99 protein-coding genes and 1 tRNA gene are annotated in these 115,343 nt (G+C 67.3%); 48 read left to right on the top strand and 52 right to left on the bottom strand.

The window, feature by feature from the left end; genetic code table 11:
- Window positions 1-574: 574 nt before the first annotated feature.
- Window positions 575-1,510 (bottom strand): isopenicillin N synthase family dioxygenase, encoded by a 936-nt coding sequence (locus AC5P7U_RS00005; protein WP_197564515.1) that lies wholly within the window; start codon window positions 1,508-1,510, stop codon window positions 575-577.
- 194 nt (window positions 1,511-1,704) lie between these two features.
- Here AC5P7U_RS00005 and AC5P7U_RS00010 point away from each other — a divergent pair, with 194 nt between their 5' ends.
- The 3 genes from AC5P7U_RS00010 to AC5P7U_RS00020 are packed head-to-tail and all read left to right on the top strand — an operon-like array spanning window position 1,705 to window position 5,597.
- The gene (locus AC5P7U_RS00010; protein ID WP_006458802.1) at window positions 1,705-3,582 is read left to right on the top strand and encodes a DUF3413 domain-containing protein; all 1,878 of its coding nucleotides are present in this window, start codon (window positions 1,705-1,707) and stop codon (window positions 3,580-3,582) included.
- A gap of 19 nt (window positions 3,583-3,601) precedes the next feature.
- Window positions 3,602-4,747: a glycosyltransferase family 4 protein gene (locus AC5P7U_RS00015; protein WP_197564516.1), complete on the top strand. Its 1,146-nt coding sequence runs from the start codon at window positions 3,602-3,604 to the stop codon at window positions 4,745-4,747.
- The gene (locus AC5P7U_RS00020) at window positions 4,740-5,597 is read left to right on the top strand and encodes a polysaccharide deacetylase family protein (RefSeq protein ID WP_006458804.1); all 858 of its coding nucleotides are present in this window, start codon (window positions 4,740-4,742) and stop codon (window positions 5,595-5,597) included. Before AC5P7U_RS00015 ends, AC5P7U_RS00020 begins: the two co-directional genes overlap by 8 nt.
- Window positions 5,598-5,646: 49 nt before the next feature.
- Here the strand turns inward: AC5P7U_RS00020 and AC5P7U_RS00025 are convergent, their stop codons facing one another.
- The 6 genes from AC5P7U_RS00025 to trpB form a co-directional block, all read right to left on the bottom strand.
- Entirely contained in the window at window positions 5,647-6,129 is a 483-nt protein-coding gene (locus tag AC5P7U_RS00025) for an RcnB family protein (RefSeq protein WP_006458805.1), read from the bottom strand.
- A 257-nt stretch (window positions 6,130-6,386) separates the two neighbouring features.
- Window positions 6,387-7,748, bottom strand: a complete 1,362-nt coding sequence (gene glmM, locus AC5P7U_RS00030; protein WP_006458806.1) for a phosphoglucosamine mutase — start codon at window positions 7,746-7,748, stop codon at window positions 6,387-6,389.
- Window positions 7,748-8,623 (bottom strand): acetyl-CoA carboxylase, carboxyltransferase subunit beta, encoded by an 876-nt coding sequence (gene accD / locus AC5P7U_RS00035; RefSeq protein WP_049456113.1) that lies wholly within the window; start codon window positions 8,621-8,623, stop codon window positions 7,748-7,750. The genes glmM and accD overlap by 1 nt, the downstream gene beginning before the upstream one ends.
- A gap of 215 nt (window positions 8,624-8,838) precedes the next feature.
- Window positions 8,839-9,648, bottom strand: coding sequence for a tryptophan synthase subunit alpha (gene trpA / locus AC5P7U_RS00040; RefSeq protein ID WP_197564517.1), 810 nt, complete (start codon window positions 9,646-9,648; stop codon window positions 8,839-8,841).
- A gap of 1 nt (window position 9,649) precedes the next feature.
- Window positions 9,650-10,339 carry a hypothetical protein gene (locus AC5P7U_RS00045; protein WP_197564518.1) on the bottom strand — a complete coding sequence of 230 codons (690 nt, stop codon included), beginning with the start codon at window positions 10,337-10,339 and terminating at the stop codon, window positions 9,650-9,652.
- A complete protein-coding gene (trpB, locus tag AC5P7U_RS00050; RefSeq protein ID WP_006458839.1) occupies window positions 10,336-11,553 on the bottom strand; it encodes a tryptophan synthase subunit beta in 1,218 nt (405 codons plus the stop codon). The genes AC5P7U_RS00045 and trpB overlap by 4 nt, the downstream gene beginning before the upstream one ends.
- Before the next feature lie 97 nt (window positions 11,554-11,650).
- On the opposite strand from trpB, the gene AC5P7U_RS00055 reads away from it, so the two are divergent.
- On the top strand, window positions 11,651-12,538 hold the full coding sequence (locus tag AC5P7U_RS00055; protein WP_197564519.1) for a LysR family transcriptional regulator: 888 nt from the start codon (window positions 11,651-11,653) through the stop codon (window positions 12,536-12,538).
- Window positions 12,539-12,583: 45 nt separating this feature from the next.
- Here AC5P7U_RS00055 and AC5P7U_RS00060 read toward each other — a convergent pair whose 3' ends face one another.
- The 8 genes from AC5P7U_RS00060 to prmB form a co-directional block, all read right to left on the bottom strand.
- Window positions 12,584-13,240, bottom strand: coding sequence for a phosphoribosylanthranilate isomerase (locus AC5P7U_RS00060; RefSeq protein WP_006458876.1), 657 nt, complete (start codon window positions 13,238-13,240; stop codon window positions 12,584-12,586).
- A complete protein-coding gene (gene truA / locus AC5P7U_RS00065; RefSeq protein WP_006458878.1) occupies window positions 13,237-14,007 on the bottom strand; it encodes a tRNA pseudouridine(38-40) synthase TruA in 771 nt (256 codons plus the stop codon). Before truA ends, AC5P7U_RS00060 begins: the two co-directional genes overlap by 4 nt.
- 32 nt (window positions 14,008-14,039) lie before the next feature.
- Window positions 14,040-14,402 carry a VOC family protein gene (locus AC5P7U_RS00070; RefSeq protein ID WP_197564525.1) on the bottom strand — a complete coding sequence of 121 codons (363 nt, stop codon included), beginning with the start codon at window positions 14,400-14,402 and terminating at the stop codon, window positions 14,040-14,042.
- Window positions 14,403-14,428: 26 nt separating this feature from the next.
- The gene (locus AC5P7U_RS00075; RefSeq protein WP_197564520.1) at window positions 14,429-16,432 is read right to left on the bottom strand and encodes a FimV/HubP family polar landmark protein; all 2,004 of its coding nucleotides are present in this window, start codon (window positions 16,430-16,432) and stop codon (window positions 14,429-14,431) included.
- Window positions 16,433-16,536: 104 nt separating this feature from the next.
- On the bottom strand, window positions 16,537-17,565 hold the full coding sequence (locus AC5P7U_RS00080; protein ID WP_006459093.1) for an aspartate-semialdehyde dehydrogenase: 1,029 nt from the start codon (window positions 17,563-17,565) through the stop codon (window positions 16,537-16,539).
- Between the two features lie 94 nt (window positions 17,566-17,659).
- A complete protein-coding gene (locus AC5P7U_RS00085) occupies window positions 17,660-18,697 on the bottom strand; it encodes a 2-hydroxyacid dehydrogenase (RefSeq protein ID WP_197564521.1) in 1,038 nt (345 codons plus the stop codon).
- Complete coding sequence (gene aroC, locus AC5P7U_RS00090) at window positions 18,690-19,793, bottom strand: chorismate synthase (protein WP_197564522.1); 1,104 nt, start codon at window positions 19,791-19,793, stop codon at window positions 18,690-18,692. Before aroC ends, AC5P7U_RS00085 begins: the two co-directional genes overlap by 8 nt.
- The gene (gene prmB / locus AC5P7U_RS00095; RefSeq protein ID WP_495220710.1) at window positions 19,790-20,719 is read right to left on the bottom strand and encodes a 50S ribosomal protein L3 N(5)-glutamine methyltransferase; all 930 of its coding nucleotides are present in this window, start codon (window positions 20,717-20,719) and stop codon (window positions 19,790-19,792) included. The genes aroC and prmB overlap by 4 nt, the downstream gene beginning before the upstream one ends.
- 122 nt (window positions 20,720-20,841) lie before the next feature.
- Here prmB and AC5P7U_RS00100 point away from each other — a divergent pair, with 122 nt between their 5' ends.
- Complete coding sequence (locus AC5P7U_RS00100; RefSeq protein WP_049458807.1) at window positions 20,842-21,492, top strand: SCO family protein; 651 nt, start codon at window positions 20,842-20,844, stop codon at window positions 21,490-21,492.
- On the top strand, window positions 21,489-22,331 hold the full coding sequence (gene asd / locus AC5P7U_RS00105) for an archaetidylserine decarboxylase (protein ID WP_049458808.1): 843 nt from the start codon (window positions 21,489-21,491) through the stop codon (window positions 22,329-22,331). Before AC5P7U_RS00100 ends, asd begins: the two co-directional genes overlap by 4 nt.
- 90 nt (window positions 22,332-22,421) lie before the next feature.
- On the opposite strand, the gene AC5P7U_RS00110 is transcribed toward asd, so the two are convergent.
- Both AC5P7U_RS00110 and AC5P7U_RS00115 read right to left on the bottom strand, forming a co-directional pair.
- On the bottom strand, window positions 22,422-22,769 hold the full coding sequence (locus AC5P7U_RS00110; protein ID WP_006459171.1) for a ribonuclease E inhibitor RraB: 348 nt from the start codon (window positions 22,767-22,769) through the stop codon (window positions 22,422-22,424).
- 22 nt (window positions 22,770-22,791) lie between these two features.
- Window positions 22,792-24,399: a transglycosylase SLT domain-containing protein gene (locus tag AC5P7U_RS00115; protein WP_197563921.1), complete on the bottom strand. Its 1,608-nt coding sequence runs from the start codon at window positions 24,397-24,399 to the stop codon at window positions 22,792-22,794.
- Between the two features lie 123 nt (window positions 24,400-24,522).
- Here AC5P7U_RS00115 and AC5P7U_RS00120 point away from each other — a divergent pair, with 123 nt between their 5' ends.
- Both AC5P7U_RS00120 and greB read left to right on the top strand, forming a co-directional pair.
- Window positions 24,523-26,028, top strand: coding sequence for a helicase HerA-like domain-containing protein (locus AC5P7U_RS00120; RefSeq protein ID WP_197563922.1), 1,506 nt, complete (start codon window positions 24,523-24,525; stop codon window positions 26,026-26,028).
- 79 nt (window positions 26,029-26,107) lie between these two features.
- On the top strand, window positions 26,108-26,614 hold the full coding sequence (gene greB / locus AC5P7U_RS00125; RefSeq protein WP_053509388.1) for a transcription elongation factor GreB: 507 nt from the start codon (window positions 26,108-26,110) through the stop codon (window positions 26,612-26,614).
- Window positions 26,615-26,692: 78 nt separating this feature from the next.
- On the opposite strand, the gene AC5P7U_RS00130 is transcribed toward greB, so the two are convergent.
- Together AC5P7U_RS00130 and rimO are read right to left on the bottom strand one after the other, a co-directional pair.
- Window positions 26,693-27,529, bottom strand: coding sequence for a DUF3025 domain-containing protein (locus tag AC5P7U_RS00130; protein ID WP_197563923.1), 837 nt, complete (start codon window positions 27,527-27,529; stop codon window positions 26,693-26,695).
- Window positions 27,526-28,887 (bottom strand): 30S ribosomal protein S12 methylthiotransferase RimO, encoded by a 1,362-nt coding sequence (gene rimO / locus AC5P7U_RS00135; RefSeq protein ID WP_006459296.1) that lies wholly within the window; start codon window positions 28,885-28,887, stop codon window positions 27,526-27,528. Before rimO ends, AC5P7U_RS00130 begins: the two co-directional genes overlap by 4 nt.
- Window positions 28,888-29,335: 448 nt before the next feature.
- Between rimO and AC5P7U_RS00140 the strand changes: the two genes are divergently transcribed.
- The 4 genes from AC5P7U_RS00140 to AC5P7U_RS00155 all read left to right on the top strand — a co-directional run bounded on the left by AC5P7U_RS00140 (window position 29,336) and on the right by AC5P7U_RS00155 (window position 31,444).
- A complete protein-coding gene (locus tag AC5P7U_RS00140; RefSeq protein ID WP_006459298.1) occupies window positions 29,336-30,010 on the top strand; it encodes a S24 family peptidase in 675 nt (224 codons plus the stop codon).
- A 160-nt stretch (window positions 30,011-30,170) separates the two neighbouring features.
- Window positions 30,171-30,842, top strand: a complete 672-nt coding sequence (locus tag AC5P7U_RS00145; RefSeq protein WP_006459299.1) for a dienelactone hydrolase family protein — start codon at window positions 30,171-30,173, stop codon at window positions 30,840-30,842.
- Window positions 30,839-31,261: an HIT domain-containing protein gene (locus tag AC5P7U_RS00150; protein ID WP_495220711.1), complete on the top strand. Its 423-nt coding sequence runs from the start codon at window positions 30,839-30,841 to the stop codon at window positions 31,259-31,261. Before AC5P7U_RS00145 ends, AC5P7U_RS00150 begins: the two co-directional genes overlap by 4 nt.
- 15 nt (window positions 31,262-31,276) lie before the next feature.
- Window positions 31,277-31,444: a LiaI-LiaF-like domain-containing protein gene (locus AC5P7U_RS00155; protein ID WP_005410498.1), complete on the top strand. Its 168-nt coding sequence runs from the start codon at window positions 31,277-31,279 to the stop codon at window positions 31,442-31,444.
- Window positions 31,445-31,519: 75 nt separating this feature from the next.
- On the opposite strand, the gene dcd is transcribed toward AC5P7U_RS00155, so the two are convergent.
- Both dcd and apbC read right to left on the bottom strand, forming a co-directional pair.
- The gene (gene dcd / locus AC5P7U_RS00160; RefSeq protein WP_495220712.1) at window positions 31,520-32,092 is read right to left on the bottom strand and encodes a dCTP deaminase; all 573 of its coding nucleotides are present in this window, start codon (window positions 32,090-32,092) and stop codon (window positions 31,520-31,522) included.
- A gap of 78 nt (window positions 32,093-32,170) precedes the next feature.
- A complete protein-coding gene (gene apbC / locus AC5P7U_RS00165) occupies window positions 32,171-33,025 on the bottom strand; it encodes an iron-sulfur cluster carrier protein ApbC (protein WP_006459367.1) in 855 nt (284 codons plus the stop codon).
- Window positions 33,026-33,237: 212 nt separating this feature from the next.
- Here apbC and AC5P7U_RS00170 point away from each other — a divergent pair, with 212 nt between their 5' ends.
- The 8 genes from AC5P7U_RS00170 (at window position 33,238) to AC5P7U_RS00205 (ending at window position 51,204) form a co-directional block, all read left to right on the top strand.
- Complete coding sequence (locus AC5P7U_RS00170; RefSeq protein WP_049457781.1) at window positions 33,238-36,045, top strand: TonB-dependent receptor plug domain-containing protein; 2,808 nt, start codon at window positions 33,238-33,240, stop codon at window positions 36,043-36,045.
- Window positions 36,046-36,406: 361 nt separating this feature from the next.
- Window positions 36,407-39,229, top strand: a complete 2,823-nt coding sequence (locus AC5P7U_RS00175) for a TonB-dependent receptor domain-containing protein (RefSeq protein WP_006459395.1) — start codon at window positions 36,407-36,409, stop codon at window positions 39,227-39,229.
- A gap of 155 nt (window positions 39,230-39,384) precedes the next feature.
- Entirely contained in the window at window positions 39,385-41,418 is a 2,034-nt protein-coding gene (locus AC5P7U_RS00180; protein WP_197563924.1) for an alpha/beta hydrolase family protein, read from the top strand.
- Between the two features lie 189 nt (window positions 41,419-41,607).
- Complete coding sequence (locus AC5P7U_RS00185; protein ID WP_006459527.1) at window positions 41,608-44,466, top strand: TonB-dependent receptor plug domain-containing protein; 2,859 nt, start codon at window positions 41,608-41,610, stop codon at window positions 44,464-44,466.
- Window positions 44,467-44,654: 188 nt separating this feature from the next.
- Window positions 44,655-46,757, top strand: coding sequence for a M13-type metalloendopeptidase (locus tag AC5P7U_RS00190; protein WP_197563925.1), 2,103 nt, complete (start codon window positions 44,655-44,657; stop codon window positions 46,755-46,757).
- Window positions 46,758-46,915: 158 nt separating this feature from the next.
- Window positions 46,916-48,925, top strand: coding sequence for a M13 family metallopeptidase (locus tag AC5P7U_RS00195; protein ID WP_006459659.1), 2,010 nt, complete (start codon window positions 46,916-46,918; stop codon window positions 48,923-48,925).
- Window positions 48,926-49,050: 125 nt separating this feature from the next.
- Window positions 49,051-49,545 carry a VOC family protein gene (locus AC5P7U_RS00200; RefSeq protein WP_197563926.1) on the top strand — a complete coding sequence of 165 codons (495 nt, stop codon included), beginning with the start codon at window positions 49,051-49,053 and terminating at the stop codon, window positions 49,543-49,545.
- 75 nt (window positions 49,546-49,620) lie between these two features.
- Window positions 49,621-51,204, top strand: a complete 1,584-nt coding sequence (locus AC5P7U_RS00205) for an FAD-dependent oxidoreductase (RefSeq protein ID WP_197563927.1) — start codon at window positions 49,621-49,623, stop codon at window positions 51,202-51,204.
- Between the two features lie 171 nt (window positions 51,205-51,375).
- Here AC5P7U_RS00205 and AC5P7U_RS00210 read toward each other — a convergent pair whose 3' ends face one another.
- From AC5P7U_RS00210 to AC5P7U_RS00240, 7 genes are all read right to left on the bottom strand, one after another.
- Window positions 51,376-52,050, bottom strand: a complete 675-nt coding sequence (locus AC5P7U_RS00210; protein ID WP_008267505.1) for a rhomboid family intramembrane serine protease — start codon at window positions 52,048-52,050, stop codon at window positions 51,376-51,378.
- 93 nt (window positions 52,051-52,143) lie between these two features.
- On the bottom strand, window positions 52,144-52,482 hold the full coding sequence (locus tag AC5P7U_RS00215) for an MGMT family protein (protein WP_224329410.1): 339 nt from the start codon (window positions 52,480-52,482) through the stop codon (window positions 52,144-52,146).
- Window positions 52,479-53,399 carry a DMT family transporter gene (locus tag AC5P7U_RS00220; RefSeq protein ID WP_197563928.1) on the bottom strand — a complete coding sequence of 307 codons (921 nt, stop codon included), beginning with the start codon at window positions 53,397-53,399 and terminating at the stop codon, window positions 52,479-52,481. The genes AC5P7U_RS00215 and AC5P7U_RS00220 overlap by 4 nt, the downstream gene beginning before the upstream one ends.
- 158 nt (window positions 53,400-53,557) lie before the next feature.
- Complete coding sequence (gene gorA / locus AC5P7U_RS00225; RefSeq protein WP_197563929.1) at window positions 53,558-54,916, bottom strand: glutathione-disulfide reductase; 1,359 nt, start codon at window positions 54,914-54,916, stop codon at window positions 53,558-53,560.
- A complete protein-coding gene (locus AC5P7U_RS00230; RefSeq protein ID WP_197563930.1) occupies window positions 54,913-56,163 on the bottom strand; it encodes an FAD-dependent oxidoreductase in 1,251 nt (416 codons plus the stop codon). The genes gorA and AC5P7U_RS00230 overlap by 4 nt, the downstream gene beginning before the upstream one ends.
- A 3-nt stretch (window positions 56,164-56,166) precedes the next feature.
- Window positions 56,167-57,411, bottom strand: a complete 1,245-nt coding sequence (locus AC5P7U_RS00235; protein WP_197563931.1) for a DUF418 domain-containing protein — start codon at window positions 57,409-57,411, stop codon at window positions 56,167-56,169.
- A gap of 99 nt (window positions 57,412-57,510) precedes the next feature.
- Window positions 57,511-57,993: an FKBP-type peptidyl-prolyl cis-trans isomerase gene (locus AC5P7U_RS00240; RefSeq protein WP_008266927.1), complete on the bottom strand. Its 483-nt coding sequence runs from the start codon at window positions 57,991-57,993 to the stop codon at window positions 57,511-57,513.
- A gap of 111 nt (window positions 57,994-58,104) precedes the next feature.
- Between AC5P7U_RS00240 and AC5P7U_RS00245 the strand changes: the two genes are divergently transcribed.
- Together AC5P7U_RS00245 and AC5P7U_RS00250 are read left to right on the top strand one after the other, a co-directional pair.
- Window positions 58,105-58,644: a C40 family peptidase gene (locus tag AC5P7U_RS00245; protein WP_053509406.1), complete on the top strand. Its 540-nt coding sequence runs from the start codon at window positions 58,105-58,107 to the stop codon at window positions 58,642-58,644.
- A gap of 131 nt (window positions 58,645-58,775) precedes the next feature.
- Complete coding sequence (locus tag AC5P7U_RS00250; RefSeq protein WP_049457770.1) at window positions 58,776-59,549, top strand: C40 family peptidase; 774 nt, start codon at window positions 58,776-58,778, stop codon at window positions 59,547-59,549.
- A gap of 228 nt (window positions 59,550-59,777) precedes the next feature.
- Here the strand turns inward: AC5P7U_RS00250 and AC5P7U_RS00255 are convergent, their stop codons facing one another.
- Window positions 59,778-61,112 (bottom strand): dicarboxylate/amino acid:cation symporter, encoded by a 1,335-nt coding sequence (locus tag AC5P7U_RS00255; RefSeq protein ID WP_133935241.1) that lies wholly within the window; start codon window positions 61,110-61,112, stop codon window positions 59,778-59,780.
- Window positions 61,113-61,265: 153 nt separating this feature from the next.
- Here AC5P7U_RS00255 and AC5P7U_RS00260 point away from each other — a divergent pair, with 153 nt between their 5' ends.
- The 5 genes from AC5P7U_RS00260 (at window position 61,266) to AC5P7U_RS00280 (ending at window position 66,517) form a co-directional block, all read left to right on the top strand.
- Window positions 61,266-62,972 carry an alkaline phosphatase gene (locus AC5P7U_RS00260; protein WP_197563932.1) on the top strand — a complete coding sequence of 569 codons (1,707 nt, stop codon included), beginning with the start codon at window positions 61,266-61,268 and terminating at the stop codon, window positions 62,970-62,972.
- A complete protein-coding gene (locus tag AC5P7U_RS00265) occupies window positions 62,969-63,514 on the top strand; it encodes a WG repeat-containing protein (protein WP_495220713.1) in 546 nt (181 codons plus the stop codon). Before AC5P7U_RS00260 ends, AC5P7U_RS00265 begins: the two co-directional genes overlap by 4 nt.
- Window positions 63,515-64,065: 551 nt before the next feature.
- Window positions 64,066-65,352, top strand: coding sequence for a tRNA lysidine(34) synthetase TilS (gene tilS / locus AC5P7U_RS00270; protein ID WP_495220714.1), 1,287 nt, complete (start codon window positions 64,066-64,068; stop codon window positions 65,350-65,352).
- A gap of 36 nt (window positions 65,353-65,388) precedes the next feature.
- A complete protein-coding gene (locus AC5P7U_RS00275) occupies window positions 65,389-65,649 on the top strand; it encodes an exodeoxyribonuclease VII small subunit (RefSeq protein ID WP_006460180.1) in 261 nt (86 codons plus the stop codon).
- Window positions 65,639-66,517, top strand: coding sequence for a polyprenyl synthetase family protein (locus AC5P7U_RS00280; RefSeq protein ID WP_006460181.1), 879 nt, complete (start codon window positions 65,639-65,641; stop codon window positions 66,515-66,517). Before AC5P7U_RS00275 ends, AC5P7U_RS00280 begins: the two co-directional genes overlap by 11 nt.
- 92 nt (window positions 66,518-66,609) lie before the next feature.
- Here AC5P7U_RS00280 and AC5P7U_RS00285 read toward each other — a convergent pair whose 3' ends face one another.
- Both AC5P7U_RS00285 and pmbA read right to left on the bottom strand, forming a co-directional pair.
- Window positions 66,610-66,981, bottom strand: coding sequence for a DUF4870 domain-containing protein (locus AC5P7U_RS00285; RefSeq protein WP_049457994.1), 372 nt, complete (start codon window positions 66,979-66,981; stop codon window positions 66,610-66,612).
- An 87-nt stretch (window positions 66,982-67,068) separates the two neighbouring features.
- Window positions 67,069-68,436 (bottom strand): metalloprotease PmbA, encoded by a 1,368-nt coding sequence (gene pmbA / locus AC5P7U_RS00290; RefSeq protein ID WP_049457995.1) that lies wholly within the window; start codon window positions 68,434-68,436, stop codon window positions 67,069-67,071.
- Window positions 68,437-68,504: 68 nt separating this feature from the next.
- Between pmbA and yjgA the strand changes: the two genes are divergently transcribed.
- The gene (yjgA, locus tag AC5P7U_RS00295; protein ID WP_197564563.1) at window positions 68,505-69,092 is read left to right on the top strand and encodes a ribosome biogenesis factor YjgA; all 588 of its coding nucleotides are present in this window, start codon (window positions 68,505-68,507) and stop codon (window positions 69,090-69,092) included.
- 41 nt (window positions 69,093-69,133) lie between these two features.
- Here the strand turns inward: yjgA and tldD are convergent, their stop codons facing one another.
- Genes tldD through AC5P7U_RS00315 form a run of 4 tightly spaced genes read right to left on the bottom strand, consistent with a single transcriptional unit; the run spans window position 69,134 to window position 76,604 of the window.
- Window positions 69,134-70,579, bottom strand: coding sequence for a metalloprotease TldD (gene tldD, locus AC5P7U_RS00300; RefSeq protein WP_197564564.1), 1,446 nt, complete (start codon window positions 70,577-70,579; stop codon window positions 69,134-69,136).
- A gap of 60 nt (window positions 70,580-70,639) precedes the next feature.
- Entirely contained in the window at window positions 70,640-74,485 is a 3,846-nt protein-coding gene (locus AC5P7U_RS00305) for a YhdP family protein (RefSeq protein ID WP_495220715.1), read from the bottom strand.
- A gap of 30 nt (window positions 74,486-74,515) precedes the next feature.
- A complete protein-coding gene (gene rng, locus AC5P7U_RS00310; protein WP_008264487.1) occupies window positions 74,516-76,003 on the bottom strand; it encodes a ribonuclease G in 1,488 nt (495 codons plus the stop codon).
- On the bottom strand, window positions 75,996-76,604 hold the full coding sequence (locus tag AC5P7U_RS00315; RefSeq protein WP_006460404.1) for a Maf family nucleotide pyrophosphatase: 609 nt from the start codon (window positions 76,602-76,604) through the stop codon (window positions 75,996-75,998). Before AC5P7U_RS00315 ends, rng begins: the two co-directional genes overlap by 8 nt.
- Before the next feature lie 131 nt (window positions 76,605-76,735).
- Here AC5P7U_RS00315 and AC5P7U_RS00320 point away from each other — a divergent pair, with 131 nt between their 5' ends.
- The 4 genes from AC5P7U_RS00320 (at window position 76,736) to AC5P7U_RS00335 (ending at window position 82,904) form a co-directional block, all read left to right on the top strand.
- Window positions 76,736-77,473: an SIMPL domain-containing protein gene (locus AC5P7U_RS00320; protein ID WP_006460407.1), complete on the top strand. Its 738-nt coding sequence runs from the start codon at window positions 76,736-76,738 to the stop codon at window positions 77,471-77,473.
- Between the two features lie 217 nt (window positions 77,474-77,690).
- On the top strand, window positions 77,691-78,350 hold the full coding sequence (locus AC5P7U_RS00325; protein WP_308309406.1) for an energy transducer TonB: 660 nt from the start codon (window positions 77,691-77,693) through the stop codon (window positions 78,348-78,350).
- A 199-nt stretch (window positions 78,351-78,549) separates the two neighbouring features.
- Window positions 78,550-81,345 (top strand): TonB-dependent receptor, encoded by a 2,796-nt coding sequence (locus AC5P7U_RS00330; RefSeq protein ID WP_049458001.1) that lies wholly within the window; start codon window positions 78,550-78,552, stop codon window positions 81,343-81,345.
- Between the two features lie 137 nt (window positions 81,346-81,482).
- Window positions 81,483-82,904, top strand: coding sequence for a basic amino acid/polyamine antiporter (locus tag AC5P7U_RS00335; RefSeq protein WP_197564566.1), 1,422 nt, complete (start codon window positions 81,483-81,485; stop codon window positions 82,902-82,904).
- Window positions 82,905-82,924: 20 nt separating this feature from the next.
- Here AC5P7U_RS00335 and AC5P7U_RS00340 read toward each other — a convergent pair whose 3' ends face one another.
- The 9 genes from AC5P7U_RS00340 to AC5P7U_RS00380 form a co-directional block, all read right to left on the bottom strand.
- Window positions 82,925-83,860: an alpha/beta hydrolase gene (locus tag AC5P7U_RS00340; RefSeq protein ID WP_414555479.1), complete on the bottom strand. Its 936-nt coding sequence runs from the start codon at window positions 83,858-83,860 to the stop codon at window positions 82,925-82,927.
- Between the two features lie 172 nt (window positions 83,861-84,032).
- Window positions 84,033-84,109 (bottom strand) — tRNA-Asn (locus AC5P7U_RS00345).
- Window positions 84,110-84,131: 22 nt separating this feature from the next.
- Window positions 84,132-84,602 (bottom strand): 23S rRNA (pseudouridine(1915)-N(3))-methyltransferase RlmH, encoded by a 471-nt coding sequence (rlmH, locus tag AC5P7U_RS00350; protein ID WP_005418108.1) that lies wholly within the window; start codon window positions 84,600-84,602, stop codon window positions 84,132-84,134.
- A gap of 64 nt (window positions 84,603-84,666) precedes the next feature.
- Window positions 84,667-85,077: a ribosome silencing factor gene (gene rsfS, locus AC5P7U_RS00355; protein ID WP_008265938.1), complete on the bottom strand. Its 411-nt coding sequence runs from the start codon at window positions 85,075-85,077 to the stop codon at window positions 84,667-84,669.
- A 58-nt stretch (window positions 85,078-85,135) separates the two neighbouring features.
- The gene (gene nadD / locus AC5P7U_RS00360; protein ID WP_049457491.1) at window positions 85,136-85,801 is read right to left on the bottom strand and encodes a nicotinate-nucleotide adenylyltransferase; all 666 of its coding nucleotides are present in this window, start codon (window positions 85,799-85,801) and stop codon (window positions 85,136-85,138) included.
- Between the two features lie 3 nt (window positions 85,802-85,804).
- The gene (holA, locus tag AC5P7U_RS00365) at window positions 85,805-86,842 is read right to left on the bottom strand and encodes a DNA polymerase III subunit delta (protein ID WP_008266587.1); all 1,038 of its coding nucleotides are present in this window, start codon (window positions 86,840-86,842) and stop codon (window positions 85,805-85,807) included.
- A gap of 13 nt (window positions 86,843-86,855) precedes the next feature.
- Entirely contained in the window at window positions 86,856-87,440 is a 585-nt protein-coding gene (locus AC5P7U_RS00370) for an LPS-assembly lipoprotein LptE (protein WP_049457493.1), read from the bottom strand.
- 136 nt (window positions 87,441-87,576) lie between these two features.
- A complete protein-coding gene (leuS, locus tag AC5P7U_RS00375; protein ID WP_197564628.1) occupies window positions 87,577-90,219 on the bottom strand; it encodes a leucine--tRNA ligase in 2,643 nt (880 codons plus the stop codon).
- 105 nt (window positions 90,220-90,324) lie between these two features.
- Window positions 90,325-90,924: a DUF998 domain-containing protein gene (locus AC5P7U_RS00380; RefSeq protein WP_049457494.1), complete on the bottom strand. Its 600-nt coding sequence runs from the start codon at window positions 90,922-90,924 to the stop codon at window positions 90,325-90,327.
- 155 nt (window positions 90,925-91,079) lie between these two features.
- Between AC5P7U_RS00380 and AC5P7U_RS00385 the strand changes: the two genes are divergently transcribed.
- The 4 genes from AC5P7U_RS00385 to AC5P7U_RS00400 all read left to right on the top strand — a co-directional run bounded on the left by AC5P7U_RS00385 (window position 91,080) and on the right by AC5P7U_RS00400 (window position 95,768).
- Window positions 91,080-91,337, top strand: coding sequence for a hypothetical protein (locus tag AC5P7U_RS00385; protein ID WP_414555470.1), 258 nt, complete (start codon window positions 91,080-91,082; stop codon window positions 91,335-91,337).
- Between the two features lie 140 nt (window positions 91,338-91,477).
- Window positions 91,478-92,335 (top strand): thioredoxin, encoded by an 858-nt coding sequence (gene trxA / locus AC5P7U_RS00390; protein WP_414555469.1) that lies wholly within the window; start codon window positions 91,478-91,480, stop codon window positions 92,333-92,335.
- A gap of 152 nt (window positions 92,336-92,487) precedes the next feature.
- Window positions 92,488-94,149: a FecR family protein gene (locus tag AC5P7U_RS00395; RefSeq protein ID WP_414555468.1), complete on the top strand. Its 1,662-nt coding sequence runs from the start codon at window positions 92,488-92,490 to the stop codon at window positions 94,147-94,149.
- Window positions 94,146-95,768 (top strand): CHASE2 domain-containing protein, encoded by a 1,623-nt coding sequence (locus tag AC5P7U_RS00400; protein ID WP_197564627.1) that lies wholly within the window; start codon window positions 94,146-94,148, stop codon window positions 95,766-95,768. Before AC5P7U_RS00395 ends, AC5P7U_RS00400 begins: the two co-directional genes overlap by 4 nt.
- Before the next feature lie 145 nt (window positions 95,769-95,913).
- On the opposite strand, the gene AC5P7U_RS00405 is transcribed toward AC5P7U_RS00400, so the two are convergent.
- The gene (locus tag AC5P7U_RS00405) at window positions 95,914-96,273 is read right to left on the bottom strand and encodes an REP-associated tyrosine transposase (RefSeq protein ID WP_414555465.1); all 360 of its coding nucleotides are present in this window, start codon (window positions 96,271-96,273) and stop codon (window positions 95,914-95,916) included.
- A 226-nt stretch (window positions 96,274-96,499) separates the two neighbouring features.
- Between AC5P7U_RS00405 and AC5P7U_RS00410 the strand changes: the two genes are divergently transcribed.
- Window positions 96,500-96,952: a DUF4442 domain-containing protein gene (locus AC5P7U_RS00410; protein ID WP_006460764.1), complete on the top strand. Its 453-nt coding sequence runs from the start codon at window positions 96,500-96,502 to the stop codon at window positions 96,950-96,952.
- A 3-nt stretch (window positions 96,953-96,955) separates the two neighbouring features.
- Here AC5P7U_RS00410 and AC5P7U_RS00415 read toward each other — a convergent pair whose 3' ends face one another.
- Entirely contained in the window at window positions 96,956-98,284 is a 1,329-nt protein-coding gene (locus AC5P7U_RS00415; protein ID WP_197564626.1) for a hypothetical protein, read from the bottom strand.
- Window positions 98,285-98,360: 76 nt separating this feature from the next.
- Here AC5P7U_RS00415 and AC5P7U_RS00420 point away from each other — a divergent pair, with 76 nt between their 5' ends.
- The 9 genes from AC5P7U_RS00420 (at window position 98,361) to rnfB (ending at window position 107,483) form a co-directional block, all read left to right on the top strand.
- The gene (locus tag AC5P7U_RS00420) at window positions 98,361-99,044 is read left to right on the top strand and encodes a DUF502 domain-containing protein (RefSeq protein ID WP_008266500.1); all 684 of its coding nucleotides are present in this window, start codon (window positions 98,361-98,363) and stop codon (window positions 99,042-99,044) included.
- Window positions 99,041-99,826 (top strand): queuosine precursor transporter, encoded by a 786-nt coding sequence (locus AC5P7U_RS00425; protein ID WP_133935266.1) that lies wholly within the window; start codon window positions 99,041-99,043, stop codon window positions 99,824-99,826. Before AC5P7U_RS00420 ends, AC5P7U_RS00425 begins: the two co-directional genes overlap by 4 nt.
- Window positions 99,827-99,920: 94 nt before the next feature.
- Window positions 99,921-101,861 (top strand): DUF885 domain-containing protein, encoded by a 1,941-nt coding sequence (locus tag AC5P7U_RS00430; RefSeq protein ID WP_197564625.1) that lies wholly within the window; start codon window positions 99,921-99,923, stop codon window positions 101,859-101,861.
- Window positions 101,862-101,877: 16 nt separating this feature from the next.
- Entirely contained in the window at window positions 101,878-102,948 is a 1,071-nt protein-coding gene (locus AC5P7U_RS00435; protein ID WP_197564624.1) for a serine hydrolase domain-containing protein, read from the top strand.
- Entirely contained in the window at window positions 102,945-103,349 is a 405-nt protein-coding gene (gene gloA2 / locus AC5P7U_RS00440) for an SMU1112c/YaeR family gloxylase I-like metalloprotein (protein WP_197564623.1), read from the top strand. Before AC5P7U_RS00435 ends, gloA2 begins: the two co-directional genes overlap by 4 nt.
- A gap of 394 nt (window positions 103,350-103,743) precedes the next feature.
- Window positions 103,744-104,187, top strand: coding sequence for a DUF2147 domain-containing protein (locus AC5P7U_RS00445; protein ID WP_006462411.1), 444 nt, complete (start codon window positions 103,744-103,746; stop codon window positions 104,185-104,187).
- Window positions 104,188-104,287: 100 nt separating this feature from the next.
- A complete protein-coding gene (gene metG, locus AC5P7U_RS00450) occupies window positions 104,288-106,369 on the top strand; it encodes a methionine--tRNA ligase (RefSeq protein WP_006462331.1) in 2,082 nt (693 codons plus the stop codon).
- A gap of 76 nt (window positions 106,370-106,445) precedes the next feature.
- Window positions 106,446-107,036, top strand: coding sequence for an HAD family hydrolase (locus AC5P7U_RS00455; RefSeq protein ID WP_197564723.1), 591 nt, complete (start codon window positions 106,446-106,448; stop codon window positions 107,034-107,036).
- Window positions 107,037-107,060: 24 nt separating this feature from the next.
- Window positions 107,061-107,483, top strand: coding sequence for an Rnf electron transport complex subunit RnfB (gene rnfB / locus AC5P7U_RS00460; protein WP_006462329.1), 423 nt, complete (start codon window positions 107,061-107,063; stop codon window positions 107,481-107,483).
- Window positions 107,484-107,526: 43 nt separating this feature from the next.
- Here the strand turns inward: rnfB and AC5P7U_RS00465 are convergent, their stop codons facing one another.
- Window positions 107,527-107,874, bottom strand: a complete 348-nt coding sequence (locus AC5P7U_RS00465) for a RidA family protein (RefSeq protein WP_005418155.1) — start codon at window positions 107,872-107,874, stop codon at window positions 107,527-107,529.
- Between the two features lie 192 nt (window positions 107,875-108,066).
- Here AC5P7U_RS00465 and mprF point away from each other — a divergent pair, with 192 nt between their 5' ends.
- Window positions 108,067-110,631, top strand: a complete 2,565-nt coding sequence (mprF, locus tag AC5P7U_RS00470; protein ID WP_197564722.1) for a bifunctional lysylphosphatidylglycerol flippase/synthetase MprF — start codon at window positions 108,067-108,069, stop codon at window positions 110,629-110,631.
- A 40-nt stretch (window positions 110,632-110,671) separates the two neighbouring features.
- On the opposite strand, the gene AC5P7U_RS00475 is transcribed toward mprF, so the two are convergent.
- From AC5P7U_RS00475 to AC5P7U_RS00490, 4 genes are all read right to left on the bottom strand, one after another.
- Window positions 110,672-112,018 carry a virulence factor family protein gene (locus AC5P7U_RS00475; protein WP_197564721.1) on the bottom strand — a complete coding sequence of 449 codons (1,347 nt, stop codon included), beginning with the start codon at window positions 112,016-112,018 and terminating at the stop codon, window positions 110,672-110,674.
- A gap of 78 nt (window positions 112,019-112,096) precedes the next feature.
- Entirely contained in the window at window positions 112,097-112,714 is a 618-nt protein-coding gene (locus AC5P7U_RS00480) for a DUF998 domain-containing protein (RefSeq protein WP_006462287.1), read from the bottom strand.
- Window positions 112,711-112,884: an oxidoreductase-like domain-containing protein gene (locus AC5P7U_RS00485; protein ID WP_008265759.1), complete on the bottom strand. Its 174-nt coding sequence runs from the start codon at window positions 112,882-112,884 to the stop codon at window positions 112,711-112,713. The genes AC5P7U_RS00480 and AC5P7U_RS00485 overlap by 4 nt, the downstream gene beginning before the upstream one ends.
- A gap of 49 nt (window positions 112,885-112,933) precedes the next feature.
- Window positions 112,934-113,536 (bottom strand): HD domain-containing protein, encoded by a 603-nt coding sequence (locus AC5P7U_RS00490; protein WP_197564720.1) that lies wholly within the window; start codon window positions 113,534-113,536, stop codon window positions 112,934-112,936.
- 229 nt (window positions 113,537-113,765) lie between these two features.
- On the opposite strand from AC5P7U_RS00490, the gene AC5P7U_RS00495 reads away from it, so the two are divergent.
- A complete protein-coding gene (locus tag AC5P7U_RS00495) occupies window positions 113,766-114,917 on the top strand; it encodes a transglutaminase domain-containing protein (RefSeq protein ID WP_006462285.1) in 1,152 nt (383 codons plus the stop codon).
- A gap of 7 nt (window positions 114,918-114,924) precedes the next feature.
- Here AC5P7U_RS00495 and AC5P7U_RS00500 read toward each other — a convergent pair whose 3' ends face one another.
- A complete protein-coding gene (locus tag AC5P7U_RS00500; RefSeq protein ID WP_006462284.1) occupies window positions 114,925-115,260 on the bottom strand; it encodes a zinc ribbon domain-containing protein YjdM in 336 nt (111 codons plus the stop codon).
- Between the last annotated feature and the right edge of the window lie 83 nt (window positions 115,261-115,343).

Consider the following 115,343-nt stretch of genomic DNA (forward strand, 5'->3'; position numbering starts at 1 on the left):
GGCCCGAGCGACTCGGCCAGCTCCACGGCTTGGTGCTTGAACTCATCGGTGTAGCTACGACGGGTGATACGGGACATAAGGGACCTCCAAGTGCGATCAAAGTATCGCTTCTTGGCGTCCGCTGACGGGGGGCCAGATCAGACACCCCCGTCATCCCCACCCGCCCGGCCTCTGACACATTCCGGCGGTTCCGCCCGCCACGGAAAGAAAAAAGAAGAGCAAAAGCAGAAGCCGGGCCCCCTCCCCTGCCTCGATGCCTGACAGATCTCATCCACGCATGGCGTGAAATCGTGTCGACCAAGGTCGACACCCACCAACCGTTACCGGGAAACTGTCAGGGGTGGGGCGGTGTGGGTTGGCAGGACCGTTGGCGCCATGGATGGCGCCATCGAGCCCCCAGGGATGGGTTTACGGCGTGTCCTGCCGACCCACACCGCCCCGACCAACCCGCAGAAACCCAGAGCCGCTTTGGCTTTGGCTTTGGCTTTGGCTTTGGCTTTGGCTTCGGCCTCTGCAGGTGCAGGGCGCAGCCCTGCAAAGAAAAAGGCCGCCTTTCGGCGGCCTTCACTCCTTGTTACTTCAGCTTGATCTCTCGCAGGCGTTCCTCGAGGAAGCCGTGGGCGGTGATCGCCTCCGGGTAGCGGCTCGGGTTCTCCGGGGTGATGCACGAGGGCAGCACGTCGATCAGGAAGTCCGGATTCGGGTGCAGGAAGAACGGCACCGAGTAGCGCGGCTGGCGCGCCAGCTCACCCGGGGGATTGACCACGCGGTGGATGGTGGACGGATACACATGGTTGGTCAGGCGCTGCAGCATGTCGCCGATGTTGACCACGATGGTGTCCGCGTCTGACGTAAACGGCACCCACTCGCCTTCGTGCGACTGCACTTCCAGGCCGGCGGCGCTGGCGCCGACCAGCAGGGTGATGAAGTTGATGTCGCCGTGGGCACCGGCGCGCACGTTCGGGATGTCGTCGGTGGTGATCGGCGGGTAATGGATCGGACGCAGGATCGAGTTGCCGAAGTTGGTCTTGTCGGCGAAGAAGTCCTCCGGCAGGCCGATGTGCAGGGCCAGCGCCGACAGCACGCGCGAACCCAGGTTGTCCAGCGCCTGATACAGACCGTAACCGCGCTCACGGAAACCCTCGACCTCGGTCGGCCACAGGTTCGGCGCCATCACGTCCCGGTACTTGGAATCGTCGGCGATTTCACGGCCGATGTGCCAGAACTCCTTCAGGTCGAAATGCTTCGAGCCCTTGGCGGTCTCCACACCGAACGGGGTGTAGCCGCGGGCGCCACCGCTGCCGGCCACGTGGTACTTGCGCTTGACCTCGTCCGGCAGGGCGAAGAAGGCCTTGAAGGCATCGTAGGCCGCGTCGATGTCGGCCTGCGGGATGCCGTGGTTGCGGATGCCCGCGAATCCCCATTGGCGGTAGGCCGCGCCCAGCTCGGCCACGAAGGCCTCGCGGTCGCTGTCGAAACGGGTGATGTCGAGGGTGGGGATCTGGCTCACAGCGGTTCCTGGCTTGTCGTTGGGTCTGAGGGGGCCAACGCATTCATGGCCCGCCTGAACATTGTGACAGATCGCCCGGGGGACGCCACTCGATACAAGGAAACAAACCGATACAATGCGCGACCCGCGCGCGGAGTAACGCTTCCGTCACGTGGGCCCCGTCCCTCTCCCGCGCGCCCTGAACCTGCCCCGCCATGCCCGCAGCTGCCTCTGCCGCCCCCGCCATAGAAGGTTCCGCCCGGCGTTGGCGCCGGCTGGCGTGGTGGTCGCTGTTCGTCGCCGGCAATGCCGTGCTGGCCGCCGCGATCGCGCTGGGCAATGTACCGCTGCGTGACAATCCGGGCGGCGGCGCCGGCCTGGCCTATCTGGCGGTCGCCCTGCCCGGCCACCTGCTCGCCTTCGGCGCGCTGGCCGGCCTGCTGCCATTGCTGCTGGGCCTGTGGCCGCGCAGTGCGCGTACGCTGAGCATCAGCGCGGTACTGCTGCAGGGCCTGTGGCTGTGCCTGTTGCTGGTCGACGCCAAGGTCTTCACCCTGTACCGCTTCCACCTCAATGCCATGGTCGTGAACATGGTGTTCGGCGGCGCCCTGCAGGACCAGGTTGCCCTGTCCTGGAAGACCTGGCTGCAGGTCGCGCTGCTGGCTGCCGCGGTGTTCACCGCCGAGGGCCTGCTGGCCTGGGCGTGCTGGAAACTGCTGCCGGCCGCGCCACGCCGGCGCAGAGTGCTGCAGGCCTGGGCGGTGGTGGCGCTGCTGATGGGCGGTGGCCAGGTCGCCACGGCCTACTACGACGCCCGCGGCGACCGCGATGTGATCGCGCAGTGGAACTATCTGCCGTGGGCACAGCCGATCACGGCCAAGAGCTTCATGCGGCGCCTGGGCGTGGTCAGCCAGCAGCAGGCAGGCCTGCCCGACCCGCGCCATGCGCAGCTGCTGTACCCGTTGCAACCGCTGCGCTGCCAGAGCCCACATCGCCCCAACGTGCTGATGGTGGTACTGGAATCGCTGCGCCGCGATGTGCTGACGCCGCAGCTGATGCCCAACACGTCGGCGCTGGCGCAGGACGCGCGCGTGTTCGACCACCACTTCAGCACCGGCAATGCCACCCGCTACGGCCTGTTCGGGCTGCTCTACGGCCTGCCCGGCGGTTATTGGCCGAGCATGCTTGACGAACAGCGTGGCTCGCAGCTGTTCCAGGTGCTGGGCCAGCAGGGTTACGACCTGCACCTGTACGGCAGTGCGCCGCTGTACAGCCCGGAATTCGACCGCACCGTGTTCGCCGATGTGCGCGACCAGCTGCACCAGGGCCCATCGGCACTGAAGTCCGACGGCCGCGACCGCGCGATCATCAGCGCACTGCAGCAGGACATCCGCGCCAGCCAGGCCGCGCAGCGCCCGTGGTTCGGCTTCGTGTTCCTCGATTCCACCCACGCGCCCTACCACATGCCCGACGGCTACCCGCCGGTGGCGACGCCCATGGCTGCGGACATCGACTTCCTCAAATTCGGCCCGGAGCATGACCCGACGCCGGAACTCAACCGCTACCGCACCGCCGTGCACTATGCCGACAGCCTGATCGGCACGCTGCTCGACGATCTGCGCGCACAAGGCCTGGCCGAAGACACCATCGTGCTGGTCACCGGCGACCATGCCGAGGAATTCAACGACCTCAAGCTGAACTACTGGGGTCACAACGGCAACTTCTCCGACTACCAGTTGCAGGTGCCCTTCGTACTGCATTGGCCGGGCCAGGCCAGCGGCCGTGAATCACGCACCAGTTCGCACGAGGACTGGGTACCGACCCTGATGCGTCATGCATTGGGCTGCGAGAACGCATTGACCGATTACAGCACCGGCCACGACCTGCTGGCCGAGCCGCAGGGCAGGCGCGCGCTGGTGGTCGAAAGCTGGTCGCAGCGCGCGGTGCGCGATGGCGATGCCATCTACGTGTTCGACAAGTTCGGCAATGCGACCGCGCTGGACCTGCATTACCGCCCGCTGCCACAGCAGACCCCCGATGCGGGCGCTGTCCGCACTGCATGGGAAGCGCTGACCCGCTTCCGCAACCGCTGAGCCTCAAGGACCGACCCGCATGAACCGTCCGCTGCGCATCCTGCACACCGAAGCCGCCAAAGGCATGGGCGGGCAGGAGATCTACATCTTCCGCCACATGCAGGTGATGCGCGCACGCGGCCACGCGGTGTCGCTGCTGTGCCAGCCCGATGCGCGGCTGGCCACCCTGGCACGCGATGATGGCTTCACCGTGCACACCCTGCGCATGGGCGGCCTGGCCCGGTTGCTGCACGGCATCTGGTCGGTGTCGCGGCTGGTACGCCGCGAGCGCTACGACGTGGTCAACACGACCAGCCGCCGCGACGCACTGATCGCTGCCGCCGGTGCGCGCCTGGGCGGAACCGCGCTGGTGGTGCGCTCGCGCCACCTGATGAGCCCGGTCAATTCACTGCTGACCTATACCCGGCTCCCGCACCGGGTGCTGACCGTGAGCAGCTTCGTCAAGCAGCTGCTGGCCGACCGCGGCATTCCAGCCGAGCACATCGGTATCGTGCCGCCGATCGCGGTGCCGCCGCGCTGGAGCGACATGCGCCTGGAGAATCCGTGGCAGCGACTGCAGGACGTGCGCGCCGAAGTCCGCGCCGAGCTGGGCTTCGGCGAACAGGACGTGGTGGTGGGATGCGTGGCGGTGCTCCGCGAGCCCAAGGGCCACGCCGACCTGCTGCAGGCGATGGTGCCGCTGTGCAAGGCCAACCCGAACGTGCATCTGGTGGTGGTGGGTGACGGCCAGCCGGTGATGGATCGACTGCAGGCGATGCGCGATGCGCATGGGCTGCAGGCGCAGGTGCATCTGCTCGGCTACCGCGATGGGGCCTGCCGGCTGATGGCCGGGTTCGACATCTTCGCGCTGGCCTCGCACAAGGAGGCCGCCGGTACCGTGTTCCTGGAAGCGGCCTACGTCGGCGTACCGATCGTGGCCACCCGCGTCGGTGGCGTACCGGAGATGGTGGTCGACGGCAGCAATGCCATCCTCACCCGGCTGGGCGACAATGCAGCCCTGACCGGCGCCCTGCGCCTGCTGGTGGACGATCCGGAACGGCGACGGCAGATGGGCCGCGCCGGGTGGGACTGGATGCGCAGCGCGCACCGTTTCACCCCGGATGGCCACGGCGAAACCACCGAACACTATTACCACCAGTGGCTGAAGGAGCTGGGACATGGCTGATGCCCGAACCGTACCGGTGCTGATGCACCACCACGTGAGCCCATCGCCGGGCATGATCACCGTGTCGCCGGAGAATTTCGAGAGCCAGATCGCCTGGCTGGCCGGCAACGGCTGGACCTCGCTGACGCTGGACCAGTACGCCGGTTTCCTGGCTGGCAAGCCGGTGCCGCGCAAGTCGATCGTGATCACCTTCGACGATGGCTACCTGGACAACTGGGTCTACGCGCACCCGATCCTGCAGAAGTACGGCATGCACGCGGTGGTGTTCGTGGTCACCGGCTGGATGGGCGAAGGCCCGGAGCGGCCGCACGCCGGCATCGCCGGAGCGTCGCTGCCCGCCACTCCGGACCATCGTGGCTGCGAAGCGGCGATCTACGAACAGAACCGCAGCGATGATGTGATGATGCGCTGGAGCGAAGCGCGGGCCGCCATCGCCGCCGGCACCTTCGAAGTGCACTGCCACACCCACACCCATACCCGTTGGTTGCGCCGCGACGACCTGGACCGTGCACAGCGCCGCGCCGGCCTGAGCCACGACCTGGCGATCTCGCGCGACGTGCTGCAGGAAAAGCTGGGCGAAGTATCCGACACGCTGTGCTGGCCCTACGGCGATTTCGACCAGGACCACATTGAAGTGGCACGCGAGCAGGGTTTCCGTTACCTGCACACCACCCACCCGTTCGGCCGTAACGTGGTGGGCGGTGATCCGGAGCGCATCTACCGGTTTGCGATCCGCAACCGCCCGGCCAGCTGGCTGCGCAAGCGCATCGCGCAGAGCTACAACCCGCTGATCGCACCGCTGTTCAATGGCTTCAAGGCGCGCCAGAAGAAGATGGTGCCGGGGCCCTGAGCGCAAGGGCCTCCCCCGCCCGCTGCGGCGCGGGAGGCCTGTGTCGGCCTCAGAAGAAGCGCCCGTACACGGCTTGCACGATCTCGCCGTTGCCGGTGTTGATCAGCAGCGCATCCGGGCCGTAGCGCACCCATTCGTAGCCCATCGGCGGCATGTCCAGGCCGAACAGCCAGAAGTCGTTGAGGATGTAGTCGCCGATCCAGTACGGACGCGGCAGGTACTGGCCGTAGTGCCAGCGCTGGTACGCATAGCCCACCGGTGGATGGTAGGGCCCGATGCGGAAGGCATGGTCGGCGCGGAAATTGTGCCGGTACTCCTCGCGGAACGCCGGCCGTGCATTGCCCAGCTCGCGCGGGCGTTCCATCCTTGGGTAGCCCCACGGCGCGCGCATCGGCTCCTCGCGCGGGGCGGACATGTGCGGCCCACCTTCGGGACGACGTTCGGCGCTCGCAATGGAGACGCCACCCAGCAACGGCAGCACCAGCAGCGCACCTGCCAGCAGGCAGCGGCCGCAGCGCAATGAAGTGTTCATGGTCATGGTCCTTGCAACAACAGTGAAAGGATGGAGCACGAACGGCTCCGACCGGGTCCCGGCCTGCGCGGCGCCTGCATGCAGGCACGAGATCCTGATCCCGGGAATACGCCGCGTATCGTTCACGCCATGTCACAAAGCGCACAGCCACAGCTGAACGTGATCGCCGGTCGCGATCGGTTCAGTCACCCTCGCTGGAAAACGACATGGCCGCAAAGGCGGCCATGTCGTGGTGTCAGGTTGTACGGCAGCCGGACTCAGGCAGCGGCTTCACGGACCGCAGCTGACAGACGGTCCAGCGTCTCCTGCATCAGCGCTGCGTCATCGGCTTCCACCGTGACCCGCACCACCGGCTCGGTACCGGACGGGCGCAGGAACGCACGGCCACGACCAGCCACCGACTGCTGCGCGACGGCCAGCGCGGCCTGCACGCGGTCGGCCTGCACCGTGGCCTTGGCCGAGACATTGCCCAGCCGCACGTTGACCGTCTTCTGCGGTACCCGCACCAGCCCCTTCAGCGCCTGGCGCAGGGTCTGCCCGCTGCTGCGCAGCGCCACCAGTACCTGCAGGGCGCTGATGATGCCATCGCCAGTGGTTGCCCGGTCCAGGCACAGCAGGTGGCCGGAGGCTTCACCACCCAGCACGCCACCGCCTTCAATCAGCGCCTGGTGCACGTAACGGTCACCGACGTTGCTGCGCTCGAACGGAATCTGCAGGTCGGCGAAGGCCTTCTCCACGCCGTAGTTGCTCATCAGCGTGCCGACCACCGGGCCATGCAGGCGACCTTCGGCCTTCCACGCGCGCGCCAGGATGTACAGCAGGTCATCGCCGTCAACCGGATTGCCCTGGTCGTCGGCCATCAGCACGCGATCACCGTCACCATCGAAGGCGATGCCGAGATCGGCGCGGGTCTCGCGGACCTTGGCGGCCAGATTGTCGATATGGGTGGAGCCGACCCCGGCGTTGATGTTGATGCCATTGGGTTCGGCGCCGATGCCGATCACCTCGGCCCCCAGCTCACGGAACAACAGCGGTGCGATCTGGTAGGTGGCGCCGTGCGCGCAATCCAGCACCAGGCGCAGGCCGCGCAGATCGAAGGCGCGCGGCACGCTGGCCTTGCAGAACTCGATGTAGCGGCCGACCGCCTCGCGCGCCCGCGCCGCCTTGCCCAGCTTTTCTGATTCGGCGGTGGTGAACGGTAGATCCAGCGCCGCCTCAAGCGCCAGTTCGGTGGCATCGTCGAGCTTCTCGCCCTGGGCGGAGAAGAACTTGATGCCGTTGTCGTAGTGCGGATTGTGCGAAGCGCTGATGACGATGCCGGCATCCACGCCCAGCGTGCGGGTCAGGAATGCGACCGCCGGAGTCGGCATCGGGCCGAGCAGCTGCACGTCGGCACCGGCGGCGACCAGCCCGGCTTCCAGTGCAGCTTCGAACATGTAGCCGGAAATGCGGGTGTCCTTGCCGATCAGCACGATCGGCCGGCGCCCGTCCTGGCCGCGCTGGGCGACCAGCACACGCCCCAGGGCATTGCCCAGGCGCAGCACGAAGTCCGCCGAGATCACGCCTTGGCCAACCCGCCCGCGGATGCCATCAGTACCGAAGTACTTGCGGCCCCCCATCAAACCACCTCCGGCGCCGGCTGACGGCCCAGCATCGCCAGCAGGTCGGACAGGCGGTCGCGCATTTCGCGGCGGTCGCAGATCTGGTCGATGGCGCCGTGCTCCAGCAGGAACTCCGAGCGCTGGAAACCTTCCGGAAGCTTCTCACGCACGGTCTGCTCGATCACGCGCGGGCCGGCAAAGCCGATCAGCGCCTGCGGCTCGGCGATGTTGATGTCGCCCAGCATCGCGAACGATGCCGATACGCCACCGGTGGTCGGATGGGTCAGCACCGAGATGTACGGCAGGCCGGCTTCGCGCAGCTTGCCCAGCGCGGCCGACGTCTTGGCCATCTGCATCAGCGAGAACAGGCCTTCCTGCATGCGTGCACCGCCGCTCTGCGAGAAGCACACGTAAGGGGCGCCGATCTCGACTGCGGTTTCGGCAGCCAGCGCGAAGCGCTCACCGACCACCGAACCCATCGAGCCGCCCATGAAGGCGAAGTCGAACGACGAAGCCACCAGCGCGCGCCCCTTGAGCAGGCCGCGCATGGCGATCAGCGCGTCGTACTCGCCGGTGTTCTTCTGCGCGATCTTGATGCGCTCGCTGTACTTCTTCTGGTCCTTGAACTTGAGCAGGTCGGTCGGGCCCAGGCGCGCACCGATCTCGGTGGTGCTGTCGGCGTCGAACAGGGCCGCCAACCGCGCACGCGCACGGATCGCCATGTGATGGCCGCACTTCGGGCAGACTTCCAGGTTTTCTTCCAGTTCCGGACGGTACAACGCGCTGCCGCAGTTGCTGCACTTTTCCCACAGGCCCTCGGGGACGCTGCGCTTCTTGCTGGGGGTGTTGTCGGTGCGGATGCCGGACGGCATCAACTTGCTGAGCCAACTCATGCGGGAGGACACTTCCGTTCAGGGCGGCCCGGGGGCCGCAAAGGCGGACAGTCTAGCTCCGCTGCCCCCGCCCGTGCACCCCTTGCGGTGCCCGGGCCAGCAGGAAAAAACCATGCTGGGACGTACGTTTAGGTCCGGGTGGTGCCCGCCGCTGGCCGGCAGTCCCCTGTACGCAGGCGGGTGAGGAGGATGCCGGCCAGTGGCCGGCGCGACCGCTACGCGTCCAGCGCCTGCCGCAACGGAGCGAGGAAGGCCCCGGCGCGCTGCGCGGCGTCTTCCGCCGAGCCCGCCTCTGCCAGCACCGCCACCAGTGCGCTGCCCACCACCACGCCGTCGGCCTGCCGCGCCATCGCCGCGGCACTGGCCGCGTCCTTGATGCCGAAGCCTGCCACGACCGGCACCGAGGCGCGCTCGCGCAGTGCCTGCAGGCGCGCGCTGGCGGCATCACTGTCCAACCGCTCGGACGCACCGGTGACACCGGCAAAGCTGACGTAGTACAGGTAGCCTCGCGCCAGGGCCAGCAGCTTGTCGGCGCGCGCTTCGCTGGTGGTGGGCGACGCCAGCAGCACCAGCGCCAGGCCGGCCGCCTCGAAGGCCTGCTGTGCGTCACCGGCTTCTTCCGGCGGCAGATCGACAAGCAACACGCCATCCACGCCGGCCTTCACCGCGGCGCCGGCGAACGCAGCGTAGCCATGGATCTCCACCGGATTCAGATAGCCCATCAGCACCACCGGGGTCTGCGCATCACGCTCCCGGAACTGCGCGACGGCCTGCAGCACGTAGCGGCTGCCGGCACCGCGCGCCAGCGCGCGCTCGGAGCTGCGCTGGATGGTGGGTCCGTCCGCCATCGGGTCGGAGAACGGAACGCCCAGTTCGATCACATCGGCGCCGGCCTCGACCAATGCGTGCATGACCGGCACGGTAGCCTCCAGCGAGGGATCGCCGGCAGTGATGAAGGGGATCAACGCCTTGCGCTGCTGCTCGCGCAGGCGCTGGAAACAGGCATCAAGTCGGGATACGGACATGTCAGGTACATCCTTCGATCAGGTCAACGGCGCCGCTGGCGCCCCAGTACATTCGGGATACGGTGCCGTCGACGATCTCCACGCGGATCGCCAGGTCGGAACCGGGGTCCTGCCAGAGCAGGGTCTCGCCGGCCTCCACATCATTGCCATAAGGCTGGGCGGAGACGCCCTTGGGCAGCCGCTGCAGGGCCTGCGCGCGCGGCATGTCCAGGTGCAGGCCGAACGGCCCCGGCTGGATCACCACCTGGCCCGAATCGTCGATGGGGGCCAGGTCGAAACGCACCACGTCGCCGTCCTGCACCATCATCGCCACGCCTTCAGGCAGCGTGCCGCGCTCGTAATACTCGCAGCGCCCCGAGGTCGCCTCGCTCAGCCCGGCCGAGTGCCACTGCCCTTCGCTCTGCAGTTCACTGAAAGGTTGGCCGATGAGCACCTCGCCGGCATGGTCCAGGGCCACCGAAACCACCGCCGGCGCACTGTCCTCATCGGCGGCATCGTCTGCGCCAGACAACGGTGCGTCTTCGATTGGCCGATGTGCTGCAGCATCGTCGTTGCTGGCAACCTGGCGTGCCGGGGCGATCGCCGCCGGGGACGCCGGCGCCGGCGCCAGCACCGGCGGATCGGGCGGCGCGCAACCGCCCAGGCCGACCGCCAGCACCCACGCCCCGCCATGGCGCAGCATGCAATTCACAGTACCAGGCCTTCGCGCGCGGCGATGGTATGCACGTCCTTGTCGCCGCGGCCGGAAAGGTTGCACAGCACGATCTGGTCGCGTGGACGCTCGCGCGCCAGCTTGATCGCCTGCGCCAGCGCGTGGCTGGATTCCAGCGCGGGCAGGATGCCTTCGGTGTGCGCCAGCAGATGGAACGCCTGCAGCGCCTCTTCATCGGTGATGCCGAGGTAGCGTGCGCGGCCGGTATCGGCCAGGAACGCGTGCTCCGGGCCGACGCCCGGATAATCCAGGCCGGCCGAGACCGAATGGGTTTCGATGATCTGGCCGTCGTCGTCGCACAACACGTAGGTGCGGTTGCCATGCAGCACACCCGGGCGACCGGCGGCGATCGACGCCGCATGGCGACCGGTGCTGATGCCATCACCTGCCGCTTCGGCGCCGACGATCTCGACCTGGCGATCGTTGAGGAAGGCATGGAACAGGCCGATGGCGTTGCTGCCGCCGCCGACGCAGGCGGTGATCGCATCGGGCAGGCAGCCGTACTCGGCCAGCATCTGTTCGCGTGCTTCGCGCCCGACAATGGCATTGAAATCGCGCACCATGCGCGGGTACGGGTCCGGACCGGCGACGGTGCCGATGATGTAGAAGGTGTCCTGCACGTTGGTCACCCAGTCGCGCATCGCTTCGTTGAGCGCATCCTTCAGGGTGGCCGAGCCGGAGGTGACCGGCACCACCGTCGCGCCGAGCAGCTTCATGCGGTAGACGTTGATCTTCTGCCGCTCGATATCGGTGGCGCCCATGTACACCACGCATTCCAGGCCCAGCCGCGCGGCGACGGTGGCGCTGGCCACGCCATGCTGGCCGGCGCCGGTCTCGGCGATGATGCGCTTCTTGCCCATCCGCGCCGCCAGCAGGGCCTGGCCGATGGTGTTGTTGATCTTGTGCGCGCCGGTGTGGTTCAGGTCCTCGCGCTTGAGCAGGATCTGCGCGCCCCCAACGTGATCGCTAAGGCGCTGAGCGTGGTAGATCGGGCTGGGACGGCCAACATAATGGGCCAGGTCCTTGTCGTAGGCCGCCTGGAAGGCCGGGTCCTGGCGGGCCTGGTCATAGGCCTGGGCCAGCTCCTGCAGTGGGCCGACCAGGGTTTCGGCAACGAAACTGCCACCGTAGCGGCCGAAGTGGCCCTGGGCATCCGGGAAGGCGTGGTAGTCGGCAATGGGGGAGGCAGACATGGAAGCGACCGGTGGTTCAAGACAGGTGGATACTCTAGCGCACGGGTCGTGACCGGAAAATGGATATTATCTGGCGCATATTGTCAGGAAATCTCACATGAGCATCTCCCAGCTCCCGCCGCTCAACGCGCTGCGCGCGTTCGAGGCCACCGCCCGCCTGGGCGGAGTCGGCCGCGCCGCACAGGACCTGCATGTCACCCACGGTGCGGTCAGCCGGCAGCTGAAGCTGCTGGAGGACCATCTGGGCATGGCCTTGTTCCAGCGTGCCGGTCGCGGCCTGCGCCTGACCGCCGCAGGCACCCGCCTGCAGATGGCATGCAGCGAGGCGTTCACCGGCATTGAAGACTGCGTGCGCGAACTGCGGCGGCCGACGGCATCCCCGGCACTGGTGCTGGGCTGCAGCGGCAGCGTACTGGCGCGCTGGATGATCCCGCGACTGCCCGCGCTGCAGGCCACCCTGCCCGGCGTGCGCCTGCAGTGGTCGGCACTGGACGGCAGCTTCACCGAGGCCCAGGCCGCGCTGGATGCGGTCCTGCTGCTGGCGCAGGGGCCTTGGCCGCGCGGCTGGCAGGTGCGCGAACTGGCGCCGGAACGCGTTGGCGTGGTGGTGGCCCCCTCCCACCCGGCGGCGCAGCGCCTGCGGCATGTCCCGCCCTCGGCATTGCTGCAGGAAACGTTGCTGCACACCAGCTCACGACCGCAGGCGTGGCCGGCCTGGGCGCAGGCACATGACCTGGACGCATCGAAGCTGCAGCTGGGCACCGCTTTCGAGCACCTGTATTACCTGCTGGAGGCAGCGGTAGCCGGGCTGGGCCCGGCGATCGCGCCCGAGCCGCTGGTGGCCGAGGATCTAGCAGCGGGGCGGTTGATCGCGCCGTGGGGATTTACCGCCACCGGCGGCTTCTGGGTGCTGGCGCGACCGGAGGGCCTGGCCGATGCGCGCGTGGATGCGCTGGCCGATTGGGTCAGCTCGCAGCTGGGCTGACCTGGGCCAGCCCGCCGCTTTCCCTGATGCAGACAGTGATTCCGATCACTCCAGAACGGTGCAGTCCGCGCGACGCACTTCCTCGACAAAGGTGCGCATCTTGTAGCCATCCTTGATCCCTGGCTCCAGTTCGATGCCGCTGGAGACATCCACGCCCCACGGCAACGTGGCCAGCACGGCGTCATAGACGTTGTCCGGGTTCAGGCCGCCGGCCAGCAGGAACGGGCGGTGCAGGCCAGTCGGGATGCGGCCCCAGTCGAATGCGACACCCGTGCCGCCACCGCCGCCGGGCGCGTGGCTGTCGAACAGGAAGCCGGCGGCGCTGGGATAGCGCAGCTGCAGGGTACGGGCGTTGACCTCTTCGCGCCCGCCCATGGCGATCGCCTTCAGGTACGGCATGTTGAAACTGCGGCAGAAGCTCTCGTCTTCCTCGCCATGGAACTGCAGCAGGGTCGGCCGCACCGTGCGCAGCACCTCGCGCACTTCTTCCTTGCTGTTGTTGCGGAACAGCGCCACCACGTCGACCATCGGCGCGATCGCCTGGCGCATCGCGCGCGCTTCGGCCGGGGCGACCCGGCGGCTGCTCTCGCGGGCAAAGATGAAACCCACTGCGTCCACGCCCAGCTCACCGGCCAGGCGGACGTCGCCGGCGCGGGTCATGCCACAGAACTTGATGCGTGTGCGGTAGTAGGAACGGCTCATAGCGTGACCTCGGCGGGCAGATGCCAGTTGTCGGGGTACAGGGGCCCAAGGAACACCAGGCCCTGCGGCGGTGCGGTGGGACCGGCTACGGTGCGATCGCGCCCGGCCAGCAGTTCGGCGATCCAGTCCACCGGTTTTTCGCCGCTGCCCACCAGGATCAAGGATCCGACGATATTGCGGACCATGTGATGAAGGAATGCATTGCCCTGCACCGCCACTTCAATCACCTCGCCCTGGCGGCTGACCTGCAGCGACTGCAGTTCGCGCCGCGCATGCAGCGCCTGGCATTGCACCGATCGGAACGCGCTGAAGTCGTTCTCGCCAAGCAGCGCCTGGCCGGCGGCATGCATCAGGGTCTCGTCCAGCGCCCGCCGCTCCCAGCTCAGGGTCTGGCGGCCCAGCGCCGGCCGCACTTCGCGGTTGAGCAGCCGATAGCGGTAGCGGCGCGCGCGCGCGGAAAAACGGGCGTGGAAATCATCGGCCACCGGCACGCACCAGCGCACCGCGATCGAGCGCGGCAGGCGGGTGGTGGTGCCGAGCATCCAGGCGCGCGGATCGCGCACCACGTCGGTGTCGAAATGCACGACCTGGCACTGGCCGTGCACGCCGGCATCGGTGCGACCGGCGCAGACCACCTGCAACGGCGCATCGGCGACCGACGACAGGGCCAGTTCAAGGCTGGCCTGCACGCTGGGACCACCCTCGCCCAGGTTCTGCCAGCCCCTGAAATCGCTGCCGTCGTACTCGACGCCAAGCGCGTAACGCATGTGCTACCTCGATGCTGCGTGTGGGGCGGCGCTCACGCCGGGTCGCGTTCGGACCACACCGCCAGTTCGTTGCCACCGGGCTCGACGAACTGGAAGCGGCTGCCCCCGGGGAAGGAAAACACCGGGCGCACGATCTCGCCGCCGGCATCACGCACCGCCGCCTCGACCGGGGCCAGGTGGTCGGCATACAGCACCAGCAGCGGTGCGCCGCTGTCACTGGCCCGTTGCGGCTGACCGCGGAAGAAGCCGCCCTGCAGGCGACCATCGTCGAAGGCGGTGTAGTCGCTGCCATAGTCGACGAACGACCAGCCGAACACCTTCTCGAAGAAGGCACGGGTGGCCACCGGATCAGAGGAGGCGAATTCAACGTAGTCGATGCGGCGCTCGCGGCTCATGGCACGGTCCTTGTCGGCGGGTTCGGTCACGGCAGGCGCGCCAGCAGCTCGCGGGCCTGTGCCTGGCTATGCAGATCGCCACCCTCGGCGACTTCCAGCAGCAGGGTACGCGCGGTCTGCGCATCGCCCAGATCCAGATAGGCGATGGCCAGTTCCAGCCGTTCCTGGCCGGCACGCGGCGCCCAACCGGCGTCGCCGTCGGCTACAGCCGCAGTCGACGGGGTGTCTTCGTGGTGTGGAGCATCGGCCTGCGCCGGACTCTCATGCGCTTCGGCCGGCAGATCGAACACGCCACGGAACTGCGGCTGCTGCTCGGCATGCAGCGCATAGTCGGGCACCGCGATCTCGTCAGGGACCGCCTGCGCGACCAGCTCATCCGGCACGGGGATGTCCTGCGTGGGCACCGGCTCGTCCCAGCGCGGCAGATCGGTCACGGCCTCGGGCAGCTCCACCACTTCGTCATCGCGCAGCGTCTGCGCCTGCCAGTCAGCCTGGGCGGCGACGTCGGCGATCGGTTCGGCAGCCACGTCCTCCTGCACCTCGGTTGCGGTCGCCCAGGCCGGCATGGCGGGCTCCTGGCGGCCACCGTCGTCCACCACCGACGACCACGAGGACTGCTCGGCCAGCGTATCCAGCGCCGCACCTGCCGGCACCGCCGCAGCCAGGCCAGTGGCATCGCCTTCTTCGCGCAGCGGCGGCAACGGCGACGGCTTGCGCCGGCGCAGCAGCCAGGCCGCCGCCGCGGCGAGCAACAGCACGGGCAGGCCCAGCCAGTACCACGGCGTTGCCGCGTCGCGGCTGCCCGGCGCCTGGGCCAGACGCTGCTGCGCGGCAGCCAGGTCGTTGTCCTTCATCGCGATCAGCGACTGCTGCTGTTCCTTCAGCTTCTCCAGATCGGCCACGCGCTGCTTCAGCTCGCCGATCTCGGCATCGCGGGTAGCGATGTCCTCACGCGCCTGGCGCAGTTGCTCGTTGCCCATCATGTCACCCTCGCTGCCGGCAGCGGTGCCGGTGGTTGTGCCCGCGTTCGCGGCGTCGGACGCCAGCGCCGGGGCGATTTCAAGCCGTGCGCCGCTGGCCGCCGACGGGGACGTGGCGTTCGCGGTTTCTGCCTTGGCCACCGCTGCGACCGTACCTGCTGGCTGCGGCACGGTACGTGCCTGCCGCCATTGCGCCGCATGCTCGCGCACCAGTGCAGCTGCTTCGGCAGCATCGACCGCCGCCAGCGCATCGCTGCCTGGCATGCGCAGCACTGCGCCCTGCTTGAGCAGGTTCACGTTGCCACGGATGAAGGCTTCGGGATTGGCGCGCAGCAGGGCAATCATCGCGCGATCACGACTGACCTGGTTGCCACGCGCCACCGCGCTGGCGATCTGCGACAACGTCTGGCCGCGCTGTACGGTGACACTGCCATCGGCCGGAGCGGCCGCAACCGGCGCGGGCGCCGCACGCGGTCGTGCCGGTGCCGGTGCCGGCGTGGGCGCAGGCGCGGACGGCGGCGCACCGGCCGCCTCTGCCACCGGTGCCGGTGCCGGTGCCGGCTCGCGGGTGATGGTATTGGACAGGGTGCCGGCCGGTGCGACGATCTCCGGCTCGGCCACGGCCAGCGCGCTGGAGGGTGCATCGACCAGCGCCGAGTACTCGCGGACCAGCCGGCCCTGGCCCCAGTCGGCCTCGATCAGGAAGCTCAGCGACGGCGTCTCGACCGGCGCCTGCGAGGTCACCCGCACCACCGCCCTGCCCTGCGCGTTGCGGGTCAGTTCGAACTGCAGTTCGCTGACCAGCCCGGTCGGCCGTTGCAGGCCGACGCGCTCGAAGGTGACCGGCGAAGCCAGCGCCACCCTCAGGTTTTCCAGCTCGGACGGGTCGGCCGAGACCACCGGGATCTCGGCCAGCAAGGGCTGGCCCGGCTTGGACAGGACACGGATGTCGCCCAAGCCCAGGGCGAGCGCCGAACTGCTGGCCAGGGCCAGCAGCGCGGCGGAAAGATAGCTGAGCGGGCGCGTTGCGCCCCTGGCCCGTTTATTCATGGGCGACACTATAAAGCGTGCGGACCAAGGTCCGCACCCACCGATGGACGACCTGCGGCAATGCCGGCCAGCGGCCGGCACTACCGGTGAGCCAACCTCGCTGCTCAGCGCTGTTCGGCGGCGACCAGCTCAGCCAGCTGCACGGCATTCAGTGCCGCGCCCTTGCGCACGTTGTCCGAGACGATCCACAGGTTCAGGCCGCGCGGGTGCGACAGGTCCTCACGGATGCGACCGACGTACACCGCGTCGGTGCCCGAGGCGTGGGTGACCGGGGTCGGGTAGCCACCCGCTTCGTGGCGATCCACCACTTCGATGCCCGGCGACTGCTCCAGCAGCGCACGCGCTTCGGCCACGGTCACCTTGTCGCGGGTCTCGATCGCCACTGACTCGGAATGGCCGTAGAACACCGGCACGCGCACTGCGGTCGGGTTCACCAGGATGCTGTCGTCGCCGAGGATCTTGCGGGTTTCCCAGACCAGCTTCATCTCTTCCTTGGTGAAGCCGTTGTCCTGGAAGTCGTCGATGTGCGGGATCAGGTTGAAGGCGATCTGCACCGGGAAGCGCTGCGGATCGATTTCCTGGAAGCTGAGCAGCTGGCCGGTCTGCTTGCCCAGCTCTTCCATCGCCGAACGGCCACCACCGGACACCGACTGGTAGGTGGACACGTTGATGCGCTCGATGCCGTACTTGCGGTGCAGCGGCGCCAGCGCCACCAGCATCTGCATGGTCGAACAGTTCGGGTTGGCGATGATGCCGCGCGGACGGTTGCCGACCTGGTCCGGGTTGACCTCGGACACCACCAGCGGCACGTCGTCGTCGTAACGGAAGGCCGAGGAGTTGTCGATCACCACCGCACCGGCAGCGGCGAACTTCGGCGCGTACTCCTTCGACACGCTGCCACCGGCCGAGAACAGGGCGATCTCGACGCCGGTCGGGTCGAAAGTGGCCAGATCCTGCACCGTGACCTTCTGGCCGTTGAACTCGATCTCGCCACCGGCCGAACGCTCGGAGGCCAGGACGCTCAGGGTACCGACCGGGAAATCACGTTCTTCAAGGATCGACAACATGGTCTCGCCAACCGCGCCGGTGGCACCGACGACGGCGACGTGGAAACTGCGCTGTGCATTGCTCATGGGGGGAAACTCTCACGAAAACGGGGGATGGAGAAAAATCACGCACGACAGCAGGGTTCGGGGAACCTCCTCAAGCGGGGCGCGCGGAGGTTCCCTATCGTTTCCCGGTTTTTTTGCCCAGAGTCACGCGCGCGGCCATCGCCGCGTCAGCGTTGATCGCGCTCGGCATGCGCGACGGATCGCCGTCCAGGCCGAGCCCGGCAACCAGATTATCCACGGCCAGCTGTACCATCGCCGTTCGCGTGGCCAGCGAGGCGCTGCCGATGTGCGGGGTCAGCACCACGTTGCGCAGCGCCAGCAGTTCCGGGCGCACTGCCGGCTCACCCTCGTACACATCCAGGCCCGCTGCAGCCAGGCGACCGTTGGCCAGTGCGTCGGCCAATGCGATTTCATCGACCAGGCCGCCACGGGCGATGTTCACCAGCGTGGCCGACGGCTTCATCTTCGCCAGCGCGACGGCATCGATCAGGTGATGCGACGCCGGGGTGTACGGCAGCACCAGCAGCAGGTGGTCGGACTGCGCAAGCAGCGTATCCAGGTCCACGTAGGTGGCACCCAGCGCCGCTTCGGTGTCGGCCGGCAGCTGCGAGCGGTTGTGGTAGAGCACCTTCATGCCGAAACCATGTGCGCCGCGGCGGGCGATGCCCTGGCCGATGCGGCCCATGCCGAGAATGCCGAGCGTGCTGCCATGGATGTCGGCACCCAGCATGGTCTGGAACGACCACTGCTGCCACTGGCCTTCGCGCAGCCAGCGCTCGGATTCGGTGATGCGGCGCGCGGTGGCCATCAGCAGGGCGAAGCCGAGATCGGCGGTGGTCTCGGTCAGGACGTCCGGGGTGTTGCTGGCCAGGATGCCGGCCGCGCTGAGCGCATCGACATCCAGATTGTTGTAGCCAACGCCCACGTTGGCGATCACCTGCAGCTGCGCCGCGTCGGCCACCTGGGCCGCGCCGATGCGCTCGTTGAGGGTGATGATCGCGCCGTCGACTGAGGCCAGCCGCTCGGCGATCTGCTGCGGCGACCAGGCGGTAACGGTGTCGGTGACGCGCAGCTGCACGCGATCGCGCAGCGGCGCGATGGCCGCATCGATCAGCGGCTGGCTCACCCACACCGTCGGCCGCGTGTCAGCCATCGATCTGCCCGGGAATGCGCGGGGTGATCGTGCCGACATCGCCACACTGCGCACGATGGCGCAGCGCCTGGTCCATCAGCACCATCGCCACCATCGCCTCGGCGATCGGGGTGGCTCGGATGCCGACGCAGGGATCGTGGCGGCCGGTGGTGACCACCTCGACCACGTTACCGGCCGTATCCAGCGACGGGCCCGGCAGGCGCAGGCTGGAGGTCGGCTTCAACACGATCGAAGCGACCACCGGCTGGCCGGTGGAGATGCCGCCGAGGATGCCGCCGGCATGGTTGCTGGCGAAGCCCTGCGGGGTCAGCAGGTCACGATGCTCGGTGCCCTTCTGCGCGGCGCTGGCGAAACCATCACCGATCTCCACGCCCTTCACCGCGTTGATGCTCATCAGCGCGGCGGCGAGTTCGCCGTCGAGCTTGCCGTAGATCGGCTCGCCCCAGCCCGGTGGCACGTTGTCGGCGACCACGTCCACGCAGGCACCGACCGAATCACCGGACTTGCGCAGCGCATCCATGTACGCCTCCAGCTCGGGCACCTGCGCGGCGTGCGGCCAGAAGAACGGGTTGTCTTCCACCGCCGACCAGTCGAAGCCGGCCGGGGTGATGTCGCCCAGCTGCGACAGGTAGCCACGCACGGTGACGCCGAAGCGCTCGGCCAGCCACTTCTTGGCGACCACGCCGGCGGCCACGCGCATGGTGGTCTCGCGCGCCGAGGAACGGCCGCCACCGCGGGGGTCGCGGATGCCGTACTTGTGCCAGTAGCTGTAGTCGGCATGGCCCGGCCGGAACTGCTGGCCGATGTTGGCGTAATCCTTGCTGCGCTGATCGGTGTTGCGGATGAGCAGCGCGATCGGGGTGCCGGTGGTCATGCCCTCGTACACGCCGGACAGGATCTCGACCTCATCGGCCTCGCGGCGCGCCGAGGTATGCCGGCTCTTGCCGGTGGCGCGGCGCTGCAGGTCGTGGGCGAATTCGGCCGCGTCCAGCGCCAGCCCCGGCGGGCAGCCATCGATCACGCAGCCGATGGCCGGCCCGTGCGACTCGCCGAACGTGGTGACGGTGAACAGCTTGCCGAACGAATTGGAGCTCACGGGCGCTGCGCCGCCAGTTCGGTGATGCGCGCGCTGTGGGCGATCAGCTCGCGGCATTCAACCGCGAAGATGCCCATCTGGCCGACCTTGAATTCGATCCAGGCGAAATCGACTTCCGGCAGCAGCTTGATCAGATGCTGTTCGGACTCGCCCACTTCACAGATCAGCAGGCCGTCTTCGCTCAGGTGCAGCGGCGCGTCACGCAGGATCTTCAGCACCAGGTCCAGTCCATCGTCACCCGCACGCAGGCCCATGTCCGGCTCGTAGGAGTATTCCTGCGGCAGCGCATCGGTCTCGTCGTTGGTGACGTACGGCGGATTGGTGACGATCAGGTCGTAGTGGCGGCCAGACAGGCCATTGAACAGGTCCGACTTGATCAGGTTGACGTTGTACGCCTGCAGCCGCTCGCGGTTTTCTTCAGCCAGCGACAGCGCGTCGTCGCTCAGGTCGACGCCGTCCACCTGCCAGTTCGGGTAGTAGTGGCCCATGGCGATGGCGATGCAGCCCGAACCGGTGCAAAGGTCCAGCGCACGGTACACGTCACGGCCGGCCAGCCACGGCTCGAAGCCGCACTCGATCAGTTCGGCGATCGGCGAACGCGGCACCAGCGCGCGCGTATCGCTCTTGAAGCTGAGGCCTGCGAACCAGGCCTCGCCGGTCAGGTAGGCGGCCGGAATGCGTTCGTCGATGCGGCGCTGGAACAGGTCCAGCACGCGCTGCTTCTCGGCCTGCAGCAGGCGCGCCTGGCCGTAGGCCGGGCCGAGGTCGTGGGGCAGATGCAGGCTGTGCAGCACCAGCTGGGTCGCCTCGTCCAGCGCGTTGTCGTAGCTGTGCCCGAAGGTCAGCCCGGCTTCATTGAAACGGCTGGTGCCGTAGCGGATCAGATCGATGATCGTGTGGAGTTCGGCGGCCGTTTCAGCGGTCATGGCGGTACTGCGGGCAAAGTGGCCCCCGATTATAGGGGCTGGCGCCCGTGGCGGCATCCGTTGCGGCGGAAACGATCGGGCCGCAGCCGGTATGATGGAGCCCATTTCGCGCGGGAGCCCCCATGTTCAATCGCAACGCCGGCATCATCCTGCTGATCGCCCTGGCGGCGGGGCTCGGCCTGCTGGCCGCGCAGCAGGTCTTCGCGCCGAAGCCGCCGGCCGACGCCCCGGCCACCGAAGCGATCACCCTGTACCCGCAGCCGCGTGCGCTTCCCGATTTCAACCTCGCGCAGTCCGATGGCACCCGCCTGATCCCCGGCGAGCTGAAGGGCCACTGGACGCTGGTGTTCCTGGGCTTCACCTTCTGCCCGGACGTCTGCCCGACCACCCTGGCCGAGCTGGCCGGCGCGCAGAACCAGTGGGAGGCCCTGCCCGACAGCCTGCGCCCGCGCGTGCTGTTCATCTCGGTCGACCCCGACCGCGACAGCGCCACCCGCCTGGGCGAATACGTGCACGGCTTCCACAAGGACACCCTGGCCGCCACCGCCGACGTTCCCTCGCTGGAGCGCTTCGCCACCTCGCTGGGCTTCGTGTTCCAGAAGGTGCCGGGCAAGCACTTCGACGAGAACCCCGAGGATTACACCGTCGAGCATTCGGCCAGCCTGGCCGTGCTCGACCCGCAGGGCCGCCTTGCCGGCCTGGTGCGCCCCCCGTTCAACGCGCCGGCGATCGCCCGCGACCTGCAGAAGCTGACCGAGAAAACCGCCCCATGAGTCTCACCACCGCCCTGACGTACGCCCTGCCCCACCGACTGCTGTCTTCGATGGCGCGCTCGCTGGCGTACTCGGACGATCCGCGCGTCTCGCGCTGGCTGATCGACACCGTCACCCGCAAGTTCAACGTCAACCTGGATGAGGCGGCCAACCCGGACCCGCGCAGCTATGCCACCTTCAACCAGTTCTTCACCCGTGCGCTGAAGCCGGGCGCGCGCGTGGCCGATGCCGATCCGCGCAGCCTGGTGATGCCGGCCGACGGCCGCATCAGCCAACTGGGGAAGATCGAGGCCGGTCGCATCTTCCAGGCCAAGGGACAGTCGTTCACCGCGGCCGAGCTGCTGGGCAGCGACGAGGATGCCAAGCCTTACAACGACGGGCTGTATGCCACCGTCTACCTGTCGCCGCGCGACTACCATCGCGTGCACATGCCCTGGACCGGCACCCTGCGCGAGACCGTGCACGTGCCGGGCCGCCTGTTCAGCGTCGGCCCGGCCGCGGTGAACGGCGTGCCGCGCCTGTTCGCGCGCAACGAGCGCCTGGTCTGCCACTTCGACACCAGCTTCGGCCCGATGGTCAGCGTGATGGTGGGGGCGCTGCTGGTGTCCGGCGTGGAAACGGTCTGGAGCGGCGAAGAGATCCCGGCCTACGGCGACCGCATCACCCGCAAGGACTACCGCGGCCAGGGCATCAGGCTGGAGCGTTTCGCCGAGATGGCGCGCTTCAACTATGGCTCGACCGTGATCGTGCTGCTGCCGCCCGGCGTCGCCGAGTTCGCCCCGCAGCTGGGCGCCGAAAGCCCGGTGCAGCTGGGCCAGGCGCTGGCCAGGCTGCGCTGAGGCTTCGGTAGTGCCGGCCGCTGGCCGGCATCTCCGTTGATCCAACGCGTCGAGCATTGCCGGCCAGCGGCCGGCACTACCGTACGCGCGTTACTGCAGGGCCGGGGCCGGACCGACGTCCATGCCGTCGTAGTCTTCCACGCCCTTTTCCGTGGCCAGGGCCGCGAATTCCTGGTTGCGGCGGTCCAGCGAGGCTTCGTCGTGGATCTCCACGCGCTCCACATGCAGCACATGGAACGGCGCGTCGCCTTCTTCCGGCTCCTGCTCGAACAGTTCGACGAAGGTGTAGCCCTGCGCCTGCAGGTGGTCGGCCAGGGCCTGCAGCGGCCCGGCGGTCGAATGGACGAAGAAATAGCCCCACAGCAACGGGCCGCTGATGTCCCAGTCGGTGTTCTCGCGGAGGTTGGCGAACAGGTTGCGGGTGTCTTCGAGGTCCATGCGGGTTCCAGGGGTGGGGGGATTACTTGTCGCAGCCCTGAAGCTTCAGCGTCTGGCCGTGGCGCAGGCTGTAGGCGGGGGCTTTCAGGCCGTTGGCACGGGCCAGGGTCGGCACGTCGCACTGGAACTTCGCCGCGATGGCGCCCAGGGTCTCGCCCTTGCCCACCTTGTGGCTGCGCACCGGCTTTGCCCGGGGGGGCGCCGGGCGCGGGCTCGCCACCGCCGCCACGGGCGTCGTCGGCACGCTGGTCGAGGCTGCGGCATCGGCCACCGGCACCACGCCGCCCACCGCCACGCTGCCGGTGTAGCTGGCCGCGGTCGGGCGCTTGATCGCCGCGTTCAGGTCGGCGGTGATCAGGGTGCGGGCCAGGTCCGCACGCGGGCCACTGACGCAGTTGCGCTGGTACAGGCCGGCGATGCGGGTGGTGGCGTTGATCAGCGTCCCGGCCGGAATCCAGCCATCGGCTTCATAGCGCGGATTGAGGTTGCGCAGCGCGCGCATGTAGCCATCACGGGTGCCGTGGCTGCCCAGGCAGATGGTCAGTTCGTAGATGGTGGTGGACTTGGCCAGGCGCAGCGTGGCCGGCTGCGCGCTGATCTTCGGGAACTCCACGCCGTACTGCTGCGGGTGCAGGAAGATCCAGGCCGCCGCGATCACCATCGGCACATAGTCCTTGGTCTCGCCCGGGAACTGGTTGTAGACGCTGTCGGTCCAGAAGCTCTGGCCAGCGCTCTGCTTGAACACCCGCGCGGCGCGGCCTTCGCCACCGTTGTAGGCGGCCACCGACATTTCCACGTTGTTGTTGAGTTCGCGCAGGCGCTCGTTGAGGTAACTGGCACTGGCTTCGGCGGCGCTGCGCGCATCGAAACGCGTGTCGAAACCGGTGCCGTCCGGGCCCAGCCCGAAGCGGCGGCCGGTGGCCGGCATGAACTGCATCAGGCCGGCGGCACCCGCACGCGAGGAGGCATGCACGCGACCATTGGATTCCTTGGCCATGATGCCGAACAGCAGCGCCTCGGGCAGCCCGCGCTTTTCCCACTCCGGCCACATCACCGCGCGCAGGTTCTGGTAGTTCTCATAGCTGGTCAGCAGCGCCGGGCGCATGTCGGTCAGCCAGCGGCGGATGCCGGCCTGCACCGCCGGGTTGTACTCGACCATCGTGTCGAAGGCGTGGCGCTTGTCGTTCAGCAGTGCGGCAGCGCGGGCCGCCTCGGGCACATCGGCGGTGAGCGGACCGATATGGTCGGGGTCGGCTTCCAGGCGGTCGCCGCCCTCGTCGGCCACGTCATCGCTGGCCGCCGCATCGGCGTCATGCTTGAGCAGGCGCTTGTAGCTGGCCAGCAGCGTGCCCATCTGGCAGCCCTTCTGCTTCACGCAGTCGTTGAGGACATCTTCCATGTCCTCCAGCGCGGCGTCGGCCTCGTTGCTGCCCTTGGGGTCGGCATTGGCGACCAGCAGCAGGGCGTCGCTGTAACGCTTCTCGGCGGCCGTCATGCGCTGCTGCAGCGCATCGACCCTCACCTTGTCCCGGGCCGAAACCCGTTGCGCATGGGCGTCGGGCGCCAGGGAAACCAGGCCGGCCAGGGCCAGCAGCGGCCAACCGCGGGAAATCAGGACAGGAACGGGCATTGATGGCACTGTGTGCGAAACAGGCAGGCAGAGTAGCGGCGGCGCCAAGGTCGGGGCAAGCCGGACCTTCGGACCGTCACCCCTGCCCGTTAACATTGGGCTATTCACTACAAGGGCTGGACCATGGATCCGATTCTGCTCGGCAAAGGCACTACCGACGATGTTGCCGTCACCCTGCTGCCGAAACTCGGCAACCGCCACGGCCTGGTGGCCGGCGCCACCGGCACCGGCAAGACGGTGACCCTGATGACCCTGGCCGAAGGCTTCTCGCGGCTGGGCGTGCCGGTGTTCCTGGCCGATGTGAAGGGCGATGTGTCCGGCCTGGCCGTGCCCGGCACCGGTGCCGAGAACCTGTTGCAGCGTGCCGCCGAGATCGGCGTGGCCGACTATGCCCCGGCCGCCAGCCCGACCATTTTCTGGGATCTGTACGGCAAGCTCGGCCATCCGGTGCGCACCACCGTCAGCGAAATGGGCCCGACCCTGCTGTCGCGCATCCTCGAATTGAACGACACCCAGGCCGGCGTGCTCGACATCGTGTTCAAGCTGGCCGACGACCGTGGCCTGCTGCTGCTGGACATGGACGACCTGCGTGCCCTGCTCGGCCTGGTGGCCGAGGAACGCAAGGACATTTCCACCGAGTACGGGCTGGTCAGCGCACAGTCGATCGCCGCGATCCAGCGCTCGGTGCTGCGCCTGGCCCAGGACGGCGGCGAGCACTTCTTCGGCGAACCGGCGCTGGAACTGGCCGACATCATGCGGGTCAATCACGACGGCCGCGGCATGATCGGCATCCTCGCCGCCGACCAGCTGGTGCTCAAGCCCAAGCTGTATTCCACCTTCCTGCTGTGGCTGTTGTCGGAACTGTTCGAGCAGCTGCCGGAAGTGGGCGACCTGGACAAGCCGAAGCTGGTCTTCATCTTCGACGAGGCGCACCTGCTGTTCGACGATGCGCCGCCATCGCTGGTGCAGCGTATCGAGCAGGTCGTGCGCCTGATCCGTTCCAAGGGCGTGGGCGTGTATTTCTGCTCGCAGTTCCCCGACGACGTGCCGGGCAACATCCTCGGTCAGCTCGGCAACCGGGTGCAGCACGCACTGCGCGCATTCACCCCGCGTGACCAGAAGGCGGTGAAGACCGCGGCCGAAACCTTCGTGCCCAACCCCAAACTGGACGTGGCCAAGGTGCTCAGCCAGCTTGGCACCGGTGAAGCGCTGGTCTCCACGCTGCAGGACAAGGGCGTACCAATGCCGGTGCAGCAGACGATGATCGCGCCGCCGCGCTGCCGGATGGGGCCGATCACCGACGCCGAACGCGCCCAGGTGCGCGCCGGCAGCCCGGTCGGCACCCGCTACGACACCGCGATCAACCGTGAGTCGGCAGCGGAGCTGCTGGCGCAGCGCGCGCAGAAGGCGACCGAGCGGGCGCAGGCACCTGCCGCACGCAGCCGCGAGCAGGACGAGGCGCAGGAAGGAGGCTTCGGCCAGTCGATCAAGGACGCGATCTTCGGCACCAAGCGCCGCCAGGGCATGATCGAGACCATGGCCAAGCAGACCACGCGCACCGTCGGCACCAAGCTGGGCAACCAGATCGTGCGTGGCATCCTGGGCGGCATCTTCGGCGGCAAGCGCTGAGGGTCACCTGTTGTTTCCGCGCGTCGCGCCAGGCCTGGTGCGACGCGCCCGTTTCCCATCGCAAGAGAAGTCGTACTGCATGTCCCGTTGGCGTCCCCCCGCAGAAAAGAGCACCGCGCTGATCACCGCCGCCGGCCACGCCCGGCTGAAGGCCGAACTGGACGAGCTATGGCGGGTGCGACGGCCGGAGGTGGTCAAGGCACTGGCGGCAGCCGCTGCGGAGGGCGACCGCTCGGAGAACGCCGAGTACACCTACCGCAAGAAGCAGCTGGGCGAGATCGACCGCCGCGTGCGCTACCTGACCAAGCGGCTGGAAGCGCTGCGCGTGGTCGACACCACGCCGACCGACCCACAGGCGGTGTTCTTCGGCGCCTGGGTGGAGCTGGAGAATGTCGACAGCGGCGACACCAGCCGCTATCGCATCGTCGGCCCGGACGAGACCGACGCCGGCCTGGGCTGGATCAGCATCGATTCGCCGCTGGCCAGGGCGCTGCTGAAGAAGCGGCTGGATGACGAGTTCTCGGTGGAGTTGCCCGGCGGGCAGTTCACCTTCGCGGTGATCGGCGTGGAGTACGCATCCCGGTAGAGTCGACTGTTAGTCGACTCTCGCGCGCAGCGCGGGATTTTCATGGATCCAGGCAGAGCAGTCGACTAACAGTCGACTCTACCGAAGCAGCGACAGCAGCAACGGCGGCGGGTACGCGCGACCTGCACGCAGCGGACGGAAGTAGTCGGTGTTGGCGTAGAAGACGGCATCCTGCCTTTCATGCCAGCCGGGGATACCCGCCAGCGGCAGCGGCCGCAGCTGCGCCGGATCGGTGATCGCCCCGCCCTCGCCGATGGCCGCGGCCACCGCTGCGACGCAGGCTTCATCATCGTCGTCACCCTGCACCACCACGCACTTGCCCACCAGCAATCGCCCCGGCAGCAGTGCCTGTTCCATCAGCGCATGCCCGAGTACCGCAGCAATGGCGATGTCACCGCTCTGCCAGCGCGTCGGCTCGAACAATGCAGGCCAGTCATGCCCATCCCATGCGCGCAGCAACGCGTGATCGCACACACGCACGATCACACCGGTTTCGTCGAACTGGGTCAGTGCTGCCTGCGCGCGGTTGCGCTGGCCCGGCGGCATCGCCTCGACATGCCGGCATTGCTGCGCGTTGAGTGCCTGCTTGAGCTGTGGATAGCGGGCCCACGCCAGTGCATTGAACAGGTCATGCCAGTTGTCGGCGCGGGTGGCGATGCGTCCCTGCGCGATGCGCACCTCGTAGTGCAGACCGTCGGCCAGCAGCGCAGCGTCCTGCTCGACCAGCTGTCGGCCAGGAAGCGCCAGCCGTGCATCAAGCGCAGCGATGGACGGCCATGCAGTGCCGTCCAGCAGATCACGGAAGTCCTGCAGCCCGCCAAACAACGGATGCCTGAATGCCTGCGGATCGACCGCCGCACGCGGCGGCGGCACGAAGCGCCGGGGGCCGCCGTTGTCACCGGCGGCGGCGGTCACAGCATCTTGAGATCGAACGCCGGGCGGGTGGCGGCCGCCAGCGCGTCACCGTACAGGTCGTGCTCGTCGCTCTCGGTGATCTCCACGTCGACGAATTCGCCCACGCGCAGCGGCACCTGGTCGGCGTTCTGGATGTGCACCAGACCATCGATCTCCGGCGCATCGGCCTTGGAGCGGGCCACGGCGATGTCGCCTTCGATGGCATCGACCAGGCACTGCTGCACCGTGCCGATCTTGGCTTCCAGGCGCGCGGCGGAAATCTGCGCCTGCTTCTCCATGAAGCGGGCCAGGCGCTCCTGCTTCACTTCCTCCGGCACGGCATCGGGCAGATCGTTGGCAGTGGCACCCTCGACCGGCGAGTAGGCGAATGCGCCCACGCGGTCCAGCTGCGCTTCGTCGAGGAACGACAGCAGCTCTTCGAATTCGGCCTCGGTCTCGCCCGGGAAGCCGACGATGAAGGTCGAACGCACGGTGATGTCCGGTGCGATGCGGCGCCAGTTCTGCACGCGCTCCAGGGTCTTCTCGACCGCGCCCGGACGCTTCATCAGGCGCAGGATGCGCGGGCTGGCGTGCTGGAACGGGATGTCCAGGTACGGCAGGATGCGGTTCTCGGCCATCAGCGGCACCACCTCGTCCACGTGCGGGTACGGGTAGACGTAGTGCATGCGCACCCACGCATCCAGCTCGGACAGGCCTTCGCACAGCGCCTTCAGGCGGGTCTGGTAGGCCTTGTCGCGCCACATCTTCTCGGCGTACTTCACGTCCACGCCGTAGGCCGAGGTGTCCTGCGACACCACCAGCAGTTCACGCACGCCACCACGCACCAGGCGCTCGGCTTCGCGCAGCACCTCGTCGACCGGGCGCGAGACCAGCTTGCCGCGCATCGACGGGATGATGCAGAAGCTGCACTTGTGGTTGCAGCCTTCGGAAATCTTCAGGTACGCATAGTGGCGCGGGGTCAGCTTGATGCCGTAGTCGGGCACCAGGTCCACGAACGGATCGTGCTTGGGTGGCAGTGCTTCGTGCACCGCTTCCATCACGCTCTGGTAGTCCTGCGGGCCGGACACCGCCAGCACGTTCGGGTACGCCTCGCGGATCTGTTCCGGGCGCTTGCCCAGGCAGCCGGTGACGATGACCTTGCCGTTCTGGTTCATCGCCTCGCCGATCGCATCCAGCGACTCGGTCACTGCCGAATCGATGAAGCCGCAGGTGTTGACCACCACCACGTCGGCCGAATCGTAGGACGGAACGATGTCGTAGCCCTCCGAGCGGAGCTGGGTGAGGATGCGCTCGGAATCGACGAGGGCCTTCGGGCAGCCAAGGCTGACGAAGCCGACTTTGGGGTTCAGCTGGGACATGGAATCGCGGGACTCTGGGGGCCTGGGCCCCTGCCGGCGTGGCAGGGGTTCCTGGGGGCCGGGGCCTGAAAGGGCGCCAGTATACCGGGGTTGGTGTGCCACCTCTGAACGACACGAGGGCTGATTCCCTGCCCGTTCGGCACCCTACCGCCTCAGCGTGTACCACGCGTCGTCCGGCGGTATGGAACGACGGTCACCATCGTCTTCTTCGCGGAAGGCTTCGGGCCTCAACAATTGCAGGAACTGTCGCCTTGCGGGCGGTATGCCATTCAAGCGCCATTGGCTCACGGAAGCGGAGCTCACCTCGCATAGGCGGGCCACGCTGCCGGTCCCTCCCAGGCGATCGATGACGGTAGAAGCACTAGGATTTTTCATAACCCGAAAATTAGACACATCTAATTTTCTGGTGAATAGCCACTCCTAATTAGTTAAGAATTAGTCTTTCCTAATGAGCACTCTTTCTGAACGTTTGGTCCGTGCACTCGGACATGCCCAGATCACCCAGGCCCATTTGGCTCGAGAGGTCGGCGTTTCCGCACCGAGCGTCCACAACTGGTTCAGTGGAAAGGCAAAATTTCTGCGTGGCGCGAACCTCTTGGCGGCGGCCAAGGTGCTGGGAGTCAGTGAATCCTGGCTTGCTACCGGTAACGGCACGATGCTGCCCACAGGCTCCATTGCGGATGGCAAGCCGGCGGTTGGCGAGATGGAACCGTCTCCGGGATACGTTCGTTTCAACGTCCTGGAAGCAGACACGGGTGCCACCTACGACACACCCGAGGTCATGAGAACGATTGAGGTTGCCGAATGGGAAGTGCGACGGAAGCTGGGCTTCCTGCCACCGCCTGGACGCATCCAGATCATCACCGGTCGCGGCCCCTCGATGCGGCCAAAATTGGAAGATGGCGACATCGTCTGGATCGATACCAGCTTCGATCACTTTGACGGTGACGATTACTACCTCATCACCCTTGGCGGCGAAACGCAGATCAAGATGCTGCAGAAGCGGGGCGATGGCCTCTACGTGGTGAGCGTGAATACAGACTTCCCGCCCTATCGCCCTGAGCCCGGCAAGGTCAGCATCCTTGGCAAGGCGCTGGTCCATGCGGGGTTTCGCAAGTTCTGAGTGTCATCGGAAGTCACTGCCGCATATGCCGCTTCCAGCATCGCGCTTGGCGACCTCGCTCTGAACGGCCAGCCGCCCGATCCCGCACAGCCGCTGACACGCCGCTAACCCGCGCAGCGCCGACAATGCAGTCCTGTTCCCTGCAACGAGGAAGATGACGATGGCCGAGTGGATCACCCTGGATACGCATCACGGCCCGGTACGGGCCTGGCAGGCCCTGCCGGAAGGCACCCCGCGTGGGGGGCTGGTGGTGGTGCAGGAAATCTTCGGCGCCAACCCGCACATCCGCAGCGTGGCCGAGCGCTTCGCCGCCGAGGGCTACGCGGTGCTGGCGCCGTCGTTCTTCGATCTGGTCGATGGTGTCGATGCCGACCCCGACGCCCTCCCCTACAGCCCCGAGGGCGTGAAGGACGGCCTGGAACGGGTCACTGCGCTGGGCATGGAGAAGGCGCTGGAAGTGGTCCGCGCCGCGGCAACCCGACTGGCCCCCTACGGCAAGGTCGGCACGGTCGGCTACTGCTGGGGCGGCACCGTGGCGATGTTGTCGGCAGTGCGCCTGGGCCTGCCCTCGGTCAGCTACTACGGCGCGCGCAACGTGCAGTTCCTGGATGAGACGCCCAAGGCCCCGGTGATCTTCCACTTCGGTGCCCAGGACAAGAGCATCCCGCCGGAGGCCGTCCAGGCCCACCGCGAGAAGCTGCCGCAGATGGCCACCTTCGTCTATCCGGCCGATCACGCCTTCAACCGCGAGGTCGGACATGCGTATGATCCAGACAGCGCCACCCTGGCGCTGCAACGCACCCTGGACTTCTTCTCGGAGCATCTTGGATGAGCGAATTCGAACTCGATTCACGCCTGGCCACCGATAGCGTGCTGGTGGCCGAAGGACCGTTGTCGCAAGTGCGGCTGATGAACGACGAACGATTCCCCTGGCTGGTGCTGGTACCGCGCCTGGCCGGGGTAACCGAGTGGATCGAGCTGGACGGCGAGCAGCAGGACAAGCTGCGCACCGAGCTCAACCGCGCCTGCAAGGCCCTGAAGGGCGCCGACGGCGTGGAGAAGATCAACATCGGCGCGCTGGGCAACATCGTGCGCCAGCTGCATTTCCACGTGATCGGCCGCCATGACGGCGATCCGGCCTGGCCGGGCCCGGTCTGGGGCAGCGGCCCGGCACACCGCTACGAGCCGCCGGCACTGGACCAGCATGTCGCCTACTGGAAGGACCGGCTAGGATATCCGGCCCACTCCTGAGCCTTCGCCGACCCGATGCGATTCAACCTCGTTGCCGCCATCCTGCTGATCCTGATCGGCCTGTTCATGCTTGCCAGCAACCTCGGCTGGACGCACCTGAACCTGTCCAAGCTGCTGCTGACGTGGTGGCCGGTGGCACTGGTCGGCGTCGGCATCGCCATGCTGTTCGGTCGCGGAAAATGACGAAGGCGGCGCATTGCGCCGCCTTCTTTCATGTAGAGCCGAGCATGGCTCGGCTCCACAAACGGCCCACCGTCATCAGGTCCGCGGCAGGGTCACGCCGGTCTGGCCCTGGTACTTGCCGCCACGATCCTTGTACGACGTTTCGCAGACGTCATCGGATGCCGCCTGGAAGAACAGCATCTGGGCCACGCCCTCGTTGGCGTAGATGCGCGCCGGCAACGGCGTGCTGTTGCTGAATTCCAGGGTCACGTGGCCTTCCCATTCCGGCTCCAGCGGGGTCACGTTGACGATGATGCCGCAGCGCGCGTAGGTGCTCTTGCCCAGGCAAACCACCAGGGTGTCGCGCGGGATGCGGAAGTACTCGACGGTCCTGGCCAGCGCGAAGCTGTTCGGCGGGATGATGCACTCGTCGCCGACGATATCCACGAAGCTGCCCGGGTCGAAGTGCTTGGGGTCAACAATCGTCGAGTTGATGTTGGTGAACACCTTGAACTCGCGCGAGCAGCGCACGTCGTAGCCATAGCTGGAGGTACCATAGCTGACGATGCGCTCGCCGTTGGCCTGCTTGACCTGCCCGGCCTCGAACGGCTCGATCATGCCGTGCTGCTCGGACATGCGGCGGATCCAACGGTCACTCTTGATGCTCATGCTTTGTCCTGGGAATGCGAGGGGGCGCGAGGATTCTAGCAGGGGCCCGGAGGTGGCCGGCGGCCCCTGCGCGGGCACTTACAGCAGCGAAGACAGGATCGGGATCGACGCGCGCGGGCGCTTGCCGACTTCCTCGACCAGGCGCTGCGCGGCATGGCGATAGGCCTGGGCCGGCACCGAATCGGGCTGGGCGACGGTGATCGGGGTACCGGCGTCGCCCTGCTCGCGGATGCCGATCTGCAGCGGCAGCGATCCCAGCAGCGGCACGCCGTACTGCGCGGCCATGCGCTCGCCACCGCCTTCGCCGAACAGGTGCTCGACGTGCCCGCAGTTGCTGCAGGTATGCACGGCCATGTTCTCGACGATGCCCAGCACCGGTACTTCGACCTTCTCGAACATCTTCAGCGCCTTCTTCGCATCCAGCGTGGCGATGTCCTGCGGCGTGGTGACGATCACCGCACCGGCCAGCGGGATCTTCTGGGTCAGGGTCAGCTGGATGTCACCGGTGCCCGGCGGCAGGTCGATCAGCAGGAAGTCCAGGTCATCCCACAGGGTGTCGTTGAACAGCTGGGTCATCGCCGAGGTGGCCATCGGGCCGCGCCAGATCATCGGCGTGTCCTCTTCGATCAGGTAGCCGATCGACATGGTATCCACGCCGAATGCGCGCAGCGGCTCGATGCTCTTGTTGTCGGGGCTTTCCGGGCGACCGGACAGGCCCAGCATGGCCGGTACGCTGGGACCGTAGATGTCCGCATCCAGCACGCCTACACGCGCACCCAGCTGCTGCAGCGCAACCGCCAGGTTGACCGCGGTCGTCGACTTGCCGACGCCGCCCTTGCCCGAACCAACCGCGATCACGTTGCGGATGCGGGCATGCGGCGTCAGTCCCTTCTGGACCTGGCTGGCATGGGGACGGCGGAGAGAACTGTTCACAACGGGCACCAGCGGAATCAGGGGGGATAACCCAACATCATACAAGCTGGACGTAGCCTGACTGAAATTCAGGATTGCTACAGATTCGTGCACAGATTGTTAAGTTCATGTTACGTTCCTGAAGCACTGTTTTGGGCTGCGGGGCTGGTCTCCAGCACGCACGATGGCGCATGCGCAGTGCCGATTTTGTTTCTGCTCTCTATTGGAACTACATGAAATACGTAAGCAACACCGCACGTCGCAACACGCTCGCCGTCGCCCTGATTTCCGCTCTGATGGCCGCCGCACCGGCAATGGCCCAGGACAAGGCGACCAACCTGGACAAGATCACCGTCACCGGTTCGCTGATCCCGCAGACCCAGGTTGAAACCCAGACCCCGGTGATGTCCATCACCGCCGAAGACATCCAGACCCGCGGCTTCAGCAGCGTTGCTGAAGTACTGCAGCAGTCGTCGCTGACCACCGGCGGCCTGCAGGGCGGCCAGACCTCGGGCTCGTTCACCCAGGGCGCCGAAGCAGCCGGCATGTTCGGCCTGAACCCGGGCTACACCAAGTACCTGATCAACGGCCGCCCGATGCTCTCGTATCCGGCGCTGTACAACGGCAGCGACACCTTCAACAACATCAGCGGCATTCCGATCGACATCGTCGAGCGCATCGAAGTGCTGCCGGGTGGCCAGTCCTCGCTGTACGGCTCGGACGCCATCGCCGGTGTGGTCAACATCATCCTGAAGGAGCGCATGGACGGCGGCACGATGACCGTCCGTGGCGGCACCTACACCGAAGGCGGCGGCAGCAACATCCGCTTCAGCGCAGCCAAGGGCTTCAACGCGTTCGACGACCGCTTCCACGCGCTGGTCAACGTGCAGATCGAAAACGGCAGCCCGATCTGGGGCTACCAGCGTGACATCACCAAGCAGAACAACCCGGTCGGCTACACCGCACAGGTGCCGTCGAACGACTTCGCCGTCATCACCAACGCAGACAACAAGCTGCTGATGATGGATCCGAGCCGCTGCGCCAACGTCGCAGGCCTGTACGACGGCACCACCGTTGTCGGCAAGCGCACTTCTGGCGAGTCCTGCGGTTCGGTGTACAGCGCCGGCTACAAGACCCTGAAGAACGGCAAGAACAGCGGCCAGTTCTACTCGTCGATGACCTTCGACGTGAACGACAACTTCCAGCTGTTCGCCGACGTGCTGTACAGCAAGGAAAAGACCGAGTTCACCTCCGGCTCCAGCGCCCTGTGGTGGGGCACCAAGTCGGTCATGGGTGGCTTCTATGACCAGGGCATCGGCAAGGTCGTCAACCTGCAGCGCGCCTTCGCACCGGAAGAAATCGGCCCGGGCCACTACAACAACATCCTGAACTCCGATGAGAGCCGCGCCTACCAGGTCACCCTGGGCGGCAAGGGCATGGTCGGCGACTGGGATTACAGCGCCAGCTTCACCCGCGGCGAATACCGCCTGGACCAGAACCGCTTCGTGCGCTTCAAGGACAAGATCGAGGACTTCTTCGGCCAGACCGTGCTGGGCCCGCGCCTGGGCACCTACACCGACCCGAAGGACCCGACTGCCACGTTCGGCATCTACAACCCGAACTATGCTGCGTTCTACTCGCCGATCACCCCGGACCAGTTCGCCAGCTTCACCGGCTACGGCACCCACCGCAGCAAGACCTGGCAGAACCTGGGTCGCGTGCAGGTGACCAACGGCTCGCTGTTCAGCCTGCCGGGCGGTGACGCCGGCCTGGCCGTCGTCCTGGAAGGTGGCAGCGAAGGTTGGGACTACTCGCCGGACCAGGCCTTCATCGATGGCAACGTGTGGGGCACCACCGCCGTCGCCGGTGCCGGTCACCGCAGCAACTACGCGGTCACCAGCGAACTGCGCATGCCGCTGTTCGAGAAGCTGACCGTCAGCGCCTCGGGCCGCTATGACGCGTTCAAGATCGCCGACAAGACCGTCGACAAGGCCACCTACAGCATCGGCCTGGAATTCCGTCCGATCGAAAGCCTGCTGCTGCGCGGCAAGTACGGCACCGCCTTCCGTGCACCGACCCTGTCCGATGCGTTCCAGGGCATGAGCGGCTCGTACTCGTCCGGCCAGAACGATTACTACCGTTGCAGCCAGCTGGGCTACGCGCTGCGTGACGAGGCCTGCTCGTTCTACAAGAACACCTCGGTGTACAGCGAAAAGTCCGGCAATCCGGACCTGAAGCCGATCACCGCCGACGTGTGGAGCGCAGGCGTGGTGTGGGCCCCGGTGAGCAACTTCTCGCTGTCGGCCGACTACTACAACTGGAAGATCAAGAACGAGGTCAAGACCCTGAGCACCGACCAGCTGCTGCTGGCCGAGTACCAGTGCCGCAACGGCCTGCCGAACAACACCTCGGCCAGCTGCCAGAACGTGACCGACTGGGTGTCCCGCGATGCCGGTGGCAACCTGACCCGCGTGTACACGCCGAAGCTGAACGTTGCCAGCCAGAACCTGGAAGCGGTGACCGTGGCGGCGAAGTACCAGCAGGATATCGGCCGCTTCGGCTCGCTGATGTTCTCCGGCAACTACACCAACATGCTCAAGCGTGAAGTGCAGCCGATGCCGGGCGCCGCCAAGCTCGACCTGCTGAGCGATCCGTACAACATGTGGTACTACGACAACTTCGCCAAGGTCCGTGGCGATCTGTCGGTGGCCTGGAACATCGCCAAGTTCACCACCACCGTGTACGCCAACTACGTCGGCAGCACCCCGAACTACCTGGCCTACACCGGCCGCAGCTACGGCTACGTCCACTCTTCCGGCGCCAAGGCGGGCAAGTGGGGTTCGTACACCACGTACAACCTGAGCATGAACTACCAGGCACAGGACGATCTGGTGCTGTCGCTGATGGTCAACAACGTGTTCAACAAGCTGCCGGAAGGCCAGCGCTACAACTACCCGGGTAACGAATCGACCCCGTTCAATGACGGCTTCTACAGCGTCTACGGCCGCCAGATCTCGGCCCAGGTCAAGTACAACTTCTGATCCCGTCGTTTTCCGGACTTCGTGTCTGGACCAGGCCCCGCTTCGGCGGGGCCTTTTTTTTGCCTGGGAAAACCGGTCAGAAAATGAAAGAGCGTCTCGATTGTTAATGACGACTCATTTTACGTTCATTCATTCCGCCAGATTTGGCAAAACAGGACAATATCCGCAAGTAGCTGTTTTCAAAGAACACCCCCACAAAACTGTGACCAAACCAATCAATTACGGTTACACCTCTGTGCATTCCAGATTAAGCCCATGTTAGGTTTCAGGCACACCGCGCCGCAGGCCTGCAGGAGCGGCCGGACAGAAACCGAGCCCCGGGAAGGGGAAACGCGCTCTTACGATCACACGGAGTAATCGCATGTCTCGCAGTCGCTTCTTGTTCCCACGCCATCCGCTCACCTGTGCCGTGCTCAGCGGCCTGTTCCTTGCCAGCGCCAGCACCGCCGCCCTCGCGCAGGACAGCAAGAGTGCAGCAACCAACCTCGACCGGGTCACCGTCACCGGTTCGCTGATCCCGCAGACCCAGATCGAAAACCAGACGCCGGTGCTGACCATCAGCGCCGAGGCGATCCAGGCGCGCGGCTTCTCCAGCGTTGCCGAAGTGCTGCAGCAGTCCTCGCTCACTACTGGCGGCCTGCAGGGCGGCCAGACCTCCGCATCGTTCACCCAGGGCGCCGAAGCCGCCGGGATGTTCGGCCTCAACCCGGGCTACACCAAGTACCTGATCAATGGCCGGCCGATGCTGTCCTACCCGGCGCTGTACAACGGCAGCGACGCGTTCAACAACATCAGCGGCATCCCGATCGATATCGTCGACCGCATCGAAGTCCTGCCGGGCGGCCAGTCCTCGCTGTATGGCTCGGACGCCATTGCGGGCGTGGTCAACATCATCCTGAAGGAGCGCATGGACGGCGGCACGCTGAATGTCCGTGGCGGCGCGTATTCGGACGGTGGCGGCGCCAGCTTCCGGGTGAGCGGGGCCAATGGCTTCAACAGCCGCGATGATCGCTTCCGCGCGCTGGTCAACGTGCAGTACGAGAAGACCAACCCGATCTGGGGCTACCAGCGCGACATCACCAAGCAGAACAATCCGCGCGGCTATACCCGCCAGCTGCCCTCGAACGACTTCCTGGTCTTCGATGCTGACACCGATGACTTCCTGATGATGGATCCGAGCAACTGCGCCAGCGTTGCCGGGCAGTTCGATGGCACCACCATCCTGGGCACGCGCCGGGCCGGCCAGTCCTGCGGCTCGGCGTTCGGTGCCGGCTACAAGACGATCAAGAACAGCAAGGAAAGCAGCCAGTTCTATTCGGCGCTGACCTACGATGTGAATGACAACCTGCAGCTGTTCGGCGATGTGCTCTACAGCTACGAGACCGTCAAGTACAACACCGGTTCCGGCTACAACTACTGGGGCACGGACATCAGCATGGGTCCGTTCTTCGATCAGTCCAGTGGCCGCTATCTCGGCCTGCAGCGCGTGTTCGCCCCCGAAGACATCGGCGGTGGCGGCTACCGCGACATCATGAATACCGACCGCAGCAAGTCCTACCAGGTCACGCTGGGCGCACGCGGTGCGATCGGCAGCAACTGGGACTACGAGGCCAGCATCACCCGCGGCGAGTACAAGCTGAACGAGCGTGGCTACGCGCGCTGGAACGACCCGATCAACAACTGGTTCGCCGACAACGTGCTGGGCCCGGTGCTGGGTGAGACCGACGACGGCTACAACATCTACAACCCGAACTGGGGTGCCTTCTATTCGAAGCTGCCGGAGGGCGCTTTCCAGAGCTTCACCGGTTTCACCACCAGCCGCAGCCGCACCTGGCAGACCCAGACCCGCGCCCAGCTCACCAACAGTTCGCTGTTCAAGCTGCCCGGCGGCGACGCCGGATTCGCCGCCGTGGTTGAAGGCGGCAGCGAAGGCTGGACCTACACCCCGGATGCGCGCCTGACCGACGGCACGGTGTTCGCCACCACCGCCGTGGCGGGCAACGGCCACCGCAGCAACTATGCGGTGACCGGCGAACTGCGCCTGCCCCTGCACGACATGCTGACGGTCACCGCCTCCGGTCGCTACGACAACTTCAAGATTGCCGGGCATACCGTCGACAAGCCGACCTACAGCATCGGCCTGGAGTTCCGTCCGTTTGAAAGCTTGCTGGTCCGCGGCAAGTACGGCACCGCGTTCCGCGCACCCTCCCTGCCCGACGCCTTCCAGGGCAAGAGCGGTTACTACGCCAATGGCTCCAAGGATTACTACCGCTGCGGCCAGCTCGGTTTCGATCCGTCCAACACGGTCGATTGCCGCTACGGCAGCGTGTCGGTGTTCGGCACGCAGTCGGGCAATCCGGAGCTGAAGCCGATCACTGCCGATGTATGGAACGCGGGCCTGGTCTGGGCGCCGATCAGCAATCTCTCGGTGTCGCTGGACTACTACAACTGGAAGATCAAGAACGAGGTCAACACCCTCAGTTCCGACCAGTTGCTGCTGGCCGAGTACTACTGCCGCAACGGCCTGTCCAACACCGCCGGTGCCTCCTGCGAGGATGTGGCCAACTGGGTCACCCGTGATGCCACCGGTGCGCTGGAGGAAATCTACACGCCGAAGCTGAACGTGGCACGGCAGAACCTGGAAGCGGTGACCGCCAGTTTCAAGTACGTGCAGGACATCGGCCGCTTCGGCTCGCTGCAGTTCTCCAGCAACTACACCAACATGCTCAAGCGTGAACTGCAGCCGCAGCTCAACGACCCGTTCCTGGACCTGCTGGGCAACCCGTATGCGATGTGGGTGTACGACTCCTATGCCAAGGTCCGGGCCGACGGCTCGGTGGGCTGGGCAATCGACAGGTTCACCACCACGCTGTACTTCAACTACATCGGCCGCACGCCCAACTACATGTCCTACGTGGGACGCGGCTACGACTACGTTGACCCGACCTCCGGCTACAAGGCCGGCAAGTGGGGCTCGTACACCACGTACAACCTGAGCGTGAACTACCGCGCGATGGACAACCTGACGTTCTCGCTGATGGTCAACAACCTGTTCAACAAGGTGCCGGACAACCAGCAGCACTCCTACGCGGGCAACATCGACGTGCCGTACAACAACGCCCTGTACAACGCCTACGGGCGCGCGATCTACGTGCAAGCGCAGTACGACTTCGGCGCGAAGTAACCTCGTCCGCCCGGTGGACGCCCCGCGCCGGCGGGGCGTCCGTGGCGCGAGGCGCCTGGCGGTACACCCCGGCCATTCACGCGGAGTTGACGGAATCGGGACACTCGTTCATCTTCAGGTCATCTTGATGGATCAACGCCAAGGACGTCCCGAAGATGAACCACTCCACTGCAACCCGCACCGCCCTGGTGGCCGCGCTGGCGCTCGCCGCCAGCCAGGCCATGGCATCGCCTGTCCCGCTGCCGGTCGAGGACTTTGCCAAGATCCCCTCGATCCAATCCGTCTCGATGAGTCCGGACGGCAAGCAGCTGGTCGCCATCATCGCCGCGCCCGGCAGCAACAATGGCGACACCGCGCTGGCCAACTGGAACCTGGAATCCCCTGGCAGCAGCCCGGTTGCGATCACGCCCTCGGGCGACCGGATGAAATTCATCGCCGCCAGTGCCCTCAAGGCCGGGCGCAGCCTGGTCATCGGCCGCCAGGAATTGACGGCCCAGCTGGCCGGTTGCGGCGAAGGCAACGCCGTGGGTTCGACCAAGACCTTCCTGACCAAGGCCTACCTGACTGACACGCACCAGGCCAAGTTCGACGAAGCCTTTGCCGACAGCTCGCGCAAGCTTGGCATCAGTGAGCAGACCCAGCGCTGCCTGGAGATCGCCGGCACGGCCTCGCTCGTGCACTCGCTGCCGCTGGACCCGGACAGGGTGATCATTTCGCAGATCAACCAGTCCACGCTGTCGTCGAACTATTACCTGTTCAATCTGCGCACGGGTGAAACCTCCCTGCTGTTCCGCGGCGATGCCCGCTCCTCGCCGGGCCTGTTCCACCCCCGCGACGGTGAACTGCTGACCCGTACCCAGATCGAGCCCGCCGGTTCGAACGAGTACGAACAACAGATCCTGGTGAAGAACAAGAGCAGCGGCCAGTTCGAGAAGCACGATGCGCTGACCACCCGCCTGAGCGACCGCTACACCATGGATGTGGTTGGCATCGACGACCAGACGGGCAAGTTGTATGTGCTTACCGACAAGTTCTCCGAACAGGTGCAGGCCCGCCTGTACGACCCGGCCAAGCGCGCGTTCGACAACGAACCGTTGGCGGCCCATCCGCAGTACCCGATCGGTGGCCTGATCCTGGGTACCAAGCCAAGCAACTTCAATCAGGTACTCGGCTTCTACGTTGACGGTCCGCGCCGCGAAGCGGTGTATGTGGACCCGCTGATGAAGGGCCTGTACGACGGCCTGAAGCAGGCTTATCCGGACGCCTACGTCGCCATCACCGGCTACAACGATGATCTGTCACGCGTGCTGTTCACCACCAACGCGGCCAACCAGCCCACGACCTACCGCCTGTTGAGCGACCGCAAGCAGGTCACGGCCCTGGGCAGCGAGCGCCCCTGGATCGACGGCAAGCAGATCGGTGAACAGCGCTGGATTACCTACACCGCGCGCGACGGCCGCTCGATTCCGGCGATCGTCGATCTTCCGGCCGGTTGGAAACAGGGCGACGCACCGCTTCCGGCGCTGGTGCATCCGCACGGCGGCCCCTGGGCGCGCGACTATACCGGCTGGGACGTCTCGGGCTGGGTGCCGTTCTTCACCTCGAGGGGCTACGCGGTGATCCGGCCGCAGTACCGTGGATCGACCGGCTTCGGCCGCGAGCATTGGCTCGCCGGTGACAAGCAGTGGGGACTGTCGATGCAGGATGACAACGACGATGCCGCGGCCTGGCTTGTGCAGCAGGGCATCGCCGCCAAGGATCGCCTGGCCATCTTCGGCTATTCGTACGGCGGCTTTGCAGCGGCCGCCGCCACCGTGCGTGCGCCCTCTCCGTTCCAATGCGCGATCGCAGGCGCGCCGGTCACCGACCTCGCGCGGCTGGGTGTCTCCTGGAGCGAGAACAGGCTGCAACGGATCCTGCAGGGACAGACCGTCAAGGGCATGGACCCGATGCAGAACACTGCCAAGGCCAACATTCCCCTGCTGACCTTCGTCGGCGACCGCGACGTACGCACGCCGTCCTTCCACGCCAGGAACTTCTACAACGCCGTCAAGGACAAGGTGCCGGCAAAGTTCGAGCTCATTCCTGACATGCCGCACAGCATGCCGTGGTACCCCAGCCACTATCGGGCAACGCTGCCGCTGATGGCCGACTTCCTTGCCAAGGACTGTGGCCCGGGCGGCCTCTGACCGGAGCTGACCTCCAGCGTCTGGTATCCGACAACCCCGCTGCCCAGGGCGGCGGGGTTTTTTCATGCCCGATTCCTGAATTCACCATTAGCAACAACAAGTTACGTCACGACATCATTCACGTTGCATTTATTTTACGCGGCACATACACTCCATTAACCGAAGCATAACAAGTGGGGATCCAACAGCATGACCATCGTCAACCGCCTCATTACGCCAAGCCGCCTGCCGCTCGCCCTGGCAGTGCTCGCCTGCCTCCAGGCAGCTCCGGTTCTGGCCCAGGACGCAGGCAATACGGAAGCGGCGGCGTCAAGCCCCTCGCGTGACAGCAAGAAGGCGACCGATCTTGACAAGGTCACGGTCACGGGTTCGCTGATCCGTCGCGCCGACTACGAGACCACCTCGCCGGTGTTCACCATCGACACCGAGCGCAACGCCGCCCAGGGCCAGGCGACGGTCAGCGAGTTCCTGCAGAAGTCCGCCATCGGCGCCGCAGAAACCCAGATCACCAACCAGTTCGGCGGCTACGTCGTCGACGGCGGCACCGGCGTCCAGACCTTCTCGCTGCGCGGCCTGGGTGCCAACCGCACCCTGATCCTGCTGGACGGCCAGCGACCGGGTCCCGCGGGTACCCGTGGCGCGGTCGGCGCGTTCGACCTCAACGTCCTGCCGGCAGCAATCCTGCAGCGCGCGGAAATCGTCAAGGACGGCTCTTCGTCCATCTACGGCTCCGATGCGGTGGCCGGCGTGGTCAACCTGATCACCAAGAAGCACTTCGATCGTCCGGAAATGACCTTCACCGGCCGCGTTCCCACCGAAGGCGGTGGCGAAGTGTTCTCTGCCTCGCTCGCCAATGGCTGGAACTTCGAGAAGGGCAGCATCGTCGCCGCCGTCGAGTGGTACAAGCAGAACGAGCTGACCCGCGGCGATCGCGACTTCTTCAAGTGCAGCCGTGACCTGATCACCGATGGCAACGGCAACAACATCGATCGCCAGGATCATTCGATCCTGCGGGGCACCGACCTCGCCGGCTGCCAGAACATGCTGATGAACGTGATCGATGTCGGCGCCGTCCGCTACGTGCCGAGCCCGGAGGGCACCACCGTCGGTCCGTTCCCGGGCTACCGCCCGCGTGCGAACAAGACCTACGCCAACAACCCGATTGCGTACTACGAAGAGCCGCAGAACTTCGCGCGCTGGGGTGAAGGCAACATCATCAACAAGCAGGAACGCAAGTCCGTCTACGTCGCCGCCGACTTCGGCTTCGACTCGTTCAACTGGAAGACTCAGTTCCTGTACAACAACCGCACCACGGACAACTTCCAGTGGCGCCAGTTCTTCCCGACGGTCTACATCCCGGGCACGACCACCAAGGCCCAGCCGGTGATGCCGTTCAAGTCGGCGTCGAGCGTTGAGGTCGATTACTTCTACATTGCCAACAAGCTGGATGGCCTGTTCAAGGGCACCGAGTCGTGGGGCTGGGAAGTCAACGCGAACTACAGCCGCTCCAGCGGCAAGTACTCGACCCTCGGCATCCGCAACTCGATCACCGGTGATCTCGGTCGTCCGGGTACCGGCACCACGCCGGCGGCCAACTACTTCGACCCGGGCTACCTGAGTGGTGCCAAGGTCGACGAACTGGTCGGCATCCTGGGCATCACTGCACGTGGCAAGACCACCTACGACCAGGCCACCGTCAACGCCATCTTCTCCGGCAACCTGTTCGAGCTGCCAGCCGGTCCGGTGGGCGCAGCCTTCGGCCTGGAGTATCGCTACTACAAGATCAACGACCAGCCGGGCGAGGGCTACAAGGACCTGTGGGGTTCGAGCACGGCCGATGTCACCAAGGGTGATGACAAGGTCAAGGAAGCCTTCCTCGAGCTCGACATTCCGCTGCTGAAGGGCATTACCGGCATCGAGTCGCTGAGCCTCAATGCCTCCGGTCGTGTTTTCCGCTATGACTCCACCGGCAGCACCGAAAGCGTCTGGAAGACCGGCCTGAACTGGCAGATCATCCCGTCGCTGCGCCTGCGCGGCACCATCGGTACCTCGTACCGCGCACCGGGCCTGTACGAGCTGTTCCTGGGCAACCAGACCGGCTTCCAGCCGCAGAGCGCCATCGACCCGTGCATCCGCTGGGGCGAGAGCAACAACACCAACATCCGCGCGAACTGCGGCGCCGCCGGCATTCCGGATGACTACGTCGGAGCGGGTTCAAGCGCAACGGTCTTCACCAGCGGCGGCGCCGGCAACCTGAAGCCGGAAACCTCCACCGCCAAGAGCGTTGGCCTGGTGTTCACTCCCTCGTTCACCGATCTGAGCATTGCGATCGACTACTTCGACTACAAGGTCAAGGGCCAGATCACCTCGCTGGGCGCGGATGACATCGTTTCGGGCTGCTACGGTTCCACGACCTTCCCGAACCGCTACTGCGATCTCATGAAGCGCAATCCCACCACCGGGACTGACGCCAACTCGATCACCGAGGTGTATGCCCAGTACCTGAACATCAACGAGCAGCGCACCCGCGGCTGGGACATGACCCTGAACTGGGAGCATGAATTCAGCTTCGGCAAGTTCTCGCTGGACAACCAGGTCACCTACACCGTCGAAGACGTTGCCAACCTGTTCGACAGTGCCGAGGCCAGCGGCCTGTCCTCGTCGGACCAGCTGGGCCTGATCGGCCGTCCGAAGATTGTCTCCAACCTGGGCCTGAGCCTGGAGCGTGGCGATTGGACCTACAACTGGCTGACCCAGTACGTGGGCAAGACGGAGAACAAGAACCTCAATCCGGTGTTCACCTACCAGGGTCGTCCGAACTCCTACCGCGACCTGGTCGCCGAATCCCGCATCTATCACACGGTTTCGGTGAGCTACAAGCAGGCCGACTGGGAAGTGCTTGCCGGCGTGGCAAACGTGTTCAACGCCACTCCGCCGCAGGTTTCCACCGGTGCGACCACCAGCCGCTACGGCAACGTTGCTCCGTTCGCAACGCAGTACGACTACTTCGGCCGCACCCCGTTCGTGCGCCTGAAGTACCGCTTCTGATCCCAGCCTGACCGCAGTACCCACAGACCCGGCTTTTGCCGGGTCTGTCTTTTCCGGGCCACGAACCCGGCCCCTTGCGCCCGGCCATGACCTTCGACACCCTTGCGGGGCAGGCCGGCGGCGTATCGTTCGGCCCACGGCCGTCCCTGCGGCCCTTCCCTGACTCACTCGGCCTGGAGGCCATTCAAGTGACCCGTACTCCCAAGATCGTGCTGCTGACCCTGGCCGTTTCGGCCGCGCTGGTCGGCTGCGGCAAGACTGAAGCCCCGGCCAAGGACGCCACCGCCTCCACGCCGGCTGCCGCCGAAGCTACCCAGTACACCCTGGACGAAAGCAAGCTGCCGGCCTACAACGCCTTCCAGCCCAGCGACCTGGATACCAGCAAGGACGCCTGTGGCGCCTTCGGCGACTACGTCAACAGCAAGTGGCTGGCCGCCAATGAAATCCCGGGCGACCGCACCAGCTGGGGCGCCTTCACCATCCTCGACGAGCGTTCGGTGGCAGTGCAGCACCAGCTGGCCGAGCAGGTCGCGCAGGTGAAGAACCCGAACCACATCGAGAAGATCGTCGGCGACCTGTGGGCCACCGGCATGGACGAAGCCAAGATCAACGCGCAGGGCATCGAGCCGCTGAAGGCCGACCTGACCGCGATCGACGGCCTGCAGGACAAGGCCGCCATCGCCAACTACCTGCGCACCAGCGCGGCCAAGGGCGACAACGTGCTGTTCGGCTTCGGCGCCGAAGCCGATTTCAAGAACTCTGCCGTGAACATGGCCTACGCCAGCCAGGGCGGCCTGGGCCTGCCGGACACCACCTATTACACCGATGCCAAGAACGCCGACAAGCTGAAGGCCTACCAGGCGCACGTCGCCAAGGTGCTGGAACTGTCCGGCGTCGCCGCGGCCGATGCGGCCAAGCAGGCCGAGGACGTGGTCAAGTTCGAAACCCGCCTGGCCAAGGCCTCCAAGTCGCGCGTCGAACTGTCGCGCAACGTCGAACTGTTCTACAACCCGGTCACCCTGGCCGACGCCGACAAGCTGACCCCGAACTTCAGTTGGACCGAGTTCTTCAAGTCGCAGGGCGTGGCCGCGCCGGAGAAGTTCTCGCTGGCCATGCCGGCCTTCCATGAGGAAGTGAGCAAGGCGCTGGGCGACACCGATCCGTCGGTGTGGCGCGCCTACCTGCGCTTCCACACCGTGGACAGCGCCTCGCCGTACCTGGCCGACGCCTTCGTGCAGGAGAACTACGAGTTCTACGGCAAGACCCTCAACGGCCAGAAGGAACAGAAGCCGCGCTGGAAGCGCGTGCTGGGCACCATCGAGAACGATGCCGGCGAAGCCTTCGGCCAGCTGTATGTGAAGGTCGCCTTCTCGCCGGAAGCCAAGGCGAAGATGGAAGAACTGGTGAAGAACCTGGCTGCGTCGCTGAAGGAACGCATCCAGGGCCTGAGCTGGATGAGCGAGGAAACCAAGGCCAAGGCCATCGCCAAGTGGGAAACCTTCACCCCGAAGATCGGCTACCCGGACAAGTGGCGTGACTGGGCGGGCCTGCAGACCCAGCGCGACAGCTACCTGGGCAACGTGCGCGCAGCCAGCGAGTTCAACTACAAGTTCAACCTGTCCAAGATCGGCAAGCCGGTCGACAAGACCGAGTGGGGCATGACCCCGCAGACGGTGAACGCCTATTACAACCCGCTGCAGAACGAGATCGTGTTCCCGGCCGCCATCCTGCAGCCGCCGTTCTTCGATCCGAAGGCCGACGACGCGCTGAACTACGGCGGCATCGGTGCGGTGATCGGCCATGAAATGACCCATGGTTACGACGACCAGGGCGCGCGCTTCGGGCCGACCGGCAACATGGAAGACTGGTGGACCCCGGCCGACAAGAAGAACTTCGAAGGCCTGACCGGCAAGCTGGTCAAGCAGTTCGACCAGTACAAGGTCGACGGCCAGGCCGTGAACGGCCACCTGACCCTGGGCGAGAACATCGCCGACCTGGGTGGCCTGGCCACCGCCTACGACGCCCTGCAGAAGGCCACCGCCGGCAAGGAAGATCCGAAGGTCGACGGCTTCACCCGCGACCAGCGCTTCTTCTTCAACTGGGCCACCGTGTGGCGCACCAAGTACACCCCGGAAAACGCCAAGGTCCGCCTGGCCACCGACCCGCATGCCCCGGCGCAGTTCCGCGCCATGGGTGCGCCGTCGAACCTGCCGACCTTCGCCGCTGCGTTCCAGTGCAAGGCCGGTTCGCCGATGGCCCGCGCTGGCGAGCAGCAGGTGGTGATCTGGTAAGCCACGGCTGACGCTGCGGCAGACCTGCAAAGGCCCGGGATTTCCCGGGCCTTTGTTTTTGGCGGCGCCCTGCGAACGCAGCGTGATGCGTGCATGCCGCGTCGATGCGCGGCTTGCTATAGTGCGCGCGCCCTCAATCCATCACGGATTCGTTCCACATGCCCAACTTCCGTCCGCTTGCCATCGCCCTGGGCATCAGCCTGGCGACCCTGGTCCCGACCCACGACGCGTTCGCCGCCGCCAAGAAGAAGGCCGCACGCGCGCCGGCTGTCAGTGCCCAGTGCAGCGACTTCTACGACGCCACCAACGCAGGCTGGCTGAAGGCCAACCCCGTACCGCAGACCGGTGCCACCACCGCACTGGGACAGCTGGTCGATCGCAGCCGCCAGCAGCAGCGCGAGCTGCTCGACGCCGCAATGAAGTCGCCGCAGGGCAACGTGCAGAAGCTGCTGGGTGACTTCTGGGCCAGCGGCCTGGACGAAGCCGCCGTGGAAGCCGACGGTTCCAATCCGATCGCCCCGCTGCTGACCCGCATCAACGCCATCAAGAAGGCCAAGGACGTGCCGGCGTCGATTGCCGCGCTGCACCAGGTTGGCATTCCGGTGGCCTTCAACTTCGGCCCCGACGTGGACCTGAAGGCGCTGGATCGCCACATCGGCTACTTCATGCAGGGCGGCATGGGCCTGCCGGACCCGGCGTTCTATACCCGCGCCGACGCCGACACCGTGGCGCTGATGGGTCGCTACCGCGCCTACGTCAAGCAGATCCTGGCGCTGACCGGCACCCCGGCCGCCAAGCTGGATGCCGAATCGCAGTCGGTGATCGCGCTGGAAACCGAGCTGGCACGCAATGCGCAGTCGCTGGCCGGCATCAACAACCCGTTCAACAACTACGCGCCGATCTCCACCAAGGAGCTCAACAGCCGCTACCGCAACCTGCAGCTGGATGCCTTCCTGAAGGCACAGGGCGTGGATGACGACCTGGTCTCACTGGCCGACCCGGGCCTGTTCAAGCAGCTCGACGGCATGGTCACCAAGCTCAAGCCGGACCAGTGGAAGGCCTACCTGCGCTGGCGCGTGGGTGACTCGATGGCGCCGTACCTGTCCAAGGCTTACCGCGATGCCGAGTTCGAATTCCGCGGCCGCGTGCTGCGTGGCGAAACCCTGCCGCCGCAGCGCTGGGAAGACGTGCTGGACGCGATCAACGTGGCCGCCGGCCCGATGGTCGGCCGCGAGTACGCCGCGCGTTACCTGTCGGCCGAAGACCGTCGCCAGGCGGCGTGGATCGTCGACAAGGTCCGCGAAGTGCAGATCGAGGCGGTCAAGAACAGCAGCTGGATGAGCGCCGAAGCCAAGACCGAAGCGCAGGCCAAGCTGGCCGCGCTGAAGATCGAGATCGGCACCCCGCTGCGCGACCTGGACTACAGCGTGCAGCCGATGGGCCGTGGCTCGTTCGGCGGCAACATGCTGATCGCTTCGACCTGGCGCCATCGCGAGGAAATGAAGCGCATCGGCAAGGGCAACGCCGACCGTCGCTGGGACGTGCTGCCGCAGCAGCCGTCGCTGGCCTACGACCTGGCGCAGAACCGCCTGATCGTTACCGCCGCGATCCTGCAGGGCCCGGTGTTCAACGCCAAGGCTGACGCCGCCGACAAGTTCGGCAGCTTCGGTGGCCTGGTCGGCCACGAGCTGACCCGTGCGATCGATGCCAAGGGTGCGCTGGTCGACGCCAAGGGCGAGCTGCGCAGCTGGTGGACCCCGGCCGACAAGACCGCCTGGACCCTGCTCGGCAACCGCGTGGCCGCGCAGTACAGCGCCTACGATTTCCCGGGCGTGAAGGGGGCCAAGGTCAACGGCACGCTCACCCAGGAAGAGAACCTGGCCGACATCGCCGGCCTGGAACTGGCCTGGGCCGCGTACACCGCACAGGAGCCGAAGGCCAAGCAGGCACAGCAGCAGGGCTTCTTCCGCGCCTGGTCGGCACTGTGGGCACAGCAGCTGTCGCCGAACGAAGCCGTGCGCCGCCTGACCGCCGACATCCGCGCGCCGGGCCTGTGGCGCAGCAACGGCACGCTGGCCAACCTGCCGGCCTTCGGTGCCACCTTCAGCTGCAAGGCCGGCCAGCCGATGCAGCGCAGCGAGGCCGAGCAGATCAAGGTCTGGCGCTGAGCCTGCTGATGAACCGGTAACACAGGGGGCGCCTTCGGGCGCCCTTTTTTTTGCGGGTGCAGCACGATCCGGGGTTAACACCGGGCATGCTATCGCTGCTGCCTCGTCCATCGTGGAGCCCTGACATGGCACGCAAGAACACGATCTGTGTCTGGTATGACAACGGCGCGCTCGAGGCCGCCACCTTCTACGCCAGCATCCTGCCCGACAGCGCGGTGACCGCCGTGCATCACGCGCCCGGTGACTATCCCGACGGCAAGGAAGGCAATGTGCTTACCGTCGAATTCACCGTCTGTGGCATTCCCTGCGTCGGCCTCAACGGCGGCACCGCGTTCAAGCACAGCGAAGCCTTCTCCTTCCAGATCCAGACCGAAGACCAGGCCGAGACCGATCGCCTGTGGAACGCGATCGTCGGCAACGGCGGCCAGGAGAGCCAATGCGGCTGGTGCAAGGACCGCTGGGGCATCTCCTGGCAGATCAGCCCGCGCATGCTGATCGAAGCGGTGACCAGCCAGGACAAGGCACTGGCCAAGCGCGCCTTCACCGCCATGATGCCAATGAAGAAGATCGACATCGCTACCATCGAAGCAGCAATCAAAGAAGGGGACGGAGGGGATTAAGTCGTTTCCCCCACTGCCTGCGCTGCAATGCGAATTGCGACTTAATCCCCTCCGTCCCCTTTTTCCGAGGTGCTGATGACCTGGGATGCGATCCTCATCGGTGGTGGCCACAACGGCCTGGTCTGCGCGGCCTATCTGGCACGCGCCGGAAAGAAGGTGCTGGTTCTGGAGCGCCGCGGGATTCTCGGCGGCGCAGCGGTCACCGAAGAATTCCATCCCGGCTTCCGCAACTCGGTCGCGTCGTACACGGTGTCATTGCTGCAACCAAAGGTGATCGACGACCTGCAACTGCATGCGCATGGGCTGCGCATCGTCGCGCGTCCGGCCAACAACTTCCTGCCGCTGCCGGATGGCCGCTATCTGTTGTCGGCACCGGGCCGCACCCAGGGCGAGGTCGCGAAGTTCTCCGAGCGGGATGCGCAGCGCCTGCCCCAATATGAGGCACGCCTGGAGATCTTCGCCGACGTGCTTCGCGCGTGGGCCCTGCGCGCACCGCCGGATATTGGCGTTGCAGGTGGTTGGCGTGCCCTGCCCGCCCTGTGGCAGATGGGCCGTCTCGGGCGCGAACTGTCGACGCTGGATCCCTCGCTGCGGCAGGAACTGCTGGACCTGTTCACGCTGTCGGCGGCGGAGTATCTGGATCGCTGGTTCGAGAGCGAGCCGATCAAGGCGCTGTTCGGTTTCGATGGCATCGTCGGCAACTACGCCAGCCCGTATACCCCGGGCAGTGCCTACGTGCTGTTGCACCACGTGTTCGGCCAGTGCAACGGCGTAAAGGGCGCTTGGGGACACGCGGTGGGTGGCATGGGTGCGATCAGCCAGGCCATCGCCGCCTCGGCGCGCGCGGCCGGTGCGGAACTGCGCGTGCAGGCCGGCGTGCAGCGCATTCTGATCGAGCAGGGCCGCGCGGTGGGCGTGGCACTGACCAACGGCGAAACGCTGCACGCCCGTGCGGTGATCGCCAACGTCAACCCGAAACTGCTCTACGAACACCTGCTGGAGCCGGCACACGTACCGGCAGCCACGCGCGAACGCATGGCGAACTGGCGCTGCGGTTCCGGCACGTTCCGGATGAACGTGGCGCTGTCGCGGCTGCCGGAGTTCCGCGCCCTGCCCGGCCCCGGCGATCACCTCAGCGCCGGCATCATCATGGCGCCCAGCCTGGACTACATGGACCGCGCCTGGCTCGACGCGCGCCGCGAAGGCTGGTCGCGCGAACCGATCGTGGAGATGCTGATCCCCAGCACACTGGACGATTCGCTGGCACCGCCCGGGCAGCATGTAGCCAGCCTGTTCTGCCAGCACGTGGCACCGGTGCTACCTGACGGCCGCCACTGGGATGATCATCGGGACACCGTGGCCGACCTGATGATCGCCACCGTCGAACGCTATGCGCCCGGCTTCGCCGACAGTGTGCTCGGTCGGCAGGTGCTGTCCCCGCTCGATCTGGAACGCACCTTCGGCCTGGTCGGCGGCGACATTTTCCACGGCGCACTGAGTGCCAACCAGTTGTTCTCGGCGCGGCCGATGGTCGGCCAGGCCGGCTATCGCGGCGCCCTGCCCGGCCTGTACCTGTGCGGTTCCGGTACCCATCCCGGCGGTGGCGTTACCGGTGCACCGGGGCACAATGCCGCGCAGGTGGTGTTGCAGGATGGGTAGATGCCAACCTTGGTTGGCACAGAGCGGCAGGTCGAACGCCAACCGAGGTTGGCATCTACCCGCGTCCAATGATCCCATTCAAAGCGTGCCAACCCAGGTTGGCACCTACCCGCGTGGGACAAGGTGTGCCGACCAACGGTCGGCACCTACAGCGTCAAATGATCCTTCGGATCATTTGACGCTGCGCAGGTGGTTCGGTCGATTCGGCGGGCCCGGCGGTCGGCGCTTGTTGAACGGCGGCTGCCCGCGCCAGTAGCGGATCAACAACCAGCCGAACAGCATGCCGCCCAGGTGCGCGAAATGGGCGACACCGGGCTGCCAGCCGGTCATGCCCAGCACCAGTTCACCCACGCCGAACAGGATCACGAAGGTCCGTGCCTTCATCGGGATCGGCGGGAACAGCAGCATCACCCGCTGGTTGGGGAACAGCATGCCGTAGGCCAGCAGCAGGCCGAACACGCCGCCGGAGGCGCCCAGGACCGTCGCCGGGTTCTCCAGCAGCGTCCCGACCAGCAGCTGGCAGACGCCGGCACCGGCCACGCAGACCAGGTAGTACAGCAGGAAGCGCTTCTCGCCCCAGGTCTGCTCCAGCGGCGCGCCGAACATGAAGACTGCCAGCATGTTGAAGAACAGGTGGCCGAAGCTGCCATGCAGGAAGCCATAGGTCAGCAGCTGCCACGGCTGGAAGTTGCCGCCCGGCGAGAACGCGTCGAAGCCCTGCTGCAACGGCTGCAGCATGAACGGTTCGAAGGTCTGCATGCCGAGCAGGAACGGCTGCTGCAGCAGGAACAGGATCGCGTTGGCGATCAGCAGGGCCTTGGTGACGGTTGGCAGTCGCGGGAACATGGGAGCACCGGCATGGAACGGCCTCCATCATAGCCGCAGCACCCTGCCTTGTTGGCGACCGCCAGGCACGGACTGTTCAGTCGCCAGCCGCGCTCAGCCCGGCCCCCACACCGCCGCATCCAGCGCCGCGGCCGGATCGGTGGCCGGCATCCGCACCCGGCCGTTCTCCACCACCACGCCTTCGGCGCGCAGCCGCTGCGATTGCTCGCGCCAGCCGGCCGAGCCTTCTTCCATGGCGATGCGCCCATCCGAGCGCAGCACGCGATGCCAGGGCAGGTCCGGGTCGTCGTTCTGGCCGAGGATGCGCGCGGTCAGCCGGGCCCGCCCGGGCAGGCCGGCACGCATCGCCACCTGCCCATAGCCCATCACCTGCCCCGCCGGGATGGCGCGGATCACCGCCAGGATGCGCGCACGCGCCTGCTCCGGCGTCAGCGCCGCAGGCGGGTCACCAGCAGTACGCCGATCAGCACCAGCACGGTGCCGGCGATCTGCGCCGGCCCCATCGGTTCGTCGAGCAGCCATAGGCTCATCACGATGGTGGAAACAGGGCCCAGCATACCGACCTGTGCGGCCAGCGACGAACCCACGCGCTGCACCGCCAGCATGATCGCCAGCACCGGCAACACGGTGCACACGGTCGCGTTGACCAGCGACAGCCACTGCACCGGTGCCGGCGCCTGCCACAGCAGCGGCAGCGGATGGGTGACCGCGAAATGCAGCAGCACCAGCACGCTGGCGACACAGCTGGCATAGGCGGTCAGCCGTACCGCGCCGATGCGCGCGACCACCTGGCCGCTGCCGAACAGGTACAGCGCGTAGCTGAGCGCACTCCCCAGCACCAGCAGGCTGCCGACGATGATCTGCCCGCCCTCGCGCTGCAGGTCGTGGCCGAACGCCAGCAGCACGCCCAGATAGCTCAGCACCAGCGCGCCGATCTGCCATCGGCCCGGTCGCTGGCGCGCCAGCAGCACGTTGATCAGCAGCACCAGGGTCGGGTTCAAGTACAGGATCAGCCGTTCCAGGGTCACGCTGATGTACTGCAGCCCCTGGAAGTCGAGCAGGCTGGACAGGTAGTAGCCGGTGAAACCCAGCCACAGCACGCGGGCGCGGTCGGCCCAGGACAGCGGCGCGGCCCGGCGCGCGGCCCACAGCGCCATCAGCACGAACAAGGGCAACGCCATCAGCATGCGCAGCGCGAGCAGCGTGGTGGCATCCACGCCGTGGCGCAGCCCGAGCTTGACGATGATCGCCTTGCCGGAGGCGGCGATGGCGCCGATCGCAGCCAGGCCAATGCCCCCCAGCGCGATGCGAGGGGAGGCGGTGGCGATACGGGAATCGGGGCTGGACATCTGGACAACAGCGGACCGCGTGGGCGGCCCGGAAAGGCGTGGGGGCGGCCATTGTCGCATGGGGGCGGCCGGTGCCCCGTAGAGCCGAGCCTACGCTCGGCTTCGCCATGCCTGGGCAAAAAGCAGCCGAGCATGGCTCGGCTCTACAACGGCCCAGCTCAGCGCATCAGCACCACTTCCTCGGCCGAGGTCGGATGGATCGCCACGGTGTCATCGAACTGGGCCTTGGTCGCGCCCATCTTGACCGCCACCGCGAAGCCCTGCAGGATCTCATCGGCCGCTTCGCCCAGCAGGTGGATGCCCACCACCCGTTCCTCCGGACCGGCGCAGACCATCTTGAACAGGCTGCGCTGGGTGCCGTTGGCCAGCGCCTGCAGCATCGGGCGGAAGCGGCTGTGGTACACGCTCACCTGCTCGAAACGCGCGCGCGCTTCCTCTTCGCTCATGCCCACCGCGCCCAACGGCGGGTGCGAGAACACCACGCTGGCCACATTCTCGTAATCCATCTTCGACTGCGGACGGCCACCGAACAGGCGGTCCATCAGCCGCCGCGATGCCGCCACTGCCACCGGGGTCAGGCCGACCTTGCCGGCGATGTCACCCACGGCATGCACGCTCGGCACGCGGGTGGTCTGCCACTCATCCACCTGCACCTGCTGGTGTTCGCCGATGCCGATGCCCAGCGCTTCAAGGCCCAGATCACGAATGTTTCCGCGCCGGCCGGTGGCGAAAAACACCGCATCGAACACACTGTCGAGCGGGCCGTCGTGGCCGAAGGCGCGCACGCGCTCGCCATCGCGCTGCAGCTCGCGCAGGCGGTAATCGAAATGAATCCTTACGCCCTGCTGCTTCAGGTTCTCGGCCAGCTGATCGGTCAGCTCGTAATCGAAGCGCTCCAGCAGACGCTTGCCACGCACCAGCAGGCTGACCCGGCTGCCCAGCGCCTGCAGCAGGCCCGCCAGTTCCACCGCAATGTAGCCACCGCCGATGATCGCCACCTCGGCCGGTGCCGCACGCAGGTCAAAGAAATCATCAGACACCAGGCCCAGTTCGGCGCCCGGAATGTCCGGCCGCAACGGATGCGCGCCGGTGGCGATCAGGATGTGTTCGGCGCTGTAGCGCACGCCATCGCTGCAGGCCACCGTATGCGCATCGAGCAGATGGCCGCGCGCCGGAATGCGCACCACGCCGGTCTCGTCCAGGCGCTTGTGGTAACTGGTGTGGATGTTGCTGATGTAGGCCTGGCGATGGATCACCAGTTCCTTCCACGACAGCGCCGGGCGTGCCTCGACATCGAAGCCCATCGCACTGGCCAGGCCGATGCGTTCGTGCAGGTCGGCCGCCAGCCACATCGCCTTCTTCGGCACGCAGCCGACATTGACGCAGGTACCGCCGAGTTCGCCCGGCTCCAGCAGTGCCACCCGCTTGCCATGCTGCGCGGCGCGGATCGCACCGGCCAGGCCGGCGGAGCCGCCGCCAAGGACGATCAGGTCGTAATCATAGGGTGCAGTGCTCATCGGAATCGCTCGGGTCGGTAAGGGGCAGGATCGATCGCTGGGGTACGGCCGCAGACGAGATCGGCGATCAGCTGGCCGGTGCCGGCGCTCATGCTGATGCCGAGCATGCCATGCCCCGCTGCAAGCCAGACGTGAGGATGCGCGGGCGCACGGCCGATCAACGGCACGTCGTCCACGCTCATGGGTCGCCAACCGCACCACTGCTCCTGCAACTGCGCCCCGCGTGGCACGCGCAGGTAGTGGTCGGCGGCCTGCTGCAGCGCGCGCAGGCGGGTCGCGCGCAAGCTTGGATCGGCACCGGCGAATTCCATGGTGCCGCCCAGCCGCAGCGCTTCGCGCCAGGCGATCACGAACACGGAATGGTCTTTCAGCACCACCGGCCGCTGCGGCACCTGCGCCGGCCGCGACCAGGTCAGCGAGTAGCCCTTGCCAGGCTGGATCGGCACGCGCAGATCCAGCTGCCGTGCCCAGTGCCGCGACCACGGCCCGGTGGCCAGTACCAGCTCGCGCGCGGCCAGCAACTGCCCCTCCGCCTGCACGCGCACACCCTGTGCGTCATCGCTGAATCCCTGCACGTCCACCTGCTCGTCGATCACCACGCCCTGCGCGCGCAGCACGCGTGCCAGCTCGGCGGTGTAGCGATCCGGCCGCAGCTGCGCATCACCAGGAAAATGGATCGCACCGGCCAGGCGATCGTGGAAGGCCTGATTCGCGCGCGCATAGTCGGCACCCGGGATACAGGTCGTGGCGATGCCCTGCGCGTTCAGCGCCTCGCACTCGGCCACGTGGTGATCGAAGTTGCGAGCATCGCCGAACACGTAGTCCAGCCCGCGCGCATCAAATTCGCAGTCAAGCGCATGTGCCTGCACCCACTCGGCCAGGCGCTGCCGCGAATCATCCAGCAGCGCGCCACGTGCACGCGTGGACTGCAGCCAGTCGCGGGCGTTGCAGCGTGCACCAAACTGCAGCAACCAGCGCCACAGCGTGGGATCCAGCCGCGTGCGCACGTACAGCGGCGCGCGTGGATCGAGCATCCAGCGCAACGCGCGCCGCGGTACCCCGGGCGCCGCCAGTGGCGGTGCGTGGCTGGGAGTGATGGTGCCGCAGTTGCCATGCGACGTCGCCCCTCCGACGCGCCCGCGGTCGATCACGCGCACCTGCCGGCCCTGCGCGCGCAACGCGAGCGCGCTGGCCAGGCCGATGGCCCCGGCGCCGACCACGATCACGTCCTCGCGCGCCCTCGGCATCGATCAGCCCAGCCCGGCTCCGCGCCGCATCGGCGGCCACTGCCGGTAGGTCATCGCACGCCACAGCCATTCCATGGGCCCGAAACGGAAGTGGCGCAGCCACACGTGCGAGATGCCCACCTGCACGGCAAACAGCAGCAGCGCGAACAGCAGTTGCACGCTGCGCGGCATCATCTCGAACCTGCCCAGTCCGTAGTGGTAGAAGATCCAGGTGCACAGCAGCGACTGGCCGAGATAGTGGGTCAACGCCATGCGCCCGACCGGTGCCAGCCACGCCAGCCGCGTGCGCCAGTGCACGATCCACGCCAGGTAGCCCAGGCACATCGGCAGGCCGCCGACGGTCACCAGCGCCATCGCCGCCGTCACCGGCAGGTTGTACGTGCCCGGTGCCAGGTACGGTTTCCAGGCAACACCCAGCACCGTGACCAGCAGGCCCAGCGGCAGCGCGATCCAGCGCAGCGAGGCGTACAGGCGTGGGAAGCGTTCCGGGGTCGCCAGCGCGCCACTACCAGCGAACCAGCTGCCGATCAGGAACATGCCAAGTACTTCCGGGCCGGTGATCAGCAGCGCGCCCATCGAGGTGCCGAACTCGCTCAAGCGCTGCACCGTGGCCTGTCCCCAGCTGCCCTGCCCGTACACCTGCCGCTGCAGCGCGATGCTCTGCTGCGCTTCGCTGAGCATGCCCTGCACCTCGTCGGCCGAGGCCATCGACACCATCGCCCCGACCAGCAGCATCATCGCCACGCCGCCCAGATAGACGATCACGCCCATCCACGGCAGCCAGCTGCGCGGTGCCTCGCGGCAGGCCAGCAACGGTAGCGAGATCAGCGCGTACATCACCAGGATGTCGCCGGACCAGACCAGCAGCGCGTGGCACAGGCCGATCAGCAGCAGCCCGGCGCTGCGGCGCAGGTAGAACGGGGTGAAATTGCGTCCGGCCACGTCGGCGCGCTGCGCCATCACCGCGAAGCCGGCGCCGAACAGCAGCGAGAACAGGGTGAAGAACTTGCCCTGCACGAACACATAGACAAAGGCATCGGCCCAGTAGTCGATGCCCTGCCAGTGCACGTCGATGCCGGTGAACGCCAGGTCCAGCGGGCCACTGAAGGCCTCGATGTTCATCAGCAGGATGCCCAGCAACGCGGCACCACGCAGGATGTCCAGCACGGCGATGCGTTCGCCGGAAGCCATCGGCTGCAGGGAGTGAGAAGCGGCGTTCACGGGGCATCCGTTGGGCAGGTCCGCCATTATGCCGCCGGCCCACGCGCCATGGATGCCCGCGCCGTGTTCCAGAAACGCAACGGCCCGCCGAAGCGGGCCGCTGCTGCCATCACGATCGCGCTGCGATCAGTGGTGGTGGCCGCCGTCGCCGTGGACGTGGCCGTGGTCGATCTCTTCCTGGCCGGCTTCGCGCACATCGACGATTTCCACGTCGAAATGCAGGTCCTTGCCGGCCATCGGGTGGTTCAGGTCAACGTCGACCACGCTCATGCCGACCTTCTGCACGGTCACCGCGCGCGGGCCGAAGTTGGTCTGCAGCACGACCTGCTGGCCCGGGGCCAGCTTGGTGTTGCCGAAGTGCTTCTTCGGCACGCGCTGGGACAGGCCCTCGCGGCGCTCGCCGTAGGCGTCGGCCGCAGTGACATCGACGCTGAAGGTCGCGCCGGCTTCCTTGTCCATCATGGCGTTTTCCAGGCCCGGAATGATATTGCCGTGGCCGATCAGGATCGCCAGCGGCTCGCCGCGGTCCTTGGACGATTCGATCGGCTCCTGGCCGACTTCGGAAACGGTGTAGTGGAAGCGGACAACGCGGTCTTTTTCGATCTTCATGCGCAACTCTGTCTGGATCTGCCGGAGGCAGGCGGGTTGGGGCGGGTTGTCGCCCGGCGGGGACGCCGCCATCATGACGGCCAATCCAAGGTGGCGCATTATCCGGAGATCATGCACATCACGCCAGTTTCGTCCGGCCTGCGCCGGCTCCTCGCCCCGGCCCTGCTGCTGGCCCTGCCCCTGCTGATGACCGCCTGTGGCGGCGGCAAGGCCACCCGGCCCTCGGCCCCCCCGCCGACCGCCCACTGGCCCAAGACCGTGCCGGACAACCCCGAGGCCGCCAACTCGGTGCTGATGCGTGCCATCAGCCTGGTCGGTACGCCCTACCGCTATGGCGGCAACACCCCCGATTCGGGCTTCGACTGCAGCGGCCTGGTCGCCTATGTCTACCGCGAGATGCTGGACCTGAAGCTGCCGCGCACCTCGCGCGACCTGGCGGCGGTACAGGGCCCGAAGATCGACCCGCAGCGCCTGGCCACCGGCGACCTGGTGTTCTTCGGCAGCCGCGGCAACGTCACCCATGTCGGCATCTATGTCGGCGAAGGGCGTTTCGTGCACGCGCCGAGCACCGGCGGCACGGTCCGGCTCGACTCGCTCAGCGGCCCTTACTGGAAGGACCACTACACGGGCGCGAAACGTGTCCTTCGCTAAAATGAACAGGCGATATGTTCAAAAATGTGACGCGCATCACTGTGGAACTAACGGATTACTAACGGAATTTTTAACTTATTGACGCTTTTACAAGGCATGATGCCCCATCGTTTTTTTCCTGTGACCGACGCGTGACGACTGACGACCTGAAAAGCGAAGGCCAGACTTCCGTATCTTCACGTAGTGCCCGCCCGCTGTTGCTTGGCCTGGCACTGTGTCTGACCAGCCTTCCGGCATGGTCGCAGACTGCTCCGAATCGTTCCGATGTGACTCCGGCCCCGGTGGCCGAGAGCCCCGCCCGACCGGCCGCCAAGGCCGAGGCTGCCGCTCCGCAGCGCAGCCGCGTCGATGCCGCCGCCAGCGCGACCCTGGCTGCCCTGCTGCCGCACCTGGCGGCCAACGACACCATTCCGCTGATGGACCGCTCGGCCGTGGTGGCCGGCGATCTCAGCCGCCTGCTCGCCAACTACGACACCAGCAGCGCCGCCAATGGCAGCGTTGTCGGTACCGCCGCCGACAACGGCAAGGTGCAGTCGCTGCTGCGCCGTGCGATGACCCTGCTGGGCACCCCGTACCGTTGGGGTGGCAGCAACCCGGACAGCGGTTTCGACTGCAGCGGCCTGGTCGGCTACGTGTTCCGCTCCGCCCTCGGCATCGAGCTGCCGCGCGTCTCGCGCGAAATGGCCCACGATGACAACGCCGAACTGATCAACGACCGCACCGCGCTGGCTGCCGGCGACCTGGTGTTCTTCGGCCGCAAGGGCCGCGTGGACCACGTCGGCATCTACGTCGGTGACGGCCGCTTCCTGCACGCCCCGAGCTCGGGCAAGGACGTGCGCGTGGACACCCTGCTCAGCGGCTACTGGGGCAACAAGTTCATGCAGGCCCGCCGGGTCGATCTCTGATCTGACCGGTTGGCGCGACCGCGCCGCCTGACACGAGAAAGCCGCTGCCCTGCAGCGGCTTTTTTGTTGGGCGCGCACGGTGGTGGGTGCCGACCTTGGTCGGCACTGCCTTCATCCATGCATGGCGTGGATCTACCAGGGCCTACCCTCTGCTCGGCACCGCATCAGCCACCCGCCAAGCAAAAGGCCCGCCGGGTCAGGGCGGGCCTTTCATATCGCTACGCAACCTCAGCCGCGTGGCGGTGTCGGGTCGGGGTCATCCACGCCCACATTGCCGGACGGGTTGTCGTACACCGCCTGGTCGAGCAACCCGGTTTCCTTGGCCACGATCACCGGCACCAGCATCTGGCCGGTCACATTGGTCATCGTGCGCATCATGTCCAGGATGCGGTCGATGGCATACAGGTAGCCGATGGTCTCCAGCGGCAGGTTGGCCGCGCTCAGCACCACCGTGGCCATGATCACCGCGGTGCCCGGCACGCCGGCGGTGCCGAAGCTGCCCAGCACCGAGGCGATCAGCACCACCACGTACTGCTCCGGGGTCAGCGGCACGCCGCTGTACTGCGCGATGAACACCGCGCACAGCGCCGGGTAGATCGCGCCGCAGCCGTCCATCTTGATGCTGGCGCCCAGCGGCACCGCGAACGAACCGTAGTCCTTGTTCACGCCCAGGTTGTGGGTGATCGAGCGCAGCGCCACCGGCATCGCCGCGAAGCTGGACGAGCTGACAAACGCTACCTGCATGCCCGGTGCCGCACCACGGAAGAACTTCAGCGGGTTCAGGCCATGTGCCAGCAGCAGCGCGCTGTAGACCACCACGATGTGCAGGGCGCAGGCCACGTACAGTGCCAGCACGAAGTGGCCCAGCGGCAGCAGCTTCTCGAAGCCATAGCTGCCGACCAGGCCGGCGATCAGGCCGAAGGTGCCGATCGGGGTGACTTCCAGCACGAAGCGGGTCACCTGGATCATGATGTCGCTCATCTGGCCAACCAGCTTGCGCGCCTCGGTCACCTTCTCGCCCAGCTTGACGATGGCAAAGCCGACCAGGCCTGCGAAGAAGATCACCGGCAGGATCGAGCCGCGACCGGCGGCCAGCACGGTCTCACCGGCCGCGTTGACCTTGGTGCCGATGCCGGACAACGCATAGAAGACATTGGCCGGCACCACGTCCAGCAGCACCTGCACCACGCTGGGCACTTCGCGCGGCACATAGTTGCTGGCCATCGACAGCTGCAGGCCACCGGCGCCGGGCTGCAGCACGGTACCCACGCCCAGGCCCACGCACACCGCCAGCGCGGCGGTGATCACGAACCACAGGAAAGTGCGGCCACTGAGCGCGGCAACCGACTTCTGGCCGTGCAATGACGAGATCGCGTTGATGACCGCGAAGAACACCAGCGGTACCGCGATCATCTTGATCAGGGTGACGTACAGCTCGCCGAGCGGGCCGAACCACGTTTCCGCGGCCGGGCCCAGCGCCCAGCCGGCGAGCGCACCGAGCACGAAGCCACCGACCACGCGCTGCCAGAATGGAATCCGCAGCCAGGCAGAGACCAGCTTCATAGGCAATCCAGAGGGGAAGAAGGGATGCTGGAACGATAGCCCAAGGCGGCCGGCAGAACGACCGCCCGGCCGGCAAATCAGTGTGTCATCGGCGTGCCTTGCGGGGCCGGGCATAATGAACGTCCCGTTACAGTTTGTGAGATCCCAGCGTCCATGCGTCGTTCCGTCTCCCTGTTGGCCGCCTGCGCCACCACCCTGCTGCTGGGCGCCTGCGCCAGCACTGCCCCCGCGTCCGCCCCGGCCGGCCTCAAGGTCGCTGTCGATCCCGTCGCCCACCCGGCCGGCGAGACCCCGCAGTGGTGGTACCGCAGCGGCGCCGCCCAGGCGGCCGCCAACGGCGCGATGTCCGGCAAGGCCAGGAACGTAATCCTGTTCCTGGGCGACGGCATGAGCCTGACCACCGTGGCCGCCTCGCGCATCTACGAGGGCCAGCAGAAGGGCGGTTCGGGCGAAGAGAACCTGCTGTCCTGGGAGCGCTTCCCGGCCACGGCGTTCAGCAAGACCTACAACACCGATTCGCAGACGCCGGATTCGGCCGGCACCATGACCGCCATCACCACTGGCGTGAAGACCCACATGGGCGCGATCGGCGTCAGCGCCGGCAGCCGCACCGACTGTGCCGACAGCCTGTCCAAGGGCCTGCTGACCTGGCTGCAGCTGGCCGACAGCGCCGGCCTGGCCACCGGCGTGGTGTCCACCGCACGCCTGACCCACGCCACCCCCGCCGCCACCTACGCGAACTCGCCCGAGCGCAACTGGGAAAACGACACCGACCTGACCGAAGCGGCCAAGGCGGCCGGCTGCAAGGACATCGCCCAGCAGCTGCTGTCGACCTCGCGCTATGGCCGTGGCCCGCTGGTCGCCCTCGGCGGCGGTCGCGGTGAATTCACCACCGTGGAAGAGCGCGATCCGGAATACGACGACAAGGTCGGCCAGCGCCTGGACGGCCGCAGCCTGGTGCAGGAATGGCAGCAGGCGCACCCGCAGGGTGCCTACGTCTGGAACAGCAAGCAGCTGGCCGCCGCTGCCAATGCACCGGCCATCCTCGGCCTGTTCGAGCCGGACCACATGCGCTACGAGTACGAGCGCCCGCAGGATCCGGGCGGCGAGCCGAGCCTGGCCGAACTGACCGCCGCGGCGATCAAGAACCTGGCCAAGCACCAGGAAGGCTACGTGCTGATGATCGAGGGCGCGCGCATCGACCACGCCAATCACAGCGGCAACGCCTACCGTGCCCTGACCGAGACCGTCGCCCTGTCCGATGCGGTGCGCGTGGCCAATGAACTGACCTCGGCCGACGACACCCTGATCATCGTCACCGCCGACCACTCGCACACCCTGAACTTCGTCGGCTACCCGGCACGCGGCAACCCGATCCTGGGCAAGGTGAAGGACAAGGGCGGCGAAGACGGTGCCGGCAAGCTGGACTACGCACTGGATGGCAGCGGCCAGCCGTACACCACCCTGACCTATGCCAACGGCCCGGGCCACACCGGCGCCAGCAACCAGCAGCCGGCCGGCGCCAAGCGCTACCCGCACAACCCGAGCAGCTTCGAACCGGCCAATGGCCGCCCGAACCTGCGTGAGGTCGACACCGAGCACCCGGACTACATGCAGGAAGCGCTGGTGCCGATGAAGTCCGAATCGCACGGTGGCGAGGACGTCGGCATCTGGGCCCGTGGCCCCGGCAGCAAGGCGATCCGCGGCACGCTGGAACAGAACGCGATCTACCACATGATCGTGCAGGCCACCCCGGCCCTGCGCGAACGCCTGTGCCAGGCCGGCACCTGCGACGACAAGGGCGTGCCGGTGCAGCTGCCGGCGCCGACCGCCTTCGAGCGCAAGGCCGAGGCCAAGTGATCGCGCGGCAGGCCCGTCCTGCCTGCGCCAGCGGCCGCCTCGTGCGGCCGCTGGTCCTGCTCGGCATGCTGGCCAGCAGCACTGCGCTGGCACAGGCACCGGCCTGCAAGCTGCTCACCGACGAGCACGGGCTGTGGCCGCTGCCCAACTGCGAGGTGGTCGATCACCGGCCCAGGATCCACCCCGACACGCTGAAAGACCTGAACTTCGACGACCACGGCTTGGCCGTGGTGTATGCCGACCAAGGTTTCCATTACGTCAACCGCAAGGGCCGCAGCCTGCCAGTGCTGACCTGGGACAACGGCCCAGAGACACCGCAGGAGGGCCTGCTGCGGGCCCGCGTCGGCAACCGCGTGGGCTACTTCGATCTGAAGTTCCGTCAGGTGGTTCCGGGCACCTTCGATTTCGGCTGGCCGTTCCGCGATGGCGTGGCCGAGGTCTGCAACGGCTGCCGTCGCGGCACGCCGGATGCGGATGGGTACACGCCGATGGAAGGCGGAGAGCGGTTCCGCATCGACCGCTCGGGTCGTCGGGTGAAGTAGGGGTTTCGGCAGGGCTGCGCCCTGCACCTGCTGCAGGCCAGAGCAACAGCAACAGCAACGGCCAAAGCGGCTCTGGTTTTCTGTGGGTTTGGCGGGGCGGTGTCGGATTGCGGGGACGCCGTGAACCCATCCCTGGGGGCTTGGCCGCGGCATCCATGCCGCGGACACCCCGCAATCCGACACCGCCCCACCTTCGACAGGTTCCCGGTGACGGTTGGATCATCCACGCCATGCGTGGATCACATCTGTCAGATATCGAATTGAATCCGGAGTCAGATCCGTTTTCCTGTGGAAAACGGATCTGACCCCATCAACATGCCCGACAGTTCGCAGGAAACTGTCGAAGGCGGGGTGGGTCCGGTTGCGGGGGCGTGAGCCGCATGGATGCGGCGACCGAGCTTACATGGACGTACTTGCAGCGGCCCCCGCAACCGGACCCACCCCGCCATCCCTCAGGAAGCCTGCTTCTGCTTCTGCTGTTGCTGTTGCTGTTGCTCTTGATCGTAGCGGGTGCAGGGCGCAGCCCTGCCGGGCAACCCTATACTTGCCCCGTGACTGCCTTCCCTACCCTCGTTCCGCTGGATGTGCCGCTGCTGGTGGGCTACAGCGGCGGTGTCGACTCGACCGTCCTGCTGCACTGGCTATGGCGTTGCGCACAGGCCTCCGGCACTCCGCTGCGTGCGGTGCACGTGCACCATGGCCTGCAGTCCGCGGCCGACGACTGGGTGCAGCATTGCCGGCAGCAGTGCACAGCGCTGGGCATCGACCTGGCCGTACACCACGTAAGAATCGACGACACCGCAGGCCTGGGCCTCGAAGGTGCTGCCCGACAGGCGCGACGCGCGGCGTTCGCGGCCGAGCTGCGCGATGGGGAAACACTGGTGCTGGCCCAACACCAGGACGACCAGGCCGAAACCTTCCTGCTGCGCGCCCTGCGCGGTTCGGGCGTCGACGGCCTTGCTGCCATGTCCGCACACAGCCGCCTTGGCAGGCACTCCCTGTGGCGACCACTGCTGCGGGTACCGCGCGAAGCACTGCTCGACTACGCCCGGCAACACGCGCTGCGCTGGGTCGAAGACCCCAGCAACGCCGACGACCACGTCGATCGCAACTTCCTGCGCCTGCAGGTACTGCCGCTGCTGCGCCAGCGATGGCCAAATGCGGCCGCGGCGCTGGCCGGCAGCGCGGCGCATTGCGCGCAGACCCGTGAGCTGCTTGATGAAGAAGACGCCGAGCTGATCGCACATCTGGAGGTGGCACCGCGCGTGCTGTCGCTGCAGCTGCTGCGGCAGATTTCGCCGGGCCGCGCCGCACGCGTGCTGCGTGGCTGGGTGCTGGGCCATGGTGCGGCACCGTTGCCGGCCACGGTCCTGCAGCAGGCGCTGGCCGAACTGCTGCCGGCCGACAATGACCGCCAGGCGCGCGTGGGGTGGCACGACCATGCGATCCAGCAATGGCGCGACCACGCCTACCTGCTGCCTGCCCGGCTGCCGGTACTGCCTCGCGACTGGCAGGCCGAATGGGATGGACGCATGCCCCTGGCATTGCCCGATGGCGGCCAGCTGCGCCTGCAGGGCACCGCGGCCCTCGAACACGCGCTGCAGGTCCGCGCACGCGTGGGTGGTGAGCGCATCCAGCTGCCCGGACGCCAGCATTCGCACGCGCTGAAGGACTGCCTGCAACGGGAACACCTCGCGCCCTGGCGACGCGCACAGCTGCCGCTGATCTTCGATGGCCCGCAGTTGCTTGCTGCCGCCGACGTGGTCATCGCAGCACCTTTGCAGGCCTGGTTGCAGGCCCATGGCGCGCAACTGCAGTGGCGCCCGGGCGGCTGGTGAATTGACCCCCGCGCGCGGCCCGTCCACACTTGCCGCATGGCCAAGAAGTCCCCCGAAAACGCCTCCCCTGTCGCCCAGTTCGAGCACTCGCTCGAATCGCTGGAGCAGCTGGTGGAGCAGATGGAAACCGGCGAGCTGAGCCTGGAAGCTTCGCTCAGTGCATACGAACGTGGCGTCGGCCTGTACCGCCAGTGCCAGCAGGCGCTGGAACAGGCTGAACTGCGCGTGCGCCTGCTCAGCGATCCGGCCCAGCCGGAAGCGGCCGAGCCGTTCGACCCGCCCAGCCATGACGGCTGAGGCCCTGTTCGCGCGCTGGCGCGACCGTATTGAAAGCCAGCTCGACGCCGCACTGCCCTCGCCTGCCGAGGCACCGCAGGGCCTGCACCAGGCCATGCGCTATTCAGTGCTGGGCGGCGGCAAGCGCATGCGCCCGTTGCTGGTGTATGCCAGCGGCCACCTGTTCGGTGCGCAGCCGGAAGCGCTGGACGCGGCCGCGATGGCGGTCGAACTGATCCACGCCTATTCACTGGTGCATGACGATCTGCCGGCGATGGACGATGACGCCCTGCGTCGCGGCAAGCCGACCACGCATATCGCCTTTGACGAAGCCACGGCGATCCTCGCTGGCGACGCCCTGCAGGCCCGTGCGTTCGGCCTGCTGGCCGATGCACCGCTGCCGGCTACATTGCGCGTGGCCTGCCTGCAGACGCTGGCCCACGCCTCCGGCGCCGCCGGCATGTGCGGCGGCCAGGCCCTGGACATCGATGCCACGGGCCAGCAGCAGACACTGGCGGCCCTCACCCGCATGCATGCCCTGAAGACCGGGGCGCTGATCCGCGCCGCGGTGCGCATGGGGGCGCTGTGCGGCCAGGCCCACGAACCGCAGCTGGCCCAGCTCGACAGCTTCGCCGATGCACTCGGCCTGGCGTTCCAGGTGCGTGACGACATCCTCGATGTCGAGGCCAGTTCCGAACAGCTGGGCAAGACTGCCGGCAAGGACCAGGCACAGGACAAGAGCACCTTCCCCGCCCTGCTTGGCATGGACGGTGCGAAGGCCCAGCTGCACGAACTCGCCGCACGCATGCAGTCGATCCTGGCCGGCCATGGCGAGGAAGCCGATGCGTTGCGCGCGCTGGCGACGCTGGCGGTCGAACGCGATCATTGAGTGCTGCGCGCTCGCCGGGTACCGCCCGTCACTCTCCGCACATGAAAACGCCCGGCAATGCCGGGCGTTTTCAGTTCCGCATGTGGCCGATCTTACTTGACCAGGCGCAGCGCGAACGGGTAGCGGTAGGCTTCGCCGTTGTTCGCCTTGACCGCGGCGATGATGCAGAACACCAGGTTCAGGATGCCGACGATCGGGGCCAGGATGCCACCGATGATCACGATGGTCAGCACGATGCAGATCAGCATCGCGATGGTGATGGTGATCTGGAAGTTCAGCGCTTCCTTGGCCTGGTCGGTCACGAAGGCCTTGCTGGCGTCATCCTTGTTGATCAGCCAGATGATCAGCGGGCCGATGAACCAGGTGAAGATGCCCAGCAGGTGCGCGGCCAGGGCCATGGTGCGCTGGTCGGCCGGCGCGTCAGTGGTGGCCGGCGGCGGCGGGACGTTATCGAATTCACTCACGACAAAACTCCTTTTCATTGGGTGGTCTTGACCCACCAGCACCAAGCTGGTCGCGTCAGGCGCGCATAGCTTACGCCATCAATGCCATCAATCATTACCGGCGATGGTCATCCGTCCCAGCAGGATCGAACCGGTCCGGATGTGTGAGCGCGGGTCGACGTCGCTGCCGACCGCCTCGATGCTGCTGAACATCTCGCGCAGGTTGCCGGCAATGGTGATGCCGTCCACCGGGTACTGGATCTCGCCGTTCTCGACGCGGAAGCCACCGGCACCACGCGAGTAGTCGCCGGTCACCCCGTTCACGCCCTGCCCCATCAGCTCGGTCACCAGCAGCCCGTCGCCCATCTGGCGCGCGATCTCCTGCAACGAGCCGGCGTTGGCGGCCAGCTGCAGGTTGTGCACGCCACCGGCATTGGCGGTGGTCTGCAGGCCCAGCTTGCGCGCCGAATAGCTGCCCAGCACGTAGCGCTGCAGCACCCCGTCGCTGACCAGGGCCGAAGCACGGGTCGCCACGCCGTCACCGTCGAAGGCGGCCGAACGCAGGCCGCGGCGCAGGTGCGGCAGCTCCTCGATCTGCATCCACTCCGGGAACAGCCGCTGGCCGACACTGTCCAGCAGGAAGCTGGCCTGCCGGTACAGGGCGCCGCCGGACACCGCCGACAGCAGGTGGCCGACCAGGCTGCGGGCCACCTCCGGGGAGAACAGCACCGGCATGCTGCCGGTCGGCAGCGAACGCGGCTGCAGCCGGGCCACGGTACGCTCGGCGGCGCGGCGGCCCACGCTGTCGGCCGCCTCCAGGTCCTCGCGGGCCAGGCCGCCGGTGTACCAGCCATCACGCTGCATGCCATCGCCAGTGCCAGCGATCAGGGCGCAGCCTACCGAATGGTGGGTTCCGCGCTCACGACCGATGAATCCATGCGAATTGGCATAGACCGAGACGCTCTGCATGCTCGACACCGAAGCACCGTCGGAATTGCTGATGCGTGCATCGGCCCCGCGACCGGCCTGCTCGCAGGCCAGGGCCAGGTCCACCGCTTCGTCAGCCTGCAGCGCCCAGGGGTGCCAGCTGTCCAGGTCGGGGAAGTCGCGGGCCATCAGCGCCGCCTCGGCCAGCCCGGCAGCCGGGTCGTCCTCGGTGTGCCGGGCGATCGCGCAGGCCTGCTCGACCGTGGCCGCCAGGCTGGCCTCGTTCAGGTCGCCGGTGCTGGCACTGCCCTTGCGCTTGCCGAAATAGACCGTCACCGCGATGCCGCGGTCACGGGTGGACTGCACGGTCTCGACCTCGCCGAGGCGGACATTGACCTCCAGGCCCCGGTCCTCGCTGCAGCTGACCTCGGCCTGGCTGGCGCCCAGCGCGCGGGCGCGGTCGAGCAGCTGCTGGGAAAGGTCGGCCAGCCGTTCCAGGCGGGCCGGGCTGTCGTCGCCGACGGCGACTTCAGGGGCGATCACGTTCAATGCTTTATCCTGTACAGGTTGGGCCCGGCATCACGCCGGGCGACTTTTTTTGAGATCAGGTAGGGACGATGCGCGGACGCGACGAAGAAACCGGTGAATTCCACGACAAGAGCCGCAGCCAGAACCGGCGCGACGCGCTCGATGTCCTGGCCCTGGGCGAGAAGCTGGTGTCGCTGACCCCGGCCCAGCTGGCGCGCCTGCCGATCCCGGAAGACCTGCTGCCGCACATCGCCGAGTGCAAGCGCATCACCGCCCATATCGCCCACAAGCGCCAGCTGGCGTTCCTGGCCAAGCACATGCGTCGCGAAGAGGACGCCACGCTGGATGCAATCCGCGATGCGCTGGACGCGAACAGCGAAACCGGCCGCCGCGAAGTGGCGATGATGCATCGCGCGGAAGACTGGCGCGACCGCCTGCTGGCAGAAGGCGATACAGCGCTGGCCGCACTGCTCAACGATTACCCGCAGGCCGACCGCCAGCAGCTGCGCACGCTGGTGCGCAATGCGCAGGCCGAGAAAGCGAAGAACAAGCCGCCGCGTGCCTACCGCGAGATCTTCCAGGTGCTGCGCGGCCTGATGCTGCCGGCCGCGCTGGGCCTCAAGGCCGCGGCCGATGAGGCCGACCACGTCGAGACCGGCGAAGCCGACGAGGACTGAGTCCGCGCCGGCGTGGGCGGTGGCGCTGGCCATCGCCCGGCTCAGGCCTGGGTACCGCCGACGGTGATGCCCTCGATCAACAACGAAGGCTGGCCAACCCCCACGGGCACACTCTGCCCGTCCTTGCCGCAGATGCCCACGCCTTCGTCCAGGGCCAGGTCGTTGCCGACCATGCGCACCTTCTGCATGGTTTCCGGGCCATTGCCGATCAGGGTCGCCCCCTTCACCGGCGTGGTGATCCGGCCGTCCTCGATCAGGTAGGCCTCGGTGGCCGAGAACACATACTTGCCGCTGGTGATGTCGACCTGGCCGCCGCCGAAGTTGACCGCATACAGGCCCTTCTTCACCGAGCGGATCATCTCCTGCGGGTCATGCTGGCCGGCACGCATGTAGGTGTTGGTCATGCGCGGCATGGTCAGGTGCGCGAACGATTCGCGGCGCCCGTTGCCGGTCGGTGCCACGCCCATCAGGCGGGCATTGAGGCTGTCCTGCATGTAGCCGACCAGGATGCCGTCCTCGATCAGCGTGGTGCACTGGCTCGGGTGGCCTTCGTCATCGATGTTCAACGAACCGCGGCGGCCATCCAGCGTGCCGTCGTCGACGATGGTCACGCCCGGCGCCGCAACGCGTTCGCCGACGCGTCCGGCGTAGACGCTGGTGCCCTTGCGGTTGAAGTCGCCTTCCAGGCCATGGCCCACGGCTTCGTGCAGCAGCACGCCGGGCCAGCCCGGGCCGAGCACCACCGGCATCACGCCAGCAGGCGCCGGGACCGCCTCAAGGTTCACCAGTGCCTGGCGCAGCGCCTCGCGCGCGAACGCTTCGGGCCGGCCGTCGGCGAACAGTTCCGCATAGCCATAGCGGCCACCGCCACCGGCATAGCCGGACTCGCGGCGGCCATTGTGCTCGACGATCACCTGCACGTTCAGGCGCACCAGCGGGCGCACGTCGGCGCCCAGCACGCCGTCGCTGCGGGCGATCAGCACGGTATCCACGCCGCCGGACAGGCTGACCATCACCTGTTTCACGCGCGGGTCCGCGGCACGCAGATAGCCGTCCAGGCGCTTGAGCACCTCGACCTTGGCCTCGTTGCCGATACCGTCGATCGGGTCCAGCGCCGGGTACAGCGCACGCGCATTGCCACGCAGCAGCGAGCGCCCGGACTGCGCGCCGCCTTCGCGCGAGATCGCGCGTGCCGACTGCGCCGCTACCCGCAGTGCATCGGCATGGATGTCATCGGAATAGGCAAAGCCGGTCTTCTCACCGGAAATCGCCCGCACGCCCACGCCCTGCTCGATGGAATGGGCACCGTCCTTGACGATGCCGTCCTCCACGCTCCAGCTCTCGCGGCGGGCGTGCTGGAAGTAGAGGTCACCAAAGTCGACACCGGGCCCGAGCAGCTGGCCGAAGGTGCGCTCCAGGCCAGCGGTATCCAGGCCGCCGGGGCGCAGCAGGCGGTCTTGGGCAAGCGTCAGGGCGATATCAGTCATGGCTCTCGATCTGGGGATGCGGGGGCGCCAAGGCAAGCCCCGTGAACAGGGAAGCCACGCTCAGCGCGAGCGTGGCAGGTCGGTGACGGTCGGCGGAATGCCGGGGGCCGGAGCGGGCGGCGCCTTGTCGCGGCTGCGTTCGATCACTTCCACCTTCGGCTCCTTCCATGGGCCGGTCACCTTGTAGGTACGGGCGCCGATCTCGCCCAACGGTTTGGACAATACCGCATTGGTGGCCGCGCCGAGTGCCGCGCCCACCGGCCCACCGGCCACCGCACCGACCACGGTCAGCAGATTGCCGGCGCGCGGGTTGACGTCGATGGTCTGGTCGAACTGCTGGTTGCGCAGGTCTGCCTGGCCGCGGATGGTGATGTTCGCTGCGGGGCCTTCGATCAGCACCTTGTCGGTACGGGCCATGCCCTGGCCGAACTGCACGCTGCCGTCGACCTGGTTGAACGCGAAGCCCTTGGAGAAGAAATCGCGGAAGTCGAACATCAGGCGCCGCGGCAGCTGGGTCACGCTGAGCAGGCCGAGCACGCGGCCGGCGCCGGGCTCCAGCTCCAGCAGCTGGCCATTGCGTGCGTGCAGGTCGAGCCGGCCCTGCAGTTGGGCCAGCTGGAAGTCCGACGGACCGCCACTCCACGAGGCCTGCAGCTGCGCCTGCCCGGAACCGCCACGCAGCTGGCCGCCGTAATCGAGGTTCTGCATCAGGCCGCCCAGGTCTTCACTGCGCACCTGTGCGGTCAGCTCGGTACGGGCGCCACCGGTACGGCCCAGCCAGCGGCCGTTGATGTCGATTTCCTGGTCGGGTGCACGGAAGCGCAGCTCGTCCACGTTCAGGCCATTGGCCAGCGGGCGCGTGCGCAGCACCGCCTGCCCCAGCACCACCTTGCCGAACTTCAGGTCGGCAATGTCCAGCGCGAACGGTGGCAGCTTGGCCGGGTCCATGTCGTTGGCACCGGCCTGCACCCGCGCCGGCGCCGCGGGCGCATCCGGCGCCACCGGCAGTGACTGCCAGTGCACGCGGTCCAGCTGGCCGCTGATGGTGCCACCCTCGGCATTGGGCACGGTCAGGCGACCTGCCAGCGAAGGTCCGTCCAGGCGCACGTCCAGCGCCTGCGCGCCCGGCTGCAGCTGCAGCCGGGTCTGTTCGAATACGCCACCGATCAGCATCAGCTTGCCGACCTGCACATCCACCGCACGCAGCGGCATGCCGTCATCGTCACCGCCTCCGCGCGCGAGGCTGATCCACTCCAGTGCGTCCAGGGTCGGGCTGCGACCGTTCACGGCAAGCCCGCTCGGCGGTGGCTCGCGGTCCACATGATCGCTGCCCAGCGTGACCTGCACGCCGGTGCGGTTGTTATGGCTGCGCGCAGCCAGCGCCAGGCGCTGGCCAAAGGCCACGTCGATGCGACCAGCCCCCATCGGCAGCTGTGCGGCCACCGTGGTCGCCAACGGTTCGCCGGCCGGCTTGTCCAGCGGCGCAGGCAGGTCCAGGCGGGTCCCCACCAGATCCGAACTCAGCCGCAGTTCGCTGGGCGGCGCAGGCGCGCCCGGTGCAACCTTGGGCAGGTTGACCGCGATGGTCCACGGCGAGGTTCCTGCGATGTAGGGTTTGAGCCATGACATTTCCGGCGCGCGGTCGATCAGCACACCCGCATCAAGGTTGGCCGACAGCAGCGATTCAAACGCCAGCTTGCTGTCGCGCACGTAGCTGCCGGCACGCAGGCTCAGGCGACCGTCCTGGCCAAGGTGACGCACCGCCAGTTCCTCGGCATCGAAACCGCCGTTGCCGTAACGGGCCTGCCCATGCATGTTGTCGAAGGTCAGCTGGAAGCGCTTGTCGACCAGCTTCACCCCGTTGAGGTCGACCGTGCCCTGCAGATGGCCGCCGCCTTCATCCAGGTGCAGCGGCTGCAGCAGGTCGAAGGTCACATGCGCCGGTCCCGCAGCGGTGAGGTTGTCGAGCGTGTCGCCATAGTCCTTGTGCAAGGGACTCTGCCGCAGCATCGCCAGCAGCTTGCCGGCCTCGCTCTGGGCGTCGGCGCGCACGTACAGCGGCTGCTGGCCGAAATCCGCAATGCCCGCCTCGAACGCCTGTACCGCCACGCCGGCCAGGTCGCCGCGCCCATGCATGTCGAAGCCGGGGCCGATGAAGGCGATATCGGCGTCGACCTGGCTCATCAGGGGCCAGTCGTGCTGGAAACGGATGTCGCCGTTGGTGATGTGGCCGGTGGCCTCGAAGCGGCCATCGTTGTTGTCGAACGGCCAGTCGTCCAGGTCACCGCTGACCAGGCCGACGCCGTTGCGCACCTGGCCACCGGCCAGTGCCATGTCCAGCCAGTCGGTGGCGCCCTTGCTCATCCTGGAATGGATCCAGAAGCGCTTGGCCGCGGTCATCGGCACGTCGTCCAGCTTGGCCGCCAGCTGCAGCCACGGCCGGGTGCCGTCGCCCTGGAACCAGACACCACCGCGCACGTCGGCGGCATAGTCGGTGCCTTCCACGCGCATCGCCGCGGTGCCGATGCGCCAGCCGCCCGCTTCGTCGCGCCAGCCCACCACCTGTCCCGCCAGGTGCAGGTCATGGCGCACGCCGAATCCGGTTGGCCAGTCAAACTGCAGCTGCTGGCGCGGCTGCAGCTGCAGGCTGAAACCATCGGCATCGCCCTCGAAGCGCCCGCCGAGGCCACGCAGGCCCGGCGAGTGGCCCACGCTGGCAAAGCCCAGCGATTTCAGTTCACCCTGCGCCCACAGCGGGCCATCACGCTGGCCGGACAGCTGCAGCTCACGCACATCCAGTTGCGGCCGGGACAGGAACAACCAGTGGCGCAGGCCGGGGTCGAGGCGATCACTCAGCGCCAGCGCGCGCAGCGCGGTGCCGGCCTGCACATCGCCGGAACTCACCCGCAGCTGCCTGCCGACCTGCAGCTGCAGACCGTCGAGCTGCTGTTCGCCGTCTTCGGTCTTCAGGCGCAGGCGCGGCACCTGCAAGGCCCAGCCGTCGGCCTGGCGCTGCCAGCGCAGGCGTGCCTGCAGGCGCTGCAGCTGCAACTGCGGCACTGCCACGTCGGGCATCGGTGCGCCATCGATGCGTACCTCGCGCAGGTCCGAATCGGTGGTCAGCGCAACCGGGGCGAAATCACGCAGGGTCAGCCACAGGTTCAGCTCGCCCTTGCCTTCGCGCAGGCGGACGCCACCGGCTGCCAGCAGCGGCGACCAGGCATGGAAATCAACAGGATCGGCGCCCAGCCAGGCCTGGCCGTTGCCGCGCACGCGGTCCACATCCAGCACCGCAGTCAGTGGCAGTGCGTCGGCCTGCGCCCAGGCGCGCACGCCCACGCGCAGGCGGTCGCCATTGACGCGCAGGCGCAGGTCGATGCGCGTCAGCGTGGTATCGATGCCCAGATCCGGCGCGTGCACGCCCAGGCGGCCCTCGACCACCTGCAGTTCGCCCAGCCGGCGCAGCGCATCCAGCGGGTCACCGCCGTTGGTTGACTGCGGCAGGCCCTGCACCGACCAGCGGCCGTCCTCACCCTGCTTCAGGTCCAGCGCCAGGCCACGCAGGCGCAACTCGGTCAGCGAACGGCCCGGCAGCAGCCCGCTGTACATCGACACCAGCACTTCCGCCTCGCCGATCGCCAGGCCCTGGCCGGCGCCGATGCGCAGGCCCTTCAGCTGCAGCAATGGGCCACGGCGGGTCCACGTGGTCTGCAGCTGGTCGAAACGTACTGGCTGGCCGGCCCGCTCACTCAGCCAGGCAGCAATCCTGTCGGGATGGCGCTCGGCCAGCGGCAGCAGCTGGCTGATGCTGCCCACCAGAAAGGCAAGCCCGACCAGGCCCACCGCACACGCGGCAATGAAATGACGGCGGATCCTTCGCAGTCGCAGGCGCGGCGGCGCGCTCATCGGCCGCCGCCGGCCTGCGGCCGGCGAGGATCAGAGCAGAACGACATCGAATTGCTCCTGCAGGTACTGCTCGTCCGCCTGGAAGCGGATGCTCTTGCCGAGGAACTCCTCCAGCTCGGCCACCGCCGAGGATTCCTCGTCGGTGATGCGCGCGACCACCTTGGTCGAGGCGATCACCAGCAGGCGCGCGGCATCGAACTGGCGCACCGCGCGGGTGATCTCGCGGAAGATCTCGTAGGTCACCGTCTCAGTGGTCTTGATGCTGCCCCGGCCACTGCACTGCGGGCAGGTTTCCGACAGCTGGCGTTCCAGGCTTTCCACCGTGCGCTTGCGGGTCATCTCCACCAGCCCCAGCGGCGAGAAGTCGTACACCGTGGTCTTGGCATGGTCGCGGGCCAGCGCCTTCTCCAGCGTGCGCAGCACCTGGCGGCGATGCTCGGCATCATCCATGTCGATGAAATCGATGATGATGATGCCGCCCAGGTTGCGCAGCCGCAGCTGCCGCGCCACCGCCTGCGCGGCCTCCAGGTTGGTGCGGAACACCGTCTCTTCCAGGTTGCGCTGGCCGAGGAACGAACCGGTATTGACGTCGATGGTGGTCATCGCCTCGGTCTGGTCGATCACCAGGTAACCGCCGGATTTCAGCGGCACCTGCTTGTCCAGCGCGCGGCCGATCTCATCCTCCACCCCGAACATGTCGAAGATCGGGCGGTCACCGGAATACAGCTCCAGCTTTTCGGCCAGCACCGGCATGTACTTGGCAACAAAAGCCTGCAGCTGGCCGAAGGTCTCCTTCGAATCGACCTTCACCTTGTCCACGTCCTTGCGGATCAGGTCGCGCACCGAACGCAGCGGCAGGCTCAGGTCTTCATAGATGATGCTGCAGGATGCGGCTTCACGACCGCGGCGCTCGACCACGTTCCACACCCGCGACAGGTAGGCGATGTCCTCGGCGATGGCCTCGGCCGGCTGGCCCTCTGCATTGGTGCGCACGATGTAGCCGTAGCCGCCATGCTGGGCCGACAGCTCGGTCACCAGCGCCTTCAGGCGTGCACGCTCGGTCTCGTCTTCGATGCGGGCCGACACGCCCACTACCTTGGACTGCGGCAGCAGCACCATGTAGCGCGAGGGAATGCTGATCTGCGTGGTCAGGCGCGCGCCCTTGGTGCCGATCGGATCCTTCACCACCTGCACCACGATGTCCTGGCCGTCGCGCAGCAGTTCGACGATCGGCACGCTGGCCGGCGGCGGCAGCGTGGTGTTCTCGGTATCGGCGCTGGCCACCGGGGCCGGGCGCACCACGTCATTGGCGTGCAGGAACGCGGCGCGCTCCAGCCCGACCTCGACGAAGGCAGCCTGCATGCCGGGCATGACCCGCTGCACCTTGCCCTTGTAGATGTTGCCGACCACACCCCGGCGCCAGCCGCGCTCGATGTGCAGTTCCTGCAGCATGCCGTTTTCGATCACCGCGACCCGGGTCTCGCGCGGGGTCACATTGACCAGGATTTCCTCAGACATCTGCAGCCTCCCTGGCGGCATCGGCAATGGGGGCCGGCACGCCGCAGCGCGCCAGCAAACGATCGGTGTGCAGCAACGGCAGCCCCATCACGCCGGAGTAGCTGCCGGACAGGTGCTCGATCCAGCGTTCGGCGCCGCCCTGGATGGCGTAGGCACCGGCCTTGTCCAACGGTTCGCCGGTAGCCACGTAGGCGGCGATGTCGGTGGCGTCGATCGGCGCGAAGGTCACCTCGGAGATGACCAGCTCACTGTCCAGCCCTTGCGCGCCGACCACCACCACGGCGGTCATCACCTGGTGGGTGCGCCCCGCCAGGCGCGCCAGCATCGCCCGCGCATCGGCGGCATCGACCGGCTTGCCGAACACTTCACCGTCCAGCACCACTTCGGTGTCCGAACCGAGCACCCGCGCCTGCGGGTCATCGGCCAGCACCCGGGCCAGCCCGGCGCGCGCCTTGTCGGCGGCGACCCGGCAGACATACTGTTCGGCACTTTCAGCCGCGGCGCGCTGCTCGACGACCTCCAGGTCCAGGGCCTGGAAGGGGCGTCCGAGTCGGGCCAGCAACTGGTTGCGTCGGGGGGAGCGGGAAGCAAGATAGAGCATCGGCACAGCATAACCTGAGGCCGCTACCTGAATCGTCGGCAACCCGTTCCGGAACGCGTTCAACCCCGAACAGGCTCACAGCGCGTTCATCGCTACGACACCACCCTCACTGGCACAACAAGGAGTTCTCCATGCGCCTGACCGCCACCCCGCTGCTGCTCGCCCTGTCCCTCGCCCTTGGAACCTCGATGACCGCCCATGCTGCCCCGCCGTCGCCGTCGATCGCTGCCCCGGCTGAAGGCACCCTGCTGAACATCTCGGCCAACGCCGAAGCCACCCGCGTACCGGACGTGGCCACCCTGTCGGCCGGCGTGGTCACCCAGGCCGCCGATGGCAACAGCGCCATGCGCCAGAACGCCCAGCAGATGGACAAGGTGCTGGCCGCGATCAAGGCCGCCGGCATTGCCGAGCGCGACGTGCAGACCAGCGGTGTCAGCCTCAACCCGCAGTACCGCTATGCCGACAACGAAGCACCCAAGATCACCGGCTACCAGGCCAGCAACACGGTCAGCCTGAAGGTGCGTGACATCGCCAAGCTCGGCAAGGTGCTGGACGCACTGGCGGCGCAGGGCGCCAACCAGATCAACGGCCCCAGCTTCGAGATCGACCAGCCCGAGCCGGTGTACGACGAAGCCCGCCTGGCGGCGCTGAAGAAGGCGCAGGCGCGTGCGCAGACCTATGCGAAGTCGCTGGGCCTGCAGGTGCGCCGCATCGTCAGCATCTCCGAGAACGCCGGTGGCGGTTACCGCCCGATGCCGATGATGCGTGCCATGGCCGCCGGGGCGGCGATGGACAAGGCCACCCCGGTCGCGCCGGGTGAATCGACCGTCTCGGTCAACCTGGACGTGGTGTTCGAACTGGGCCGCTGATCGCCGCCGCCCGTGCCGAACCAGGCGGGTCCCGAACGGGGCCCGCCTTTTTTCATGCCTGCTGCCGGGACTGGCTGAAGGCCAGCACAACGATCATGCCCCTGCCTCTAGGCAGTGGCCGCCATGCCGCGCTACTGATGCACTGCCAGCCGCGTGCGGCAACCCCGCCACGGGCCCTGGTGCGTTGAGGACTTCGTCACTGGCATGGAGGTGGACCATGGTTCGTACGTATCCCGTTGCATCCCCGCACTTCGACCCCGCCCGCGTTGCCGCCTGGAGCGCGGCCATCGCCCTGCATCTTCTGGCCTTCCTGTTGCTGCTGATCCCGGCAACCTACCAGGCCATCACCACCCTGCCCCGCGACAACACCACGGTGCGGCTGATCCCCAAGGAAATTCCCAGGCCGCCGGAGCCGCCCAAGCTGCGCACGGAACCCCAGCACGTGGACGTTGTTCCGAAGCAGCAGACCATGCCGAAGGAAGCAACGCCACTGCCGGCGCCGACCGCCACACTGGAGGAAGCGCAGGGCATCGTCACGCCCGCTGCCGAACCCGCGTCCCTGCCCTCGGTCCCGGCCATCGACAGTTCGACGCCAATGGCCGGCGCCCAGCTGCAGTACCGCAGCGCACCGCCACCGGCCTATCCGCTACCGGCGCTGCGCAACCACGAGCAGGGCACGGTACTGCTGCGGGTGGAGGTCGACAGCAGTGGTCAACCGGTCGTGGTCAGCATCGAGCGCAGCAGTGGCTCACGCAGCCTGGACCAGGCCGCCCGCCAGCAGGTGCTCAAGCGCTGGCGCTTTGAACCGGCACAGCGTGACGGAGTAGCGGTACCGGCCATCGGCCTGGTACCGGTGCAGTTCTCGCTGCCGGACTGAAGCTTTCAGGGCCGGCCCGGCTACCTTCCGGGCCGGCCTTCACATGCGAAAGGACAGACTCGGCAAAGCCCGCAGTCAGGCGTTACGAATTAAGCAAAATTTCACTACTTCGTCACCTGCCGGAAACCTAGATTGATCCGTCCCGGACAGTACCGGAGACAGCCCTCAACGCTACGGTTTTCCAGTTAGGAGAGAAGCTGTGAAACACCTGATCCAACGGCCCGCCAGCCGCCGCCGCTGCACCCTGGCATCGTCCATCACCCACGTCCTTGCCGGCGGCACCCTGCTGCTGGTGGGCACCATGGCTTCCACCTCCGCCTTCGCGCAGGAAAAGGCCACCAACCTCGACCGCATCACGGTCACCGGTTCGAACATCCCGCGTACCAACACCGAAACACCGTCCCCGGTGCAGGTGGTGACCCGCCAGGAAATCGACCGCACCGGCAAGACCTCGCTGGCCGAGTACCTGCAGACCATCACCGCCGATGGCGCCGGCTCGATTCCCAAGACCTTCGGCAACGGTTTTGCCGGCGGTGGCGCGGGCATCTCGCTGCGCGGCCTGGGCGCCGGCTCGACACTGGTACTGTTGAATGGTCGTCGCATGGCGACCTATGGCCTGGCCGATGACGGCCAGAAGGTCTTCACCGACCTGAGCACCATCCCGCTCGACGCCGTTGAGCGCGTGGAAGTGCTGAAGGACGGCGCCTCGGCGATCTATGGCTCCGATGCCATCGCCGGCGTGGTCAACATCATCCTGCGCAGCGACTTCCAGGGCGTCATCCTGCGTGGCTCCTACGGCCTGTCCGGTGACAGCGATGGCGACGCCAGGAAGGCGACCCTGACCGCCGGTACCGGCGACCTGGCCACCGATGGCTGGAATGCGTTCTTCAGCCTGGACGTGGGCAAGACCGACGCGATCAAGCTGAGCGACCGCAAGAACCGCAAGTGGATCGGTACCGGCGACACCCGCCCGTGGGGCTATGACAAGACCGCACAGTTCCTCGGCGGTGCCTATACCCGTGGCGGCACCTCCGGTGGCGCAGGCCCCAACGGTTCCTACCTCGATCCGACCGGCCACCTGGTGCCGCTGCCCGGCTGCACCGGCCTGACCACCATCGGTGGCCAGACCCCGGCCAGCATCGCCGCCGACGGCTGCCTGTGGGATCCGGCACAGCAGTACCGCGACCTGATTCCGGAAGAGAAGTACGTCAACGTGTTCGGCCGTGCCAGCTTCGCCTTCGGTGAGGGCGGCGAGATCTACACCGAGATCGGCTACTCGAAGAAGGAAACCATCTTCAGCAACACCCCGTCCGGCGTGTCGGGCGGCTGGGGCTATCCGGGCGGCCCGGTCAATGCCAACTCCGGCCCTGGCGCCACCGTGCTGGGCCCGAACCACCCGGACAACCCGACCCCGGGTACGCCGGTCCGCGTGCGCTACTCGGCCTGGGACGTCGGCCCGCGCGTGACCGACAACACCAACGAGTTCAACCGCTTCCTGGTCGGCATCAAGGGCAACTGGGGCGACTGGAGCTACGACACCGCCTACCTGCACTCAGGCACCGACCTGACCAACGAGCGCACCGGCTTCCTGCGCTACAGCGCCGTGCAGTGCGCACTGGGCAATGCGAACTGCGCCGGTGGCGTGTGGCGCATCGGTGATGATGCCGGCAAGAACTCGCAGGCACTGTACGACTACATCTCGCCGAAGATCAGCGCGCGTGCCAAGTCGAGCCTGGACATGTTCGACTTCACCGTGTCGCGCAGCCTGATGGACCTCAAGGGTGGCCCGCTGGGCCTGGCGATCGGCACCGAGTGGCGCAAGACCAGCAACAGCCTGACCCCGCAGACCTACACCGACCAGGGCGACATCATCGGCCTGGGCTATTCGGCCTATGACGGCACCCAGAACGTCTACGCCGGCTACGTCGAACTGTCGGCACCGGTACTGGAGCAGCTGGAACTGTCCGGCGCGCTGCGTTACGACAAGTACGAAAGCGGTGAAGGCAAGGCCACGCCGAAGCTGGGCGTGAAGTGGACCCCGGCCGACTGGATCGCCCTGCGCGCCAGCTACGCCGAAGGCTTCCGCGCGCCGAACCCGGCCGAGAACGGCGATGGTGGCCTGGCCGCCTTCTCCACTGCGGTCGATCCGGTGCGTTGCCAGATCAGCGGCGGCGCGGCCAGCGAATGCGGCGCCAACTCGGTGGCCATCATCACCAAGCCGAACAAGCTGCTGAAGCCCGAAGAGTCCAAGAGCTACTCGGTCGGCATCGTGCTGCAGCCGACCTCGACCACCTCGATGACGGTTGACGCCTGGCAGATCAAGCGCACCAACGAGATCGTGCAGGGCAGCACCGCAGCGGCGATTCTTGCCGGCAACGTGCTGCGCGACAGCAACAATCTCAATGGCGTGGCCAACAGCGGCACCATCCTGGCGGTCAACACCGGCTATGTGAATGCCAGCTCGTCGCGTGTGCGCGGTATCGACACCGATATCCGCCAGACCTTCGAGATCGGCCCGGGCCAGCTGGAGCTGGACCTGCAGTGGAGCCACATCCTGAAGTTCGAGCGCACCGAAGGCGGCGACACGGTTGACTACGTGGGCACCCACGGCAACTGCGACGTCACCAACTGCATCGGTACCCCGAAGGACAAGGTCAACTTCGGCACCACCTGGAAGCAGGGCCCGTGGAGCGTCAGCGGCATCGTCAACTACATCAGCAAGATGGACAACATCGACAGCCGTGGTGGCAGCTACCTGGCCTTCTACGCTGATGGCACGCCGGTGACGAAGATCTCCTCGTTCACCACGATGGACCTGTCCGGTCGCTGGAGCATCAACGACTCGTTCGAACTCAATGCCTCGGTGGCCAATGTGTTCGATCGCATCGCCCCGCTCGATCCGACCACCTACGGCGCGGTGAACTACAACCCGATGCACTTCTCCGGTGCGCTGGGCCGTTACTACACCGTCGGCTTCAAGTACACGTTCAAGTAACAGCAGCACGCCGTTGCATGCAGCACGTTCGAAGGCCCGGGCATCTGCCCGGGCCTTCGTCTTGCTGGCCCTTGCAGGCGTGTTCACGGCCACGCGGCTACCGTGTCCACGCGGCATCACTGCCGCAGGGGATCTCCATGGCCGCAACATCGCAACGACTGGGCCTGCCCGCGTTGACCGCACTGGTGGTCGGCTCGATGGTCGGCGCCGGCATCTTCTCATTGCCACAGAACGTCGCGCGCAGCGCCGGGCCGGCCGCCGCACTGATCGGCTGGGCGGTGAGTGGCGCCGGCATGCTGATGCTGGCCTTCGTGTTCCAGGCGCTGGCCAACCGCCGGCCGGACCTGGATACCGGCATCTACGCGTATGCGCGCGAGGGCTTCGGCAACTACATCGGTTTCTCTGCGGCGTGGGGCTACTGGGTCGCCTCCGTGCTTGGCAACGCCAGCTTCTTCGTGCTCATCTTCAGCGGCCTCGGCCACTTCATGCCGGTCTTCGGTGAAGGCAACACGCCGGCCGCGGTCGCCGCGTCGTCCGTGCTGCTGTGGACCGTGCATCTGCTGGTGCTGCGTGGCCTGCGCACCGCAGCCATCGTCAACGGCCTGGTGACGGTGGCCAAACTGCTGCCGATCGCGCTGTTCCTGGTGCTCGCGGCAGGCGCGTTCCGCCTGGATGTGTTCCGCGCGGATTTCCTCGGTACACCTGCACTCGGCGACCTCGGCCAGCAGCTGCGCGGCATGATGCTGGTCACCGTGTGGGTGTTCATCGGCATCGAAGGCGCCAGCATCTACTCGCGGCGTGCCGCCCGTCGCGCCGACGTCGGCCGCGCCACGGTGATCGGCTTCCTCGGTGTCTGGCTGCTGCTGGTACTGGTCAGCCTGCTGTCGATGGGTGTGCTGTCGCAGGCTGAACTGGCCGGGCTGCCCAATCCCTCGATGGCCTACGTGCTGCGTGCCATCGTAGGCGAGTGGGGGGCCACGGTGATCATCATCGGTTCGATCATTTCCGTACTCGGTGCGCTGCTGGCCTGGGTGCTGCTGTGTGCCGAAGTGCTGTATGCCGCAGCGGGCGACGGCACCATGCCGGCGTTCCTGGGCCGCGAGAACGCACGCGGCGTGCCCGCCAACGCGCTCTGGTTGAGCAACGGCCTGATCCAGCTGTTCCTGCTGCTGGTGCTGGTCAATGCAGGCAGCTACACCGGACTGGTACTGCTGGCCGCGTCGATGAGCCTGGTGCCCTACTTCCTGTCCACCGCATTCGGCGTGCAGCTGGCCTGGCGCGGGCACGCCTACGCAGGCGAGCCGGGCGTGCGCTGGCGCGACTTCGGTGTCGCACTGCTGGCCAGTGCCTATGCGCTGTGGCTGGTGTACGCCGGCGGCCTCGACAACCTGCTGCTGTCGGTGCTGTTGTACGTACCCGGCGTGGTGTTGTTCGCGCTGACCCGGCGCCAGCGCGGCGAGCGGGTGTTCACGCGTTGGGAGTGGGTGCTGTTCGGTGCGATTCTGCTGGTGGCGATCACCACGCTGGTCGCGTTCTCGAAGGGCCAGCTGACGCTGTAGAGCCGAGCATGGGCTCGGCTCTACAATGGGCGTTCCGGCAGCATGCCGATGTCCTGCATCCAGCGCTCGGCCAGGCGAGGCCATGCCGCGACCGGTGCGTCCTGCCTGCGCAGGCCGAACGCATGGCCGCCGCGTGCGAACAGGTGCATTTCCACCGGCACGCCCGCATCGATCAAGGCACGGTAGTAGGCCAGTGATTCGCGCACGTCATCGGTACGGTCATCGGTGGCCTGTGCGATGAACGTTGGCGGCACCTTGTCATCCACGACGATGTCCTTGACCAGCGACAGTCCCTTGCCGTGCCCTGCCCACAGGTGCCCGGAATACATGACCATCGCGAAATCGGGTCGGCTCGGCTGAGCGTCCGCTGCATCGATCGGCGTGTAGCTGCGCCCCGCATGCGTGCTCAGGCCAGCCACCACATGGCCACCCGCGGAAAAGCCGATCACGCCGACGCGTTTCGGGTCGATCTTCCAGCGCGCGGCGTGCGCACGCAGCATTCCCATCGCGCGCTGTGCATCCTGCAGCGCCATCGGCACCGATGGGTTGTCGCGGCAGTTGCAGTCGCGGTCCCAGTTCGGTCCCGACGCCGGCACGCGATACTTGAGCAACGCACAGGTGATGCCCTGCGTGGTCAGCCATTGGCAGATCTCGCTGCCTTCCAGATCCATCGCAAGCACGCGGTAACCGCCGCCCGGCACCACCAACACTGCAGTGCCATTGCCCGGCTCCTTCGGCGGAAATACGGTGAGGGTCGGCACCGCCACGTTCTGCAGCATCATCCAGCGTTCGCCACTGGCTTCGGAGATCGCCTCGCTGAGCTGCTCGGGTCCCTTCAGTTTCGGCGGCACCGCCGCCTTGCCATCCGGCCACAACGGCAGTTCCGTGGCGCCCTGTGGCGGGTGCCAGGTGGGAGGCTCAGCTTTCGCTGAAGCGAACGGCAACGCCACAAGCAGCAGCGAGCCCAGCAACAGGAGTGCGCGCACGATCAACATCCTTGATCAATGACGCTGCATTGTAGAGTCGAGCTTGCTCGACTGTCGTGGCCGATCAACAGAGCAGTCGAGCGAGCTCGACTCTACCCGGCACAAAAAAAAACCTGCATCTCGCGATGCAGGTTTTTCAAGGTGGCGCCCGAAGTTGGACTCGAACCAACGACCCCCTGATTAACAGTCAAGTGCTCTAACCGGCTGAGCTATTCGGGCAGACGACTAGTATAACCACTCTTCACGCGCGATGGTAGGGGTGATTGGCAATCATCGCAGCAGCACGGTACAGCTGCTCGGCCACCACCAGCCGCACCAGCATGTGCGGCAGCGTCAGTGGCCCGATCGACCACTTCTCATCGGCCAATGCCGAGACTTCAGGCGAATGTCCTTCCGGGCCACCGATCAGGAAGGCCAGGTCCCTGCCCTGCCCACGCCAATGTTCCAGGCGCTGCGCCAGCTGCTCGGAACTGAGCTGGCGACCCGGCACGTCGAGCGCGACCACGTATGCATTCTTCGGCAATGCAGCGATCACCCGCTTGCCTTCGTCTTCGGTGGCGCGGCGCGGATCGCGGCCCTTGCCACGCAGACCGGGCTCGATTTCCACCAGCTCGAACGGCAGCCAGTGCGACAGCCGCTTCTGGTACTCGGCGAACCCCTGCGCGACCCAGCTGGGTGCGCGTTCACCGGTGGCTATCAGGCGCGCTTTCATCTATGGCATCTCCAAAACGTCGACGGCGCCATCGGCGCCGTCGAAGGGTGCAGCACTGCGTGGCTCAGGCCACTTCGTCGTCGCTGGGCGGCGGCTGGTCGCCAACCGTCCACAGGCGCTCAAGCGCGTAGAACTCGCGCACGCGCGGCAGCATCACGTGGACGATGACGTCGCCCAGATCAACCAGCACCCACTCGGCTTCGCGCTCGCCTTCCACGCCCAGCGGCATCACGTCGATATTCTTGGCGAAACGCACGACTTCGTCGGCAATCGACTTGACGTGGCGGGTCGAAGTACCCGAAACGACGATCATGTAATCGGCAACGCTGGACCGGCCGCGCACGTCGATCTCGACCAGGTCCTTGGCCTTCAGGTCTTCGGTGGCTTGGCGGACGCTGGCCAGCAGTTCCGGCACGGACGGCGGCGGGCTGGGCAGATCGACCTTGATGGTCTGGGGCTGGGTCTGGTTGCTCAAAGTGGATCGACTCGATAAACGTGGGGACGATTATACGGGCAAGCCGCAGCTGCGGCATTCACGGCGTGGAGGGGCGGTACAGCCCGTGGACGGCAACGTAGTCGGCCACCGTCGGCGGCAACAGCGCGCGCCAGGGCCCGCCGGAGGCGATCTGCGAGCGCACGGCGCTGGCTGATTCGGCGCGCAGCGGGTGGTGCAGGCGCAGGATGCGGCCGGCCGGGCTGGCGAACAGCGCCTGTTCGTTGTCGGCCCAGCGCCCCTCCAGGGCACGGCCCAGCGCGCCGTCAACCGAGGCCTGCAGCGGGCTTCCCGGTCGTTCGGCCACCACGAAATGAGCCAGCCCGAACAGGGCCTCCCATTCGTGCCAGCGGGGCAGGCCCAGCAGGCTGTCGGCGCCGACCAGCCAGGCCAGCGGCCGGCTCGGTCCCAGTTCGGCGCGCAGCTCGCGCAGGGTATCGACGGTGTAGGACGGGCGACCGGGGAAACGCGCCGCACGATCCAGCTCGCGGCGGTCCAGCAGCAGGCCGGGCTCGTCACCGATGGCCAGCGACAGCATGGTGCAGCGCTGCTCGGCGGTCGCACCGGGTACCGCGCGATGCGGCGGGTCGGCCGCCGGCAGCATGCGCACCGCCACCTGCAGTTCATCGCGGGCGGCACGCGCGATCGCCAGATGCCCGAGGTGCACCGGATCGAAGGTGCCCCCGTAATAGATCCGCAGGCTCATCGCTCAGGCCCGCGCCAGCAGGCGCACGGCACGCGGTTCGGCCACGGCCACCAGCAGGCGTTCCAGCGCCAGCCAGGCATCGCCGTCGGCCCGCCCCTTGGCGATGCGGTCGACCAGCCCGGCTTCGGCCACGAAGCGCTCCCAGCGCTTGCCTTCCGGGTGGCGCTGCAACGCACGCTTGTACGGCGCCTGGCGCGACTCCCAGATGCCACGCGACTTCATTTCGGCGGCCAGGTTGCCGCCCCGCGCCTGCACCCGGGCCAGACCGGCACCGGCCAACAGCTCGCGGATCACCATCGGCATCAGTGCGGCCACCGCTTCGCCTTCCCCGCGCAGGCCGGCCAGCATGCGCAGCACCGCCGGCGGCTGGCCGGAGAACGTCGCCTCCAGCAGCCGGAACACGTCGTAGCGGGCGGCATCGGCCACCAGCGATTCCATCCGTTCGACATCCAGCGGCTGGCCATCGGCCAGCAATGCCAGCTTGTCGATCTCCTGGGCAGCGGCCAGCAGGTTGCCTTCCACCCGCTCGGCCAGTCGCTGCACGGCGGCCGGGTCGGCCCGCAGGCCCTTGCCGCGCAGGCGGCGCTCGATCCAGTCCGGCAGCTCGTGCGGCTTGATCGCCCAGGCCACCGACAGCACGCCGATGCGGTTGACCGCCTCGGCCCACTTGCCCTGGTGGGCCTTGCTCCATTCGTTGGCGGTGATCATCAGCACCACATCCGGCGCCGGGTTGGCGCAGAACTGGCTGATCACCTCGGCGCCGTCCTTGCCCGGCTTGCCGCTGGGCAGGCGCACCTCGACCAGGCGACGGGCGCTGAACAGACTCGGCGCATTGAAGCTGGCGTCGAGCTGGTTCCAGTCGAAATCGCGGCCATCGGCGTCGAACACTTCGCGCTCGCCGATACCGGCGCCGCGTGCACGCGCGCGGATGGCGTCGGCCGCCTCCAGCACGCGCAGCGTCTCCGGGCCGGCAATCAGATAGACCGGCGCCAGTGCAACATCAGCGCCCTGGCTGGCCAGCTGCTCCGGACGCAGTTCCATCGTTCTTCGCCGCTCAGTGCTTGGCTGCGGGAACCGGCTCGGCCGGCACCGCGCCTTCGACGGGCTTGGCCTTCGGTGCCGACAGGCTGCCCCCCTTTTCAAGCTCGGCGCGGACCACGCTGTCGATGCGGCGGATGATCGATGCGGACATTTCCCGGCGCAGCTCATCAGCCAGGATCTCGCGCTCGGTGGTGGTGCCGGTGGCGTCGGTCGGCGGCGACACGTAGTCACGCGACAGCTCGATCACCTGCTGCGGCACCAGCTCGCTGCCGTCCTCGCGACGGAAGATGAAGATCACCGCGTAGCGCAGGCTGTACTCCTGCGCACGGCCCTGCGAATCGATGGCGATCGGCAGGTCGCCCCAGCGCTCGGACAGCACCTGCAGCTGGGTACTGGGCTGCTTGCTGTCCTCGTCGGCCAGCTTGGCGCCGGAGGCCAGCAGGCTGCGGTTGAGCAGCTTGACCAGTTCGCTGTACGGCGCGGTGGAAACCACCTTCACCGGCGCGGTGTCGGTCGGCAGCATCAGCTTGCTGCGCAGATGGAAACCGCAGCCGGCAAGGCCGAGGGCAAGAACGAGGGCAAGCAGGATTCGGGTCATGTAGACAGTCTGGCGGAGCCGGGCGATCACGGCAACACACAGCCTGCCCGAAGCCGCGTGAATGCAGGGCCATCAAGTGCATGGCCCGGCACCGGAAAGGCACCGGCCACCACGCGGATGGCCGGTGCGGGGTACATCAGGCGGCGACGATGTTCACGATCTTGCCCGGAACGATGATGATCTTGCGCACCGTCAGGCCTTCCAGGAACTTGGCCGCGTTCGGCTCGGCCAGGGCCAGCGCTTCAACCTGCTCGCGCGCGGCATCGGCCGCCACCTCGATGGTGCCACGCAGCTTGCCGTTGACCTGCACGGCCAGAGTCAACGCATCGCGCACCAGCGCGCCAGCGTCGGCCTGCGGGAACGGCTGGTCTTCCAGCAGCGTCTCGCCGTGGCCCAGCACCTGCCACAGGGCATGGCTGGCGTGCGGGGTGATCGGGTTCAGCAGCAGCACGATGGCCTGCAGCGCTTCCTGGCGCACCGCACGACCCTGCCCGCTGCCGTCCTCGAACTTGGCCAGCGCGTTCATCAGCTCCATCACTGCGGCAATGGCGGTGTTGAAGCTGTGGCGGCGGCCGTAGTCGTCGCCGACCTTGCCGATGGTTTCATGGGTCTTGCGGCGCAGCGCCTTCTGGTTGGCATCCAGCGCAGCGGCGTCCAGCGCCGGGGCGGCACCGTCGGCAGCGTGCTTCTGCACCTGGGCCCACAGGCGGCGCAGGAAGCGGGCCATGCCATCCACGCCGGCCTCGTTCCACTCCAGCGACTGCTCGGGCGGCGCGGCGAACATCGAGAACAGGCGCACGGTGTCGGCGCCGTACTTGCCGACCATGGCCTGCGGGTCCACGCCGTTGTTCTTCGACTTGGACATCTTCTCGGTGCCACCGACCACCACCGGCTGGCCATCGGCGATCAGGGTGGCACCGGTGATGCGGCCTCGCTCATCGCGCTGCACTTCCACATCGGCCGGGTTGATCCAGTCCTTCGAGCCGTCCGGGTTCGGGCGGTAATAGGTCTCGGCGATCACCATGCCCTGGCACAGCAGATTGCGCGCCGGCTCGTTGCTGTCGACCATCCGCGCGTCGCGCAGCAGCTTGTGATAGAAGCGGAAATACATCAGGTGCAGGATCGCGTGCTCGATGCCGCCGATGTACTGGTCGACCGGCAGCCAGTAGTTGCCGCGCTTGTCGACGGCATCACGCGCGCCCGGCGAGGTGTAGCGGGCGTAGTACCAGCTCGACTCCATGAAGGTGTCGAAGGTATCGGTCTCGCGCTCGGCCGCACCGCCGCACTCCGGGCAGGTGGTCTTGCGCCATTCCGGGTCGGTCTTGATCGGCGAACCGGTGCCGGAGAACGCCACGTCCTCCGGCAGCACCACCGGCAGCTGCTCTTCCGGCACCGGCACTGCACCGCACTTGGCGCAGTAGATCACCGGAATCGGACAGCCCCAGTAGCGCTGGCGGCTCACGCCCCAGTCGCGCAGGCGGTAGTTGACGCGGCGCTGGCCCTGGGCCTTGCGCTCGAATCGTTCGGCCAGGGCTTCGAAGGCGCCCTGGAAGTCCAGGCCGTCGAATTCGGCCGAGTTGACCAGTTCGGTCTGCCGGCTCTTGTCGCTGTACCAGTCCTGCCAGCGGCTGCCGTCCCAGCTGCGCTCTTCTTCGCTGCGCGCATCCTTCAGCGCGATCACCTGCTTGATCGGCAGCCCGTACTTGTTGGCCACTTCATTGTCGCGCTGGTCATGGCCCGGGACGGCCATCACCGCGCCGGTGCCGTAGCCCATCAGCACGAAGTTGGCGACCCAGACCGGCACCTGCTCGCCGGTGACCGGGTGCAGGGCGCGCAGGCCGGTGTCCATGCCGCGCTTTTCCTGGGTTTCCAGTTCAGCCTCGGACACGCCGCCCTGCTTCAGGTCGGCCAGCATCGCCGCCAGTTCCGGATTGTTCTTCGCCGCGTGCAGCGCCAGCGGGTGCTCGGCGGCGATCGACACGAAGGTCACGCCCATCACGGTGTCCGGGCGGGTGGTGAACACGCGCAGCGGGTCCAGCACACCGCCGTCCACGTCACGCACGTCGAACTGGATCTCCAGGCCCTCGGAACGGCCAATCCAGTTGCGCTGCATGGTCTTGACCGATTCCGGCCAGCCGTCCAGCTCGTCCAGGCCGTCCAGCAGCTCCTGGGCGTAGTCGGTGATGCGCAGGAACCACTGCGGGATCTCGCGCTTCTCGACCAGGGCGCCGGAGCGCCAGCCGCGGCCGTCGATCACCTGCTCGTTGGCCAGCACGGTCTGGTCGACCGGGTCCCAGTTCACCACCGCGTTGCGGCGGTAGGCCAGGCCCTTGCGCATCAGCCGGGTGAACATGCGCTGTTCGTGGACGTAATAGTCCGGACGGCAGGTGGCGAACTCGCGCGACCAGTCGATGGCATAGCCCAGCGACTGCAGCTGGCTGCGCATGTGGTCGATGTTCTTGTAGGTCCACGCCGCCGGCGCGGTCTTGTTCTTGATCGCGGCGTTTTCCGCCGGCAGGCCGAACGCATCCCAGCCCATCGGCTGCAGCACGTTGTGACCGGTCATGCGCTTGTAGCGGCTGATCACGTCACCGATGGTGTAGTTGCGCACGTGCCCCATGTGCAGCGCACCGGACGGGTACGGGAGCATCGACAGGCAGTAGTACTTCGGCTTGTCCGAAGTCTCGTCGACCTCGAAGGCACGGGTGGCGTCCCAGTACTGCTGGGCGGCGGATTCAACCTGCTGCGGGTCGTAGGCGATGGGTTCAGCGCTGGTCATGGAACACGCGGATGCGGCGGCAAAGCGGTACAGCGTACCGCAGTGCGGCAAACGTCTCCAATCCTGCCTGCCGCGTGCAGGTGCCGCCCGTGCGCGGAGAGCGTCTCAGCGAGGCCGCGACAGAGGCAGGGCCAGGGCCAGCCAGACCGCCCAGCAGGCGAAAGCCACGCGTTGCGCCAGCGGTGCCGGCAGCACGCCCTGGGGGGCAAAGGCCGCCATTGCCGCCAGTACGGCACAGATGACCGCCACCCCGCCGAAGGCCTTGCCAGGACCCTGGCGCAGGTGGGAGATGCCCAGCAGCAGGGCGCCGGCGACAAATCCCAGCACCCAGATCATCCAGGCGCTGGCGTGCAGCTGGCTGGCCGGTCCATGCAGGTCATCCACGTCCAGCGGCAGCAGCCCCATCGCCGCAAAGGCCAGGCCGGCCAGCAGCAGCATCTGGCTGCCCACCCGCGGCGCCCAGCCGGCCGTGGCTGGAAGGCGGCGGCGCAGGCACTCGGCGGCCACTGCGGCCAGCACGCCGGGCAGCACGAAGCCCAGCAGATTGAACCCCAGCGCATGCGGCACGCCCCGTGCGCCCAGCAGGGCCACCGGGTGGCGCGCCTGCGCGTAGCCGTCCAGCGCCGCGCCGAAGCCCACCACGGCCAGGACGAAGATGGCTGCAGCAAGCAGCCCCCACCAACGATCACGCCGGAGCACGGACATCGCGCGGATTCACCAGAAGCGGAAGACCGGCCATTGTCGCGGCAACGATGCGGGGCGCCAAGCGGCGGCACATTTCAGAATCATTCGATATCCGCGCCGGCATGCCGCGCGCGATGCTCGGGGCATGGCAGTCCCGCCATGCAGGGAGACCTCCCATGATCCATCGCATCCTCGTCGCCGGCGTGGGCCTGGCCACCACGGCCCACGCCGGCGAGTTCCAGTGCTCGGCCTGGATCGGCGCCCCCAGCGCCACGGCACCGCCGAGCAGCAACTTCTTCGGGGGCCCCACCATCAAGGCGCCCGACGCCCGCACCGCGGCCGAGCTGTATCAGGCCCGCATCTCCGAAACGACGCTGCCGCTGAAGACCGGGCGCTGGATCGTGCATCACGTCCGCTGCGATGAGTTGAAGTAACCGCCAGCGCATCGAGGGCAGGCCCTGCGCCCGCCCTCTCCTGCCTGGAAGGGCGGCGGTTCGGGGCGACACCAAGGGTTGAGTCTGACATCGATCGTCACCATAGAATCGGTCTCCAGATGCCAGACGATGCCTCCCCCATGACCGAGACGACCTACGTATTCGACGCTACCACCGCGACCTTCGAGGCCGAAGTCCTGCAGAAGTCGCTGCAGACGCCGGTGCTGGTCGATTTCTGGGCCACCTGGTGCGGGCCGTGCAAGACCCTTGGCCCGATGCTGGAAAAGCTGGCGGCCGAATACAACGGCGCCTTCGAGCTGGCCAAGGTCGATGTCGACAAGGAACAGCAGATCGCGGCGGCGTTCCAGATCCGCTCGGTACCGACCGTATTCCTGGTCAAGGGTGGCCAGCTGGTGGACGGCTTCCCCGGCGCGATTCCGGAAGGCCAGCTGCGCGAGTTCCTGGCCCAGCACGGCATCGTGCCCGCCGACATCGGCGATGCCGCCGCCGAGGACGAAGCGCCCCTGGATCCGCAGGCGCAGGTGGACGTGTTGCGCGCGCAGATCGCCGCCGAGCCGGACAAGGATGAGCTCAAGCTCGACCTGGCCCTGGCCCTGCTGCAGATCGGCGGCGTGGATGAAGCCGGCACGCTGATCGACGGCCTGCCCGCCAACCTCGCCACCGACGACCGCGCCGTGCGTGCCCGCGCCCGCCTGTCCTTTGCGGCCGCGCTGAAGGACGCCCCCGCGGCCGAAGTGTTGGAGGCGCGCATCGCCGCCGACGGCAACGATCTCAAGGCGCGCCACCTGCGGGGTGTGCAGCTGCTGCTCGGCGGCCACGATGAGGCCGCACTGGCACAGTTCCTGGAAATGCTGCGGATCGATCGCACCTTTGGAGAAGGGTTGCCGCGCAAGGCCCTGATCGATGCCTTCAATGTGATCTCCGACGAGGACCTCGTTGGCCAGTACCGCCGCAGGATGGCCTCTCTGCTGTTCTGAACGGGAGCCCCCTTCGTTCAGAATCCCTGCACTGAACGCGGGCAATAATGCGCGAGATGGCGGCCGTTCGGCCGCCACGATCCGTTCGGGGGGATGAGGTCGGGGCCATCGGGTCTTGCAGCTGCACCCCCGCATTGCCGGGATTGCAAACTGTGACCTTCGTCCGCTCGCTGTCGTTCGCCAAGCGCTTCCAGGGCGCCATGCTGTGTGCCCTTCTCCTCCTGCTGCTGCCAGGCGTGGCCGGCGCCCAGGACTGGAATTACCGGGTCCGCCCCGGCGATACCCTGTGGGATCTGGGCGGCCTGTACCTGAAGCCCTCAGTACGCTGGCAACAGCTGCAACAGCACAACCGCATCGACAATCCCTATCGGTTGCCGCCCGGCCAGCTGCTGCGCTTCCCGATCAGCTGGCTGCGTACCGAGCCCGCACCGGCCCGCGTGCTGTCGGTTCGCGGCAAGGTCGAGCTGTCCGGCGCCGATGGCAGCGCCACGCGCGCGATCCTGGCGGGCGAGCAGCTGCGTATCGGTGACACCGTGCAGACCGAAGGCGAATCCAGCGTCACCCTCGAGTTCGCTGACGCTTCGCGCCTGCAGCTGCGTGAGTACTCGCGCCTGCGCCTGGACCAGCTCAGCCGCTATGGCCACACCGGCATGGTGGACACCCGCCTGCGCCTGCAGCAGGGCCGCGCCAGCAACCGGGTCACGCCCGCCCGTGGCCCGGCATCGCGCTACATCATCGATGCGCCCACCGCGACCAGCAGCGTGCGCGGCACCGTGTTCCGGGTCAGCGCCGGCGACGCCGGCCAGGTCGGTGCGACCGAAGTCCTGCAGGGCAAGGTGCAGGTTGGCAACACCCACGGGCAGCGCCTGGTCCGGCCGGGCCAGGCCACGCTCAGCGGCAGCGCCGACGCGGCACCGGACGCGGTCTCCCCGCTGCTGCCAGCACCGCAGCTGCGCAACGACGAACTGCGCCTGGCGCCGCTGCCGACGCTGCTGGCGTGGGCGCCGGTCACCGGCGCCGCGCACTACCGCGTGGAAGTGGTGCAGGCAGCCACACCGGAAATTCTGCTGTTCGCTGCCACCACCACCGATACCCGCCTGGCCATCGGCGACCTGCCGCCGGGCCAACTGCGCATCCTGCTGCGCGCGGTCGATACGCAGGGCGTGGAAGGCCTCGACGCCAGCGCCGATTTCGAACTCAGCGACCAGCCGCCACCGCCGATCACCATATCGCCGCTGCACGCGCAGACGGTCAACAGCGACCGCCCGCGCTTCCGCTGGAGCCAGGCCCCCGGCGCGCGCAGCAGTGTGCTGCAGATCGCCTCCGACCCCATGTTCCAGCAACCACTACAGGAACAGGCGACCCATGGCACCGACCTGCGCCTGGCGCAGCCACTGCCCCCGGGCCAGTACTTCTGGCGGGTCGCGTCGCGTGATGGCAATGGCCACCAGGGCCGCTACGGCCAGGCACTGCCACTGCAGCTGAGCAATGAACCGGTCGACCCGGCGCTGCAACCGCCGGAAGCCGCCCATGGTGAACTGACCCTGCGCTGGCAGGCCGGCAGCGAAGGCCAGCGCTACCGGGTGCAGGTCGATCGCCATGGCGATTTCAAGGCACCGCTGGTCGACGAAACCGTGGCCGAGCCGCAGGTCAGTTTCAAGCGGCCGTGGGGCGGCACCCTGCATGTGCGCGTGCAGTACATCGACGATGACGGCCATGCCGGCGAGTTTTCGCCCGCCCAGCAGGTCAAGCTGCCGTGCCGCCTGTGCTACGGCGCAGGCGGCGGCGCCGTGCTGCTCTGGTTGCTGTTGTGAGGCGTTCGCCACTGCCGTGGAGCAAGCGGATCGCACTGGCCCTGCTGGCCGGTGTGCTGACCGTGCTGGCCAGCCAGGGCCAATGGCTGTGGCGGCAGGACGAGACCGCCTACGACACGCTGGTCGGTGGCTGGGACTACCGCCCCGACCCCAGCGTGCTGATCGTGGCCATCGACGAAGGCAGTCTGCAACGCATCGGCCAATGGCCCTGGCCGCGCTCGATACACGCGCGCCTGCTGGACCGGTTGACCGATGCCGGTGCCGAGCGCGTCGCCCTGGACCTGATGCTGTCCGAACCGGATCGGCGCGACAGCCGCCAGGACGATGCGCTGGCGGCCGCCATCCGCCGCAATGGCCGGGTGGTGCTGCCGGTGCTGGCCGCGCCCGCTGCCGGTGACCGCATGGCCGAGGAAATGCTGCCGATCCCGCAGATCGCGGCCAGTGCCGCAGCCATCGGCCACACCGATGTCGAAGTGGATGGCGACGGCGTCGCCCGCGGTCTCTACCTGCATGCGGGCATCGGCCAGCCACATTGGCCGGCGCTGGGCCTGGCGTTGGCCGGCCTGCCGGCGGGCGCCGTGCACGGCCTGCCCGACCCCGACCCCGGAGTCGGCTCGCCCTATCAGTGGCGACGCGACGACTATGTGCGCGTGCGCTACGCCGGCCCGCCGGAGCGGTTGCCGCAGGTGTCCTACGCCGACGTGCTGGACGGCCACGTCGACATGGCGATGCTGCAGGGCCGCCGCATCGTGGTCGGTATGACCGCCAGCGGCATCGCGCCGCGCCTGCTGACACCGACCACCCGCGAATTCTGGATGAGCGGCAGCGAGTACCAGGCCAACATCGCCTCGATGCTGCTGCAGCACAAGCAGATCGATGTACTGCCCCCGGCATGGCAACAGGCCATCAGCTCGGTGCTGGTCGCACTGTGCGTTCTCCTGCTCGGCCTGCGCCTGCCCTGGCTTGCGGCGCTGGCGTCGTTGCCGGCGGCCCCATTGCTGAGCTGGGTGCTGCTGCGCAGCAGCGATCTGTGGTGGGCGCCGGCCACCGCGATGCTGGGCATTCTTTTGGTGCTTCTGGCGTGGGCGATCTGGCGGATCTCGGCCTGGCACCGCCAGGCCAACCGCGATGCGCTGACCGGCCTCGGCAATCGCCTGCGCTTCGAGCAGTCATTGCAGCAGGAATGCGACGCCGCGCGACGCAGCGGCAAGCCGCTGAGCCTGGCGTTGATCGACGTGGACCATTTCAAGCGTCACAACGACCTCCATGGCCACCAGGTGGGTGATCGCGTGCTGCGCGATGTCGCCCGCCTGATCGGCGCGCATGCGCGGCGCCCGCGCGACATGGCCGCGCGCTATGGCGGCGACGAATTCGCTCTGGTACTGCCGGATACACCGGCCGAAGGTGCGCGCCTGGTGATCGACGACCTGATCGCCTGCGTACGGGCACTGCCGTCCCCGGGTGACGGCGGCGGCGAGCGGGTCACCCTCACCATCGGTGTGTTCACCCGCGTGCCGGACGGAGAACTGCAACCGCATCATTTCGTCGAAGGCGCCGACACCGCCCTGTACCAGGCCAAGGCCAATGGCCGCGACGGGTTTGTGATCGACGGCGCGTGAGGCACCATGTGCACTGTGCCTGTAGAGTCGAGCTTGCTCGACTGCGCGCCCTTCATTCGAGCGGCCAACAACACCATGCGAATGGATACTCCCCCAGGGTTGATGCCAGACCCGCACGTACAGGGTTGGCCATGAGATACAGCGCTTATTGCCGGACATCCTCCTCATTCCGGATCAGGTGATCGTAGTAGCCCCGCTGCCACACCGGGCGTCCTTCACCGGAGTGCGCGTTGACCGCGATCGCCACCCTGGACTTGAGTGATTGCATGCAACGGCCAAGCGTACCTTCGCGCAACTGCAGAACCCAGTGCAGATGATCCGGCATCACCACCCAAGCCAATGACCGCGTGATCCCCTTGCAGTCGCTGCCTCGCGGCTCATCAGTCAAGGCATCCACGCATCGCGGGTCTGCAAAGACGCGTTGGCGTCCGGCAGTGACAGTGGTGACTACGTAGAAGCATCCGACCGTGGAGCATCGGCCGCGCAACAAGGCTGGGCTGGGCATACGGGCAGCATGGACCGCGGTTCACGGCCATACCTATCAGGAGACCCCGAAATGGCGATCAGACATTGTCTGAACTCGTTCGATTGAGGCCCGCTGGAAACAGTCGAGCAAGCTCGACTCTACTCTCGGCTGCCGTCACGCCAGAATCGCGATGATCCGTCAGCTGGTGCAACATACGCATGCGAATGGTTAGACTGCGGATCTCGCCCTGCGCCCCTGGACCCGCATGAACGCCCGCCTGTTCCGCTTTGGCATCAATCTCTGGCCGCCGTTCCTGTTCACCGGCATCCACGTCACCCGGGTCTCACCGGACTACCGGCAGATCGATGTCGAGCTGCGCCTGCGGCCCTGGAACCGCAACTACGTTGGCACCCACTTCGGCGGCAGCCTGTTCGCGATGACCGATCCGTTCTGGATGCTCGGCCTGCTGCACATCCTCGGCCGCGACTACTACGTGTGGGACCGCGCCGGTGCGATCGATTTCCTCAAGCCCGGCCGTGGCACCGTGCGCACCTCGTTCCGGATCGATGACGCGCTGCTGGACGAACTGCGCGCCGAAGCGGCCAGCGGCGAAAAGGTGCTGCGCTGGTTCAGCAACGACGTGGTTGATGAAAGTGGCGACGTGGTTGCGCAGGTGCGCAAGCAGGTCTACCTGCGGCTGAAGCCACACGCACGCTGAGCGTCAGTCGCGCGCCGTGGCCCCCGTGGCCGGCGAAGCCTGCAGCGGTACCGACAGCCAGGGGCTGTCGGCAGCGCTGCGCGATGGCGAGCGGCGCGGCACCTGCAGGCGGCTGCCATCGGCCGACAGCTGCGGGGCGCGCACCGGCGAGCGGAACTGCGCCGGCAGGCGCTGCAGCGCGTCGGCCGGATCATCTGCCTGCTGCCGCAGCCAGCGCTGCGCGCCAAGCAGCCGCAGCATCGCAGCGGCGTCCTGGGTGCGCGACGAATAGGCGGGATAGGCCGGTGCGGCGATATCCGTCAGCACGCAACCCATGATGTTCGACAGGCAACCGAAGTCACGCTGTGGCGGTGCCGGCACAGGCAACGGACGATCCGCTTCCAGTGCCGCCGTTGCCGCCGCGCCGCAGGCCCAACCGAGATTGCCGGCCACGCGTGCCAGGGTGCTGCTGCGGTCAAGAACCAGCACGCCACCGAATTCCCTCGACGAGGTTTCGATCGCCGCCCGGCTCATTGCGTACTCACCCTGCATTGCCCGGCACAGGCTCTGCTCGTCTGCCCGCATCGGCTGCATCGCCCGCGCGCATTCTGCTGGCAGCGGGTGGTCGGCTGGAAGTTCGACCAGCATGTCGGCCAGCAGCTGTGCATTGGCCTGGACCAGGCTGGCCCCGACGATGCTCTCGACCAGAGAGCTTCCACCGGGCACCAGCCGGCGTCCCAGCTGCAGCCCCAGGCAACTGCCGCGCAGGGCGCCATCCACATCGCCCTGTGCGTAGGCCAGCGCGCGGGCGCTGGTGGCGTCCATCACCAGGCCATAGGTCGGCAAGGGCACCAGAATGCCCTCGCCCTTCGGCTGGAACGGCGATACGAAATGGTCTGCCCCGGCCAACTGCTCCAGGCGCGCATGCAGCAGCTGGTGACCGGCGTGGGCGTCGGCAAACCGCTGCGGATCGGCGCGCACCTGCGCAAGGCAGCCGCTGGCGACCGGCCCGCAGCTGGCAGATGGGCGCGGGTGCAAGCCGCCGGGGGCGCTGGCCAGCTGAGGCTGGGGCTGGGGCTGGGTGACGTTATTACCATGCGGGTCGGCGTCCCAGCGCCGCACGTCTTCGGCCAGCGCCTGCTCGCGCTGGCGGGCGTCCAGGCCGTCAACGGCAAGCGTCCACAACTGCGCATAGCCATTGCGGCCGGGTGCCGGAAGGCGGGTCTCCAGCCGCTGCTGCGCCTGCAGCCGCGATTCAGGGATGGGCCACATGCGCGAGGCACACCACACGACGATGGCCAGCACCAGCAGGCCCAGCAGGGTCCAACCCAACCCACGCAGGATCTTCAACACAGCTTCCCTTCCATGTGCCGTTGCCGCAGTCGATTCCCCAGCGTAATCGACCGGCGGTGACCGCTACAATGCGCACATGTCGCTCGAAGCCCCCGCCCTGGTTCCCCGCCCCTCCCTGCAGCGCCTGTTCCTGACCGGCCTGCTGACCCTGCTGCCGATCTGGCTGACCTGGGTCGTGGTCAAGTTCGTGTTCGTGCTGCTGTCGGGTATTTCCAGCCCGCTGGTGGTGCCGCTGTCCGAGCAGATCGCGACCAGCTTCCCGCACTACCTCGGCTGGGTCCGCGCCGAATGGATCCAGGACACCATCGCCCTGCTGGCCACGTTGCTGGTGATCCTGGCGGTGGGCGTGGCCAGTCGCCGTGTGCTCGGCCAGCGCCTGCTGCGCTGGGTGGGTGCGGTCATCAAGCGCATTCCGCTGGCCAGCATCATCTACGACAGCGCCAAGAAGCTGCTGGACATGCTGCAGACCGAGCCGGGCAGCACCCAGCGCGTGGTGCTGATCGACTTCCCGCATCGCGACATGAAGTCGGTCGGGCTGGTTACCCGCGTGATCAAGGAACACGGCACCGACCGTGAACTGGCCGCGGTGTACGTGCCGACCACGCCGAATCCGACATCGGGCTATCTGGAAATCGTGCCGGTGGAGCTGCTGACCCCGACCGACTGGACCGTCGACCAGGCCATGAGCTTCATCATTTCCGGCGGCGCCGTGGCACCGTCCAGCGTGCCGTTCACCCGCGCCGGCGACCGCGCCGAATGACCCCGGCGCCGATCGAGCGCCCGCTGCAGGACCGCGCGGTCCTGCTGTTCATCGTGCTGGCCGCGTTCTTCTGCGGCAACGCAGTGCTGGCCGAACTGATCGGGGTGAAGATCTTCGCCCTGGAAGACACGCTGGGCATCGATCCGCTGAACTGGAACCTGTTCGGCCAGACCGGCTCGTTGAGTTTCACCGCCGGCACCCTGCTGTGGCCGGTGGTGTTCATCATGACCGACACCATCAACGAGTTCTTCGGCAAGCGCGGCGTGCGCTTCATCTCGTGGCTGGCGGTGGTGCTGATCAGCTACGGCTTCCTGTTCGCCTTTGCGGCCATTTCGCTGGCGCCGGCCAGCTGGTGGGTCACCTCGATGGACGCTCACGGCGTGCCGGACTACCAGGCCGCATTTGCTGCGGTGTTCGGCCAGGGCATGTGGACCATCGCCGGTTCGCTGGTGGCATTCCTGCTCGGCCAGCTGATTGACGTGGCGGTGTTCCACCGCATCCGCCAGGCCACCGGCGAACGCCATGTGTGGCTGCGTGCCACCGGCTCGACCGCGATCTCGCAGGTCGTGGACAGCTTCGTGGTGATCTGGATCGCCTTCGTGCTCGGCCCGCAGCACTGGCCGACCTCGCTGTTCCTGGCCGTCAGCAGCGTCAATTACATCTACAAGATGGGTTTTGCGATCGCCTTGATCCCCCTGCTGTACCTGATGCGACGTGCGATCACCGGTTATCTGGGCGTTGAGCGCGCGGCCGCGTTGCGCGCGGCCGCGGCGGCTGACTGAAGCCCCAGCGACGGCCAGCTGACTGCGCCTTCACGCTGGCCGTACGCGGCCGGATCGTGCAAGCTCCACGGTCTGTGTTCCACGGAAGCTCCTGATGCCGCATCCCACCCGCGTCCTGGCCGCCGCCATCGCCGCGTTGTTCCTGTTCAGTGCCGTCCCGTCGGCCGAAGCAGCGAAGAAGAAGGCCAGCCGCCCTGCCGCCGCGCAGACCCGCCAGGCGGCCAAGCCCAAGGCCAAGCCCGCCCGCGCCACCGCGCCGGCCCGCGGCAGTTCGGCGCGCCGCGCCACGCCGCGTCCCGTAGCCCCCGCACGCGCCGTGCCCAAGCAGGTGCAGCTGGAGCGCCTGTACGACGAATACTGGGATGCCTCGATGCGGCTGAACCCGCTGCAGGCGACCTTCCAGGGCGAGACGCGTTACAACGACCAGCTGCCCAACATCCTGTCAGCCGCCTGGCGCCAGCAGTCACACGACTTCACCACGCAATGGCTGGGCAAGGTCGAGAAACTCGGCAGTGACGGCCTGCAGGGCCAGGACCTGCTCAGTTACGAGATCTTCGTGCGCGACGCACGCGCCTCGCTGGCCGCCGAGCGCTACCCGAGCTGGATGATGCCGATCAGCCAGTACTACAACATCGGCAGCATCATGGCGATTCTCGGTGCCGGTGCCGGCGCGCAGCCGTTCAACACCGTGCAGGATTACGACACCTGGTCGCGCCGCTCGCTGGGCATTCCCGAGCTGTTCGACCAGGCCATCGACAACATGCGCCAGGGCATGAAGGCTGGCGTGGTACAGCCGCGCGACCTGATGGAAAAGGTGTTGCCGCAGCTGGATGCGGTGATCAAGCCGACCGCCGAAGAGAGCATTTTCTGGTCGCCGATCCGCACCATGCCCAACACCATCGCAGCCGAGGACAAGGCGCGCATCAGCGCCGAATACAAGCGCATGATCGAGCTGCGCATCATGCCGGCCTACCGTGCCCTGCGCGGCTTCATCGCTACCGAGTACCTGCCGGCCACGCGTGCCAGCAGCGGCCTGGGCGCGCTGCCCGATGGCCAGGCCTGGTACGCCAACCTGATCGTGCAGACCACCGCCAGCGACCAGACCGCCGCGCAGCTGCATGCGCTGGGCGAACAACGCGTGCAGGAACTGCAGGCCCAGATCGCCACGGTGATGAAGGATGCCAAGCTGCGCGGCACACCGACCAAGCTGCTGCGCAGCATGCGCAACGACCGCCAGTTCCAGTACGGCGATGCCAACGCGCTGATCAACCGCTACCGGCAGGTGCAGCAGCAGGTCAACGCACGCCTGCCGCAGGTGCTGGATACGTTGCCGAAGGCACCGCTGGAAGTACGCGCGGTGGAACCGGAGCGGGCGCTGACTGCCGCTGCCGCGGCCTACCAGCCGTCGCCAGGTGAACAACCAGGCGTGCTGTACATCAACACCCGTGACCTGCCCAGCCGCAAGCGCTGGAACGTTCCGGTGCAGTACCTGCATGAGGCGATTCCGGGCCACCACGTGCAGCTGGGCCTGCAGCAGGAACTGGCCAAGCTGCCGCGCTTCCGCCGCCTCGGTGGCGATCTCGCCTTCGTCGAAGGCTGGGGCCTGTACGCCGAAACGCTGGGCGAAGACCTGGGCATCTACACCGATCCCTACGACCGCATCGGCTACCTGTACTCGCGCCTGTTGCGTGCCGCACGCGTGGTGGCCGATACCGGCGTGAACGCACAGGGCTGGAGCAAGCAGCAGGCCGTGGCCTACCTGCAGAAGACGGTCGACATGAGCAGCGATGACGCCAACGCCGAAGTCGAGCGGATCATGGCCCAGCCCGGACAGGCGCTGTCCAACGTGGCTGGCCTGACCACCATCGTGGCGCTGCGCGACAAGGCCAAGGCCCGCCAGGGTGCCGCCTTCGACCTGCGTCGCTTCCACGCCGAACTGCTGAAGGACGGCTCGATGCCGCTGGACGTGCTGGACCGCAAGATGGAACGCTGGATGGCCCAGCCGGCGAGCGCTACGCCCGCCCCTTCACCCTGACCCGACCGGAGCCGTCATGCGCCCTGCCGTCGTCCTGCTCGTCGCCGCGCTGGGCCTGCTGCCCGTAGTCAGCTCCGCCGCCCCGGTGCTGACCCCACCGGATGCGGGTATCGATGGCCTGATGCAGGCCTACGATGGCCAGCAGCCCGGTGCCGCAGTACTGGTACTGCATGACGGGCAGCCGGTGTTCCGTCGCGGCTACGGCCTGGCGGTAGTGGAAGACAGCACCCCGGTCACCCCGGCCAGCAACCTCCGGCTGGCATCGGTCAGCAAGCAGTTCACCGCCGCGGCGGTGCTGCTGCTGGTGGAAGACGGCCGGCTCGGGCTGGACCAGCCGGCCCGGCAGTGGCTGCCCGAGCTGCCGCCGGCTGCGGCGGCCATCACTCTGCGCCAGCTGCTGTCGCATACCAGCGGCCTGCTCGACTACGAAGACCTGATGGACCCGGCCGACCCGCGCCAGGTGCACGATGCCGACGTGCTGGCCCTGCTCGCGCGCGAAGACCGCCTGAACTTCGCGCCCGGCACGCAGTATCGATACAGCAACAGCGGCTACGCGCTGCTGGCACTGATCGTCGGCCGCGCCTCCGGCCAGGATTTCGCAACCTTCCTGCAGCAGCGCATCTTCGCGCCGCTGGGCATGGCCCATACCGTGGCCCACCAGGACGGTGTCGATGCGGTGGCGGCACGTGCCTATGGCTACAGCCGGATCGACGGCCACTGGCAGCGCACCGACCAGAGCACCACCAGCGCCGTACTCGGCGATGGCGGCATCTATTCCTCGCTGGACGACCTGGCCCGCTGGGATGCCGCGCTGTATGACGACCGCCTGTTGTCCAAGGCCTCGCGCCGCGCGATGTTCAGCCCTGCCACCACGACCACCGAGCCTGACGTGCCGCACTACGGCTTCGGCTGGCGCCTGAACGGCCCGGTGCAATGGCACAGCGGCGAGAGCATCGGCTTCCGCAACGTGATCGTTCGCCACCCGGAAAAGCACCTGACCGTGATCGTGCTGACCAACCGCAATGACCCCGAACCCTATCCGCTGGCGCTGAAGATCGCCCAGCGCTGGCTGGACACCCTGCAATGACTGCTGCTTCCGAGGCCCTGCTGGGCATCCATCACGCCGCACTGATCTGCAGCGACTACGCACGATCGAAGGATTTCTACGTGCGCATCCTCGGCCTGCGCGTGCTGGCCGAGAACCACCGTGCCGCGCGCGACTCCTGGAAGCTGGACCTGGCCCTGCCCGACGGCGGCCAGCTGGAACTGTTCTCCTTCCCCTCACCGCCGCCGCGACCCAGCCGCCCCGAAGCCCAGGGCCTGCGCCACCTCGCGTTCCGGGTGGCCGCGCTGGAGCCGTTCATCCAGCGCCTGGCAGCGCATGGCGTGGCCTGCGAACCGATCCGCGTGGACGAATACACCGGCCGCCGCTTCACCTTCTTCGCCGACCCCGACGACCTGCCGCTGGAGCTGTACGAAGTCGGTTGAGCGTTTTTCAATCGTGATTCATCCATGCATGGCATGGATCTACGTGTCGACCAAGGTCGACACCCACCAAGAGCAGGCCGTGCCATTCCGACAGATTGTGGAGACCTGTCGAAGGCGGGGTGGGTCCGGTTGCGGGGGCGTGAGCCGCATGGATGCGGCGACCGAGCTTACATGGACGTACTTGCAGCGGCCCCCGCAACCGGACCCACCCCGCCATCCCACGGAATGGTCGCTTTTGCCGTTGCCGCTGCCGTTGAGGTTGCCGGCCAGCGGCCGGCACTACCGCGGGTGCAGGGCGCAGCCCTGCAAAGCCCCCCCTTCCCCATACCCCGCCGAATGGGTATACAGTCGACCCGTACCGGCATCGTGCCGGAATGAACCCTGGGAGGGGACCATGCGCAAGACCTTCAAGACCCTGCTGCTGGCGCTGCCGCTGTGCCTGGCCGCGCTCTCGGCGCAGGCCGCCGACGGCGCCGCCGGCCGCTGGAAGACCATCGACGACAAGACCGGCAAGGTGAAGTCGATCGTCGAGATCACCCAGGCCGCCAATGGCACCCTGACCGGCAAGGTGGTCGACATCCTGCACTCGGACAAGGGTCCCAACCCGGTCTGCGACGGCTGTGAAGGCGCCAACAAGAACAAGCCGGTGAAGGGCATGACCATCCTCTGGAACCTGAAGGCCGACGGCGCCAACAAGTGGTCCGGTGGCACCATCCTCGATCCCGCCAACGGCAAGACCTACAAGTCGAAGATGGAACTGCAGCCGGGTGGCACCAAGCTGGACGTGTCCGGCTGCATCGCCTTCATCTGCCGCGCGCAGACCTGGCAGCGCGAATAAACGCCCTGACCCGCCTCACCCCCGTGACCCGGCCCCGGCCGGGTCACCTCGTTGCGGGCATGCGATACTCTGCGGTTCCCCTCGGCTTCACCCCGCGACCATGACCCGTACCGCGCTCGTCACCACCGCCCTGCCCTACGCCAACGGCCCGCTGCACCTGGGCCACCTGGTCGGCTACATCCAGGCCGACATCTGGGTGCGTGCGCGGCGAATGAGCGGCGGCAAGGCCTGGTTCGTCTGCGCCGACGACACCCACGGCACGCCGATCATGCTGGCTGCGGAAAAGGCCGGAGTCACTCCGGAAACCTTCATCGCCAACATCCAGGCCAGCCACGAGCGTGACTTCGCCGCCTTCGGCGTGGCCTTCGACCACTACGACTCGACCAACTCGGCGGCCAACCAGGCGCTGACCGAGCAGTTCTACCTGAAACTCGAAGCGGCCGGCCACATCAGCCGCCGTTCGGTGGCGCAGTTCTACGACCCGGCCAAGGGCATGTTCCTGCCCGACCGCTACGTCAAGGGCATCTGCCCGAACTGCGGCAGCCCCGACCAGTACGGCGACAACTGCGAAGTGTGTGGCGCCACCTATGCGCCGACCGACCTGAAGGAACCGCGTTCGGTCATCTCCGGTGCCACGCCGGAAATGCGCGATTCGGAGCACTTCTTCTTCGAGGTCGGCCACTTCGACGCGTTCCTGCGCGACTGGCTGGCCGGCGACGTCGCCCTGCCGGGCGTCAAGGCCAAGCTGGGTGAGTGGCTCAATGCCGAAGGCGGCCTGCGCGCGTGGGACATCTCGCGCGACGCGCCGTACTTCGGCTTCCAGATTCCCGGCCAGCCGGGCAAGTACTTCTACGTCTGGCTGGACGCGCCGATCGGCTACCTGTCCAGCTTCCAGACCCTGTGCGGCAAGCTCGGCGAAGACTTCGAATCGCATCTGCGCGCCGGCACCGCCACCGAGCTGCACCACTTCATCGGCAAGGACATCGTCAACTTCCACGGGCTGTTCTGGCCGGCGGTGCTGCACGGTACCGGCCACCGCGCGCCGACCCGCCTGCACGTCAACGGCTACCTGACCGTGGACGGCGCCAAGATGAGCAAGTCGCGCGGCACCTTCGTGATGGCCCGCACCTTCCTCGACGCCGGCCTGGAACCGGAAGCACTGCGTTACTACTACGCGGCCAAGTCCGGCGGTGGCGTCGACGATCTCGACCTGAACCTGGGTGACTTCATCGCCCGCGTCAACGCCGACCTGGTCGGCAAGTTCGTCAACCTGGCCAGCCGCTGCGCAGGTTTCATCAGCAAGCGCTTCGACGGCCTGCTGGCCGCGCAGCTGCCCGATGCGGCGCAGTACCAGCGTTTCGTCGACGGCCTGGCGCCGATCCGCGAGGCCTACGAGCGCAACGACGCGGCGGCGGCGATCCGCCTGACCATGACCCTGGCCGACGAAGCCAACCGCTACATCGATGACGTCAAGCCGTGGGTGATCGCCAAGCAGGAAGGCGCCGACGCGCAGCTGCAGGCGGTGTGCAGCCAGGGCCTGAACCTGTTCCGCGTGCTGGTCACCGCGCTGAAGCCGGTGCTGCCGGCCACCGCCGCGCAGGCCGAGGCCTTCCTGGCTGCGCCGGCAAACGACTGGACCGACCTGGTGCAGCCGCTGCTGGGCCACCGCATCACCGACTACACCCCGCTGTTCACCCGTATCGACCCGAAGAAGATTGACGCCATGATCGACGCCTCCAAGGACACCCTGCAGCCGGCCGCCGCTGCCGCCCCCGCCGCCAAGACCGACGCCGCCAAACCGGCCGCACCGGCACCGGCCAAGGACGAAGCGAACAGCGCCGACGCACCGGCCTACATCGGCATCGATGATTTCGCCAAGCTCGACCTGCGCATCGGCAAGGTGCTGGTGTGCGAATTCGTGGACGGCTCGGACAAGCTGCTGCGCTTCGAACTGGATGCCGGCGAGCTGGGCAAGCGCCAGATCTTCTCCGGCATCCGCGGCAGCTACGGCGAGCCGGAGAAGCTGGTGGGCCGCAGCGTGGTGTTCATCGCCAACCTGGCCCCGCGCAAGATGCGCTTTGGCCTGAGCGAAGGCATGATCCTGTCGGCCGGTTTCGACGGCGGCGCGCTGGCGCTGCTGGACGCCGACAGCGGCGCGCAGCCGGGCATGCCGGTCCGCTGATGCCTGCAGCGGGCGTGGCCAGGCCGCGCCCGCCGGCAGCACCGGCCACGAGGGCAATGCGATGGGAGGCAAGGGAATGGAACTGGCGCTGTTCGACTTCGACCACACCGTGACCACCTGCGATACCTATGGCCGTTTCCTGCGCCGCGTGGCCACCGCCGAACAGCTGGCGCAGGCGTGGTGGAAGGTCGGCCCGTGGCTGGTGGCGTACAAGCTGAAACTGATCTCGGCCGAACGCATCCGCGCACGCGTCACCCGCCTGACCTTCAGCGACCGCCACAGCGACGACATCACCACGCTGGCCGCCGGCTTCTCGCGCGAATTCCTGCCCCAGGTGGTGCGCCCGGAAATGCTGGAGCAGATCCGCTGGCACAAGGAACAGCAGCACACCGTGGTGATCGTGTCCGGTTCGCTGGACCTGTACCTGAAGCCGTGGTGCGAGCAGCTGGGCCTGCAGTTGATCTGCAACCGGCTGGAGAGCCAGGACGGCCGCCTGACCGGTCGCTATGCCGGTGGCGACTGCGGCCCGCGCAAGGTCGAGCACATCCGTCGCCAGTTCGATCTGTCGCGTTACGTGCGCATCCATGCCTACGGCGACAGTTCCGAAGACAAGCCGATGCTGGCGCTGGCCCACGAACGCTGGTTCCGTGGCAAACCCCTGAAGTAACCCAACGCGCAGCCTTCGCCACGCATGAGCCTGACCCCGCCCCTGACCGAACGCCTCGACCGCCTGCTGCCGCAGACCCAATGCGGGCAATGCGGCTACGACGGCTGCCGCCCCTACGCGCAGGCGATGGCGCGCGGCGAGGCGGGCGTGGACCGCTGCCCACCGGGTGGCGACGCCGGCGCGCGTGCACTGGCCCAGGTGCTGGGCACACCGGCCATTCCGTTTGACCGCTCGCGCGGCGAGCACAAGGCCGCGCAGGTTGCGTTGATCGTGGAGGCCGACTGCATCGGCTGCACCAAATGCATCCAGGCCTGCCCGGTGGATGCCATCGTCGGCGGTGCCAAGTACATGCACACGGTCATCGCCGATCTGTGTACCGGCTGCGAGCTGTGCATTCCGCCGTGCCCGGTGGACTGCATCGAGCTGGTGCACCCGCAACAAGGCTGAGATCCCTTGTCCTGAGGAAAAGGGATCTGAGCCTGCACGACGGTTACGGCACTGCGGCCGTCACCACGATCTCGACCTTCCACTCGGCGTGGGCCAGCTTGGCTTCAAACGTGGCGCGGGCCGGGGTCGCGCCCTCGACCACCCACTCGTCCCACGCCTTGTTCATGCCATCGAAGTCGGCGATGTCGGCCAGGAACACTTCCGCGCGCAGCACGTGCTGGCGATCGCTGGCCACCAGCGCCAGCAGCTTGTCGATCTCCGCCAGCACCTGCCGGGTCTGACCGGTGATGTCCTGGCTGGTGTCTTCCGGAATCTGGCCGGAGAGGTAGGCGACCTTGTTGTACACGGTCATTTCGGACATGCGCGGTCCGACGTCGTAACGCTCCATCATGGGCGTGGCTCCTGCGGGTGATCAGGCCTGCATTGTCCTCCAAAGCGGTCAACGATGGGTGCACGCGGACGTACCGCGCAACGCCACTACCGGGCTCCGACACGCCCGCTGGTCAAATGCCCGCGACAGGCGCACGATGCGCCACGCCCGCGTTGACACCGCCCTCGCCCTTCCTGACGCACCCTTGCGCCGATGACCGAAACCACCGACCCCGCCACCGCTTCCTCCACCCCGGCATGGAAGCGGGTCCTTACCATCGTCATCCCGCTGCTGATCCTGGCGCTGGCGCTGCACGGCCTGGCCAACGAGTTCGATGAGAACGGCTACCGCGCCATCCGCCACGCCTTCCATCAACTCAGCGGCACGCAGATCGCGCTTACCGTCGTGCTGGGCCTGGCCAGCTACGCCTGCCTGATCGGCTTTGACGCCATCGGCCTGCGCCGCAGCGGCATCCGCGTGCATCCGGCACGCATCGGCATCACCGCATTCCTGGCACATACGCTGGGCCAGACCGTGGGCTTCGCCGCGCTGACCGGTGGTGCGGTGCGCCTGCGCGGTTACCGCACCGCCGGCCTGGACCTGGCGCAGATCGGCCAGGTGGTGCTGATGAGCACGCTCGGCTTCGTGTTCGGTGCCTGGCTGCTGATCAGCGTGGCGCTGTGCATGGAGCCTGAAGCCGCGGCGCTGGCACTGCCGCTGGATCCGGACGCGGTGCGCGTGGTCGGCATCATCGCGCTGTTCGCCTATCTGGCGATGCTGCTGCTGGTCGGCCGCGAAGGCCGCCAGTTCAGCGTGTTCGGGCATGGCCTGTGGCTGCCCGACCGCCGCACCATGATCGGCGTCACCGTGCTCAGCGTGATCGAACTGGTACTGGCCAGCGCCGCGTTCTACGTGCTGCTGCCGGACTCGACGCCCACCGGCCTGCCCGGCTTCGTCGGCCTGTACCTGGTTGCGGTGCTGGCCGGCCTGGTCTCGACCGTCCCCGCCGGCCTCGGCGTGTTCGAATGGAGCCTGCTGAAGCTGCTGCCGCAGGTTGCACCGGCGGCGGTGCTGGCCGCTGCGCTGATCTACCGCGTTACCTACTACGTGCTGCCGCTGGTGCTGGCCACCCTGCTCGCACTGGCGCCCGCGCTGCGGCAACCGTTGCAGGCCAGCGCCGGCGCCACCCGCGCCGGCTGGAACGCGCTGCGCCCCTGGCTGCCGCAGATCATCGCGCTTGCGGCGTTCAGCATCGGCGCGGCGCTGGTCATCGACGGCACGCTGCCGACCCCGCGTCGCCATCTGGTCAACGCCTCACTGCCCATCCTGGAAACCTCGCACCTGATCGGCAGCCTCAGCGGTGTCGCCCTGCTGCTGATCGGCCAGGGCCTGTCACGGCGCAGCCACGCGGCGTGGATGCTGGCGATGGCGGTGTGTGTGATTACCCCACTTCCACTGTGGCTGCGCGGCGGCCAGCCGCTGATCGCGGTGTCCGCATTGCTGGTGGCGATGGCGCTGTGGGCCGCACGCCGCGAGTTCTATCGCCAGGGTGCGCTGCTGGACGAGGCCTGGTCGTGGCCGTGGCTGCGCAACCTCGGCCTGGTGCTGGTCGCGGTTACCTGGCTGCTGTTCTTCACCTACAGCCATGTCGAATACCAGAACGAGCTGTGGTGGCAATTCGCGGTGTCCGGCAACGCGCCGCGCGCGCTGCGAGCCTTGCTGCTGGTGGCCATCGCGCTGGTGATGTTCGGCCTGGCGCGGCTGCTGCACAGCACCCGCAGCCCGCTGCCGGCCGCCGATGAAGCCACGCTGCAATCGCTGGCGCCGGTGCTGGCCGGTGCCACCGATACCCAGGCCTGCCTGGTGCTGACCGCCGACAAGGCGGTGCTGCGCGATGATGCGAAGCAGGGCTTCGTGATGATGCAGCGCTATGGCGGTTCGCTGATCGCGATGGGCGATCCGGTTGGACCGCCGGAGGTCGCCCGCGCATTGATCTGGCGCTTCCGCGAGGAGGCCGACCGGCTCGGCCTGCGCCCGGTGTTCTACCAAGTGGGCGAGACCTACTGGCAGACCTACCTGGACCTCGGCCTGGGCCTGGTCAAGCTGGGCGAAGAAGCGATTGTGCCGCTGCATGATTTCGGGCTGGAGGGCCGCGAGCGCGCCGACCTGCGCCAGGCCTGGAACCGTGGCAAGCGCAGCGGCCTGTCCTTCCGGGTGGCGCCGGTGGAGGAGATTCCCAACCTGCTGCCACGCCTGCATGCCATCTCCAACGCCTGGCTGGACGACAAGGCCGGCGATGAGAAGGGGTTCTCGCTGGGCAGCTACGACCCGGACTACCTGGCGCGCTTCCCGGTGGCGCTGGTCGAGGCCGAAGGCCAGATCGTGGCGTTCGCCAACCTGTGGCAGGCACCGGCCGGTGCCGAGCTGTCGGTGGACCTGATGCGCCATGTCAACGAGGCGCCGAAGGGCACGATGGACTTCCTCTTCATCGAGCTGTTCCTGTGGGGCCGCGCGCAGGGCTATGCACGCTTCTCGCTGGGCATGGCACCGCTGTCCGGCCTGGCCCAGCATCGGCTGGCCGGCCGCTGGAACCGGCTGGCCGGCCTGCTGGCGCGGCACGGCGAACGCTTCTATGGCTTCAGTGGCCTGCGCCGCTTCAAGTCGAAGTTCGATCCGCAGTGGCGGCCGCGCTATCTGGCAGCACCCGGCGGCATGCACCTGCCGGCGGCGCTGCTGGATGCCACGCGCCTGATCTCGCTGGATCCGCGGCGGAATTGAGGCCGCGATCCGTCGAGCATGGCTCGACGCTACATGAGCGTCAGGCGCCACCCTTGAGGATCACCTCGGCCAGGCGGTCGTAGTCACCATTGAAGTGATGGTCGCCCGGCAGCTTCACCTTCTGCACGCCATCGTTGGCGGGAAGGCCCGGGCACAGCGCGTCATCGTCGTCCTGGCCATACACGCACAACGTCTTGCCAGCCGGCAGCTTCGCCACTTCCGGCGCAATCGGCAGGCCGTCACCGCCGCCGCCCAGCCAGTTGCTGACATGGAACTCGAAGTCGGCCTTCTTGCCCACCGACAGCAGCACGATACGGTCCAGCGCCGCGCGGGTATCGGCATCGAGCTGGTTGATGGTGGCCGGCAGCACGTCGGCGCCCTGCGAGAAGCCGATCAGCATCACCTTGTCGCGGTGCCACTGCTGGCGGTAGTGATCGATGATCTTCTGCAGGTCTGCAGCAAAGCCCTTCGGCGTGCGCTCGCTCCAGAAGTAGCGCAGCGAATCGATGCCGACCACCGCCACCCCATGCTCGTTGAGCGACGACGCCACGTCCTTGTCCAGGCCGGCCCAGCCACCGTCGCCGGAGACAAACACGGCCAGCGTGTCGCCGTTGCCGGCGGCGGGCACTTCCACCACCGGCAGGCCCTTCAACACGGCCGGCGGCGGCGCCAGGCTGACACCCGCCTGCGCCCCCATCACCCGCGCCGCAGCCACCAGGCCCGGTGAGGCATCACCGCGCGCGGTGCGCTTGAACTCACGCGCCATCGCCACCTGCTGCACGAACCCACTGGCCTCGCCCACCTTGCAGCCGTGATCACCGGCCGCACTCAACCACGGGAAGTTCAGTTCGGCGGGCTGCAACCTGTTGCGCTTCACGCCATCGCCGCAGACCATGCGCTCGTGGTTGTGGTCCGGGCAGAAGCCGGTGGTGAGCAGGCCGGCGAATACCTGGGTGTCGGCCTGCGCCGCCAGCGAGTAGGCCATTTCGGCACCTTCACCATCGCCGCCGACCAGCGGCAGGTGGTAGCCGGGCAGATGCAGCGACGCCTGCAGCCAGCGCGAGAAATTCTCGACATCGCCGGAACCGAACGAGCAGGTCGGGTCACCCTCGCGCTTGAGCACGCCGCGCAGATGTGCGATGTCCACGGCCGCGACCATCGCGCCATCGGCACGCAGCGCCTCGATCGGCAAACGGCTGGTATCACCGCCGGCAGAAGGTTCATGGAACCAGATCACTACCCGCTGCGGCGTTCCCGACGGCATGTGCACCGGAATCTGTTCAAACCGCCCGTGGCTGAACTGCTGCACGTTGGCCGCCGCCATCGCCGGCAGCGCAGCCAGCGCCAGTACCACACCCATTGCCCTGCCCAGCCCTGCACGCTTCATATCGCAGCCCCGATGGAATGCGCACACGATACGCCGCCACCACGTGCACGGCACGTACCGGCGCAGGCCGTTGGGGGTTCAGCAGGGCGCGGGGCGGCGGCTGCGGCGATACAACGCCAGCGCCAGGTACAGCAGCCAGCCCACGATCACCGCAATCACAACCTTCTGCCCCAGCCCGCGCGGTGGCCCAGCGCGCCACAGCACGTGCAGCCAGAGAAGCACGAACGCCAGCCACGCCCAGCCCCAGAGCAGGCCGGCGGCGGATTGCCAGCCTGGTTCGCGGCGCAGGTACCAGGCCTGCAGCAGCATGCCGACGCTGGCACACAGGAACGCGGTGTTGGCCGCCAGCCCATGGATGAACGGTGCCAGCAGGGGCGTTGCTTCGGGCAGCCAGCTGTCACCGATGGCGACGGTGGCCAGCCCCAGTGCGGACACGCTGAACAGCATCGGTGCAGCCGCGCTGCGACGCGGGCCGATGCTGCCGCGATACAGCGCGACGCCCAGCACCGCGATGGCCAGCGCCAGCAGGCAGTACGCAGCGCGCAATGCCAGCCCCCACGGCCCATGCAGGTAGAGGCTGAGCGTGGCCCGCACCCAGTCCAGGTCGGTGCGCACGAACTGGGTCCACAGCGCAGTGACCACGAACAGCAGCAACGCCACCAGTGCCAGTACTGCCGCCGGACGTGCGCGGTTCATGGCGCCGCTTCCGGATGCCGCGCCTGCCACTCGGCCAGTGCCTTGCGGTAGCGCTGCAGCTCATCGGCATACAGGTCAAGCACGCACAGCGGGCAGCCACTGCCGCAGCACTCATTGGGACCAGGCTCTTCCGGTGGCAGCGGGCGGGGATCGGGATCAGGAACGGACACGGTCGGAAACGGCGATCGGTGGAAACAGACCCCAGTGTACCGGGCTGGCTCAGCGGTCCAGCTGCCGGCGCAGGTTGTCGCGGGCCGCGGCATCCAGGCGCTGGTGGAAGAAGTCGCTGAGGAAGATGCGTGGCGCACGCAGCAGGCCCTGCAGGAAACGCCGGCGCCCGGCGCGGTACAGGAAGCCCGGCACCACGCCCGTGTACTCCTCGGCCACGCCCCGGTCGTAGGCGGCGAACACCGGTTCCGGCGCGGCCAGGATCGCCATGTCGCAGTCCAGGAACAGCGCCGCCTCGGCATCTACATCGTCCGGGCCGAGCTCGCCATGGCGGGCGGTCAGCAGGATCAGCTGCTCGACCCGGGTGCCATCGACGGCAGCCAGGTCCGGTGCCTGCGCGATTGCCTGCAAGGCCAACTGCGCCGAGCGTGCCTCGTTGTCCTTGCGCCCGGCCTGGTAGATCGCATCGTGGTAAAGCACGGCCAGATAGACCTCGGCCGGCTGCTGCCAGCCCGGGCCATCAGCCACCTCCTGGCAGTGCTGCAGCACGGCGCGCACGTGGCCGAAGTGGTGGTAGGCGCGGGGCGGCGTTGCATAGCTGTCCTGCAGCGCCTGCCACTGCGCCGGGGCAAGCGTCAGAGGTTGGAAGTCCATGCCCGGATCATCCCGCCTGCGCCGGCGGCGGGCAAGCTGGCTGTTTATTCACCACGCACTCACAACGCTTGCCGGGCGTGGCCTGGGCTCGGTTGTCCACAGCTTTGTCGAGCGCTGGTCCACACCGGTTGTGGATGAACCGCGACGCCGACCAACGGTCGCTGCAGCGGAACATCCTTGGGTCTACACTCGCCACAGGCGGGAGCGCCCGCCGCTGCCGGGAGCTGTCATGTACCGCCCTTCCGTCCCTTGCCTGGCCCTTTCGCTGCTCGCCCTCTGTGCGCCGGCCTTCGGCGCGGACCCGGCGCCACCTGCGGCGGTGGTGACCACTCCGACCATCACCGTGTCGGCTCCGCGCGTGCCGACGCCGGACGAGGTGTTCGCCATTCCGGCGGACCTGCGCGCGATGCTGCAGAAGCAGGTGATCCAGCGCAGCTACTCCCGCGACCAGCGCCTGCAGGCGCTGGTGGAAATGATCTTCGACCAGCACGGGCTGGACCTGCAGTACGACGCCAATGCGACCTACACCGTCAGCGAGATCTGGCAGCACCGCCAGGCCAACTGCCTGGCCTTCACCCTGCTGTTCGTGACGCTTGCCCGCGAAGCCGGCATCCAGGCCCGCGTGCAGGAAGTGGGACAGGTGGTGTCGTGGTACCAGGACCAGCAGAACGGCGTGGTCTACAACGTCGGGCACGTCAACGCCGGCGTCGACGTCGGTGGGCGTTTCGGTACCGTCGACCTGGACCGCAACGTACTCTACGACCGGCGCGGGCCGGTTCCGGTCAGCCGTGCGCGGGCCTTGGCGCATTTCTACAACAACCGCGGCGCCGAGTACCTTGCCGAAGGTGACCTGGTGGGCGCACGCGCGTTCTTCGACGCTGCGCTGGCCCAGGACAGCGGGTTCGCTCCGGTCTGGAACAACGTCGGCGTGCTCGACCATCGCGCGGGCGACAACGAGGGCGCACGACAGGCGCTGGACAGGTCGCTGCAGCTGGATGGACGCCAGGATGCCGCGCTGACCAATGCCTCGGCACTGTTCCGCAGCCTGGGCCTGACCGCGCAGGCGCAGGCGCTGGAACGCCGGTTGACGTCGGTGCAGCGCGAGGACCCGTTCGCGCAGTACATGCTCGGCGCCAAGGCCGAGCGTGCGGGCCAGCTGGATGCGGCGATCCGCTACTACCGCCAGGCGGTGCGCCTGTATGACACCGCGCACCAGTTCCACTTCGGGCTGGCACGGGTCTATTTCCTGGCCGGCCAGCTCAAGCGGGCCGATCGCGAAATGCTGCGCGCGCAGGAACTGGGCGGGGCCCCGGAGCAGGCTCGCTACCAGGCCAAGCTGGACAGCCTGGCGCGCTGGCGCGCGCAGCAGGCCAGGCGCTGAGGTCCGGTCAGGCTTTCTTGAGGAAGCAGGTCTTCAGGACCAGCCCCTTGATCTTGTCCGAGTTGCCTTCGATGTGCTCGGCATCGTCCTCGACCAGGCGGATGTTGCGGATCACCGTGCCCTGCTTCAGCGGGATCGAGGAGCCCTTCACCTTCAGGTCCTTGATCACGGTGACGGTGTCGCCGGTCTGCAGCGTATTGCCATTGCTGTCACGCACGACCAGGGTCGAACCGGCGCTTTCCTCGGCGGTCCACTCGAAGCCGCAGTCGGCGCAGATCCACAGCGCGCCATCGGCATAGGTGTTTTCCAGGGTGCACTGCGGGCAAGCGGGGGCGGACGACATCGGCAAGTACCTCAAAATGAATCAACAGCCGCCATTGTAACCGGCTGGCCTTTTTCCCATTCCGCCGGGAGGCGGCCGGCGGC

The sequence above is a fragment of the Stenotrophomonas sp. YJH_SMC_57 genome (assembly GCF_059369755.1).

Coding starts and splice junctions, on each gene's coding strand:
- AC5P7U_RS00370 (WP_049457493.1), bottom strand. CDS start 87,440: ATGACCCGAATCCTGCTTGCCCTCGTTCTTGCCCTCGGCCTTGCCGGC.
- rnfB (WP_006462329.1), top strand. CDS start 107,061: ATGAGCCTGACCCCGCCCCTGACCGAACGCCTCGACCGCCTGCTGCCG.
- AC5P7U_RS00185 (WP_006459527.1), top strand. CDS start 41,608: ATGACCATCGTCAACCGCCTCATTACGCCAAGCCGCCTGCCGCTCGCC.
- accD (WP_049456113.1), bottom strand. CDS start 8,623: ATGAGTTGGCTCAGCAAGTTGATGCCGTCCGGCATCCGCACCGACAAC.
- glmM (WP_006458806.1), bottom strand. CDS start 7,748: ATGGGGGGCCGCAAGTACTTCGGTACTGATGGCATCCGCGGGCGGGTT.
- AC5P7U_RS00495 (WP_006462285.1), top strand. CDS start 113,766: ATGTACCGCCCTTCCGTCCCTTGCCTGGCCCTTTCGCTGCTCGCCCTC.
- AC5P7U_RS00200 (WP_197563926.1), top strand. CDS start 49,051: ATGGCACGCAAGAACACGATCTGTGTCTGGTATGACAACGGCGCGCTC.
- yjgA (WP_197564563.1), top strand. CDS start 68,505: ATGCGCGGACGCGACGAAGAAACCGGTGAATTCCACGACAAGAGCCGC.
- AC5P7U_RS00210 (WP_008267505.1), bottom strand. CDS start 52,050: ATGTTCCCGCGACTGCCAACCGTCACCAAGGCCCTGCTGATCGCCAAC.
- AC5P7U_RS00320 (WP_006460407.1), top strand. CDS start 76,736: ATGCGCCTGACCGCCACCCCGCTGCTGCTCGCCCTGTCCCTCGCCCTT.
- prmB (WP_495220710.1), bottom strand. CDS start 20,719: ATGACCGCTGAAACGGCCGCCGAACTCCACACGATCATCGATCTGATC.
- greB (WP_053509388.1), top strand. CDS start 26,108: ATGTCCCGTTGGCGTCCCCCCGCAGAAAAGAGCACCGCGCTGATCACC.
- AC5P7U_RS00115 (WP_197563921.1), bottom strand. CDS start 24,399: ATGCCCGTTCCTGTCCTGATTTCCCGCGGTTGGCCGCTGCTGGCCCTG.
- AC5P7U_RS00385 (WP_414555470.1), top strand. CDS start 91,080: ATGATCCATCGCATCCTCGTCGCCGGCGTGGGCCTGGCCACCACGGCC.
- metG (WP_006462331.1), top strand. CDS start 104,288: ATGACCCGTACCGCGCTCGTCACCACCGCCCTGCCCTACGCCAACGGC.
- holA (WP_008266587.1), bottom strand. CDS start 86,842: ATGGAACTGCGTCCGGAGCAGCTGGCCAGCCAGGGCGCTGATGTTGCA.
- AC5P7U_RS00465 (WP_005418155.1), bottom strand. CDS start 107,874: ATGATGGAGCGTTACGACGTCGGACCGCGCATGTCCGAAATGACCGTG.
- tldD (WP_197564564.1), bottom strand. CDS start 70,579: ATGACTGATATCGCCCTGACGCTTGCCCAAGACCGCCTGCTGCGCCCC.
- AC5P7U_RS00195 (WP_006459659.1), top strand. CDS start 46,916: ATGCCCAACTTCCGTCCGCTTGCCATCGCCCTGGGCATCAGCCTGGCG.
- gorA (WP_197563929.1), bottom strand. CDS start 54,916: ATGAGCACTGCACCCTATGATTACGACCTGATCGTCCTTGGCGGCGGC.
- AC5P7U_RS00335 (WP_197564566.1), top strand. CDS start 81,483: ATGGCCGCAACATCGCAACGACTGGGCCTGCCCGCGTTGACCGCACTG.
- AC5P7U_RS00205 (WP_197563927.1), top strand. CDS start 49,621: ATGACCTGGGATGCGATCCTCATCGGTGGTGGCCACAACGGCCTGGTC.
- AC5P7U_RS00315 (WP_006460404.1), bottom strand. CDS start 76,604: ATGCTCTATCTTGCTTCCCGCTCCCCCCGACGCAACCAGTTGCTGGCC.
- AC5P7U_RS00240 (WP_008266927.1), bottom strand. CDS start 57,993: ATGAAGATCGAAAAAGACCGCGTTGTCCGCTTCCACTACACCGTTTCC.
- AC5P7U_RS00120 (WP_197563922.1), top strand. CDS start 24,523: ATGGATCCGATTCTGCTCGGCAAAGGCACTACCGACGATGTTGCCGTC.
- AC5P7U_RS00080 (WP_006459093.1), bottom strand. CDS start 17,565: ATGAGCAATGCACAGCGCAGTTTCCACGTCGCCGTCGTCGGTGCCACC.
- AC5P7U_RS00425 (WP_133935266.1), top strand. CDS start 99,041: ATGACCCCGGCGCCGATCGAGCGCCCGCTGCAGGACCGCGCGGTCCTG.
- AC5P7U_RS00025 (WP_006458805.1), bottom strand. CDS start 6,129: ATGAACACTTCATTGCGCTGCGGCCGCTGCCTGCTGGCAGGTGCGCTG.
- AC5P7U_RS00435 (WP_197564624.1), top strand. CDS start 101,878: ATGCGCCCTGCCGTCGTCCTGCTCGTCGCCGCGCTGGGCCTGCTGCCC.
- nadD (WP_049457491.1), bottom strand. CDS start 85,801: ATGAGCCTGCGGATCTATTACGGGGGCACCTTCGATCCGGTGCACCTC.
- AC5P7U_RS00230 (WP_197563930.1), bottom strand. CDS start 56,163: ATGCCGAGGGCGCGCGAGGACGTGATCGTGGTCGGCGCCGGGGCCATC.
- AC5P7U_RS00480 (WP_006462287.1), bottom strand. CDS start 112,714: ATGAACCGCGCACGTCCGGCGGCAGTACTGGCACTGGTGGCGTTGCTG.
- mprF (WP_197564722.1), top strand. CDS start 108,067: ATGACCGAAACCACCGACCCCGCCACCGCTTCCTCCACCCCGGCATGG.
- AC5P7U_RS00175 (WP_006459395.1), top strand. CDS start 36,407: ATGTCTCGCAGTCGCTTCTTGTTCCCACGCCATCCGCTCACCTGTGCC.
- AC5P7U_RS00430 (WP_197564625.1), top strand. CDS start 99,921: ATGCCGCATCCCACCCGCGTCCTGGCCGCCGCCATCGCCGCGTTGTTC.
- AC5P7U_RS00100 (WP_049458807.1), top strand. CDS start 20,842: ATGTTCAATCGCAACGCCGGCATCATCCTGCTGATCGCCCTGGCGGCG.
- AC5P7U_RS00500 (WP_006462284.1), bottom strand. CDS start 115,260: ATGTCGTCCGCCCCCGCTTGCCCGCAGTGCACCCTGGAAAACACCTAT.
- AC5P7U_RS00275 (WP_006460180.1), top strand. CDS start 65,389: ATGGCCAAGAAGTCCCCCGAAAACGCCTCCCCTGTCGCCCAGTTCGAG.
- trpB (WP_006458839.1), bottom strand. CDS start 11,553: ATGTCTGCCTCCCCCATTGCCGACTACCACGCCTTCCCGGATGCCCAG.
- AC5P7U_RS00020 (WP_006458804.1), top strand. CDS start 4,740: ATGGCTGATGCCCGAACCGTACCGGTGCTGATGCACCACCACGTGAGC.
- AC5P7U_RS00055 (WP_197564519.1), top strand. CDS start 11,651: ATGAGCATCTCCCAGCTCCCGCCGCTCAACGCGCTGCGCGCGTTCGAG.
- AC5P7U_RS00255 (WP_133935241.1), bottom strand. CDS start 61,112: ATGAAGCTGGTCTCTGCCTGGCTGCGGATTCCATTCTGGCAGCGCGTG.
- gloA2 (WP_197564623.1), top strand. CDS start 102,945: ATGACTGCTGCTTCCGAGGCCCTGCTGGGCATCCATCACGCCGCACTG.
- AC5P7U_RS00180 (WP_197563924.1), top strand. CDS start 39,385: ATGAACCACTCCACTGCAACCCGCACCGCCCTGGTGGCCGCGCTGGCG.
- AC5P7U_RS00490 (WP_197564720.1), bottom strand. CDS start 113,536: ATGGACTTCCAACCTCTGACGCTTGCCCCGGCGCAGTGGCAGGCGCTG.
- leuS (WP_197564628.1), bottom strand. CDS start 90,219: ATGACCAGCGCTGAACCCATCGCCTACGACCCGCAGCAGGTTGAATCC.
- AC5P7U_RS00170 (WP_049457781.1), top strand. CDS start 33,238: ATGAAATACGTAAGCAACACCGCACGTCGCAACACGCTCGCCGTCGCC.
- AC5P7U_RS00475 (WP_197564721.1), bottom strand. CDS start 112,018: ATGAAGCGTGCAGGGCTGGGCAGGGCAATGGGTGTGGTACTGGCGCTG.
- AC5P7U_RS00145 (WP_006459299.1), top strand. CDS start 30,171: ATGGCCGAGTGGATCACCCTGGATACGCATCACGGCCCGGTACGGGCC.
- AC5P7U_RS00445 (WP_006462411.1), top strand. CDS start 103,744: ATGCGCAAGACCTTCAAGACCCTGCTGCTGGCGCTGCCGCTGTGCCTG.
- dcd (WP_495220712.1), bottom strand. CDS start 32,092: ATGAGCATCAAGAGTGACCGTTGGATCCGCCGCATGTCCGAGCAGCAC.
- AC5P7U_RS00150 (WP_495220711.1), top strand. CDS start 30,839: ATGAGCGAATTCGAACTCGATTCACGCCTGGCCACCGATAGCGTGCTG.
- AC5P7U_RS00410 (WP_006460764.1), top strand. CDS start 96,500: ATGAACGCCCGCCTGTTCCGCTTTGGCATCAATCTCTGGCCGCCGTTC.
- rng (WP_008264487.1), bottom strand. CDS start 76,003: ATGTCTGAGGAAATCCTGGTCAATGTGACCCCGCGCGAGACCCGGGTC.
- AC5P7U_RS00280 (WP_006460181.1), top strand. CDS start 65,639: ATGACGGCTGAGGCCCTGTTCGCGCGCTGGCGCGACCGTATTGAAAGC.
- AC5P7U_RS00455 (WP_197564723.1), top strand. CDS start 106,446: ATGGAACTGGCGCTGTTCGACTTCGACCACACCGTGACCACCTGCGAT.
- truA (WP_006458878.1), bottom strand. CDS start 14,007: ATGCGTTACGCGCTTGGCGTCGAGTACGACGGCAGCGATTTCAGGGGC.
- trpA (WP_197564517.1), bottom strand. CDS start 9,648: ATGTCCGTATCCCGACTTGATGCCTGTTTCCAGCGCCTGCGCGAGCAG.
- AC5P7U_RS00075 (WP_197564520.1), bottom strand. CDS start 16,432: ATGAATAAACGGGCCAGGGGCGCAACGCGCCCGCTCAGCTATCTTTCC.
- AC5P7U_RS00235 (WP_197563931.1), bottom strand. CDS start 57,411: ATGGCGGACCTGCCCAACGGATGCCCCGTGAACGCCGCTTCTCACTCC.
- AC5P7U_RS00015 (WP_197564516.1), top strand. CDS start 3,602: ATGAACCGTCCGCTGCGCATCCTGCACACCGAAGCCGCCAAAGGCATG.
- AC5P7U_RS00245 (WP_053509406.1), top strand. CDS start 58,105: ATGCACATCACGCCAGTTTCGTCCGGCCTGCGCCGGCTCCTCGCCCCG.
- AC5P7U_RS00110 (WP_006459171.1), bottom strand. CDS start 22,769: ATGGACCTCGAAGACACCCGCAACCTGTTCGCCAACCTCCGCGAGAAC.
- AC5P7U_RS00380 (WP_049457494.1), bottom strand. CDS start 90,924: ATGTCCGTGCTCCGGCGTGATCGTTGGTGGGGGCTGCTTGCTGCAGCC.
- AC5P7U_RS00070 (WP_197564525.1), bottom strand. CDS start 14,402: ATGAGCCGCGAGCGCCGCATCGACTACGTTGAATTCGCCTCCTCTGAT.
- AC5P7U_RS00155 (WP_005410498.1), top strand. CDS start 31,277: ATGCGATTCAACCTCGTTGCCGCCATCCTGCTGATCCTGATCGGCCTG.
- rimO (WP_006459296.1), bottom strand. CDS start 28,887: ATGTCCCAGCTGAACCCCAAAGTCGGCTTCGTCAGCCTTGGCTGCCCG.
- AC5P7U_RS00325 (WP_308309406.1), top strand. CDS start 77,691: ATGGTTCGTACGTATCCCGTTGCATCCCCGCACTTCGACCCCGCCCGC.
- AC5P7U_RS00405 (WP_414555465.1), bottom strand. CDS start 96,273: ATGCCCAGCCCAGCCTTGTTGCGCGGCCGATGCTCCACGGTCGGATGC.
- AC5P7U_RS00305 (WP_495220715.1), bottom strand. CDS start 74,485: ATGAGCGCGCCGCCGCGCCTGCGACTGCGAAGGATCCGCCGTCATTTC.
- AC5P7U_RS00140 (WP_006459298.1), top strand. CDS start 29,336: ATGAGCACTCTTTCTGAACGTTTGGTCCGTGCACTCGGACATGCCCAG.
- AC5P7U_RS00085 (WP_197564521.1), bottom strand. CDS start 18,697: ATGGCTGACACGCGGCCGACGGTGTGGGTGAGCCAGCCGCTGATCGAT.
- AC5P7U_RS00260 (WP_197563932.1), top strand. CDS start 61,266: ATGCGTCGTTCCGTCTCCCTGTTGGCCGCCTGCGCCACCACCCTGCTG.
- asd (WP_049458808.1), top strand. CDS start 21,489: ATGAGTCTCACCACCGCCCTGACGTACGCCCTGCCCCACCGACTGCTG.
- AC5P7U_RS00220 (WP_197563928.1), bottom strand. CDS start 53,399: ATGTCCAGCCCCGATTCCCGTATCGCCACCGCCTCCCCTCGCATCGCG.
- trxA (WP_414555469.1), top strand. CDS start 91,478: ATGACCGAGACGACCTACGTATTCGACGCTACCACCGCGACCTTCGAG.
- AC5P7U_RS00010 (WP_006458802.1), top strand. CDS start 1,705: ATGCCCGCAGCTGCCTCTGCCGCCCCCGCCATAGAAGGTTCCGCCCGG.
- rlmH (WP_005418108.1), bottom strand. CDS start 84,602: ATGAAAGCGCGCCTGATAGCCACCGGTGAACGCGCACCCAGCTGGGTC.
- AC5P7U_RS00420 (WP_008266500.1), top strand. CDS start 98,361: ATGTCGCTCGAAGCCCCCGCCCTGGTTCCCCGCCCCTCCCTGCAGCGC.
- AC5P7U_RS00060 (WP_006458876.1), bottom strand. CDS start 13,240: ATGAGCCGTTCCTACTACCGCACACGCATCAAGTTCTGTGGCATGACC.